At 27.9% G+C, this 83498-nt stretch carries 69 protein-coding genes, 1 tRNA gene and 1 other annotated feature; of the genes, 15 read left to right on the top strand and 55 right to left on the bottom strand.

The features are described from left to right. On the bottom strand, positions 1 to 272 hold a 272-nt coding region (locus KGF39_RS02455; RefSeq protein WP_227821056.1), incomplete at its 3' end, for a MerR family DNA-binding transcriptional regulator. Between the two features lie 450 nt (positions 273 to 722). Then, positions 723 to 1208 carry a cell wall-binding repeat-containing protein gene (locus tag KGF39_RS02460; RefSeq protein ID WP_308463828.1) on the bottom strand — a complete coding sequence of 162 codons (486 nt, stop codon included), beginning with the start codon at positions 1206 to 1208 and terminating at the stop codon, positions 723 to 725. A 357-nt stretch (positions 1209 to 1565) separates the two neighbouring features. Here KGF39_RS02460 and rpsT point away from each other — a divergent pair, with 357 nt between their 5' ends. Further along, positions 1566 to 1832, top strand: coding sequence for a 30S ribosomal protein S20 (gene rpsT, locus KGF39_RS02465; protein WP_021385419.1), 267 nt, complete (start codon positions 1566 to 1568; stop codon positions 1830 to 1832). 189 nt (positions 1833 to 2021) lie between these two features. On the opposite strand, the gene holA is transcribed toward rpsT, so the two are convergent. The 4 genes from holA to KGF39_RS02485 all read right to left on the bottom strand — a co-directional run bounded on the left by holA (position 2022) and on the right by KGF39_RS02485 (position 6533). After that, the gene (gene holA / locus KGF39_RS02470) at positions 2022 to 3065 is read right to left on the bottom strand and encodes a DNA polymerase III subunit delta (protein WP_227821057.1); all 1044 of its coding nucleotides are present in this window, start codon (positions 3063 to 3065) and stop codon (positions 2022 to 2024) included. Further along, positions 3019 to 4314: a ComEC/Rec2 family competence protein gene (locus KGF39_RS02475; protein WP_308463827.1), complete on the bottom strand. Its 1296-nt coding sequence runs from the start codon at positions 4312 to 4314 to the stop codon at positions 3019 to 3021. The genes holA and KGF39_RS02475 overlap by 47 nt, the downstream gene beginning before the upstream one ends. A 120-nt stretch (positions 4315 to 4434) precedes the next feature. After that, on the bottom strand, positions 4435 to 5619 hold the full coding sequence (gene eis, locus KGF39_RS02480) for a GNAT family N-acetyltransferase (protein WP_227821059.1): 1185 nt from the start codon (positions 5617 to 5619) through the stop codon (positions 4435 to 4437). A gap of 8 nt (positions 5620 to 5627) precedes the next feature. Continuing rightward, positions 5628 to 6533 (bottom strand): phosphatidylglycerol lysyltransferase domain-containing protein, encoded by a 906-nt coding sequence (locus KGF39_RS02485; protein WP_227821060.1) that lies wholly within the window; start codon positions 6531 to 6533, stop codon positions 5628 to 5630. Positions 6534 to 6719: 186 nt separating this feature from the next. Here KGF39_RS02485 and KGF39_RS02490 point away from each other — a divergent pair, with 186 nt between their 5' ends. After that, entirely contained in the window at positions 6720 to 7556 is an 837-nt protein-coding gene (locus tag KGF39_RS02490; protein ID WP_227821061.1) for a ComEC/Rec2 family competence protein, read from the top strand. A gap of 126 nt (positions 7557 to 7682) precedes the next feature. On the opposite strand, the gene KGF39_RS02495 is transcribed toward KGF39_RS02490, so the two are convergent. The 5 genes from KGF39_RS02495 to KGF39_RS02515 form a co-directional block, all read right to left on the bottom strand. Continuing rightward, complete coding sequence (locus tag KGF39_RS02495; RefSeq protein ID WP_227821062.1) at positions 7683 to 8390, bottom strand: tRNA threonylcarbamoyladenosine dehydratase; 708 nt, start codon at positions 8388 to 8390, stop codon at positions 7683 to 7685. Positions 8391 to 8540: 150 nt separating this feature from the next. After that, positions 8541 to 8637 (bottom strand) — tRNA-Sec (locus KGF39_RS02500). 244 nt (positions 8638 to 8881) lie between these two features. Then, a complete protein-coding gene (locus KGF39_RS02505) occupies positions 8882 to 9721 on the bottom strand; it encodes a 3D domain-containing protein (RefSeq protein WP_227821063.1) in 840 nt (279 codons plus the stop codon). A 248-nt stretch (positions 9722 to 9969) separates the two neighbouring features. Continuing rightward, positions 9970 to 10644 (bottom strand): uracil-DNA glycosylase, encoded by a 675-nt coding sequence (locus tag KGF39_RS02510; protein WP_227821064.1) that lies wholly within the window; start codon positions 10642 to 10644, stop codon positions 9970 to 9972. A gap of 36 nt (positions 10645 to 10680) precedes the next feature. After that, on the bottom strand, positions 10681 to 11052 hold the full coding sequence (locus KGF39_RS02515) for a NusG domain II-containing protein (protein WP_054274484.1): 372 nt from the start codon (positions 11050 to 11052) through the stop codon (positions 10681 to 10683). Positions 11053 to 11118: 66 nt separating this feature from the next. Between KGF39_RS02515 and KGF39_RS02520 the strand changes: the two genes are divergently transcribed. Then, the gene (locus KGF39_RS02520) at positions 11119 to 12174 is read left to right on the top strand and encodes an FAD:protein FMN transferase (RefSeq protein ID WP_227821065.1); all 1056 of its coding nucleotides are present in this window, start codon (positions 11119 to 11121) and stop codon (positions 12172 to 12174) included. Positions 12175 to 12366: 192 nt separating this feature from the next. Here KGF39_RS02520 and KGF39_RS02525 read toward each other — a convergent pair whose 3' ends face one another. From KGF39_RS02525 to KGF39_RS02555, 7 genes are all read right to left on the bottom strand, one after another. Beyond that, the gene (locus KGF39_RS02525) at positions 12367 to 13545 is read right to left on the bottom strand and encodes a PatB family C-S lyase (protein ID WP_227821066.1); all 1179 of its coding nucleotides are present in this window, start codon (positions 13543 to 13545) and stop codon (positions 12367 to 12369) included. 53 nt (positions 13546 to 13598) lie between these two features. Beyond that, positions 13599 to 14663: an aminopeptidase P family protein gene (locus KGF39_RS02530; protein WP_227821067.1), complete on the bottom strand. Its 1065-nt coding sequence runs from the start codon at positions 14661 to 14663 to the stop codon at positions 13599 to 13601. A 98-nt stretch (positions 14664 to 14761) separates the two neighbouring features. Then, positions 14762 to 16024, bottom strand: a complete 1263-nt coding sequence (locus KGF39_RS02535) for a PTS fructose transporter subunit IIC (protein WP_227821068.1) — start codon at positions 16022 to 16024, stop codon at positions 14762 to 14764. A gap of 24 nt (positions 16025 to 16048) precedes the next feature. Next, entirely contained in the window at positions 16049 to 16366 is a 318-nt protein-coding gene (locus KGF39_RS02540) for a PTS fructose transporter subunit IIB (protein WP_003416512.1), read from the bottom strand. 57 nt (positions 16367 to 16423) lie between these two features. Continuing rightward, positions 16424 to 16879: a PTS sugar transporter subunit IIA gene (locus KGF39_RS02545; RefSeq protein WP_227821069.1), complete on the bottom strand. Its 456-nt coding sequence runs from the start codon at positions 16877 to 16879 to the stop codon at positions 16424 to 16426. Between the two features lie 14 nt (positions 16880 to 16893). Beyond that, positions 16894 to 18783, bottom strand: coding sequence for a BglG family transcription antiterminator (locus KGF39_RS02550; RefSeq protein ID WP_227821070.1), 1890 nt, complete (start codon positions 18781 to 18783; stop codon positions 16894 to 16896). Positions 18784 to 18870: 87 nt separating this feature from the next. Further along, positions 18871 to 20232: a Sapep family Mn(2+)-dependent dipeptidase gene (locus KGF39_RS02555; RefSeq protein ID WP_227821071.1), complete on the bottom strand. Its 1362-nt coding sequence runs from the start codon at positions 20230 to 20232 to the stop codon at positions 18871 to 18873. A 172-nt stretch (positions 20233 to 20404) separates the two neighbouring features. Here KGF39_RS02555 and manA point away from each other — a divergent pair, with 172 nt between their 5' ends. After that, the gene (manA, locus tag KGF39_RS02560) at positions 20405 to 21349 is read left to right on the top strand and encodes a mannose-6-phosphate isomerase, class I (RefSeq protein WP_227821072.1); all 945 of its coding nucleotides are present in this window, start codon (positions 20405 to 20407) and stop codon (positions 21347 to 21349) included. A gap of 111 nt (positions 21350 to 21460) precedes the next feature. Here manA and KGF39_RS02565 read toward each other — a convergent pair whose 3' ends face one another. The 5 genes from KGF39_RS02565 to KGF39_RS02585 all read right to left on the bottom strand — a co-directional run bounded on the left by KGF39_RS02565 (position 21461) and on the right by KGF39_RS02585 (position 29561). Next, the gene (locus tag KGF39_RS02565) at positions 21461 to 24199 is read right to left on the bottom strand and encodes an ATP-binding protein (protein ID WP_227821073.1); all 2739 of its coding nucleotides are present in this window, start codon (positions 24197 to 24199) and stop codon (positions 21461 to 21463) included. 104 nt (positions 24200 to 24303) lie between these two features. Continuing rightward, a complete protein-coding gene (gene selB, locus KGF39_RS02570) occupies positions 24304 to 26187 on the bottom strand; it encodes a selenocysteine-specific translation elongation factor (RefSeq protein WP_227821074.1) in 1884 nt (627 codons plus the stop codon). Positions 26188 to 26303: 116 nt separating this feature from the next. Further along, complete coding sequence (gene selA, locus KGF39_RS02575; RefSeq protein WP_227821111.1) at positions 26304 to 27683, bottom strand: L-seryl-tRNA(Sec) selenium transferase; 1380 nt, start codon at positions 27681 to 27683, stop codon at positions 26304 to 26306. A 50-nt stretch (positions 27684 to 27733) separates the two neighbouring features. Next, complete coding sequence (selD, locus tag KGF39_RS02580) at positions 27734 to 28780, bottom strand: selenide, water dikinase SelD (protein WP_079740124.1); 1047 nt, start codon at positions 28778 to 28780, stop codon at positions 27734 to 27736. 91 nt (positions 28781 to 28871) lie between these two features. Next, entirely contained in the window at positions 28872 to 29561 is a 690-nt protein-coding gene (locus KGF39_RS02585; protein ID WP_227821075.1) for a helix-hairpin-helix domain-containing protein, read from the bottom strand. A 79-nt stretch (positions 29562 to 29640) separates the two neighbouring features. On the opposite strand from KGF39_RS02585, the gene KGF39_RS02590 reads away from it, so the two are divergent. Continuing rightward, a complete protein-coding gene (locus tag KGF39_RS02590; RefSeq protein WP_227821076.1) occupies positions 29641 to 30930 on the top strand; it encodes a D-alanyl-D-alanine carboxypeptidase family protein in 1290 nt (429 codons plus the stop codon). A gap of 113 nt (positions 30931 to 31043) precedes the next feature. Here the strand turns inward: KGF39_RS02590 and KGF39_RS02595 are convergent, their stop codons facing one another. The 3 genes from KGF39_RS02595 to KGF39_RS02605 form a co-directional block, all read right to left on the bottom strand. Beyond that, positions 31044 to 31382 carry a DUF2325 domain-containing protein gene (locus tag KGF39_RS02595; RefSeq protein WP_009890712.1) on the bottom strand — a complete coding sequence of 113 codons (339 nt, stop codon included), beginning with the start codon at positions 31380 to 31382 and terminating at the stop codon, positions 31044 to 31046. 255 nt (positions 31383 to 31637) lie between these two features. After that, positions 31638 to 32954, bottom strand: coding sequence for an argininosuccinate lyase (gene argH / locus KGF39_RS02600; RefSeq protein ID WP_227821077.1), 1317 nt, complete (start codon positions 32952 to 32954; stop codon positions 31638 to 31640). A gap of 86 nt (positions 32955 to 33040) precedes the next feature. Then, positions 33041 to 33252, bottom strand: a binding site (T-box leader). Between the two features lie 76 nt (positions 33253 to 33328). Then, positions 33329 to 34150, bottom strand: coding sequence for a Cof-type HAD-IIB family hydrolase (locus KGF39_RS02605; RefSeq protein WP_227821078.1), 822 nt, complete (start codon positions 34148 to 34150; stop codon positions 33329 to 33331). Between the two features lie 360 nt (positions 34151 to 34510). On the opposite strand from KGF39_RS02605, the gene KGF39_RS02610 reads away from it, so the two are divergent. Next, positions 34511 to 35614 carry a pyridoxal phosphate-dependent aminotransferase gene (locus tag KGF39_RS02610; protein WP_227821079.1) on the top strand — a complete coding sequence of 368 codons (1104 nt, stop codon included), beginning with the start codon at positions 34511 to 34513 and terminating at the stop codon, positions 35612 to 35614. A gap of 57 nt (positions 35615 to 35671) precedes the next feature. Here KGF39_RS02610 and KGF39_RS02615 read toward each other — a convergent pair whose 3' ends face one another. Both KGF39_RS02615 and KGF39_RS02620 read right to left on the bottom strand, forming a co-directional pair. Beyond that, the gene (locus KGF39_RS02615) at positions 35672 to 38311 is read right to left on the bottom strand and encodes a cation-translocating P-type ATPase (RefSeq protein WP_227821080.1); all 2640 of its coding nucleotides are present in this window, start codon (positions 38309 to 38311) and stop codon (positions 35672 to 35674) included. Positions 38312 to 38635: 324 nt separating this feature from the next. Continuing rightward, positions 38636 to 39283 carry a M15 family metallopeptidase gene (locus tag KGF39_RS02620; protein ID WP_227821081.1) on the bottom strand — a complete coding sequence of 216 codons (648 nt, stop codon included), beginning with the start codon at positions 39281 to 39283 and terminating at the stop codon, positions 38636 to 38638. Between the two features lie 277 nt (positions 39284 to 39560). Between KGF39_RS02620 and KGF39_RS02625 the strand changes: the two genes are divergently transcribed. The 3 genes from KGF39_RS02625 to KGF39_RS02635 all read left to right on the top strand — a co-directional run bounded on the left by KGF39_RS02625 (position 39561) and on the right by KGF39_RS02635 (position 41832). Then, on the top strand, positions 39561 to 39773 hold the full coding sequence (locus KGF39_RS02625; protein WP_227821082.1) for a TetR/AcrR family transcriptional regulator: 213 nt from the start codon (positions 39561 to 39563) through the stop codon (positions 39771 to 39773). A gap of 139 nt (positions 39774 to 39912) precedes the next feature. Continuing rightward, positions 39913 to 40428: a hypothetical protein gene (locus KGF39_RS02630; protein WP_227821083.1), complete on the top strand. Its 516-nt coding sequence runs from the start codon at positions 39913 to 39915 to the stop codon at positions 40426 to 40428. 3 nt (positions 40429 to 40431) lie between these two features. Further along, positions 40432 to 41832 (top strand): MDR family MFS transporter, encoded by a 1401-nt coding sequence (locus tag KGF39_RS02635; RefSeq protein ID WP_227821084.1) that lies wholly within the window; start codon positions 40432 to 40434, stop codon positions 41830 to 41832. Between the two features lie 122 nt (positions 41833 to 41954). On the opposite strand, the gene KGF39_RS02640 is transcribed toward KGF39_RS02635, so the two are convergent. The 8 genes from KGF39_RS02640 to ilvA form a co-directional block, all read right to left on the bottom strand. Then, positions 41955 to 42674, bottom strand: coding sequence for a transglutaminase-like domain-containing protein (locus KGF39_RS02640; RefSeq protein ID WP_227821085.1), 720 nt, complete (start codon positions 42672 to 42674; stop codon positions 41955 to 41957). A gap of 46 nt (positions 42675 to 42720) precedes the next feature. Next, positions 42721 to 43434 carry a helix-turn-helix transcriptional regulator gene (locus tag KGF39_RS02645; RefSeq protein WP_227821086.1) on the bottom strand — a complete coding sequence of 238 codons (714 nt, stop codon included), beginning with the start codon at positions 43432 to 43434 and terminating at the stop codon, positions 42721 to 42723. A 175-nt stretch (positions 43435 to 43609) separates the two neighbouring features. Beyond that, positions 43610 to 44962, bottom strand: a complete 1353-nt coding sequence (locus KGF39_RS02650) for a 6-phospho-alpha-glucosidase (RefSeq protein ID WP_227821087.1) — start codon at positions 44960 to 44962, stop codon at positions 43610 to 43612. 46 nt (positions 44963 to 45008) lie between these two features. Further along, positions 45009 to 46559 (bottom strand): PTS transporter subunit EIIC, encoded by a 1551-nt coding sequence (locus KGF39_RS02655; protein WP_227821088.1) that lies wholly within the window; start codon positions 46557 to 46559, stop codon positions 45009 to 45011. A 53-nt stretch (positions 46560 to 46612) separates the two neighbouring features. Then, positions 46613 to 47428, bottom strand: coding sequence for a PRD domain-containing protein (locus KGF39_RS02660; protein ID WP_227821089.1), 816 nt, complete (start codon positions 47426 to 47428; stop codon positions 46613 to 46615). Positions 47429 to 47448: 20 nt separating this feature from the next. Further along, positions 47449 to 47931 (bottom strand): PTS glucose transporter subunit IIA, encoded by a 483-nt coding sequence (locus tag KGF39_RS02665; RefSeq protein WP_227821090.1) that lies wholly within the window; start codon positions 47929 to 47931, stop codon positions 47449 to 47451. 287 nt (positions 47932 to 48218) lie between these two features. Further along, on the bottom strand, positions 48219 to 48599 hold the full coding sequence (locus KGF39_RS02670) for a RidA family protein (RefSeq protein ID WP_003416451.1): 381 nt from the start codon (positions 48597 to 48599) through the stop codon (positions 48219 to 48221). A 94-nt stretch (positions 48600 to 48693) separates the two neighbouring features. Then, a complete protein-coding gene (gene ilvA, locus KGF39_RS02675; protein WP_227821091.1) occupies positions 48694 to 49911 on the bottom strand; it encodes a threonine ammonia-lyase in 1218 nt (405 codons plus the stop codon). Positions 49912 to 50569: 658 nt separating this feature from the next. Between ilvA and aspD the strand changes: the two genes are divergently transcribed. After that, positions 50570 to 52198, top strand: coding sequence for an aspartate 4-decarboxylase (gene aspD / locus KGF39_RS02680; RefSeq protein WP_054274513.1), 1629 nt, complete (start codon positions 50570 to 50572; stop codon positions 52196 to 52198). A 120-nt stretch (positions 52199 to 52318) separates the two neighbouring features. Continuing rightward, on the top strand, positions 52319 to 53314 hold the full coding sequence (locus KGF39_RS02685; protein WP_003431031.1) for an asparaginase: 996 nt from the start codon (positions 52319 to 52321) through the stop codon (positions 53312 to 53314). Between the two features lie 182 nt (positions 53315 to 53496). Here KGF39_RS02685 and leuS read toward each other — a convergent pair whose 3' ends face one another. The 4 genes from leuS to nadD all read right to left on the bottom strand — a co-directional run bounded on the left by leuS (position 53497) and on the right by nadD (position 57998). Further along, complete coding sequence (leuS, locus tag KGF39_RS02690) at positions 53497 to 55917, bottom strand: leucine--tRNA ligase (RefSeq protein ID WP_227821092.1); 2421 nt, start codon at positions 55915 to 55917, stop codon at positions 53497 to 53499. A 351-nt stretch (positions 55918 to 56268) separates the two neighbouring features. Further along, entirely contained in the window at positions 56269 to 56619 is a 351-nt protein-coding gene (gene rsfS, locus KGF39_RS02695; protein WP_003416416.1) for a ribosome silencing factor, read from the bottom strand. A 116-nt stretch (positions 56620 to 56735) separates the two neighbouring features. Beyond that, the gene (gene yqeK / locus KGF39_RS02700; protein ID WP_054274516.1) at positions 56736 to 57308 is read right to left on the bottom strand and encodes a bis(5'-nucleosyl)-tetraphosphatase (symmetrical) YqeK; all 573 of its coding nucleotides are present in this window, start codon (positions 57306 to 57308) and stop codon (positions 56736 to 56738) included. Next, complete coding sequence (gene nadD / locus KGF39_RS02705) at positions 57309 to 57998, bottom strand: nicotinate-nucleotide adenylyltransferase (RefSeq protein ID WP_227821093.1); 690 nt, start codon at positions 57996 to 57998, stop codon at positions 57309 to 57311. It lies immediately after the preceding gene. Between the two features lie 275 nt (positions 57999 to 58273). Here nadD and recX point away from each other — a divergent pair, with 275 nt between their 5' ends. Beyond that, positions 58274 to 58912 carry a recombination regulator RecX gene (gene recX / locus KGF39_RS02710; RefSeq protein WP_054274517.1) on the top strand — a complete coding sequence of 213 codons (639 nt, stop codon included), beginning with the start codon at positions 58274 to 58276 and terminating at the stop codon, positions 58910 to 58912. A gap of 151 nt (positions 58913 to 59063) precedes the next feature. Continuing rightward, the gene (locus KGF39_RS02715) at positions 59064 to 61067 is read left to right on the top strand and encodes an alpha-amylase family glycosyl hydrolase (RefSeq protein ID WP_227821094.1); all 2004 of its coding nucleotides are present in this window, start codon (positions 59064 to 59066) and stop codon (positions 61065 to 61067) included. Positions 61068 to 61432: 365 nt separating this feature from the next. On the opposite strand, the gene KGF39_RS02720 is transcribed toward KGF39_RS02715, so the two are convergent. The 9 genes from KGF39_RS02720 to KGF39_RS02760 all read right to left on the bottom strand — a co-directional run bounded on the left by KGF39_RS02720 (position 61433) and on the right by KGF39_RS02760 (position 71811). Further along, positions 61433 to 61957 carry an ECF transporter S component gene (locus KGF39_RS02720; protein ID WP_009903232.1) on the bottom strand — a complete coding sequence of 175 codons (525 nt, stop codon included), beginning with the start codon at positions 61955 to 61957 and terminating at the stop codon, positions 61433 to 61435. Between the two features lie 18 nt (positions 61958 to 61975). Then, positions 61976 to 63118 carry a pyridoxal-phosphate-dependent aminotransferase family protein gene (locus KGF39_RS02725; RefSeq protein WP_227821095.1) on the bottom strand — a complete coding sequence of 381 codons (1143 nt, stop codon included), beginning with the start codon at positions 63116 to 63118 and terminating at the stop codon, positions 61976 to 61978. Between the two features lie 265 nt (positions 63119 to 63383). Continuing rightward, the gene (locus KGF39_RS02730) at positions 63384 to 65315 is read right to left on the bottom strand and encodes an FtsX-like permease family protein (RefSeq protein WP_227821096.1); all 1932 of its coding nucleotides are present in this window, start codon (positions 65313 to 65315) and stop codon (positions 63384 to 63386) included. After that, positions 65284 to 65772 (bottom strand): hypothetical protein, encoded by a 489-nt coding sequence (locus tag KGF39_RS02735; RefSeq protein WP_227821097.1) that lies wholly within the window; start codon positions 65770 to 65772, stop codon positions 65284 to 65286. The genes KGF39_RS02730 and KGF39_RS02735 overlap by 32 nt, the downstream gene beginning before the upstream one ends. Continuing rightward, a complete protein-coding gene (locus KGF39_RS02740) occupies positions 65765 to 66448 on the bottom strand; it encodes an ABC transporter ATP-binding protein (protein ID WP_227821098.1) in 684 nt (227 codons plus the stop codon). The genes KGF39_RS02735 and KGF39_RS02740 overlap by 8 nt, the downstream gene beginning before the upstream one ends. A gap of 116 nt (positions 66449 to 66564) precedes the next feature. After that, positions 66565 to 67875 carry a sensor histidine kinase gene (locus KGF39_RS02745; RefSeq protein WP_227821099.1) on the bottom strand — a complete coding sequence of 437 codons (1311 nt, stop codon included), beginning with the start codon at positions 67873 to 67875 and terminating at the stop codon, positions 66565 to 66567. Further along, positions 67869 to 68576, bottom strand: a complete 708-nt coding sequence (locus KGF39_RS02750) for a response regulator transcription factor (RefSeq protein ID WP_227821100.1) — start codon at positions 68574 to 68576, stop codon at positions 67869 to 67871. The genes KGF39_RS02745 and KGF39_RS02750 overlap by 7 nt, the downstream gene beginning before the upstream one ends. 295 nt (positions 68577 to 68871) lie before the next feature. Further along, positions 68872 to 70716, bottom strand: coding sequence for a 5'-nucleotidase C-terminal domain-containing protein (locus KGF39_RS02755; protein WP_227821101.1), 1845 nt, complete (start codon positions 70714 to 70716; stop codon positions 68872 to 68874). Positions 70717 to 70926: 210 nt separating this feature from the next. Continuing rightward, on the bottom strand, positions 70927 to 71811 hold the full coding sequence (locus KGF39_RS02760; protein ID WP_227821102.1) for a DUF4846 domain-containing protein: 885 nt from the start codon (positions 71809 to 71811) through the stop codon (positions 70927 to 70929). Positions 71812 to 72018: 207 nt separating this feature from the next. Between KGF39_RS02760 and KGF39_RS02765 the strand changes: the two genes are divergently transcribed. Continuing rightward, positions 72019 to 72936, top strand: a complete 918-nt coding sequence (locus tag KGF39_RS02765) for a ribonuclease Z (protein ID WP_227821103.1) — start codon at positions 72019 to 72021, stop codon at positions 72934 to 72936. Positions 72937 to 73067: 131 nt separating this feature from the next. On the opposite strand, the gene KGF39_RS02770 is transcribed toward KGF39_RS02765, so the two are convergent. Then, on the bottom strand, positions 73068 to 74402 hold the full coding sequence (locus tag KGF39_RS02770) for a CoA-disulfide reductase (protein ID WP_227821104.1): 1335 nt from the start codon (positions 74400 to 74402) through the stop codon (positions 73068 to 73070). 339 nt (positions 74403 to 74741) lie between these two features. Here KGF39_RS02770 and KGF39_RS02775 point away from each other — a divergent pair, with 339 nt between their 5' ends. Continuing rightward, complete coding sequence (locus KGF39_RS02775; protein ID WP_227821105.1) at positions 74742 to 76130, top strand: cation:dicarboxylate symporter family transporter; 1389 nt, start codon at positions 74742 to 74744, stop codon at positions 76128 to 76130. A gap of 80 nt (positions 76131 to 76210) precedes the next feature. Here KGF39_RS02775 and KGF39_RS02780 read toward each other — a convergent pair whose 3' ends face one another. Genes KGF39_RS02780 through KGF39_RS02800 form a run of 5 tightly spaced genes read right to left on the bottom strand, consistent with a single transcriptional unit; the run spans position 76211 to position 83249 of the window. Beyond that, the gene (locus KGF39_RS02780) at positions 76211 to 77419 is read right to left on the bottom strand and encodes an alginate O-acetyltransferase AlgX-related protein (RefSeq protein WP_107595446.1); all 1209 of its coding nucleotides are present in this window, start codon (positions 77417 to 77419) and stop codon (positions 76211 to 76213) included. 15 nt (positions 77420 to 77434) lie between these two features. Further along, the gene (locus tag KGF39_RS02785) at positions 77435 to 78853 is read right to left on the bottom strand and encodes an MBOAT family O-acyltransferase (RefSeq protein WP_227821106.1); all 1419 of its coding nucleotides are present in this window, start codon (positions 78851 to 78853) and stop codon (positions 77435 to 77437) included. 17 nt (positions 78854 to 78870) lie between these two features. Further along, positions 78871 to 79947 (bottom strand): hypothetical protein, encoded by a 1077-nt coding sequence (locus KGF39_RS02790; protein ID WP_227821107.1) that lies wholly within the window; start codon positions 79945 to 79947, stop codon positions 78871 to 78873. Positions 79948 to 79957: 10 nt separating this feature from the next. Continuing rightward, on the bottom strand, positions 79958 to 82264 hold the full coding sequence (locus KGF39_RS02795; RefSeq protein ID WP_227821108.1) for a glycosyltransferase: 2307 nt from the start codon (positions 82262 to 82264) through the stop codon (positions 79958 to 79960). Between the two features lie 10 nt (positions 82265 to 82274). Further along, the gene (locus KGF39_RS02800) at positions 82275 to 83249 is read right to left on the bottom strand and encodes a glycoside hydrolase family 5 protein (RefSeq protein ID WP_227821109.1); all 975 of its coding nucleotides are present in this window, start codon (positions 83247 to 83249) and stop codon (positions 82275 to 82277) included. Positions 83250 to 83498: the final 249 nt, after the last annotated feature.

The following is an 83498-nucleotide window of genomic DNA, read 5'->3' on the forward strand; positions in this document are numbered from 1 at the left end:
GCATTTGCATATTGTCTAAGAAACTCCACTTGATTTTTCAAATCATCTTTTTGATTAGAAGTTGAAACTCTTGTATAAATAACATTTTTTCTATTTACTTGTTCTTTATGTATTCCTTTATATTCTAAATATTGTTCATAAGTGTAATATCTTCTATCTGTTGGAGTTCTAAAAGCCTTTAATTTCCCTTCAACATCCCAACGTTGCAGAGTTCTGACTGAAATATTAATTAACTCTGCAAACTCTTTTGGTTTATAGTTATTGTTTTTCATATAATCACCTCTTGACTATAATTTACTATAAACAACTATATTTATCTATGTTTTTATTAATTAAAAACAACCTCCTTTTATAAAAATAAGATGCATGTTATTTTGTTTTATCATTATTAACTATAGGCGGAGAAGATATAATTGAAAGTTTTCTAAGTTTTAGATTTAATTTATGCTTTTGTTCTATATATGGCTTCAATAAGTCAGCTATACTTTTAAGAAGACTTTCTTATTTATTATCGCTCATATACAGAAATTCTTAAGTAAAAAGCACACTATCTTTTTTATAGTCTTGGTATTTCCCGCATCAATCCTACATGAAATACTGTAGAAAGTATAACAAATGTTTCTCCTTCCATAGATGCTGTATATTCCTTAATGCATAAACTATTTCAATTGTACCACACACACGATTTTCTTTGAATACTTCAATCATATTGTTCCAAAATTTTAACATGGTGATAAACTGTTGCACGAGGCTTCACCTTTAAACCCATTTGTTACCAGTACATTACCTGAGGTACCTTTTAATTCTAAAATCTTGTCACTTACCTTATAATTTCTACTAAGTCTATCTTTTCCTTCAATTCTTTCAACGTCAATATTTTTTCCCTTTAATAAATTCTCTACTTTTCTTCCTATAGAATTATTTCCTCCTATTATGTATACTTTTTTAACATTATTAAGTCTTTTTAATGTTAAATCTGGTATCTCATCTTTCTTAGTCAATAATATTGGCGCGTTTTCAACTCCAGCCAATCCACTTGCTGATAATCTATCTGCTAAACTATTATCCACATTGATAAGGATGACTTTAGTATAATTCTGTTTATCTGCAATAATGGCTGAAGTTTCATACTTATCTTTACCATTTGTATTATCAATCGAACTAAGTGCATTTGATACTATTGGAAAAATTATCTTAATTGAGCATATAAATTTATATTTTTATAAATTTTTTATTAAATTTACAAAAATGAGTAATTTCTTGCATTATCTTATAATTATTGGAAATACTATCAAAATGTATGTAAATAGTTTGTATTATCTCAAAATATTTGTTACAAAAATGAAATATTAATTTATATATATTAAAATATTTAAAACACAAAATATACCAACCTAAAAACAAGATATTGCAAATTATTTATACACAATCTATAGTCTAAAAAATCAAAATAAAAAACATTATTAAAATATATAAATAATAATCCTTGATTTTTAGATTTATTTCTGTTAAAATCTAATATGTTGACGATGAATATGATAAAAAAATACAGGGAGGTGAACACGGTGGCAAATATAAAATCAGCTAAGAAAAGAATAGGTGTTATCGAAAAGAAAACTGCTTTAAATAGAGTTAGAAAATCTCAAATAAAAACTGCAATAAGAAGATTCGAAGATGCTGTTGCAGCTGGAAACAGAGAGGATGCTGTTGCTAAGTTCCAATACGCTCAAAAAAGAATATACCAAGTAGCTTCTAAAGGAACTATACATAAGAATGCTGCAGCTAGAAAAGTAGCTAAATTAGCTCAAAAATTAAACGGTATGAACGCTTAATTACCAGTTTATATTTCTTATATATAATAACCCCTATGTAGGGGTTTTTTATTTTGTAAATTTATACAATAAAAAATAAATAGTTAGACATATTATAGTTAATTGTACATCCTTAGTCTTAATTTAGCGTACTTCTACTCTGAGCTATAACATATCTTGCTATTTATTTTTTATTAATCTATAGATTTTTTATATTGCTTCTCTTTTACAGTATCTACTAACCAACATTTCAACAGCTAAAGTATCTCTTATAAGACCTGTCTTTATTTTATAATCACTTTCTAATATATAATTTAATATTTCCACAATTATATCATCAGAAAAATTTTTAGTTTGCTTTAATGCTTTTCCTACAACAAATTGATGCATTTTTAATTTATCAGCTATGAGTTTTGTTGAATATCCATCAAGTTGTAACTGTCTTACTTGCATAATTATTTTAAATTGTCTTGCTATCATAGAAAATATACCTAAAACAGACTCTCCTTCTTGTATCATATCGTTTAGTATTTTCATTGCATTGGAAGCATTTTGTTCTCCAATATAATCAATTAATTTAAATATATCATTCTCAACTTTTTTTTGAGATAATTTATCAATTACGTCATTAGTCACATTATTTCCTTTACCAACAAATGAACTTATTTTATTTATTTCATTTTCTAAATCAGATAAAGTCTTTTCACTACTCTTATCTCTATATCCTTCTTGTTCAATAAAATACATTATTTGAGAATTCTCTATTATGACTTCATTTAAAGCAAAAGATTTTTTTATCCACTTAAATAAATCCATATCAGAAAGCTTGTCACAATCAAAAACAATTCCATTATTACCTATTTTCTTAACTAGAGATTTTCTTTTGTCAATATCTCCATATACAACAAAAACTATAGTGGTAGTGTCTGGAGTGTTGTCTAAATGTTCAATTAAGTATTTCTCATCACTATCTGTAAAATTCTTTTTCTTCCCTTTTAATAGTTCAAAATCTTTTATTATTACTATTTTCCTATCATCCATAAATGGAAGTGTTTCTATAGAGCTTATAAGCTGATTTAAGACTATTTCCTTTCCATCTATTATATCTAAATTAAAATCAAGCATTCCCTCGTTTAGACTACCTTTAAATGCTTTTATTGCATTCTCGATTAGATAATACTCTCTTCCATAAAAAAGATACATTTTTTCAAAATTTTTCTCTTTTACATTCCTTATAATATCCTTGTAATTCATTCTCTTGCTCCTTTATCTCTTTTCCTTCTATGTAAAATATGTAAAAAAACACTCCTATGTAATAAATAACAACAATATAAAATTTAGGGTTTTCTATATTAATGTATGCAAAACTTAAATTGCTGAGTTTTTCTAGTAAAAAAAATATGCTTTCTATCAGTGTACTATTAAAAAAGGATATAATTTTAGCTATTATTACACTTACTTTGAATACTATTAAACTTGCGATACTAAGATACATTATTACTCCTACAAATGGTACTATAATTAAATTTCCTATAACTGAAAGCAGTGGTATGCCTTTAAATGTATAGTATATTATAGGCAAAGTTAATATATTTGAAGATATTGTCAATGATACCATACTTAATTTTATAATACTATTTATTTTATTGTAGAATATTAATATAGAAAGTGTCGCTAAAAAAGATAATTGAAAACTTACATTATATATAACATAGGGGTTATTCATAATTAAAACTATCCCTATTAGAGACAATGCTGATATTCCATCCTTTTTTCTATCAATAAATATTGATAAATAGAAAACCATAACAAATGCTATAGACCTAATTATGGATGGAGATGCACCTACCATTATACAATATAAAGTTATAAAAATCGACAATATTAATAATTTATACAATTTATTTATACCTCTTAATAGAAAAGATATAATTACGCATAGTATACCTGTATGAAGACCCGATATAGATATTACATGACTAGTTCCTGTTCTAGTGAATATTTCTTTTTGCTCATCAGTCAAATTTTCAACCTCAGCTAATAATATAGAATTTATAAAATCTGAGTTTTTCTTATATAAATATCTGTAAGTCTTACTAACATAAAATTTTATTTTACCCACTAAGGAATATATTTTATTTTTTCCAATAACTTTATAGTTATTTATGTATATTATACCTTTATATCCAGTACTTTTTACATACCTTCCATAATCAAAGTTATCATACTTCATTTTATCTAAACTTTTAAATTTGCCCGTAATACTGACTTCTTGACCGGTTTTCATATTTTTATTTCTTGTATAATCATTTATTAGAAAAACGCCTACTTTATATTGATTGTATTTTTTCTTTTTAATTTGCCCTTTAACAACTCCCTGTATAATTATTATCTTATCATTAAGCTCTTCATCGTTTTTTACGTTATTCGTAATGATAAATGATGTAACTATCACAAATGTTAATATAATTAATAAAGGTCTTCTTATTTGAATTATAATCACTCCTACATAAAAACATATTATTTAGATTATTTTCAAATAGTAGATTTTTAAACAAGATAAATTATTATATAAACAAAATAATACGTCAAAAGATTATAAAAAACTTTTGACGTATTCTACTTATATATATTCATTTATATAGTTATTTTTTTTAGAGAAAATACAATTAAGTACTTCTATTGTTTCTTCTGAAACACCTTTTATATCATTTAAGAAAAGAGCTTCTTTTACATCTATATATGAAAATGCTAACTGTGTTAAGGTATTTATATCTAATTTAATATCAAAACCTTCTTGAATCTTTTCTGTGCCTTTTTCATCTAATCTCTCTACAGATACATTTCTATTATGTATAGAAATTTTAAATAGCCCATTATTTTCATCTATAAACTTGTCTTCTATTAATAAATTAACTGAGCTATTAATATCCTTATCAATATCCATATCTTCAATAAATTTCTTTACATTTATAACTCTTCCCATCATAAAAGGTTTTATTTTTATCTCACTATCCTTAGGGTTGTCTAATATGAATCTCATCTTATCTATTACAGGAGTAGATATATTAGCTATCTTACATTGAGTATTGTGATTATATATAAATCTAAGCATTGATTTAAGAGCATCTATATTTTTATAAAATAACTCTCTAACAAACATTTTGTCTCCCTGAAGAAAATAAACTATATATCCATCCTTTTCATTTCCTTCATGAATGTATAAAAGTCCATCTTCACTTTGAATCTCTTTAAATAAGTTTTCATAATAATGTTCATCTTTTAACACATTACCATTAACCTCATTTAAAAAAGCTCTATCTATTTGTATCAACTCATCTATTTGTGATAAATCAGACTTTATCATTTTTCCACTTGATTTAAAATTTTTTAAGTCATCTGTGTTAATAGTATATTCAATCTGGTCATAACAATGCTCATATCCAAATCTTCTATAAAGTCTATAGTCAATTGGCATCAATATAGAAACTAATTGCCCTCTTTTATACAATTCATTTAAAGTAAATTTAATAACTTTACTCATATATCCGGTTCCTCTTCCTTCTGGAAGTGTAGAAACCCCTACTACATACGATGTATTGTATACCTTGTTATTTAGTAGTAACTTATACTGATTTAGCTGAAGAGAGGAAATAATTTTTCCTTCATCTAAAGCTACTACAGTATTTTCAGATTTATATTTATCACTAAAATAGTACTTCATGAAACTTTCACTGTCGTTAAAACAATAACTCCAAATTTCTTTTATACTTTCTATTTCTTCTTCTTTAGCATATCTAATCTCCATATAGTCTACTAAGCCTCCCTAACACTGTACTTTTCAACAAATCTGCAAGGATGATAAGAAAGTTTAGCCTTTCTTAAACCTTCAATACCTAAGTCTTCTTCTCTGTTCACAAACTCAACATCCTTAAATTCACTTACCAAAAATTGTTGGTTTATAAATGGATACAGACCTCTTATATCAGGATTAGCTTTTTCTATATGAATCAATGCCATATTTGGATTTAAAAGTTCTCCTATACTAAAAGCTTCTAATTTTCCATCCACATAAACACCAAAAACTTTTACCTTATCTTTTAGTATGTCATAATGGTTAAATATTTTTTTGATACCTATTAATTCATCATCCATACTTTCATCAAATTCATCATTTTCTTCTTTATTGCTTTCCCATTCTTTCATTAATACCAAACATTCATCGAAGTTTTCTTTATCTAATAACTTGGCTTCATATCTACCTGCATACTCTTTTAAGAAATAATTTATATGGTTTCTCTTCTTTTGATTCTTCTTACCAGCTAGAGTTCTTAAACTTTCTGCATCATAAATATAGTCAAATAAATCTCTTTCTTCTATATACTCAAATCTATCTGGATATTTTTCTTTTAAAAACTCTACTACTTCAGTAGTAATACCTCTTAGGTATATTTTTTTGTTATTTCTAGAAAAATATTCAAGTACAAAATCTACAACTTCTGGAAGTTTGTCTTTTTTAGCAAGTGGTAATATTGAGAAACTATCTCCTTCATATTCCCCAACTAAAACAGCAAAATCTTCACCTATATAATATCCTGTCTTATAAACATGTTGCCACATATATAAAGTACTAAAACAGTACTCACAAGCTTCATAATCTACTAAATCAAAATATGGGTCTAGCTCCTTTTTTGAATTTAGTTCAATATATTTAAAAAACATAAAATCCTCCTACCTTTTTATTGCTTAATTTTTAAAAATTTTATTTTGTATCTATAAAAACTCCAATTTTGTTATGGTATTAATTTCATTTATATTGTCTAAAATATAAAATATAATAAGTTATATATATCTTATATTACCCATCATAAATTTATATAAACATGTAATGAATGGAGTGATTTTTTATTGAGAAATAAAATTTTTTTATCAATACTTATTATAATATCACTTTTAAGCGGCTGTGACAAAAAATCTCTACTATCTATACATATGATTGATGTTGGACAAGGTGATAGTATTTTAGTTCAAACACCTACAAATAAGAATATATTAATTGATGGAGGTGATGAAGATAGTGAAAACATAATTACTAGTTATCTTAAACAAAAAAGAATAAAAACTATTGATACTATAATAGCTACACATCCAGATTCAGACCATATAGGAAGTCTTGATAATGTTGTAAAAAAATTTAAGGTAAACTCTATGTATATGCCTGAACAATCAACAGATAGTGAAGCTTATCAAAATCTAATAAATTCTTGTACTGATAAAAACTTATCTATTCAGTATCTCTACAAAGGTGATGTTTTAAATATTGATAACAATATAAATATATATGTATTAAGCCCTTCACATATACAAGAAGAATCTAATTTAAATTCAATAGTTTTCAAATTAACTTTTAATAATAACTCTTTTTTATTTATGGGCGATGCTGAAGAACCAAATGAAAAAGAAATTTTACATTCCTTTGAATTAAACAATATTAATTTTATAAAAATAGGTCATCATGGAAGTAATTCATCGTCTTCTTTAGAATTTATAAAAAAAATTAGTCCAGATATAGCTACAATATCATGTGGATATAAAAATCAATATGGTCATCCACACAGAGAAGTTATTAATACTCTAAAACAAAACCATGTATCAATTTATAGAACAGACAGAATAGGAGATATTGTTTTTTATAGTGATGGAGAAATTATATTTACAAAACATAAATATGAGATAGATACATAATATAAAAAACAAAACTATAACTACATAAAATAATTAGGCTAAAAGTATGAATATAAAATTATTTTATATTAATGCCTCTAGCCTTCAAGTTGGTATATAAAATTTATAAATTAAAATATTTAAAACTTATTGTCCTAATAGTTCATTAACTATTACAGATGCGATTACTAGCCCTCCTACAGAGGGAACAAATGATACACTACCCGGTGTTACTTTTCTACCATTCATTACTTTCTTTTTAAGTTCTATTGGCTGTTCAGTCGAATATACTACTTTTAATTTTTTGATGCCTCTATCTCTAAGTTCTTTCCTCATAACTTTAGCTAAAGGACAAGTGCTTGTTTTGTGTATATCCGTAACAACTATTTTAGTTGGGTCTAACTTATTTCCCATACCCATAGAACTTATTACTTTTAATCCTTTTTTTTCACAAGTTTCAATTAGATGTATTTTAGAACTTACCATATCTATTGCATCCACAACATAATCATATCTTTCAGTCAGTATTTCATCACTAGTATCTTTATTATAAAGACTTCTTATTTTTTTTATATTGATATTAGGATTTATATCTAATATTCTTTCTTCCATAACGTCAACTTTATACCTTCCTACAGTTGAATGTAGGGCTGGTATTTGTCTATTTATATTGGTTATATCTACATCATCAAAATCTACAATAGTAATATTACCCACTCCAGCTCTTACTAAAGCTTCAACAGTAAAACTGCCAACTCCTCCAACTCCAAATACTATTACATTTGAATTATTAAGTTTTTCTATCCCATCATCTCCAGCTAGAAAACTAGTTCTCGTTGTAAAATTATTTTCCATCTTTCCACACTCCTAGACTTTTATCTAAATATATAATAGTATTAGAAAATTCACAATATATAATACAAAATATTATATATTATTAAAAATAAATTATCTTAAAATAAATTTAAAAAGGTATCTTTTAATTAAAAGATACCTTTTACATACTGGCGGGAATGCGTGGGAATCGAACCCACCTAAGAGGCTCTTAACCCCTCATACTAGTTTTGAAGACTAGAGGGCACACCGGCACCCATCCACTCCCATAATGAAAGCCTTCTCAACGAAATCTATAATATCATATATTTTGACTCTTTGCAACAATTTTTATAGATTTATCTGATAGAAAACTATAATTTAAATAGTTTTTATCTATACATAGTTAAAATTTACATGTTTTATTATATATCTAAAATAAAAAACTGGAAATTATATTTTAAGAATCTATAAAGAGTTTCTTCTCTATACTAATTAAAATATAATTTCCAGTGTAAATATAAATTATTTAACTATTTTAATATACGTATATCTATAGTTTTTCTACCCCAGTTATAAACTGTTTTTGAATCATTCATATAGATATCAATTTTATTTCCTTTTATTGCTCCACCACAGTCTTCTGCAGTAAATACCATATCAAATTGAGGTATATAAACTTTAGTTCCATATGGTATAACCTTAGGGTCTACAGCTATTGTTCCCCATTTAGGTTTTGTTCCTGTTGCAGTTATACTATGACCAGTATATGCAGTTGCTACTACTCTCATATTTTTACCATTATTACTACTACTGCTACTAGATGATGAAGAAGCCATTCTTCTTGAGTTTTCTCCCCTTGATGAAGCGACTTGCATTTCCACCTTAGTTCCTTTGCTTACAACCTTATTTACTGGCTCAGCTTTAACAACTTTTTTCACAAATTCCTTTTCTACTTTCTTTCCATTGTGATAAGTTTCTTTATATATTAATTCACTTTTACCAGACTTTCCTTCTTCTTTAACTTTAGAATCTCCCTTTAATAAAGAATTGTCTTCAACTACTGTAACTTCAAATGGAATGTCTTTAGTTTCTACAACTGTTTTTTCCTTTACATCAATTACTTCTATTTTATCCCCATTAGATAACTTTGAATTCTCATCTAAAGTAACTATATCATTTGCATCATAGCTGATGTTTTGAGATTCTAAAAGATCTCCTACATTAGAACTGAATGTTGATATAGTTCTTTCTTCCCCCTTTACTACTAGTGTTACTTGTTTATTAAGTGCAGAGTATCCTGATAATATTCCAACTGATAAAACAACCGCCATTGCCGAGACTTTAACATTACTCAATTTTTTTAAATTCATATAAAATTTCCTCCCTCAGATTTTTTACACTATATATTTTGCTTCATAAAATTCTGCTTTGTAAGTTTCTTTTTTTATTTGTGTTTTTTGTGTAACTAAATTGTAACTATTTTTTCAAGAGTTGTCAACTTGACAAAAAAATAGAAATATGCTTGTATAGTATTTTCAACTATTCAAACATATTTCTATTAGTTACAACAATGTCATTGTTTATTGTTGTTTTGTTATTATTTTGTTACCTTTTATTTTTATATATTTTCTATTTGCCAATTGATAGGTTCTTTTCCTAGCTTTTCCAAAATTTCATTTATCTTAGAGAAGTGTTTACATCCAAAAAAGCCTTTACTTGCTGACAAGGGGCTTGGATGAGGCGCTTCCAAAATATAATGCTTACTTGTATCAATCAACTCTACTTTTTTACGTGCATTACTTCCCCATAATACAAAAATAACTGGGTCTTCACGTTTACTTAAAATAGATATTACTCTATCAGTGAAAATTTCCCAACCTTTATTCTTATGAGAATTAGCTTCATGTGCTCTAACAGTAAGAGCAGTATTTAAAAGTAACACTCCTTGGTCTGCCCAAGGCATCAAATATCCATTATTAGGTATAAAACACCCTAAATCATCTTTTAATTCTTTATACATATTCAATAGAGATGGTGGAATTTTCACTTGTGGTTGAACTGAAAAAGCTAAACCATGAGCTTGATTATCTCCATGATATGGGTCTTGTCCTAATATTAAAACTTTTGTATCTTTATATGAAGTGTGTTTTAAAGCTTCATATATATTGTGCATATTTGGAAAGATTTGTCGTGTTTTATATTCTTCTATAAGAAATTTTCTTAAATTTAAGTAGTAATCTTTTTCAAATTCTTCTTTCAATAATTCATCCCAATCATTTCCCAAATTAACCATAATTATCACCAATTCCTTTCAATTATTTTTATTATTTTATTTAGAAATTATATCTTCTTGATTATCATTCTTTTCATTTGTATTTATTTTTATGCTCACTCTATTAGGTATACAAACTATACTTTGACTTGGCTTATTTATAAAGCCAGTATGTACGCAAACCTTATCAGGACATGAAGCATCTACTATCTCAACCCCTCTATCATGAATCTTGACTATGTTATACCCCCCTCTATTCTCTATTTTAAATTCTTCTTTGGCATTTATTGAAACAGTTTTATACAATTTATTATCTACATAAATCTCAATATTTCCAGCATTTTTAGAATTTATAACATTTATTATCCCATAACATGCTGTAATAATAACCAAAACGCCCAAAATAAGAAGAATGTCTTTTTTCTTCATTTTTTGTCCTCCTATGAAATTATGTTATAATAAAATAATAACACAATTTCATAGGAGGAATATACCATGAATAAGAAAAAAATCACATTTATTTTTGTGATATTGATTTTAGCATTAATTTTATTTTCATTTTTTAGGAGTTCAAGCCAGAATACTAAATATAGTAAAACTAGCTACTACCTTGGTACAGTAAATGAAGTCACTGTATTTAATGTAAAAGAATCCAAAAGTGATAAAATCTTAAATGAATGTGATTCAATTTTAAGATATATCGACAACAAAATGAGCACTCATATACCAGGAAGCGATGTTTCTAAGATAAATGATAATGCTGGTAAGAATTTTATCAGAGTTTCTGATGATACATTCTTCGTTGTAAAAGAAGCCATACAATATTCCAAATTATCAAGTGGATATTTTGACATAACAATTGGTCCATTATCAAATTTATGGGCAATTGGAACAGATAAAGCTAAAGTGCCAAGTGATTCTGAGATACAAAAACTTCTGCCTCTTATTGATTATAAGAACATTGTATTAGATGAAAAAAATAAATCTATAAAATTAACCAAAGAAAATATGAAAATTGATTTAGGAGCAATAGCTAAAGGATACGCTGCTGATAAAATTGTATCCTATTTAAAATCAGAGGACGTAAAAAAAGGTTTAGTAAGCTTAGGAGGAAATATATTTACTTTAGAAGATGGTAAAAATGATAAACCCTTTAAAATAGGTATTCAAGACCCAACTAGTAAAAATGGTGAGTCTATAGGAAACATAGAAACTACAAATAAATCTGTTGTTACCTCTGGAATTTATGAAAGATTTATTGAAAAAAACGGAAAAACATATCATCATATGCTAAATCCATTTACAGGGTATCCTTTTGAAAACAACCTAAGTAGTGTTACAATAATCTCTGATAAATCTATTCATTGTGATGCTTTATCCACTTCTACATTTGGGCTTGGACTTGAGAAAGGTATGGATTTAATTAATAGCATTGATAATGTAGGTGCTATATTTATAACTAAGGATAAAAAAGTATACTTAACTAAGGGTATAAAAGATAATTTTAAACTTACAGATAAAGCTTTTTCTATTGAAAAATTAAATAAATGATGAGTTTAAATAATAACTATATCTATTATACATACAAAATACATAAGAATTTAAATAGTTATCACATAACTAATTCAAATTTAAGTTTTATATAAAATATGGTATATACTAAGTAATCTAAGACAAATTGTACTTATGTATATACCATATTAATAGTTTAAATTTATATAAAACACTAATTCAACCAAATTTTTATAAAGACTTTAAAAATAAATCCATTCTATTTAGAGCTTCAATTACATTTTCTTTTTGAGTTCCTAAATTTATTCTAACATAGTTTTCACCATCTTGTACAAAATGGCTTCCATCTTCTAATAATACTCCTGTATCGATAGCCAACTTATCTGTAAATTCACTTGCACTTATACCTAATCCACTTATATCCATCCAAGCTAAATAAGATGATTCCATCTTCATCAATTTTATCTTACTATATTTATTTACCCAAGCTTCTAAAAGTTCATAATTTGATTTTATATATTCATTTACACCACTTAACCATTCGTGACACTCATTATAGGCAGTTATCAATCCTAATATTCCAAATACATTTGGAGAAGTTATAGAATTTTGCTTTAGTTTATCTCTAAATCTATCTCTTATATTCTTATTTATGACTATTGAGTAAGAAGTCTTTAATCCTCCAAGATTAAATCCTTTGTTTGGTGATGTCAATAGAATAACATTTTCTAAAAGCTCTTTTTCAATCTTAAGTATTGAATTAAATTCACCATAGTGAATATGCTCTGCATGTACTTCATCTGCAACCAAAATAACATTATTTTCTTTACATATAGTTGCTACTCTTGTCATTTCTTCAATTGTCCATATTCTTCCAGATGGATTATGTGGTGTACAAAACATCATTAATTTAGGTTTATTTTCCTTAATTTGGGCTTCTAATTTATCAAAATTTATATAATATCTATCATTTACAACATCTAATGTGTTACAAACTACATTTACACCCTGTTTTTTTGCTGATGATTCAAAAGGGTCATAAACTGGTGTATTTAATATTATACTATCACCTTTTTTACAAAAAGCTTGCACTACATAATGAAGTGTCGATACAGTTCCATAAGTTAATGTAATCCATTCTCTTTTTACATTTACCTCATGCATATTTTTTTGCCATCCAATAACTGAATCATAAAATTCATCGTAACAGTATGTATATCCAAATACCCCTCTTTTTACAGCCTCAATAAATTTATCTTCTATTTCTGTTGGTATTTTGAAATCCATATCAGCAATCCACATTGGTACAAAATCTTCTTTAATATCTCCAAACTTATCTCTTATGATATTTAAATCCCATTTTCTACACTTTTCACTTATTCTATCTGGTCTATCATCAAAATTATACATTTAAATTTACCTCTTCTTTTCTTATTGTTATAAAATATTTATCTAATTTATTTTTAGCTTACAACTATTAAATCCTTAGTAGATGTAGTCAACCTCACACATCCACCTTGTGTTATAAGTACATCATCTTCTATTCTTACGCCTCCTAGAGTTGGAACATATATACCTGGCTCTATAGTTACAATCATTCCTTCTTTTAATACTTCATTTGATTCAGGAGCTAATGCAGGATATTCGTGAACCATAATTCCTACACCATGACCTAGATTATGACCAAAATTATCAGCATATCCATATAAGCTAATTATATTTCTTGCAACTTTATCTATTTCACCAGTAGTCATTCCTGGTTTTAAAACCTTTATACACTCTTCATTTGCTTCTCTTACTATATTATATATTTCTTCTAACTCTTTATTTATAGTCCCCATACAAATGGTTCTAGTAATATCTGAACAATAATTATTGTACTTAGCACCAAAATCAAAAGTAACAAAATCTCCATACTCTATAATTTTTTCACTTGCTTTTCCATGAGGTAATGCTCCTCTAAGTCCAGACGCAACTATTGTATCAAAAGATTCTTTTTGACCACCTAACTCTTTTATAACCCTAACAATTTCATTTTCAACTTGCTTTTCAGTCATACCAACTTTTATAAAATCAATTATATGATAAAATGTAGCATCGACTATTTCACAAGCTTTTTTTATATATTTTATTTCATCTTCATTTTTTGATTCCCTTAATGTAGATAAATCAACTGATTTTAAGGTTGCACTTAACTTATTACTCATACTTCTATATGAATCAAAAGATACTTCATTTCCTTCAAATCCAATTTTGTTTATATTCTGCTCTCTACAAATATCATTAATTATATCGAAATGAGTTCTAGTTTTGTCCATTAATACTACATTAAACAAGCTCGATTTTCTTTTAACTTCTTCAAAATATCTAAAATCTACTATTATATATTGTGCTTCTTTCGTTATAAAAACATAACCTGAAGAACTAAATAGATTTCCAACATAAAACTTATTTGTAGTACTATTGATAAGAAATCCATCTATATCATATTCTCTAAGATACGCTCTTACTTTTTCTATCTTCTCCATATCTTATCTCCACCGCCTTTAATTAATCATATAGGTAAGGCTGGTAATATTAAACCATATTACCAGCCAAGGTTATTTATAGATAGTAAAATTAAATACTAGTCGATATAATCTACAACAAGTTTACCATCTTTTATTAATTTATTTCTGTAGAATATATTTCCTACTGCTATGAATATAGCACCAACTGCTATACCTATTACATATCCAAATAAGTTATCTACTAGAGGCCATGCCCATACAGCTGACTCTGGGAACCATTGAATTGCTCCTAGAATTATACCTGTAATAGCTCCTATTACACTTCCTACTATGTTTAAAGGTATAACAAAACCTGGTCTTTCAAGTGCAAATGGTATTGCTCCTTCAGATATGCCCATAAATGATAAGAATATAGAAGTTTTTCCTGCTTGATAGAATTGTCTATCATATACTCTTCTTCCTACTAATCTTTTATCTAATAATGTTGTTAATCCTAATCCAATTGGAGGAACAACTATAGCTATTGTTCTTGCTGTTATTGGCAGTACATTTTCTGTAGTTAAACCAAGTGCAACGAATCCTGCTGCTTTGTTTATTGGTCCTCCTAAGTCAAATGCTGTAGCTGCTGCTAAAGCTGTTGCATATACATATTCTCCAGCTGCTCCTGCTGCTGTTAAGAAGTTTTTCATACTTTCATTAATTAATCCACCAAATGGAGTTATTATAAATATCATCAATACCATACAAGTTAATGATGCTATTAATGGTATTAAAAATGTTGTTTTAAAAGCTAACCAGTTGTGAGAAACTCTTATAGATTTGTTTAACCATTTTACAAAATATCCTATTATGAATGCTATTAATATTGCACCTAAAAATCCTGATGCAACTGGAACAACTTCAGTCCATTGTCCATCTACAAATTGTGGTACACCTACAGGTTTGTTAGCTATATATCCACCTATAAAACCTGCAATTAAAGCTGTTTTTCCTCCTATAGAGTTTGCACAAAATGCTGCAAATAGTGGTATTGCAAAGCCAAATAAAGTAAATCCGAAATTTGACATTAATTGTGCCATATTTAAAAGACTAAGTTTGAATCCTGTAAATTCTCCTGAATTCATAGCATCAACTATACCCACAGATGGGTCAAGTCCTAATATAGCATATGGTATTAATTGAGATAAAGCCCCTATAAGTCCACCCATTACTAAAACTGGTATCATATATGATATACCTGTCATTATATGCTTACTTATTTCCTTCCATTTTCCATTTCCCTTTGATTGAGTTGGATTAGATGGAGTAGATTTTCCTACATTATTTCCTCCTGTTGTAGAAGCACCTGAACTGTTTATAACTTTTTTCTTAATTGCCATTCTATTTCCTCCACAATAAATTTATTATATTCCTAAATCTTCTTCTATTTCTTTTATAACACCCTCTGCATTTTTTATAGCTTCTTGTAATTCAACTTCATAAACTTCACAACCATCAAATCTTTCCATACCTTCTGGTGTTATTGCTACTGCATGTATTATCATAGTTGCTCCTAATATATCATCTCTTGTTAACTCATTTTGAACACCATCTGCACCTTGAGTTTCAACTTTTGCTTCATAACCTAATGCCTTTGCTGCTTGCTCTATTGCTTCTGCTGCCATGAAAGTGTGAGCTAGTCCCATTGGACAAGCACATAATGCTACTAATTTTTTATTCATTTTAAATTCCTCCTATTTTTTATTAATTATTTGTTTTATCTTAACCTTAGTGTTTAATTATAAACCTAAAGCTTCATTTATTAAGTTAGATATTTCTTCAGTATCATTACTCTTTAAAAGAGAATCTTTAAAATCTTTATTTATTAATTTTCTTGAAAGAGATGACAATAATTTAAGGTGAATATTTTCTTTACTTTTTCCTGGCATAAGTAAGCTTATTGCCAATTTAACATTGTCTTCACCTTCATTCCAAACAACATCCTCATTAAACTTCAACACTACTACTGCTGGATTTTCAATTGCATCGTTTTTAGTATGAGGTATTGCTATAGATTCACCTAAATTTGTAGTAAATTGTTCTTCTCTAGCCATTAAACCTTCATATACCAGATTTTCATCTTCTGTTAAGTTTAATTCTTTAGCTTTTTTTGCTATAAATTTTAAAACATCAACCTTTGATTTAGCATCAACGTTTAAAAACACATATTCTTTGTTAAATATGTTTGTTCCCATTATTAACTTCCTCCTTAATTACCTATCAGTGCCATTAATTTATTAAAGTCACATATTTTAATAATTCCTCTTACTCCACCTTCATCTTTTATAAAATTATAAAGGTATTTAAATATCGAGAAATTATGCTTTTCTTTAGTATTAAAAAATACCATAAATACTAGCTGAACTTCTTGTTTATCCCAAATTATTGGATTTTCAAGTATTCCAACTCCTATTATAGATTTTTTGTCTCCCTTCACTATTGTGTGAGGTATTGCTACTAGATTTCCTATTTCAGTTGATGAAATATTTTCTCTATCTATTATGCTTCTTATAGAACTTTCTTCTATAAAGTTTCTTTCTTTTAGTTTATTTGAAAGTGAAAGTATAACCTCTTCTTTAGTACTAGCCTTTATACTGAAAAAAGCTTTCTCATCAAACATATTACTTATTATCTTTCTTCTTTCTTCCTTTTCATAAAAGGCTTTGTTTACGTTTTCAATTAAGCTATCATCAAATATATTTTCTATATATAGCACAGGTTTTTTATATCCTTTTAATTCAACCGTAGATACTATCAAATCAACATCTTGACTTATAGCCATATCAAGATATCTAACTGGATAAACACCTACAACGCTTAAATCACTTATATTCTGCTTTAACTTTTCAGAAATAAGTTGTCCTGTTCCTATACCATAATGACAAACTATACAAATCTTCTTACTAGTATTTTTTTTCATTCTTTCATTTGAAGCAGCAAAGTGAATAGCTATATATCCAAGTTCATCTTCATCAAGTTTTAAATTAAACTCAGTTTCTAGTTTATTTGATAAAAACACAGCTAGATTAAAAGCTATAGGAAACTTCTCTTTTATCTGATGGAGTAGAGGATTATTTGATTTTATATTAGCTTTAGCTCTATTTAAAAATCTCTTTATATGGTCAGATACTGATATCATAAACTCTTCATCCTTTGTGTAATCACTACCTGAAATAAGTAATATATCTTGAAGTGCACTACTTATAACATTACTTATTCGCTCCTCTAGTTCACTTGTGTTTTGTCTCCCTTGTGTGTCTTTATATGCTATTACACCAGAGTAATTTGAAATATAAATTACCTCATCTTCAATAAGTTTAAATCCAATCTTATCAGATATCTCTTTCATTAAAGTTTCTATAAAGTAGTAATTATGAAATCTATAATTTGTATCCATCAAGTTTATATTATTACTATGACCTCTCTTACTCCTAAACACAGAAACAATTATCTTTGAAAGCAAAAGATTAAAATCTTTATCTGAAATTATTGTATCTTTTTCTCTTAAATGTCTTTCTAAAATGCTTTCTATACAGTGTATATCGTTTTCACTGATGTCATCTAGAAACACCTTTACTTTACTTTTTTCATCTAATTTTATTGCATAGTCAGTAATTAATTGTCTTATATTAATTTCTTCACCATGTATATAGCTTCCATAGTAAGGTTTAGATTTTATAACTAAGTCATACTTTTCAAGTTTTCTTTTAAGCTTACTAGACAATTTGTTTATAGCGGCTATACTTAGATTTAATTCTTCTGCCATTGCTTCTATACTCATATAATTTTTGTTAATAAGCATACATATTATATTTGACAATCTTGATTCTTCAGAATCATCTAAAAAACCATCAATATATTTATTCGCTTCTTTAACAGCTCTTGCTATATTACTTTTAGAGCCGCTTAGCTTATATCCTATACCTCTAGAAGAAGCTATTACCAAATCATACTTACTTAAAATACTATTTAAGTCTGCTATATATCTTTTAATAGTTTTAGTAGACACATCCAATTTAATAGCTAGTTCGTTTGATGTCATATATCCGTCTTTATTGCTTAAACTTTTTACTATTACTGCATGTTTCTTAGTTATCATTGTATCACCTTCTCTTTGATTTCAATTATATATCAAGTAAAATTTTAATTGTATATATAATATGTCTATATAAGGGACATTTTGTATTTATATTTTGTTACACAATGTAATTATTGCCTCTGCATATATGGATATTGCAGTTATAAATCTGTCTAAGCTAGCAAATTCATTTGCACTATGGACATTTCCAAAACTACCATCAGGAAATTCACAACCAAATATTACTGAATTATACATTTCAGAAGCATAACTTCCTGCACTAGTTACTCTAACATTGTTTTTTAAATCTCCAGAATACTTTACATATATATCATGCAAACTTCTTACAAGTTTTGTGTTTTTATCTATATAATTTGCTTGCTTTAAATTTTCCCCAATAACCTTGAATTTATTAATGTTATTTTTATTCATATACAAATTAAATTTTTTTATTATAGTTTCAATTGTTAATACTTCAGGATATCTAACACTTAAAACAACTTCTAACTTTCCATCTATTATATTTATTATTGTTGGAACCATTGATAAAATCCCACATTTTCCTTCAATATTTAAATCAAATAATTTTCCATCTATATTATCTTGATTTATTAACTTATACAAGTCTTTTGCCCAATCTTCATCAATATTTTCTGCTAAAAGTTTAATTGTACCTAATACAGGATTGATTGACTTTTCAGGTTTAGATGAATGCCCACCTTTTCCATGTATAACATAATCTCCTTTATCATAACTTATTGACATATTATTAAAATCACAATATATATTATCCTTACCCAATTTTTTTATATTTTTTATATACACTTTATCTGGTATTGTATTAAATTCTATTCCACCACTTATATATAAAGATTTATTGTCTATATCTGAAATTAATTTTATTACTGCTCCACCTTTTTCCCCATTTAGTACAGGAAATTTAGCATCTGGAGTAAATCCATATACACCATATGGTTCTTTACTATAATAGTGTTTTATACACTTAAATCCACTTTCTTCATTTCCTCCTGCTATTAATCTAACCTTTCTTTTTAAATCAATATTTAAATTTTTTATCATTTTTAACGCTAAAAAATTCACTATCATAGGTCCTTTGTTGTCAGATACTCCCCTAGCAACTAATTTATCACCTATAATATTTAGTTTAAATGGCTCGCTATCCCATCCTTCACCTGGATTTACAACATCACAATGCCCAAATATATCTACATACTCTTTACCATCTCCATATTCAATTTGAATAGCATAATTATCTATATTTTTTACTTTAAAATTGTTTTTTCTACCTAGATTTTCAAACCAATTTAATGCATCATATACCCCTTTTCCAAAAGGCATGTCTTTAGATACTGTTTTTTTATCATAAAATGAAGGTATACTTACCCATTCTTCCAACAGCTTTAAAAATTCTTTTTTGTATTTTTTGCCTTCTTCTTTAAATAATTCCATAATTATCACTCCAATTTAGAACTTTATATTATATATCATAGTTTATCTTATTTGATAACTCCTTATACTTTATGTCATTTCAAGGGACAAAACTTTTTTACTATTGATTTTATAATCTATTTATATATAATTATTTGTAGGATAAATTTAATATCATAGGAGGAACAGAATTATGGAACCATTATTTTTAAAACCTATTTTTATGGATAGAATATGGGGTGGTACTGCACTTAAAGATAAATTTAATTATGAAATAGATTCACCAACAACTGGTGAGTGTTGGGCGATAAGTTCTCATAAAAATGGAGATTGCTTAATAGAAAATGGAGAATATAAAGGTAAAAAGCTATCTGAATTGTGGAATAAAAATAGAGAATTATTTGGAAATACACCTGGTGATAAATTTCCTTTGCTTACAAAAATATTAGATGCAAATGATAATCTATCAGTTCAAGTTCATCCAAATGATGAATATGCTAAGAAAAATGAAAATGGAGAGTTGGGCAAAACAGAGTGTTGGTATGTAATAGATTGTTCTGATGATGCAGAAATTATAATAGGTCATAATGCAAAATCTCATAAAGAATTTGTAGATATGATAAATAATAATGAATGGGACAAACTACTTAGAAAAATTAATATAAAAAAGGGAGACTTTTTCTATGTTCCAAGTGGAACTATACATGCTATATGTAAAGGAACATTAATTTTAGAAACTCAGCAAAATTCAGATACTACTTATAGAGTTTATGATTATGATAGAACTGACAATTCAGGTAATAAACGTGAACTTCATGTTCAAAAATCCATAGATGTTACTAATGTTCCTCATACAAATTTTGATACTGATTATAAAATTGTATCAACATCAGACTTTAAATGTACAACATTTGTATCAAATGAATTTTTCAGTGTTTACAAATTAGATGTTTTTGGAAAATGTAGTTTTACACACAATACACCTTTTTCTTTATACAGTGTATTGGATGGCAATGGAAAATTAATACACAATTCTGTGAAATATGATTTAAAAAAGGGAATGCACTTCATATTACCAAGTGAATTTGGAGATTTTAGCTTTGAAGGTAATTTGGAAATTATATGCTCTCATATATAAAATCTAACTAAAAATAGGCCATCATAATGACTTACTTTATGATGACCTATTTTTATAAAATACCTACTTAAACATATAGTATTTTGATTTCATCTTTGTTTATAAAAATCTCTAATAATATATATCAGAAAATTCTATTTTTATTTTTTCTTGAATGTTATATATTCTCTTATCTTCTGTGTAATGTTCACTATTAAAACTCTTCATTGGAAGTGAAATTATGAATTCTGTACCTTTATTCACTTCACTTATTACTTCTATATCTCCACCATGAAGACTTACTAGATTCTTGACTATAGCAAGACCTATTCCACTTCCTTCAGTATTTCTAGATAAAGTCTTATCAACTTGTGAAAATTCTTCAAAAATCAATTCTAATTTATCTTGAGGTATTCCAACTCCAGTATCTTTTACACTTATAATTACTTTATCTATTTTATAATGAATATTTACACATATCCAGCCTCCATTATCAGTAAACTTAACACAGTTTGACAATAGATTCAACATAATCCTCTCAATTTCAACCTTATCGATATAAACATTAATTTCTTCAAGTTCTGTATCAAATAGAATTTTTATATCTTTTCTACTTGCATACTCTTCTATATTCATAAATAAATCTTCTATTACAGATACAATATTGTATTTTGCAAGTTTTAGTGTATAGAAACCAGAATCCATCTTGGTTAAATCTATGATATTATTTATTAATCTTTGAAGCCTGTAAGAGCTTTGTCTAACTAAATCCACATGAGATTTAATATTATTATTGTAGTCTTTTATCTTTTCAGTTCTATAGAAAGAATCTACTAGTTGATTTGAACTTGATATAACATTTAGTGGAGTTTTTAACTCGTGAGACATATTTGCAAAAAACTCAGTTTTGATTTTATCTGTTTTAAATCTTTCAAGCAGTTCTTTTTCTGCTTGTTCAGAATATTTTTTATGTGCTAAATCTTTTATAATAAGCATTATATATCTAGTATTATATATAGCAAAAGGTAATGCACTTAATTCTACTTCTACTATATTATCATAACTATTTATCAACTCATACTCTAGTAAAAGTATGCTTCTATTTTCGTTTAGAACTTTAGCCATATTATCAGTAAATTTCATTTTTTCTTCAGTATTTGCATTCATTAGTAGCCTAATATTAGAGTCTTTTATATCATCTATATTTGTAAAAGCTAGCATATCTAAAAACGACTTATTTGCATAGTTTATACTTAAGTCTTCTTTCAATAAACATATGCCATCAGGTAATATGTCTATAAATCTTGAATAAGATGATTGACTCTCTTCAAGTTTTATTTGAGATATTTTTCGAGAAGTTGTATCACGTATCACAATAATAGTTTTATCAGTCCCACCATTAGTATACTGAGAAAAACTCATCTCTACGTACTTTACTTCACCATCTATTACATATCTTTTTTCTATACTTTCTTCACTTTTACATACTGATGAAAAATCAATACTTTCTAATTTATTTTTAAAAATTTCTCTACATGCATTATTAACATATATTTTGTTACTACCTTCAAGCACTACTATGCCATCTCCAACACTTTCTAAAAAATCTCTGCTTCTCTTATTTGCTTCAATAAGTTTACGTTCGTATTCCTTTTTCTTAGTCTTATCTTCTAGTACACATAATACTCCTTCTATTTGTGAAGCAATAATTAAAGGAGCAAGTATAGCTTGATAAACTTTATTATCGCTTGTATTAATGAGTTTTTCTACATTATTTTCATGTACAAATACATAATGAATACTTTCTATTAAATCATTGAAGTTTTTTATTTTATCAGTCAGTTTATCTTGTTCTTTATAATCTCCAAAAATATTTCTAAAACTCTTGTTTGCATATGTAATTTCTCCATCTTTACTAAATACAACTATACTATTTACTGCTACATCTAATGTAGATTGTAGTCGAGATTCTCTTTTTATAAGTATTTCCTTAAGTTCCTCTATCTTTTCTGTTTCATATATTAATTTTTTGTTCTTTTCTTTCAAACTTTCCGTTTTTATTGTTAATTCTTCATTTATATCATGTAATTCTAGTGCTGTTTTCTTAATATTCTCAGATACTATGTAATTATATAAATAATATATGGCTACATTTATTATTATCTGTGATAAGATTCCCTCTACATGCCTATCATCAATAACCATATGTAATAGATTTGGAATCCTTGATAAGATTATTATTATTATTATTCTATTAAAAAGCTTTTTTTCATTATATTCCCATTTACCTTCATTCGCACTTGAGTTTAATTCAACTGCACTTACAATAAAAATAATTATCATAAATACAGACGTTATAATTCCTAAAGAATATTGTGATGTATCATTTAATAGATAGTTACAAATCCCAGATATTATGAATAAAGATATTATTGTTAAGGTAACAGTTGTTATAAATAAAATTACACTTGAATGAATTTGTTTATTATCTTTAACAAATTTAAAACTTAAGTATACACCTAGCATAGGAAATAAATCTGTTATTGATGATATTGTGATATTAATATCTATTATAGACCGAGTTCTAATTCCCAAGGAATTAAATAAATATATACACTCCAATGCTCCAGTAGCTGTAAAAATTAATCCTAAAAATGTAGAAAATGAATCTACTTTAAATTTTGTAGTATTAAATATAACTATTCCTGTAGCTATTAAGAATACCGCATATATAGCATGTAATAAAGTTTCATATTTATCTTTATCTTTTATAATAAATAATAAAAGTACTGAGCCCATTATTATAAATAAAAGGCTCATGTCTTCTCTTTCTTTTATATCTGGTTTTACAGCAGGCATTATATTTTTCAATACTTTACACTTCCTCTTAATTAATATTTTATACTAATTAATTATACGATACTCGACATTATAATTCCTTCTTTATGCCTCAAAGCAAAAACAGACATTTTCTGCTAAAACAAAATTCTTTTATTTTCTACTCTCTTAGTTATTTTGTTTCTATCGAAGTTTTCCAATATAATCATGCAATTTTTTCTACTAGAATCAATCAAATCTCTGTATTCTCCTAGTGTTATTTCTTTATTTTCTTTTATATAATTTATCAAAGTATTCTTTGCATCTTCATAAATACCTTTGTCCATTATATACAAATCATCTAATTTCTCTACTTTATTACCTATCATTGACTCCAATACTTCAGCATAGTTATGATTTCCTTCAGAAACTTCATCTATTGTCAGTATAGAAGAAACTCCACATGATTTTAATCTTTTTTCTATTTTTTTTGCTATTTCTTTTTGTTTCTCATTTAAAATAACCTCAAAATCAAATAGAGATACTATATTATTTTCTATTTTTATGACATTTTCTGTAGATAATTTTTCTAATAAAATATCCATCTCTCTAGTCTTGAAATTACTTTCTATCTTAGACCTTACTTCTTCTTTTAACATCCCTTTTCTAAGTCTATACTTTTTATGATACTCACCTAAAAGATTTATTGTGTTTTCTTTTAATTTATTATATTGATTTATATGAATATACATATTTCCTATAATAAATACTTTATTTTCTGATATAAGTGTCTCAAGTGATTTTTTTACATGTTCTTCATGAGCACCACTATAACTCATTATTTCTTTTATATTTGGATAATTTTTTAGATTCCTTTTTAAGTACTCTTCTATGATATCTTTAAGTTCACCTTTTTCTTTTATTTTTAATACTTCTATAACTTTTTCGTCAAATCTTTTATGTTTTTTAGGAGATGGGTCAATTATTACACCTCCTCCTATAGTTTCCATTGGAGAATAGCGTCTAACTACAAATGTATCGCCTTTCTTAGATACTATGCTTTCTTCAAGTCTTAACTGAACATAACCACTTTCTCCATTTTCAATTAATTCTTTATCTAGTGGGACTGCTCTACAAAGTATCTCTCTAGTTCCATGATACAATCTTAATCTATCCCAATGTTTTAATCCTTTATCTAAATGATTTACTAATGATAATTTTACATCCAACATCATTGATTCCTCTAGTGAGTTTGGTGCAGCTAAAACATCGCCTCTTTTTATATCATCTACTTTTATATTTGATATATTGATTGCTGTTCTTTGTCCTGCATAAGCTGTATTTTTATTTTCTCCATGAACTTGTATACTTCTTATTTTTGTTTTTAGTACTTGTGGATATATAACCAAATCATCTTCTATACTTATCTTTCCTTCTATTAAAGTACCTGTTATTACTGTACCAAACCCTTTTATTGAAAATACTCTATCTATATTAAGTCTAGCTGGAGAATTTTCATTTTTATCTTCTATATCATCACTCATTTTATCTATTTTTTCAATAAGAGTGTCTATACCTTTTTTAGATATAGAATCAACTTCAATTATTTCCGCGTTTTCAAGAAAAGTTCCTTTTATTTTTTCACAAATATCTTCTTTTACCAACTCTCTAAATTCATCATCTACAGTATCAGACTTAGTTAGAACCACTATTCCATTTTTGATATTTAAAAAGCTTAAAATATCTAAATGCTCAACTGTCTGTGGCATAACTCCTTCGTCTGCGGCTACAACAAGTAAAACTATATCAAGCCCTGATGCTCCAGCTAGCATGTTTTTTATAAACTTTTCGTGTCCTGGTACATCTACAATTCCAGCTCTTCTATTGTTTGGTAAATCAAAATAAGTAAATCCTAAGTTTATTGAAATACCTCTCTTTTTTTCTTCATCTAATGTATCAGTTTCTCTTCCCGTTAATGCTTTTATAAGAGTAGTTTTCCCGTGGTCAATATGACCTGCTGTTCCAATTACTACATTTTTCATTTTTTGCCCCCTCTGAACCTCCCATGACTAAAGTCACAAGTATGCGTAACTATTTTTTAATCAAAACTTCAATACTTATACTTCTAAATTTAATACTATTATTAATTCAAATTTATTTAATTAAATGCGTTTCTCAATTCTTCAACTATTACATCAAATTCATCATCAAATATAGTTCTTACATCTAGTACATATTTATTATCATATACCCTAGCTATTATATGTGCTTCACTAAGTCTTAGTTTCTTTTCTAAAGATGAAACATTCATATGTTCAGGAGTTATTGATATTACTTTTGTGCTTATCGTTTCAAGAGGCATAGAACCTCCTCCTACTTGAGAAAATCCATCTTCTATATTTATGTTGGCATTTAAATTTAAAGCAGTTATTTTTTCAAATAGTTTATTTGCTTTTACTTCTAATTCTTCAATTTTATATGTCAACATTTTTAAGGTAGGTATATTTTCTATAGCCTTTGTCTCATCCAAATACATTCTAAGTGTCGCTTCAAGAGCACATATTGTAAGTTTATCAACTCTAAGAGCCCTAGTAAGTTGATTTTTCTTCATTTTTTCTATATACTCTTTCTTTCCAACTATAATTCCAGCTTGCGGACCTCCAAGCATCTTATCTCCACTAAAAGTTACTACATCTGCACCTTGTCGTACTGAATCTAATACAGTTGGTTCATAAGATAATCCATATTTTGATAAATCTATAAATACCCCACTTCCTAAGTCTTCTATTACAGGTAATTTATATTTTTTACCTAAATTGACTAGTTCTTCTATAGAAACATTTTCTGTGAATCCCATAATTCTATAGTTACTTGTATGAACTTTCATCAATACATTTGTATCCTCTGTAATTGCATCTTTGTAATCTTTTAAATGAGTTTTATTAGTTGAGCCAACTTCAACAAGCTCTGCACCACTAAGAGCCATTATACTTGGAATTCTAAATGAACCACCTACTTCAACTAATTCTCCACGAGATACAATCGCTTCTCCTCCTTTAGCCATTGTACTCAGTACAAGAAGCACTGCTGCAGCATTATTATTTACAACTAGTACATCTTCCGCACCAGTAAGTCTTTTTATTGTACTAGTTAAATGAGAATATCTTGAACCTCTTTCTCCATTATCTAAATCATATTCTAAGTTTGAATACCTTGAAGCAGCACACCATAATTCATCTTTTATATCTTTACTAAGTAAAGACCTGCCTAAATTTGTATGAATAACTGTACCAGTTGCATTTATAACTTTTTTTAAGGATAATGAGTAATTCAACTTAACTCTATCTATCGCAGATTCTATTATTTCATCAAACTCTATTGTTACAGAATTTGATACATCTTCTTTTAATCTTAATATAAATTGTCTTTTAAAATCTATTACTTCTCTCACAGATTCTAGGACTAAACTTCTAGGATATTCCTCTATTATTTCTACAATTCTATTATCACTTAATACTTCATCAACTGAAGGCAACATTGCAAACAATTCTCTTTTGCTCAAAACAATCACTCTTTCTCTATAATATTTTATAAAACTGTAATATATTTTTCCCCTTTTTCAACTACAGAACCTATAATTTTAGCTTCTATTGCTCCATTTAACTTCATATCTCTTACAAGTGCATCTGCAAGTTCTTCTTTTACTGAAATTAATAACCCTCCTGAGGTTTGTGGGTCGTATAAAATATCTTGAACTGCAACTTCTACATCTCCTACAACTTCTACATCTTTAGATACATAATGCATATTTTTATACATACCAGCAGGTATAATTCCCATTTGTGCCATTTCTATTGCACCTTCAATAATTGGTACATGATTTGATTCAATTTCAATACTAACTTCAGAAGCTTTAGCCATTTCTAAAGTATGTCCAAGTAAACCAAAACCAGTTATATCTGTAACTGAATTTACATCAAACTTATCAAAGCTCATTGCTGCATATTTATTTAAATGTATCATTATTTCTATTACTTTATCTGCTATATGTTGTTCTACCATACCTTCTTTCATGGCAGTATTTAATACACCCACTCCAATTGGTTTTGTTATAATTAACTTATCCCCAGGCTTTGCAGTAGCATTTGACAAAACTTTATTTGGGTTTACAATTCCCGAAACTGAAAGACCATATTTAGGTTCTTTATCATCTACAGTATGCCCTCCAACTAAAAGTGCTCCACTTTCTTTTACTTTATCAAATCCACCTTTTAATATTTCTGCAAGCACATCCATATCATGACATGATGGAAAACAAACAATATTCATCGCCACCAAAGGTTTGCCTCCCATAGCATACACATCTGATAGTGAATTTGAAGCAGCAATTTGCCCAAATACATATGGGTCATCTACCATTGGTGTAAAGAAATCTAGTGTTTGAATAAGTGCCATATCATCATTTAATTTATAAACTGCAGCATCATCTGCTGTATCTAATCCCACTAATAGGTTTTCTATATTATCATTTTTAGGTAATTGAGATAAAACTGACGCCAGAACCTCTGGCCCTATTTTAGCAGCTCAACCACCTGCTGTTGTCATCTCTGTAAGTTTTTTTTGTTCTTTTTTCATAAAAGTGCCTCCTTTACTAAATTTCCACAGATACACACATATACATACATATTTATAATACCATATCTATAAGTAAGTTTTGTATTATATTTTAGTCCACACAAATTAAATCTTTTATATTTTCATATTTTTTATCTCCAATACCATTTACATTTTTTATATCTTCAATTGAATTAAATTGTCCATTTTCTTCTCTGTGTTGTAAAATTTTATTGGCTGTAGCTTCTCCAACTCCAGGTAGAGAATCCAACTCTTCTATTGTTGCTATATTTATATTTACTTTTGATTCATTAGATCTATTTTTAGACTCACTTTTTGGCTCGTTTTTTAGATTTGGATTATTGGAACTATCATTGCTTGTCACAGATATTGTTTCACCTATTTTAGGTATTATGTAGTGTTGTTCGTCTTCTAACCTTACTGATAAATTAACTCCATTTAAATCGGCTTCTTTTGTTGTTCCTCCCAGTAATTCTACAGCATCATAAAGCCTCTTATCTGACTCTATAGTTACAATCCCTGGTCTATTTACTGCTCCACTTATGTATATAGTTATTTTTTTGTTTTGAAAATTTTTATCTGTATCTTTAACTACTTTATTGTGACCATTATCTTCATTTTTAATTTCTTTTTCTATAGCATGTGTTTTTTCATTAGATGAATTATTTTTACTTACAACATAAATATCATCTTTAAAAATGTTTGATTTGTAAACGATTATTGATGATATTATTAAAAGAAAGAAAACAAAAAACGAAATTAATTTTACCTTTTTTTTCATATATTAATCACTCCTTTCTTTTAATTATTGACAAATATATGCTATACTAAAAGATGAATTTAAAATTTGGAGGCTCACAATGAAAAGAAATTTATCACTTTTATTAATCTGTTTATTGATATTCACTTCATTTTTAGGAAGCTCTAATATCTCTTTTGCAGATGATGAACCAGCTATAGTTGCCAAACATGCAGTTTTAATGGACTATGAAACTGGAAAAATACTATACAATAAAGATGGAGATTCTAAGCTTTATCCAGCTTCAACAACTAAATTATGGACAGCCTGTCTAGTTCTAAAGGAGGTTAAAGATTTAAATCAAGTAATAGAGATTAAAAATTTACCTCAAATAGATGGTTCTAGTATGTATCTAAAAGAAGGAGAATCTTTTACTGTAAAACAATTACTAAATGCTCTTTTAGTTCATTCTGCTAATGATGCAGCTTTTGTATTAGCTAGATATGTTGGTGGTGGAGATGTGCAAAAATTTGTTGACCTTATGAACTCTGAGGCAAAGAAAATTGGAGCTAATAATACTCATTTTAATAATCCTCATGGATTGCCAGACCCAGACCATTACACAACAGCTCATGATATGGCGCTTATGGCTAGAGAAGCTATGAATAATGATATTTTTAGACAAATTGTAAAAACTAAGTCACTTAAATTTGAAGCTACAAAAGCATACCCTTATGAGAGATACTTTGTAAATACTAATAAATTTTTAACATCACATGATAAGATTACATATAAAGGTCAACCTATAGACATAAAATATGATATAGTTGATGGTATAAAAACTGGATATACTGATGATGCTGGTAAATGTCTTTTATCTAGCGCTGTAAAAGATGGAAGAAGAGTTATCTCTGCTGTATTCAATTCAACTAATGCTGATTTATATTTAGACTCACGTATCTTGATTGATTATGGATTTGATAACTTTAAGTGTGCTACTATTGTTGATAAAGAAAAATATGCTGATACTAAAAAAGTATTATTTACAAAACAGCATGAATTGATTTATGAACCAAAAAATAGTTACAAGATATTCTTGGGAAAAAATGAATCTCAAGGCAACTATAATATTAAAACAGAACTAAATAAAATTGATTTACCTATAAAAAAAGGTACTAAGGTTGGTACCTTAAATGTATATAATAATGATAAACTAGAAAATAGTATAGACCTTGTTGCAAAAAATAATCTTGATAGCAGTCTTCCATTTTTGACTGGAAATAATACTTTGATGACTTTTGTTAAGATTATTGTAGGTATTTTAGTACTTTTAGTTTTATTTATAATAGCTTTAAATATAAAGAAGAAAAAAAGAAAAAAAGCTAGAGGTAAAAGAAATATGAAAAAGTAGAAATTATAGTAAAAAATTTATAATATACCTCTTCTTATAAAATTAGGCACTGATATAGTAATTATAACTACTATCTCAGTGCCTTTAATTTTGTGTTTATGTATTTTTTATACTTATATATTTTTTTGTTTTTGTTTATCCTTAAGCTTACATTTTGAACAGTTTCCTAGACATTCATCGACCATATCTAGACATTCATTAAATGCTACCTTACTGCTATTTTTATGTCTTACGATTAATATATCTTGTTTTTTAGCTTGAGACTCAACCGTTCTAGACATCTTATGTGAAACAGTTGATGTAAGTATAACAACTGCATCCGGTCTTCCTATAGAATTATTTAATTTAGATGACATAGTAGTATATACCTTTGTCTTATAACCCTTTTTCTTGGCCATAACCATATAATCCTTTTCCATTCTTTCATGACCACCAATCACTAATAAGTTCATTAGATTTCCTCCCGCTTTATTTGATATTGATTTTCATTATTATTTATATTATATATAATAATATTTAGAAATAACTTTGTCAATACTTATTGACATTAATTATCATTTTAATAACAATTTTTTTATTTATATTTATTCTAAATATTACCCTCTTTAAATTTTTTAATTTTTACACATCGTAAAATCTCTATATAATAAAAAGCTGTAAGTTTGAATGTTATCATTCAAATTTACAGCTTTTAGAAATCCAATATATTATTTTAAATTCTTTTTTATCCCCTTATTTAATATACTCTCATAGTCGATAAAATCATAAATATCTTCCTTAAAGGCATCTGAAAACTTATGTAATTCTTCTAATGTTAAATCTTCTATCGCTTTTTTATTATCTTCACAATATATAACGATACTTCCCACTATACCATGTGCATCTCTAAAAGCAACATTATTTTTAACTAAATAATCAGCAACTTCTGTAGCATTTAAAAAGCCATTTTTCACTACTTGTTTCATTTTGTCCTCATTTACCTTTAATGTAGCTATCATTCTATCCATTATTTGTATACACATTTCAAGAGTATGTACACTATCAAAGAAACCTTCTTTATCTTCCTGCATGTCCTTATTATATGCTAATGGTATTCCTTTCATTACTGTAAAAAGACCAAATAAGTTTCCATATACTCTGCCAGTCTTACCTCTTATAAGTTCTGCACCATCAGGATTTTTTTTCTGAGGCATTATACTGCTTCCAGTAGTGTATAAGTCATCTATCTCAACAAATCCAAATTCTTGAGAACTCCAAAGTATCAACTCTTCACTTAGTCTACTTAAGTGCATCATTATAATTGAAAAATCACTCATTAACTCTAATAAATAATCTCTATCACTTACTCCATCCATAAAATTATCTACTACTTTTTTAAATCCTAATTGTTCACAAGTTATATTTCTATCTATATCATGTGTAGTTCCTGCCAAAGCTCCACAACCTAAAGGTGATTCGTCTAATATCTCTATAGCATTTTTTATTCTTTTCTCATCTCTATCAAACATACTATAATATGCCATTAAGTGATGCTTAAATGTCACTACTTGTGCTCTTTGAAGATGAGTATAACCTGGCATCATCACAGGATTTTTATCAGCAACATCTTTTATAGTAGATTTAAATTCAGATATTAAATCAACCAAATTATTTGCTTTTTCTTTAGCATACAATCTCATATCAACTGCAACTTGGTCATTTCTACTACGTGCTGTATGAAGCTTCTTGCCAACATCTCCAATTCTTTGAATTAAATTTATCTCAGTAAAACTATGTATATCTTCATACTCTCCATCTAATGCTAACTTTCCATTTTCTACATCTTTAAGTATCCCTTTTAATCCTTCTGTTATAGACTTTCCTTCTTCTTCTGTTAAAAGTCCACATTTTACTTGCATATGGACATGTGCTATACTTCCTTCAATATCTTTTTTGTACAGCACACAATCATATCCAAAAGATTTATTAAACTCTTCCATAAGTTTATTTTCCGCTTTTCTAAAGCGTCCGCCCCATAATTTCATAACTTTCACCTCATATTTTAATTTTTTGTATTTTAATTATAATTCTTATAGCTTAACGAAACTAAAAAATCTCTTGGTCAAAAAGACCAAGAGACGAAATATTCCGTGTTACCACTCTAGTTGGTAAACAATGTTTACCCACTCTATTCTCTTAAGGCGAGATTACCTACTACCATACTAAATTTCAAGTAGTATTCTCCAAAGTTCTTTTCAATATAAAGTGTTATCATTAGGCTCACACCATCCCCCAATTCGCTGAGATTTTCTTTATATCTACTCTCTTTTTCACTGAATCTAAATTTTTATGTTTTATCTATTTGTATTATAATTACTATCTATAAAATAGTCAACCTATTTTCCTATTATATACCGTTTTAAGAACTAAGTGATTCTTTTAACTCTAGGAATTTATAAATTGCCTTTGCAACTCCACTGTCTTGATTTGTATCTGTAACATAATCAGCTTCTTGTTTAATCAATTCTTCTGCATTTCCCATAGCCACTCCAAGACCAGCAAACTTTATCATTTCTATGTCATTATAATTATCCCCAAATGCAATTATATCTTCTCTATCTATATTCATTTTTTCAGCTAAAATTTTAACTGCATTACCTTTATCAACACCCTCATTCATGACTTCAATATTGTTTGGCCATGAGGAAGTTATCTTTATGCCTTGAACTTTTCTCAATTCTTTTCTTATTTCATCCAAAATAGATGGATTCTTTTCTTCTATGATTACAAATTTTAGTATATCTTTTTTAAAGATTTCTTCTCTCAAATCATCTCTTATAATTACTTCTGTCTCAGAACCTAAAAATACACTTAATCTATCTTCACGTCCTTCTATTTTTTTTGAAAGCATAGAATCTATACTATTACATTGATAGTAAATATCGTATTTATCTAATACATCTAAGATATTTAAACATGTTGCTGTATCAATCTTATTTGAATATATTATGTTTCCATTTTGCTCTCTTATTAATGAACCATTACAAGCTATTATTGGCATGTCTTCTTTAAGAAAATCTACATTGCATTTAGCTGAATCGAAGGCTCTTCCTGTTGCTAAAGTTACATTAATACCGCTTTTTATAACTTTTTGTAGTGCAGTTTTATTTTCATCTGTAACTTTATGATTATTTCCTAATAAAGTTCCATCCATATCTGTTACAATTAATTTATATCCCATAATCCAACTCCATAACTTTTTATTGTATACCTATATTTCCTTAATATAATCTAAAGAATTACCCTTATTAGATTATATCATAACTTTGTACTTAAACTATTTCAATTTACAAAATTCATAACATTCATTTAGATTATTTTAAGAGCAAAATAAATCGTTTCTTGTAGTATTTTTCTGAATATTTTCAATTTATAGTCTTATAATGCTAGAAATTTTACAATATATGATATATAATCATATTAAATAAAGTGAGCTATTATAATATTTATATCTATTTTTTACTATTATATATTTTCATAATATTTTAAATCTAGCAACTTTTATAACATTTATTATTGACTAAATAAGGAGTGATAAACTATGAAATTAAAAATTAACAAAGCTATTGAAATGCAGTTGAAAAAAAGTTATGCAATAGAATCTGGACATTCAGAAGATGTATTTGAGATAGACTGTGGTGAAGGTATAAATACAGTATCTTATTCAAACAAAGCTGTAGAAGCTTTTAATGCTTTAGAATTTGATATGATAAGAGGATATCCTCATTCAATTGCTTTAAAAGACAATATAGTAGATTATTGGAAAGACTTTATAAAATTAGACACTGATAGAATTTGTTTGGCAGATGGTTCTATACATGTTATTTACCTTTTAAATAGACTATTTATTGAAAAAGGAGATAAAGTTTTAGGATATTCACCTCAATTCTCAGAATATGAAACAGATATAAAAATGCATGGTGCTATTTATGATTATGTTCTTTTAAAGAAAGAAGATAATTTTAAATTTAATGAAAGGGAATTTATTGAAAAAATAAATTCAGAATACAAAGTAATCTATATAGATAATCCAAACAATCCTACAGGACAAATTATACCTTTATCATCAATTGAAAATATAGTAAAAGAAGCTGCAAAATATAATATAGCAGTTATGGTAGATGAAGCTTATGGTGAGTACATGCCAAAAGAAAATTCAGCTGTCAAACTTCTAAATAATTATGATAATGTAATCGTTTTAAAAACATTTTCAAAAGGTTTTGGTTTAGCAGGACTAAGAGCAGGATATGCAGTTCTTCCAGAACAACTTGTTAGCCCTATTAAAAAGATTTCTACTCCTTACGAAGTATCTGAAATATCTCGTAGTATTGCAGCCAATTTATTAGATGATGTTCAATTTATAGAAGAACTAAAGGAAAAAACAAAATATATAAAAAATCAATTATTAGTTCCATGGAAAAACCTTAATATAGCTGAAACTAGTGATACTGTATCAATTATGACAGTTGAACATAATAACAAAGACATAGATTTACAACAAGAATTTGCAAAATTAAAAATAAGAGTTATATCAGGCAGTGATTTCACTGGACTTGATAAGAATTTCATAAGATTTAGAATGCCTGAAGAAAAAGAACTACCTGAAGTTATAAAAGCATTCCAAATAATTGATAATATAGAGTAAATTATATTATTTATAAGGGACATATTTTAAAGCTAATATGTCCCTTTAATTTTTTAATTATTTTACTGTACTTCTATTCATTAATTTGTTAAGTTCCATTAATATTGATGAAATTAATGCTAGACCTAAACAAATTCCCAACTGATATAGTCCAAATGTTGTTGGTATAGAGAATATTCCTCTTAACACTGGTATTAGTGTTAAAGAGTAAAGTCCAAAGCAAACTACAACTGCTCCTATAACATATTTATTACTGAAAAAACCTAATTTTATTAATGTTTGATTATTAGAACGTGCAGGTAATGTTTGCATTATTCTAGATAATATCAATGTTGAAAATGCCATAGCCACTCCAAGTTCTGGAGATACCTGTAATCCTATATATTGTGCAACTATTGTAACTACACCTATTATACAGCCTCTTATAGCAACTGCTTTCAATGTTCCTCCTGCTAGTATACTTTCATCTGGATGTCTAGGAGGCTTATTCATTATATTTTTTTCTGACTTTTCAAAACCTAATGCAATTGCTGGTAAAGAGTCATTTACTAAATTTATAAATAAAAGTTGTAAAGCTGTAAATGGATTTGACCAACCTGCAAATACTGCAAATAGTATAGCCACTATAGCTCCTAAGTTTCCTGCAAATAAATAAGTAATTGATTTGATTATATTACTGTATACGGTTCTACCAACTTCAACAGCGTTTACTATACTTGCAAAGTTATCGTCAACTAATACCATAGCAGATGCATCTTTTGCTACATCAGTACCACTTCCCATACCAATTCCTATATCTGCTTGTTTCAAAGCAGGTGCATCATTCACTCCATCACCAGTCATTGCAGTTATATTATTTTTATGTTGCCATGCCTTTACTATACGAATTTTATTTTCTGGTGAGACTCTAGCGTATACACTTATATTTTCTAATTTTTCATATAGTTCCTCTTCGCTTAACATATCAAGCTCTTTTCCAGTAAGAGCTAAGTCTCCATCTTCCATTATGCCAATATCTTTTGCAATTGCTGCTGCTGTTGTTTTATGGTCACCAGTTATCATAACAGTTTTTATTCCTGCACTCTTTGCCTCTTTTACAGCATCCATTACTTCTTCTCTTGGTGGGTCTATCATTGCCATTATTCCAACCAATGTCATATCATGCTCATCATCAATTGAAGGTGTAAAATCGTCTTCTGGAACATCTTTTATTGCAAAAGCCAATACTCTAAGTGCTCTATTTGAAAATTCTTCATTTTTATGTTTATATTCTTCTATTATCTCATCTGTTATATCTACTTTTGAACCATTCTTCAAAGCATATTTACATCTGCTAAACACAATATCTGGGGCACCTTTTGTAAACATTATATAATCTCCATATATACTATTTACAGTAGACATAAGCTTTCTATCTGAGTCAAAGGGTACTTCATTTATTCTGATATACTTACTTCTTAATTTATCATAATCCAAATCATTTTTACTTGAATAATTTATTAAAGCTACTTCTGTTGGGTCTCCAACTTCTTTACCATCACTTGTTATATGAGAGTCATTACATAATGTAGAAACCATAGTCAATAATTTAGCATGATAAGAATAATTTACTTTTTCTTTACCTAACTCATCATTATTAGTTCCATACATATAATAATCAACAACTGTCATTTTATTTTGTGTAAGAGTACCTGTTTTATCAGTACATATAACACTTGTTGAACCTAAAGTTTCTACTGCTGGTAATTTTCTTATTATGACTTGTTTTTTTGCCATACTATTTGTTCCAACAGCCAATACTATAGTGACTATTGATGATAAAGCTTCTGGTATAGCTGCCACTGCTACTGCTACAGAGAACATGAATGAATCTAGAATAATTTGTGTCATTTCTCCATTTCCAGCTATAAAATAATTTCTTGCTACTTGAATTATAAATATTAAAATAGCAAGTACTACAATACCTACACCAAGCTTTTTACTAAAATCCTCTATTTTTTGTTGTAATGGTGTAAGTTTATTTTCAGCACTTTCTAAAAGCCCAGCTATTTTACCCATTTCAGTATCCATACCTGTTCCAGTTACTACAAAAGAACCTCTACCATAAACAACTACAGCGCCACTAAATACCATATTTTTCTGGTCACCTAAACTTACATCTTCACTTATTTTTTCTGTATGTTTTAAGACTGGTTCTGATTCTCCAGTTAACATACCTTCTACAACCTTTAGAGATTGTGCTTCTATAAGTCTTCCATCTGCTGGTATGTAATCGCCAGCTTCTAAGAATACAATATCTCCAACCACTAAATTTTTTGCTGGAATTGTCATTTTTTTATTGTCTCTTATTACTTTTGCGTTTGGTGCAGATAAATTTTTCAAACTTTCTAATGAACTCTCTGCTTTTTTTGTTTGTACAACACCTAGAACAGAGTTTATGATAATAACTGCAAAAATTATTATAGACTCCACGGTTTCACCTAAAAATATTTGTACTAAAGCAGCTATCAATAGAATTATTACTAATGGGTCTTTAAAACTCTCTAAGAAAAGCTTATAAGTAGGAACTTTATCTGCTTCTTTTAATTCATTAGCTCCATTTTTTTCTAATAGCTCTTCTGCTCTTTCTTTGCTCAAACCAGATAAGCTTGAGTCTAAATTCTTAATTACTTCTTGATAAGTACTTTTGTAAGACATTTGTTGCCCTCCTCTTTAATAAATTTATTTTATGTTTGGGGACCCTTATGTATACTTGAAATTTAAATTTTTTTAAATAAAAATTCCTTGAATAAAAAAAGACCCCAAAACAAACATACCTAATGCTTATTTTGAAGGTCTTGCTATCAAGGAATTCCTTGCTAATTAACCGAGTATTTCTACTGTCTTGACGATTAATTACCACTTTCGTGTAAGCTACTCCCCTTCGAGTAGTTATCTTAAATTGTATTTACATTATATCACTTTACACAATTAATAGTCCAGCTTATTTTTTATTTTAACCTAATTTTAACAAACTATATCTTAATTTATATGTAAATATTCTTCTAAAGTCAAGTCATTCATTGCAAAGTTTTTACTATGTTCAGTTCCAACATATCTATAATGCCAAGATTCATACATATATCCTGTTATATTCTCTTTACCTTCTGGATATCTAAGTATGAAACCATATTTATATGCATTTTCATACAACCACTTAGCTTCTTCTGTATTATTGAACTTTTCATTTGCCCAACAAGATTGGTCATCTCCTCCAATATCAAAAGCAAGTCCAGTTTGATGCTCACTTTCTCCAGGTTTAGCTGAAAATCTATTTGCTTCTTCCTCCCCATGTTCTTTTATATATGATTTAAATAATCTATCTTGATATTCATAACTTCTATATGTACTAAAAGCTTTTAAATTTAAGCCTGATTTTTGAGCATCTTCATTCATTTTATAAAAAGCATCTCTCGCTTCACTATTTTCCTGTGGAGAATAGTCTTTAGGCAAGCTATACTTTTTATTTGCTATTATAATATTATTTATTGATAACACATTTACCCCTCTCCTGTATTTACTTAATTCATCTTTCATAATTGTATGCCCTTCACTAGAACTATCGATAAACATTTCCACAAAAACTATCAATATAGCAAAAATTATGGCTACACAAATTTTCTTTTTCATATACTACACCTCCATAATTGAAATTTAATACAGAAAAATTTCAAGACAATTTTTCTTATATTGTAATCATACCACTAATTTATTGCAACTTATTTAAGCAATTCTTAAGAAATTCTTATATTTTTTCTTTATACGACTAAAAATAACAAAAACTTTTTCAAAAATTTCATATTATAGTGCATATATTGATTTTTTTCCAAATGATGTATAATATATTTATAGAAACTTATAGGTACTATATAGTACTTAATGTTTTTACATGAAAGGAGACAATAAAGTGACAGACAAACAAAGACTTATTATAACTATTGCACAAAGAATTTTTGACCAAAAAGGTTTTCAAAATACTTCAATACTGGATATTGTAAAAGAGTGTAAAATGTCTAAAGCTACTTTTTATAAGCACTTTGAAACTAAGGAAAGTTTTATCTGCGAAATAATCAATTATTATGATGAAAAGTTCTTAGAAATTATACATTCCATCATCTGAGAAATTAAACAGAAAGATAATTGCCGTATGGGAAAATATTTTTTCTAGAACTACTATAAATACCTATATAAGAGAAAACTTTTCTGAAGTGCAGCGTAAGGCTACAAGTAAACTGCAAAAAAAATCCCGAGCTAATTTATTGAATGAATACAAGCTCAGCTTATTTGATAAATATGGGGATAAAATAGAAAGCATCATATTTGACTTAGTTTTCTTATTGGATGCTCTAGTTCATCAGTTTATATACATTATTCATATACAAAAAAGAGAAATAAATGTATATTTTATTGCTAAATTTACTATACAAATTCTAGATTTAGTTGTAGAAAATATGGATAATCTAAATCCTTTAATTGAAAAATCAATGTTTTTATATGAACAAGAAGATGAAGCTTACTTTTCCATTCATAATAAATCACTATTTTTTAAAACGATACAAAATATAGAAGAACTAATCAAAACGGATACTTCTCTCCTTGAAAACCCTAAGTTACTACAAGCAACAAAAAAATTATATATCGAGGGCAAAAATCAACAATATGATTCTTTAATTATGGATGCAATGATTACATATTTAGAAAAAGAAGACACTTTGAGACCAAAAGTACTTTTATTGAATAGTATTAAAAATCAATTAAAAAAGGAGACGTTATAAATCATGGAAACCCAAAGTAATAATAAAAAAGGAAATTTAATAATAGCAATTGTAATGACTGGCGCTTTTATAAGTTCTCTTAGTCAAACATTACTATCAACAGCATTACCTAATATAATGTCAGATTTTAAAATTACTGCTGATGTTGGTCAGTGGTTAACGACAATTTATCTACTTATTGCAGGTATTATTGTACCCACAACAGCTTATTTGATAAACAGGTTTAGTACTAGAAAATTATTTATTACATCAATGACTATCTTTTCTATAGGATGCGTTATTGCATTTTTTTCTAATAGTTTTTCAACTATGTTGATTGCTCGTGTCTTACAGGCAATAGGTTCTGGCTCTTTAATGCCACTATTACAAGTTATTATACTCTATTTATGCCCTGTGGAAAAACGTGGTGCAGCTATGAGTTTGGTTGGTATTACAGTAGGATTTGCTCCAGCAATAGGACCAACTTTGTCTGGCTGGTTGGTAGATTCATTTGGTTGGCACAGTTTATTTTTGCTTCTTTCTCCTATAGCTATATTAGATGTTATACTTTCGTTTATTCTATTAAAAAATGTTGGGGAAACTCAAAAACTAAAATTAGATATACCTTCAATAATACTGTCTTCTCTAGGTTTTGGTGGTTTGTTGATTGGATTTACTAATCAAGGTAATTATGGATGGACTAATATTGCCACATATTTACCAATATTTATAGGAATTATATCATTAATTTTATTTACATTACGTCAATTAAAATCTAAAGAACCGTTTTTAGAATTGAGGGTTTTTAAAAATAAACCATTTCTTATTTCTACAATATTAATTATGATTGTATATGCTTCAATGATGTCTGCTACATTAATGATTCCTCTATATATCCAATCTGTAAGGGGATTTTCTGCATTGTCTTCAGGTTCATTAATGTTACCTGGTGCTATATTGATGGTTATACTAAATCCAGTTGCAGGACGTCATTTAGATAAATATAGACCTCATGCTCTATCAATATTAGGAACTGGATGTTTATTTTTAGGGACTCTATCTTTTGCTTTTTTAGGCAGGGATACATCTTTAATTCATGTATCATTAATGTATTGTATTCGTATGATTGGTATCTCAATGGTTTTAATGCCATTAACTACATGGGAGATTAAAACATTAGATAGAGAACTCATATCTCATGCCACAGCAATTAATAGTACACTTCGTCAGATATCTGGAGCTATAGGTTCTGCTATACTTATTACTATAATGACAAGTGCTACTAAAAAAGCTCACATGAGTTCTGCTATACTGTCTAATATTCATGGAATAGATGTTGCATTTTCAATAGCAGCTACTCTTGCATTTATTGGTTTAATTGTATCTATATGTTTTATAAAAGGACATCAAATTATTAGAAGTTAATATAAAAAAGGAGTTGTACATGAACAATTTAAGTTTGTTCTGTGATAACTCCTTTTTACTTATTTTAACCAGTGCAATTTTAATTATTCTATATTTTCCCTATATAGTCACCTACCAAACACTCATTTGTTTTTACCAAAATAATTGTTTCTAACCTTACATACATTCTTTGTCATTATTTTTCTGATAAGATGTACATATATGAAGTTTTTTAACTTTGATAGATATTGTGAATGAGTAGAGAAAAATTCATCTGGTGAGGAAAAAACACCATAATCATGTACGATAGCTTCTTTTTGAATAAAAGTATCTTTACCATTCCAATCAATAGATGTGTTCTTTAAATCATTTGTAGCTATTGCATACTTTTTGAATGTTCCACTCTGATTAAAAAATTTTTTCTGAATTGCTTCTAAGTATTTTTTATCAGTTATGACTCCCTCTAAAGCAATCCACTTATCTTGATAAAATACCTCTACCCAAGTATGGAGAATATATTTTGGAGCTAATAGTGAAATCACTTTGGATGTAGCACCTCGTTGAAAATCTTTTGTCACATCAAAAGCATGAAGCCGACAAGGGATATTAACTGCACGTAATAATGCCATTAAAAGAGTAGCTTTTGTATTGCATTGTCCCATACCATCATTTAATACCTGTACTGCGCTTAACATATCAGAAGCATTATATCCAAATAAAATATCATTCTGGACAAACTCATAAATAGCTTTTATTTTATGAAAATCATCTAATTCCAACCACTTATTTGATGATACAAAAAACTTAAGTTGTGGTTCATTATAGTTTAGCATTTTTGTTTCTTCTAAATATTCTTTATTCATAACAAAGCCCCTTTCTTAGTACAACTTTATTATATAACGAGAATATTTAATATACTTTCAAAAACTCGCTATCTTTCAAAGATAAAGAAACGGGCATTCCCATCATTCGCTTAACTGTACCTGCAAAGTGTGACGGAGTATCGAATCCAGCAATCATAGAAGCTTCTGTAACATTTTTTCCAGAAAGTAATTCTCTGAAAGCACACTCCATTTGATGAAATAAAATATAGCTTTTTAAAGGTATTCCAATTTGCTCTTTAAACAGATGTGATAATCTACTTGCTGATAGTGACACTTTATCTGCAAAACTTGAAATAGTATGATTATCACAATTACAAGTACGTAATAAATGAAGTAACTCAGTAATTCTGTCATCATAGTGTTTGGGAGTTGCAGGTATATTCAAATGTTTATTAAGCATTTCCATAAATCTTAAATATTGTTCTTTATTGGATTGATATATCAAAGAAGTTCCTTGTTTACGTAATTCCTCTAATCCATCGTTGTCACATATCCAATAACCAAAATCATTCATTTTTGAGGTAAGCTGTTCTGCGTATATAGATGTAGGTTCAATAATAGCAGAATAATAAACTTTTTTTCTTGCTGAAAATGAGTGAGAGATATTTTTATCTACTACGATACAATTACATTTAACTAATTTTTCATTAACTGTTATTTTAATGCTGTCTTCTATTCCTATGAACAGTTGTAGCATACAATGGCTATGTGTATCTGCTTCTAAATTGTTTGTAATCATACCAATCCTATCCTCTTGCCAGAAAATTTTATTTATAATGTTCATTGTATCACTCCATTCTTCTAAAAATATCACTCTTTATTTTAATATATTGTAATATGTTTGTGAATATATTTTGATAAAAGGCTCTGAAAGCATACCTAAATATTAAGTAGAAACCTTTTCTTCTACCCTTCTATCTTAGTTCTGGCCAATATTCTTTATTAACTTCTATCATTTCATCCAAAATTTCTTTAGCGACATTCATACTTGGAACAGTTTTATTTAATGTAAATGCTTGTAAAGCTTTTTCATAACTATTTTCAATATAAGCTTCTACTATCAATTTTTCGCTGTTAAGCTGTTGCATCATTAATCCTTGTTGGAATATAGGTATTGGACCTCGAGCAATAACTTCTGGACCATCTTTACCAATATATGCTGGAATTTCTACCATTGCGTCATATGGCATGTTTGGAATAGCTCCACGATTTTCAGTTATAACTAAAAAACGATTATGTGTATCATTTTTGATTGCAACTGCTAAATCACTAATCCAATCCCCATGTGAGCCTGCATAAAATGCTTTTTCAGAAATTTCTCCAGTTTCTAAGTAATTTTTTACACCTTCAAATAAATCTTTTTCACGGCTCTCCATAACTTCATTTGCACGAGTACGATTTATATTTGAATGTTCCACTGTTTCTTTACTCAAAAGATAGTATGTTAAATAAGTGTTTGGTAAATATTTAGGGAAGCTTTCTAACATTGTATGAACTGATTCCCAAACATGTATCCAACTACTTACAGCATGACGATTTCCTGTAACACGACTTTTTTTTAAGTTTTCAATATAAGATTTTGGTAGTAATATTTTATTTTCTTTTATGTATTCTTTAATTTCTGCCATTAAATCTCTACGTTTATAATCTATTGAAGTAAACCACCCAAAATGATTTAGACCAAAATAATCATAGTGTATATTATGGACATCCTTAATGTCTAATGAACCAGCTATCATATCTATAATAGCTATTGGCATATCGCAGATATTTATAATTCTTGCGTTTGGTCTTAACTTACGACAAGCTTCAGAAACAATTGCAGCAGGATTAGAGTAATTTAATATCCAATAATCTTTTTTAGCATACTTTTCCACATCATCAATAACTTTTATCATTGGTTGTATTGTACGTAATCCATATGCCATACCTCCACAACCACAAGTTTCTTGACCTACACAACCATATTTCAATGGAATTTTTTCATCTTGCTCACGCATTTCATATTTACCAACACGCATTTGTGCAAATATAAATGTAGCATCTGTATAAGCTTCTTTTTCACAATTAGTTACAGTTAGCTTAATATCTGTTTTAATATCTTCTTTTAATATCCAGTCGACAACTACAGCTACTTTATCTTGACGTTCTTTATCAACATCAAATAAACGAATTTCATCAAGCTCTAACTCTTTTTCTCTTAATGCAATTGACTTAACAATACCTGGAGTAAATGTACTTCCTCCACCAACAATAGTAATAATCATAATAGTTATTCCTCCTCTATAAACTCTATATAAATCATATGTATCTTTAATAAGCTTCTAAAAAATCTTCTACTGCACGTCTTACCTCATGCACATGAAGTCCAAAAATTATTTGTATATCTTTTCCTTTCCTTACAATTCCACTATTTGGGGTTAGGTTAATTATGTCTTCATTAATCTTACTTTCATCTTTTACATTAACACGTAATCTAGTGATGCAATTTTCTACTGTATTAATATTCTCTTTTCCACCTAGTCCATCAATTATATTTTCTATACCTATATCTAAATTAAGTTGTTTTGATTGTTCTTTGCATGTAGCTGTACTCTCATCTTCACGACCTGGAGTTTTATAATTAAATTTCTTAATTAAAAAACTAAATACTACAAAGTATACAATAATTTGTGCAAATCCTAATATCATCATTACTGGCCAGTGTGTTTTTTCTATACCTACTGTGGTATTCATTATAATTGATACTAATAAGTTACCTCCACATAATGCAGTAACATCAAATATTTTTAATAAAGCTATAAAAAGACCAGCTATAACTGCATGTACAAAGAATAAAAGTGGTGCACAGAATACAAACATAAAGTCTAATGGTTCTGTTACAGAGGCTAATACTGCCGTAATTATTAGTGGAATAATTGTTGCCTTAACCTTCTTTTTATTTTGCTTATATGCAGTATAAATAAAGGCAGCTCCTATACCTATATAGCCAAACATCTTTGTAAATCCAGTTGCCATATAGTATATACTATCTGAGAAACGCTCAACTGGTAAATTCATTTCTGTCATAACTATAGCATAGGCTCCTGAAACTGTATCTGCACCAACTTTAAGTACTCCTCCTAAATCAGAGAATTGAAATGGTGTATAGATTAAATGGTGAAGTCCAGTTGGTACTAATATTCTCTCTAAAAAGCCGTATAAGAATAAACCAAATGTACCTGTATCTTTTATGACATTTGCAAGAGAAGCTATTCCTTGTTGGGCTAATGGCCATATAAAGTTACTTACAACACCAATTAAAATAGATACAAAGAACATACATATAAAACTAAAGTTTGCTCCAGAGTATATCTGCAAAGCTCCTTTGAATATTTTGTTGCTTGTACGATTAAATACATATCCAACGATACATCCTAAAATAATTCCACCAAATACACTTGTGTCCACAACTTGAATACCTAAAATAGTAGCTTGTCCAGTCCCTATCAATCCAAGCATTTTACTTTCTTTTGCTAGTTTTCCTAGTGAGGTTAGCATAGTATTAGAAGCTGTGAGGTATATTATATAACTCATAAACCCAATCAATGCTGCTTTGTGTTTCTCTTTTTTTGCTAGTGCAGCAGGAATACCTATAGCAAATATAACAGCAAGATTATTAATAATAGCCATTATACAGTTATAAATTAAGCTTCCAAATATTTGTATTGGCTCCCATTTGAAAAATGGAAATACTCCTAATAACATATCGTTTGTAAGTAACACACCTACAACCATTAATATGCCTGCACTTGATAAGTACATTAATGGTTGAACCATTGCTTTTGCAAATGTTTCTAATCCCCCAAGTAGTTTCTCTTTCAATCTTAATACCCCCTCTTAAAATTATATATTTCTATTATTAATTCATTTCATTCTTATAAGATTTTTGTTAGGTGCAGTAGTAGATAAATTTTTTCAGGTTTATCTAATTTATATCTAAATTCTTTTTCAATATATCCATTTAACTTTTCTAAATATTCTTTATTTTTAGGATGATTGTTAATTAAATAATCGTACATTTCAAGCATTTTATCATCCTGACAAATTTCATTCTTAAAAATTCTTTGGGCAAGAAATTTAAGATGAGTTCTAAAACGTAATGTACTTAAACTCGATTCATCTAATTCTAATCCATAACATTCTTTAATCAAATTAACACTACCTTTTACAAATTTTAAAGTATCATATGCCAAATTATCATTTGATTGTAAATTGACAAAATGTAAAGCTATATAGCCTGCTTCATCTTCAGGCAAATGGATGTGACATACTTTGTATATAATGTCTAAAGCTTTTACTCCTAATTCAAATTCTTTTGAATACATCATCTTTATATCCAAAAGCATTAAATTAGGTAAAAAAACATTATTTTTCATCCTATCTATTGCAAAACTAATATGTTCTACTAGAGATAATATTCCTTTATTATTAAACTTTCCCTCATTTCCTGGTATAAGGCTTATAATTTGTTGTGAAGCATCCATCACTTCTGGACTTACATTTTTTAACAATTCTAAGAATTTTGTTTGCATATGGTCTTGAACATAATAAATCTTTTCTATTTTATCTTCATTAACTTTATCTCCTGGACGTTTATTAAAACCTATGCCAAGACCTAGTAAAATAGCATCTTTTCCGTCATTAGTTACTGTAGATAATGCATTATTATTAAAGATTTTTACTACTCTCATATTGAATTAATCCTTTCCTATTATTTCATAATTTCAATAACAGTATCTTGCCCTGCAACAACCTCATTCTCTACTATGCAATTTATTTTCGGGAATTCGCTATGATTTAGGACAATCATTATTGTTGTACAATCAATTCCCTGAGAAGTTATTTTTTCTCTTTCAAAACTTATTATTGGATTACCTTTTTTAACAACATCTCCTTGAGACACTTCACTTTTAAACCCTTCACCTTGTAAATTAACAGTATCAATTCCTATATGAACTAATATTTCAACTCCATCATCTGAAACCATACCAAATGCGTGCTTTGATTCAGTAAGCACAGTTATTTTACCATCACAAGGAGCTACAACAACATTACTATTAGGAATAATTGCAATTCCATCTCCCATTAACTTTTTTGAAAATACAGAATCGTTTACTTTCTCAATCTTAATACTGTTACCACTCACTGCTGCATGTATCTTATAGCTTTTATTCTTCTTGAAAAAACTTAACACAGAAATTCCCCCTCATTAAATATACTTTTTACTTTTCAATACAAAAAAGGCATAAATCCTCAGGATAAAAATATCCAAGAACTCATGCCTAATTTAATAGTTACACGTTTCAAATTATATACTCATTATAAAACCTTCTCAAAAATATTGCAATATTTATTTTAATTTTATTTTTTAATTCGACAATATTTATTATGCTATTTAAGCTTGTGATTTATTTTTTTATGAAAAGGCTGAATCACTAGAATATAGTTCTTCAGCCTTTCCAAATTAAAAATATTGTATTCTTATAATACAGCTATTACTTCTATTTCAACTTTAACGTCTTTTGGTAATCTAGCAACTTCTACACAAGCTCTTGCTGGTTTATTTTCTCCAAAATATTCAGCATAAACTTCGTTTATAGCTCCAAATTCATTCATATCTTTTATAAATACTGTAGTTTTAACTACATTTGAAAAATCAGCTCCACTTTCAGCTAATATAGCTTTAAGATTTTTTAAAGATTGAGCAGTTTGAGCTTGTACATCTCCTTCAACTACTTCCATAGTTTCTGGTACAAGAGGAACTTGTCCAGATACAAATAATAAGTTTCCAGCTTTTATAGCTTGAGAATATGGTCCTAAAGCTGCTGGTGCATCATTAGTATGTATTACTTCATGTTTCATTTTAAAATCCTCCTAATTTGTTAATCTAATACACATAAAATGTATCTTCATACACTATTATACTATTTTTATTATATATTATATACACTTTTTATTATAATTCTATAATTTTAAAACCTTTTTCTTCTATAGCTTTCTTTATTTTAGCTATATGGTCATAATCTATTGTCTCTAATATAAATTCCGCACTTTGTTTTCCTAGAGCTTCCCCTGCTGATAATTTACCTTGATTAGCACTTAAAATATTTCCACCATTCTCGCTTATTATTCTAGTTAGTTCAGCAAAGTTTCCTGGCTTATCTTCCATAATTGTACTAAATGAATATCTTCTTCCTTCTTTAGCTAAAGCAACACCTATTATTCTATATAATGAATTTATGTCTATATTACCACCAGATATTATACAAACTACATTTTCATCTTTTGCTGGTACATACTTACCACTTAATATAGCAGCTGTACATACAGCACCAGCACCTTCTGAAACTATTTTTTGACTTTCCATCATAAATAATATTGATTCTGCAATTTCTGTTTCTTCAACCACTACTATTTCATCAACTAATTCATTTATTATTTCAAAAGTTAAATCTCCTGGAGTTTTAACAGCTATACCATCAGCTATTGTAGTATCATTAAATGCTGTTGTTACTTTTCCATTTTTTATTGACTCTTTCATTGAAGGTATATTTGCAGTTTGAACACCAACTATTTTTACATTAGGATTTAATGCTTTTGCTGCAACAGCAACACCAGAGATGATTCCTCCACCACCAACTGGGCATAGTATAGTATCAACTTTATTGTCTAGTTGTTCGAAAATCTCAAGAGATATAGTTCCTTGTCCTGCTATAACATATTTATCATTGAATGGATGTAAGAAAGTTGCTCCTGTTTCTTTTTGTATTTCAACAGCTTTTGCATATGCATCATCATAAACCGCACCATTTAAAACTACTTCTGCTCCATAACCTTTAGTTGCACTAACTTTTGCTAAAGGTGCAGTTGCTGGCATTACTATTGTAGATTTTATACCAGTCATTTTTGCTCCTAATGCAACACCTTGAGCATGATTTCCTGCACTTGAAGCTATAACTCCATTTGCCTTTTCTTCATCTGTTAAACTTGCTATTTTGTTACAAGCTCCTCTTAATTTAAAAGAACCTGTTTTTTGAAGATTCTCACATTTGTAAAACACATTTGCTCCTGTCTTTTCACTAAGTTTAACGCTTTCAAGTAAGTCAGTTCTTTTTACTATGTTCTTGATGGTCTCTCTAGCTTCTTTCACATCTGTTAAGGTAACATTTATCATTTTATTCCACTCCCGTAAATCCAATTTTTGTTTATTACTTTCTATATAATTCTATATCTTTTTTTTTTAAAAATCAACATGTAAACGATTTTTATAATTTTTTAATTAATCACAAAAAAACTAAAAATACAACAATTGAATACAATAAACATACGTCTTCAATTCATTTAAATTACATTAAATGATAATTTAAAAATATTTTTTACATTTTTATCAAAATAACAATATATCCTTTACTATTTTTATTAAAATTTGTATTTTATATTATTTTATTCACTTAAAAACTGTTTTTTTAACTTTATTTAATATTATTAAAGTTAACAAAGTAGTATAAAATATGTCTTATTAAACAACTTCAATATAAAAGAAAGTTTTACTTTATTTTTATTCAAAGTTAGAAAACTATACATTTGTAATAAAATATAATAAAAAAACCAAAGTATTAATTAAATCAAAGATTTATTTTGTATAACAATCATTTTTTATTAAAAGGTATTTTTTATTTTAACGTATAATTAATAAGGTTAAATAGCATTATTATTTTAATTTTATACTTTACTTTTTCTATAAACCTACTATAATTAAAGTATAATCATTTTGCTAACTTGTTTATTTTGTTATAAAAATGTGAAACTTATTACATAAGGAGGAATTTAACATGAAAAATCATACTTATAAAGAAATCAAAAACATATATGGAAAAATAAGCCCTTTTGAATTTAAGGACAAATTAATAGATATTGCAAAATACACTGCAAAAGAAAATAATAGGGAATTACTTGATGCAGGTCGCGGAAATCCAAACTGGACTTGTTCAACTGCTAGGGAAGCCTTTTTTACTTTTGGTCATTTTGCCATTACTGAAACTCGTTCTAATTGGGATTTAGGTCACTTAGCTGGAATGCCTCAAAAAAAAGGTATTAAAGAAAGATTTTTTAAATTTATAAATGAAAATATAGATATGCCTGGAGCATACTTAGCTAGAGATATTATAAACTTTGGTATAAATGAACTTGGATTTGATGGAGATGAGTTTGTTCATGAACTAGCTGATGGAATTATTGGTGATAATTATCCACTTCCAGATAGAATGTTACCTCATATGGAAAAAATAGTACACGATTACCTAGTTCAAGAAATGAAATACGATATATCAGGTAAATATGGTGATGTAGAGATTTTTGCTGTTGAAGGTGCTACAGCTGCTATGTGTTATATATTTGATTCATTGATGGCAAATGAACTTCTAAAAAAAGGAGATACTATAGCCTTGATGACTCCTATATTTACACCTTATCTTGAAATACCTAATCTTCCTCGTTATGACTTTAAAGTTGTAAATATAAATGCTAATGAAGTTGATGAAAAAGGTGCTCACACATGGCAGTATACAAAAAAAGAATTAGAGAAACTTCGTGACAAGTCCATTAAAGCTTTATTCGTTGTTAATCCTAATAATCCTGCTTCTATAGCTATGGATGAGACATCTTGTAATAATCTAATAGATGTAATTGAAAATTATAATAAAGATTTAATGATAATATCAGATGATGTCTATGGAACTTTTGTAGAAGACTTTTCATCATTGATGTCAAAATTACCTTACAATACTGTCGGAGTTTATTCTTATTCAAAATATTTTGGAGTTACAGGATGGAGACTTGGCACATTTGCACTTCATAAGAAGAATGTTTTTGATAAAAAAATAAATGATTTAACAGGAGAGCTAAAAAAATCAGTTGATAAGCGCTACAGTGATATGAGTCTTAATCCTTCTAGTCTTTCATTTATGGAAAGAGTTGTTGCTGATAGTAGACTTGTTGCTCTTAACCATACTGCTGGTCTTTCTACTCCACAGCAAGTACAAATGGCGTTTTTCTCTGCCTTTGCATTGATTGACAAAGTTGACGCTTATAAAAAACTTAATATGAGTATCTGTCACAGACGTCAAAAACTATTGTTTGAAGCTTTAGAGCTTCCAATTAACGAAAATAAAAACAATGCTGCATATTATACTCAGTTTGATATTGAAGAATGGGCTAAATTAAACTATGGAGAAGATTTATTTAAATTTATAAGTAAGAATGCCTCTCCAGTAGATGTCCTTTATAAATTAGCTAATGACTATTCAGTAGTATTACTTAGTGGAAATGGATTTTATGGCCCTGAATGGTCAATTAGGATATCTCTAGCAAATCTATATGATGAAGCTTACACTAAGATAGGAAAAGCTATAAGGGAAATACTAAATGGTTATATTGCTGAATGGCAAAAAATAAAAAAATAATTATATTACACTGAAATATCTAAATTATATGAATAAAAGAATTTATGTAGACCTTAACTACTTTTTTTGATATAATCCTATCGGAATTATAAATTTTATTTATGAAAGGCAGAGAATAGTATGAGTATTAAGAAAAAAGTTGCCATAGTTTTTACTGGTGGAACTATATCTATGACAGTAGATGATAAGGTAGGAGCTGCTATACCAACTTTATCAGGTGAACAAATATTATCAATGGTTACCAATATTGATAAAGTTGCAGACGTTGAAGTTTTTAACTTTGATGAAATTCCAGGACCTCATATAACACCTTATAGAATGATGGAATTGAAAAATTATGTAAATGATTTATTAGCAAGAAAAGATATTACAGGAGTTGTAATAACACATGGTACAGATAGTTTAGAGGAAACAGCTTATTTTCTAGACCTTACAATTGACAACATAAAACCGGTAATAGTCACAGGTGCTATGAGAAGTAGCTCTGAACTTGGATATGATGGTTCAAGTAATTTATCTGCATCAGTTTGTACTGCTGTATCCAAAGATGCTATGGGAAAAGGAGTCCTTGTAGTTTTAAATAATGAAGTATTATTAGCTTCTGAAGCCACTAAAACAAATACTCTTTCTTTAAATACATTTAAATCTTTAACTAGTGGACCATTAGGGATAATTGACTGCAATGAACTTGTCCTTACAAGAGATATTGTAAATAGAACAATTATAGACACGGATAAAGTAGAATCTAAAGTTGCTTTATTTAAGGCATATGTAGGAGAAAATGCTGACTTTATAAGATTTGCTGTTGATAGTGGCTATAAAGGTATAGTTATTGAAGCAATGGGTAGAGGTAATATTCCTCCACAAATGCTTTCTGGAGTTGAATATGCTAGAGAAAAAGGACTTCCTGTTGTTATAGTTTCTAGATGTCATTCAGGTAGAGTGTTTGATAGTTATGGTTACTTTGGTTCTGGTAGAGACTTAAAAAATCTTGGATGTATATTTGGTGGAGACCTTCCAGGTCAAAAAGCTAGAATAAAACTTATATTAGCACTTGGAAAAACTGATAATCTTGATGAAATCAAAGATTTCTTTGAAAAAGGAATCTATTGTTAATTATAATAATGTTTAAAACAACAATGAGAGTGTCTAAGAATGAACTTTTTAGTTCATGAGGCACTCTTTTTTGTATGAAATCAAATCTATTTTCATAATTTCAACAATGAAAAAAGGCTTATCTCTATTTTGAGACAGCCTTATTTATTTTATAGCTTTATATTTTTATTCATATTTTTTAGCTATTTAACAACTACATTGACTAATTTTTTAGGTACAGCTACAACTTTAACTATAGTTTTACCTTCAACTAATCCTTTTATTTTTTCATCTTCTAAAGCTACCTTTTCCATCTCTTCTTTAGATATATTTGAGTTAACAGTTAATTTTCCTCTAACTTTTCCATTAACTTGTACAACAACTTCTATTTCATCTTTTACTAAGGCTTTTTCGTCGTATTTAGGCCAATCTATATCAAATACACTTCCTTCTTTACCTATCATAGTCCATAATTCTTCACCTAAATGAGGTGCAAATGGTGCAATTATAGTTACTATAGTTTGTACACCCTCTTTTATAACTGCTTCGTTTATATTATCTAACTCTTTATATTTATACATATCATTTATTAATTCCATAAGAGCTGATATCGCAGTATTAAATCCGAATTTTTCACTTAAATCAGCAGTAACTTTTTTAAGTGTAGAATGTATGGTATATCTCATATCTTTATCTTGAGAATTTAATTCTCCAAACTCTACATCCTTTTTAACCACATCTGCTAACTCGTCAACCAATCTATAAACCCTATTTAAGAATCTAAAGCATCCATCAACACCTTGCTCTGACCAGTCTAAATCTCTTTCTGGTGGTGCTGCAAATAATACGAAAAGTCTTGCAGTATCTGCTCCATACTCATCTATTATATCCATAGGAGATACTGTATTCCCTTTAGACTTACTCATTTTAGAACCATCCATAAGTACCATTCCTTGAGTAAGTAAGTTTTTAAATGGCTCATTGAAGTCTACCATTCCCATACTCTTAAATGCTTTTACAAACCATCTTGCATAAAGTAAATGCATTATAGCATGTTCTACTCCACCTATATATTGGTCTACTGGATGCCATCTATTAACTAGTACCTTACTAAATGGTTCATTTTCATTATTGCTATCTACATATCTTAAGAAATACCAAGAAGAATCAACGAATGTATCCATAGTATCAACTTCCCTTCTAGCTGGCTTTCCACAGTGAGGACAAGTTGTTGACATAAATTGCTTTGAAGTAGTAAGTGGAGATTCCCCTTTTCCAGTAAATTCAACATCTGTTGGTAAAAGAACTGGTAAATCTTCTTTCTTAACTGGAACTATTCCACATTCATCACAATAAACTACAGGTATAGGACAACCCCAATATCTTTGTCTTGAAACTAACCAGTCTCTTAATCTATAATTAATAGTTCTCTTTCCTCTACCTTCTTTTTCTAACTTATCTATTATTCCTTCAAATCCTTCTGAAGCATCTAATCCATTAAACTCTTCTGAATTTATCATTTTGTTATCTTCTGTTATTACATCTATTATTTCTAAATTGTATTTTTCAGCAAAATCTCTATCTCTTTCATCATGTGCAGGAACTGCCATTATAGCACCTGTTCCATACTCAACTAATACATAGTTAGCTATCCATAGAGGAACTTTCTTACCATTTAAAGGATTTATAACATATCTACCTATAAACATTCCTTCCTTTTCTACATCAGCTGCTGTTCTTTCTATTTCTGTCATAGTGTGCATTTTTTGAACAAAAGCTTCGACATCTGCTTCATATTCAGTACCAGCAACCAACTCTTTAACTAACTCATGCTCTGGAGCAAGTACCATATAAGTAACTCCATAAGTTGTATCTGGTCTAGTTGTAAATACTGTCATAGATTTATCAGTTCCATCTATATCAAAAACTAAATCTGCTCCTGTACTTTTACCTATCCAGTTTTTTTGCATTATTTTAACCTTTTCTGGCCATCCATCTAATGTATCTAAATCATTAAGTAATTCTTCTGCAAATTCAGTAGTCTTAAAATACCATTGCTCTAAGTCTTTCTTTAATACTGTTGCTTTACATCTTTCACATGCTCCTTGAACAACTTGCTCATTTGCAAGAACAGTTTCACAAGAAGGACACCAATTAACATAAGATTTCTTTTTATATGCAAGTCCATGCTCTAAAAACTTCAAAAATATTTCTTGAGTGAATCTATAGTATTCTGGAGTTGAAGTCGCTACTTCTTTATCCCAATCATAACTAAGACCTAATAAATTTAATTGCTCTTTCATTTCTTCTATATTTTCCATTGTCCATTTGTGTGGATGTATTCCATGTTTTATAGCTGCATTTTCAGCTGGCAAACCAAAAGAATCCCATCCCATTGGATGAAGTACATTATATCCTTCCATCTTTTTGAATCTTGCGACAACATCACCTATAGAATAGTTTCTAACATGTCCCATGTGTATCTTTCCAGATGGATAAGGGAACATTTCTAATGTATAATAATTAGGTTTTTCAGTTTGTGCAGTATCCATTTTATATTGGTTATTGTCTTTCCAAATTTTTTGCCATTTCGATTCTACTTCTTTAAAATTATATACGCTCATATTTTACCTCCTATTTTTAGTTGTGTACAACTACCTTATTTAGTATTATTTACTTATAATTTCCAAATAATTCTTTGAAAATAAAAAATCCTCGTCACTAAACTTGCGTTTAGGGACGAGGATAAATCTTCGCGGTACCACCCTAATTAGCCTACTTTATATAGACTCTCTTAGATAGCTTTTAATCCAGCTATGGAGAATAGATTTCAATCTAGTAAGTTCAAAGTTATATAATATTAGTTCTCACCTTCCACTAACTCTCTGAAAAAATATAATCTTTTACTGCTCTAGTCTATTCAATTTAATATAATTTTTTAAATTTTCTAATTATAATAACATATATTATCATGTTTATGCTAATGTGTCAATATCTATATAAGGTGCATCTTTCCATAATTTTTCTAAATTATAAAATCCTCTATTTTCCTCATTAAATACATGAACCATTATGTCTCCATAATCAAGAAGTACCCAAGTTTGAGTTCCTTGTCCTTCTTTACCTCTTGGCTCTAATCCTAGTTTTGCTAATTCATCTTCCACATTATCAGCAATAGCTTTTACCTGTCTCTGAGAAGATGCTGTAGTAATAATAAAATAATCACACAAACTAGAAACTTTTCCTATATTTATTATAACTGTATCTTGACCAAGTTTATCTTCTATGGCATCATATGCTATTTTTGTCATTTGTTCCACTGTCATATAAAAATTCCTCACTTTCCTAATTAAAATACACCTAGTTATTGTAACATATTAATACAATTTTGTAACATAGTTAACTTTAAATTTATTAATATGTTTGCCTTTATGTAGTTTTTTTATAATAACTTTTCTTTAATTAGATAGTTTCTTGCCATAACTGTTCTTGGATGTATCTCTTCTTTTTTATTGATGACAAATATTAAAGTATTATTAAAAGAAGTTAAAAGTGCTTCATCAAGCTTACCTCCATAAGCTAATTCTCTTAATGTATCTACAACTGGAAATTTTCTTCCTTCTTCAATTAAGTCAGCTATGTAAATTATTTTTTCTAAAAGAGACATATCCTCTCTTCCTGTTGTATGGTATTTAATTGCATTTATAATATCTTCATCTTCTACTTCAAACTCATACTCACATATGTATGCCCCAATTACACTATGAGATAAGGAGCGATTTCCATCCTCTATTGGGTCTAAATATATTTCATACTTATTGACATAATCCTCTATTTCCTTGTCACTTAAATACTTTGCACAATCATGAATCATTCCTGCTAAATACGCTTTTTCCTTGTCACATCCATAAATCTCACATAATTTTTCAGCGCATTTTGCAACATTTTTTGAATGGCTAAGCCTCCCCACTGGTAGCATTTGATTTAATCTCTGGTTAATATTTTCTAAGTTCATTTAATCATCTCCATATTGATATAGTTTATTTTCATATAAATAATTCTCTACATTTTCGGGTACTAAGTAACGTATTGACTTGCCTTCATTTAGCTGTTCCCTTATATATGTGGACGATATATCCAGTGATGGAACATAAACTGTTATAATGTCAGCATTATACTTCTTAGTTAGTTTTTCTATAGTCTCTTGTGACCTTAACAAGCTAATTCCTGGTCTAGTAGCAGCTATAAAAGTAGCTAACTCAAAGTTTTTCTTTACATCTTTCCACTCTTCAACACTACAAATAGCATCTGCACCTGTTATAAAATAAATGTCTGCATTTTTGTATTTCTTCTTTAAGTATTTTAATGTATCTATTGTATAAGTCCTTTTTTTTCTTTCGATTTCTACTTTTGAAACTAAAAAATCTTCGTTGCTTTCAGTTGCTAGAAGTGTCATATTATATCTATCATACTTGTCTGTAGTGATACATAATTTATGTGGTGGATTTCCTGATGGTATAAAGATAATTTTGTCAATGTCATACTTGTCTCTAATAAATTCTGCTGTTGCTAAATGAGCATAGTGTATAGGGTCAAAAGTACCTCCCAATATACCTATTTTGATTTTGCCTTTATGGCGATTAAATTTCTCTAGTTTTTCAGTATTTTTCAACTCTGCCTTCTTAACTAGATTTTCACTTCTCATATTTTGTCTCCTTTTAATGTTATAATACTATTGTACCATTATTTTTTATTTCTTAAAGCTTATAATTTGTTTTTTTGGGTATATAATTATATTTATACGCTAAAAAATGCTTTAAAAAATAATTATTTAACATGGTTTCACTTTACTTTTTAATAAAAATAACTTTTTACTATTTTGTCTTAATTTTGATAAAATATAACATATAAATATAAGTTTTTTATTAAATTTTATTAGTTGTTTTTGTTAATATAATTACATACAAAAAGGGAGGATTTATGGGCATAATTACGAAAATAGAACAACAAAAAAGAAATGATGATAGAGTTAATATTTATGTAGACGATAAATTTTTTATTGCTATATTTAAAGAACTTGTTTATACATTTAATCTAAAAAAAGGGAATGAAATAAATGAAGAGGAATTAAAACCCATTTTAGATGATGAAATGTATATAAAAGCTAAAAATAAGGCACTAAATATTTTATCTCATGCTGACCAGTCTGAAAAAAAAATAAAAGAAAAGTTAGCATCAGAATTTGATGAGAACATAATTGAGAGGGTTATAGATTTTCTTAAAAATTATAATCTAGTAAATGATAGTGTACTAGCCCAAAAAATAGTTAACACAAATGTTAACTTAAATAAATGTGGCAAAAACAGAATTAAGCAAAATCTATACAATAAAGGTATCAATAGAAGTACAATTGATGAAGCAGTATCTGAATTAGATAAGGATACTGAATTTGAAAATGCTATGTATCTAGCAAAAAAAAGGTATGAAAGAGTAAAGAATGAAGATAAAAAGAAAATATATCAAAAAATTTCTCAACATCTTTCCTATAAAGGCTTTGATTATGATATTATTAAAAGAGTTTTAAATAAACTTTTAAATTTTGATGAATACGATATATAAGTATAGATACCAAGGAGGTAAATTATGAAATTAATTATCGGTGGTTTAAGCTTTTTATTAGGATTATATAATATATATCAATTATATAGAGAAGATAGTATGAGATAAATATTATTTTTAGATATAATATTTATTATGGAGGAGAAATAAAATGAAAAGTCAAAGAAGATTTAAAATTTTAGATATTGATGTATACCTACAACCATTTGAATCTGATATAAAAAATCGAATGAAGCATTATGAAGATATGAAAGCAAAAATATTAACCAACTATAAAGATTTTAGTTCTTTTGCAAATGCCCATCTTTACTATGGCTTTCATCAAACAAATGATGGATGGTTTTATAGAGAATGGGCTCCAAATGCAGACAGCTTATCATTAATTGGAGACTTTAATAATTGGAACAGAAAATCTCATCTTCTAAAAAAAGTGAGTTCTGACAATTGGGAAATATTTATTCCTGGTAAAGATAGCTTACCTCACAAATCAGAGGTAAAGGTACAAGTCACTGCAAACGGAAAAACATTTGACCGCATACCACTATATATAAAAAGAGTAATTCAAAAAGATTTTTGTGGATTTAATGGACAAATATGGCAACCAAATACTTCATTTATCTGGACTGACAGTGAATTTGACTTAAAAAACATAACTTCTCCACTAATCTATGAATGTCATATAGGTATGTCTACTGAAAGCGAATCTATTGGAACTTATAATGAATTTACTGAAAATATACTTCCTAAGATAAAAAAAGCTGGCTACAATACTATTCAGCTTATGGCTATTATGGAGCATCCATATTATGCATCTTTTGGATACCAAGTTTCAAATTTTTATGCAATCTCCTCTAGGTTTGGTACTCCTGAAGACTTAAAAAATCTCATAAATACTGCTCATTCAATGGGGATTGCTGTTTTATTAGATTTAGTTCACTCTCATGCTGTAAAGAATACTTTAGAGGGAATAAATGAGTTTGATGGAAGTGAACATCAGTTTTTCCACTCAGGTTCAAAGGGAAATCATCCTGCTTGGGGTACAAAACTCTTTAACTATGGTAAACCAGAGGTAATACATTTTTTACTTTCAAATATAAAATTTTGGTTAGATGAGTACCATTTTGATGGCTTTAGGTTTGATGGTGTAACTTCAATGTTATATCATAACCATGGTCTTGGAGTTTCATTTGATAGTTATGAAAAATATTTTAGTATGAATACAAATATTGAAGCCATAACATATCTTCAATTTGCAAATGAATTAATAAAAGAAATTAAACCTAATTCAATAAGTATTGCAGAAGATATGAGTGGAATGCCTGGTATGTGTATCCCTATAAAAGACGGCGGAATTGGATTTGACTATAGACTTTCAATGGGAGTACCTGATTTTTGGATAAAAACTATTTCTAACTTATCTGATGAAAACTGGGATTTAGGTAAAATGTGGTATGAGCTTACTACTAGACGTCCTAGTGAAAAAAATATAGGCTACTGTGAATCTCATGACCAAGCATTAGTTGGCGATAAAACAATTATTTTTTGGTTAGCTGACAAAGAAATGTACTGGAATATGGAAATAAACTCAAATAACCATGTTATCAATAGAGCAATGTCTCTGATTAAACTAATTAAGTTAATAACTTTTTCTCTAGCTGGTGAAGGGTATCTAAATTTTATGGGAAATGAATTTGGGCATCCTGAATGGATTGATTTTCCACGAGAAGGCAATAATTGGAGCTATAAGTATGCCAGAAGACAATGGAGTCTTTCAGAGGATAACAATTTAAAATATAAACAATTATTAAATTTTGATAAAGCCATGCTTGAACTTACAAAATACAGTGATATTTTTATCCAAAATAGCCATGAACTTATACATATGGATAATGATAAAAAGATTTTGGTGTACAGTAAGGGCAAATATTTATTTATATTTAATTTCCACCCTAATCTAATGCAATCAGTTGATATTTCAAAGTTTCAAAATACAAACTACAAAATGATATTAAATACTGATATGGTAGAATTTGGAGGAAACACAAAAAAAGAAAACTTAATAGATTATGATGTATACTTTAGCTCAACTCCACCTTCTTCTAAAATACCTATTGCCTCTCGTACAGCAATAGTGCTTTTAGATAGTAGTATTTAAAGTTGGTTTTCCCAATATAATAACACTCATATTAAAATAAACACTAAAAGCCAAATAACAATTTAAATACAAAATGTTATTTGGCTAATTTAGTTTATTACTATTTAACTATCTTTTACATTCAGTGCTATAATTTCCAACTTTTAATTTGTGGTATTATATTCATCTTAACAGTTTGAGTCTTTAAAGCTTTTCTAAATTTCTCAGCTAAAGAATTCTTTAAACATTTTGCTAGAAGCACTCTTTAAGTCTTCTATAGACTCCCAATGTTGTATCATAATCCACTTTTGAGACTTTTCATCATATAAAAGCTCCGTATCAATAAAACCAGATTGAATAGAATGAAATTTTAGTTCACTTTATATTTATTTTATACATTTTTTCAATACCTTAGAAATAGGAAGCGCTATTATAAGACCTATCAATACTTGCATTAAATTACCTGGTATTGAAGTAAGAGGTACTATAAAATTACCATAAAGTATAACTTCTGTTACATAATATCCAAATAGCATCCAAATTGATGAGACACATATTCCTATTACATTGATTAAAAAATTATTCCCATTATTACCATTTGCCCATGCAATCTTTCCAAGTAAATAACCCATAACTCCTCTAACTATAAAGGTAAACGGTGCCCATAAAGTCCACCCAGATATCAAATCAAAAAGTGACATACCAATAGCCCCTGATAAAGCACCTTTTTTACCTCCAAATACTATTGCTGATATGAACAACATTGCAGTTCCTAAATGCACAAGCCCACCATTTATAGATATTGGTAATCTTATATTTATAAATTTAGTTGCAATAAATACTAATGCTATTAATAGTGAGGTTTCCACCATGTCTTTCGTTGTAAATTTTTGCTTAGCTGTAACTTCCATACTATATCCCCCTATCTATTAAAAATAATACTTATTAAATAAATTTAACAAATTTCCATTTCCTTTGAATCCTAATGCACTTAAACTTTTATCCAAAACATTTAGTACATGTTCTATTTTATTTAGATTTGCATTCTCTCCCATATGACCTATTCTTAAAATAGTATCCATATATTGATTTAATGATGTTGCAACAAGTGTATTATAATTTTTAAACATGTAATCAGTAAGCTTTAAAGCTCCTATACTTTCAGGAATTTTTATAGCTGTAACTGTGTTAGAATACCCTTCTTCTAAAAATAATTCTAGACCATATTCCTCAATAGCTTTTCTAACACTATAAGCTATTTTTTCATGTCTATTTAATACGTTTTCTATTCCCTCTTCTAATATATTATCAAAAGCTTTATCAAGCCCCATTATGTCACTTATTGGCATTGTGTAAGGGAAGTATTTTTTTTCATAATAGCCTTCCCATATATTTAAATTACAATAAAAACCTATTACATCAGTTTTTCTATTTTTTATACAATTTTTTGCATCCTGACTTATCCCAACTATAGTAAGTCCTGCTGGTGCAGAAATAGCTTTTTGTGAACCACCTAATATTATGTCTATTTTAGATTCATCTACACTTAATCTTTCTCCTACCATACCTGCTACAGAATCAACTACAGTTAATATGCCATGTTCCTTAAGTAATGGGCATATTTTACTTACATCATTTAGTACACCAGTTGGAGTATCACAATGCACCACTGTTGCATACTTAAAATTACTATCCTTATCTAAAAATGCTTTTAATTCATCAATATCTATACTTTTTGTATATTTACTTGAAAAAAGCACATATTCTCCACCATACATTGTTACAAAATCTTTAAAGCCCTCTCCATATATACCATTATCAATTACAAGCACTCTGTCTCCCTTTTCTGTAAGTGATGCACAAGCTGCTTCAAGTCCTAATATGCCTTCACCACTCAATATGTAAACATCATTTTTTGTACCAACTATATTACTAAACTTTTCACATGTCTTTTTATAAAACTCAACAAAATCAACATCTATATCTGGATTTGTTGTCTTTTCTGCTCTTGCTAACCTTACATTTTCCCTAGTTTCTGTTGGCCCTGGTGCATAATTAATCTTATTGTTCATATATATCAGCTCCTCTTTATTTTCTATACAATTATTATACAAAATTTTCATTTTATATGGTACAATTTTATATTTTTCTAGAATTGTACCAATACATTTTCTAATATGAATAATATCAGCCATTAGACATATTCTTGATTACACAATAAAATACAGAGCAAACATCATTTTAAATTGTTTGCTCTGTAACTATACTTCAATCTATTTAATTATCTTTATTATATCCTTTTTTATTACCTAAAAACCAACCATAAATATTTATATTTTATTCACTATATCTTACTCTATCAATAAGAGATTCTTTATTAAAACTTCGTCCTATCAAATAAGTTGTTATAAATTGAGCTATAAAAATACATATAACCATCAGTAGGATTGGTACTATTGGCAAAGAATACGTTGCATAAGATAATCCAGTCTTTTTTAGAACCATAACGGCAATATATCCCAATATCCCCCCAAATAAAATACTTCCTATCATCATTCCAGAAGTATAAGATATCGCCTCTGAATTAAGCATTTTTACCAATTGTTTATTAGTAAGACCAATCGCTTGAAGCATGCCAAGTTCTTTCTTTCTAGTAACTATGCTAGTTATCATTGTATTTACAAGATTCATAAATCCAATCACACCTATTATACCTGTTAGTGTGTATCCCATTATTTTTATAAATGAAATAGTAGCCTTATTTGATTCAATTCTACTATCTATAAAATCTGTTTCTAAAAATCCATTAGATTTAGCAATTTTCTTTATACTATCTTTTACTTCTTGATACTGCCCTTCTTCAGTATATATTCCCAAACTACTTGTTGAATCGTATTTCAAAGTTCTATCTATAAAATCTTTTCCTATACCAAAACTTGGAACTCCCATAGCTATTGCTTGAACCTTAAATTCTTTTTTTATCTCTTTATCTCCATCATATAGAGTTAATTTTATTTTATCTCCTGCCTTTACTCCCATTTCTTTTGCTGTATCAATATGAGTAATTACTATTTCATCCCCAGTTTGAAGTCTTTCAAGATTTATTTTTCCATCTACTAAATTCTTGTTTAATGATTTTACATCATTTTCGTTTATACTTTGCAAAAGGTCATGTTTAAATTCAACATCATAACCTTCCATACCAATCTTTACACTTCTTGCAGACTCTATTTTTTTAATTCCTTCTATTCCCTTTATTTGATTTAAAAAATCTTTACCTAAAGGATTATTCATTTGTAAAATATTCAAATTATTTTTAGGATTTTTATCACTATCCATTTCATAACCAGAAAGTCTAACTTCTATATCATAAGGAAAATGTTCTCTTGCCATCTTCTCAGCATCAAAACTTTCTAAGGAAGTCGATACAGTTATAAATATAGTTCCACTAAGTATAAGTGATGCCAATGTCATGTAAGTACGCTTTTTATTTCTTTCTAAATTAGCATGTGATAATCTCTTTAAATTTATATTTTTATAACCTTTTCTCTTATTTTTGCTACTTATTTTATTTCCAGTATATCTTACTGCATCAACAATAGATACTTTTGATGCCACTTTCATTGGTTTTAAAAGTGATAAAACAACAGATATAAAACTTATTACTGCAACCAATAATATAACTGGTAATTGTGATGATTTTACATCTATATTCATAAATGATTTTATTATAATGTTTGCAAGCACATAACCTAAAATTATTCCTATTGGTATTGATATTCCTGCTAATATAAATCCTTCTTTAAATACTATATTTTTTATTTGTTTTTTAGTTGCACCAATTGCTCTAAGTTTCCCAAATTCTTGAACTTTTGTAACTATTGAAATATAGAATATATTGTATATTACTAAAATACTAGATAATACAATTACTAATCCTACAAAAAATCCACCCATAATTGTTTCCATATCTGGTTTTAAAGCATTTATATAATTTTCATTGACAACTACATTAACAGTATCCAATCCTATATCATTAGCAATCTTATTTAATTTTTCTTTTGCTTGTTCTATTGACAAGTCACTTTTATCTTTTAATTTAACATATATATTAAAATCTTCTTGTGACATATCTCTAGTGTTTTTCATATATTTTTCTGATATAAGAGCATTATAATATTTACCCGCTTCAGATATTTCGCTAGTTTTTAAAATTCCAGTTATAATAAACTCTTTTTCAATTCTTTTTATCGCTTTTATAGTCACCATAAGATATCTTTATTTTTTCACCTAGCTTCTTATTATTATAACCCAATGCCTTTAAAGCTCCACTATCCAATACAATTTCATTCTCTTTTATTGGCAATTTCCCTTTAATAAATTCGAAATTGTTTAGTTTTAAAGCATCTTCATTCATATATGCTAGAGAGATATTTGAATCATCTTCTAATTTTTCAACACCTACTCCATTCATTTCACCAGACAATTCAATGTCTGCATGATTTCTCAATATATTAACTTGCTTTTCGCCTACATTAGCCAACACACCATGATAATTTCCTGAATACTTTATAGTATTTTCTTTTTGATATGCACCTGCATCAACAATATAAATCCCAATAGATGAAAGCATTAAAGTTGAAAGTATTATAGTGATTATTATTAGAATACTTTTTGATTTATTTTGCTTTAAATTACTTTTTGCTATTTTAGTAGTATTAATCATTTTTATCACCAACCTTTGATACCCTACCATCCTCTATAAATACAACTCTATCAGCCATTTGAGCTATGCTGCCATCATGAGTTATCATAACTAAAGTTTGACTGTATTTCTTAGACATAGACTTCAGTATACTCATAACCTCATCAGATGTTTTAGAGTCTAGGTTTCCAGTTGGTTCATCAGCAAGTATTATAGCTGGTCTTGTAGCCAATGCTCTTGCTATTGCTACCCTTTGTTGTTGACCACCTGATAATGTATTTGGTAAAACGTCGTGTTTATTTTCAAGTCCCAATGATTTTAAAAGTTCTTTTATAAAATTTTCATCTACTTCTCTACCATCTAGACCGATTGGTAACACTACATTTTCCCATACATTAAGAGATGGAATTAAATTATAGCTTTGAAATATAAACCCTATTTTTCTTCTTCTAAATACAGCAAGTTCTTCTTCTTTTAATGTAAATATGTTTTTATTATCTATGTACACCTTTCCAGATGTAGATATATCAAGACCTCCTATCATATGTAAAAGTGTACTTTTTCCAGAACCTGATTTTCCTATTATTGCAACAAATTCACCTTCATTTATTTCTAGGTTAACATTATCCAAAGCTCTTACTAAGCTTTCTCCTTTTCCATAATGTTTTGATAAATTTTCAGTATATAATATTTTCATAAAATTATCCTCTCATTCTAAGTTATTATTACCCCATATTTTATTACTTTTTATTTCTGGAGTTGTTTATACTTATATAATAAATGTAGAGGCTTACATTTTCCTTTCATTTAATATTACATAGTTGTAAGAAACAAAGAAAACTTACTTCCTCTCCCTACTTTTGAAGAAACTATAATATTTCCACCTTGTTCTTCTAAAATTTTTCTACTTAGATACAATCCTACTCCACTACCTTCTATAGATTCAATTTCCTCAGATACACCTCTATAAAAACGCTTAAATATATTATTAAATTCATTTTTTTCAATTCCTCTACCATTATCCTCTATTATAACTTTAAAGTAATTGGCAGTTTCTTTTACAGATATATTTATTTCTCCATTTATTTGTGTATATTTTACAGCATTATCTAGTACATTAAAAATACTCTCTTCAGTCCATTTTTTATCATGTGGTATAATCCTACTGTTAAGTTCATTTAAATTTAATGTTATGTTTTTATTCTTAGCTTTAGGAGTTACACTTTTTACGGCATTTAGAATAGTGTTTTTTATGTCATTATCTTCTTTTTTTATGTTTATCATGCTAATTTCTAGTCTTGATATGTTTACTAAAGAATTTATTAAATTTTCTAATTTATTTATAGAAGCTTTGTTGGTTAATAAAAACTCATTAGCTTCATCTTCTTCTAATTCCTCTTCTATAAGTAATGTATTGTATAATTTCAAGGATGCTAAAGGAGTTTTTAATTGATGGGAAATATCTGTTACCAATGATTTTACACTTTCTTTTTCTTTTTCTAATTTAATAAATTTTATCTTTAAACTTCTATTCAACTCATATAAACAGTTATTTATCTTACTAAATATGCCTTCTTTAAAATACTCATTGTATTCTACTAGATAACCAGATTCTTCTAACTCAGTACTTTCCTTCAAGTAATTTTCTTGCGACATCTTATCTACTATAAAATAAATTTTACTCAACCTTTTATTTATGCATCTTATAAAATAATATATTATACCTATAACAACTATAAACATCATAAAAAAAATAAAAATTGACTCTCTAAAAAAAGATTTTAAGTATAGAGCAAAATTTTTATCATTTGACATTTTATTTTCTAATCCATATCCAAATTGTTTAAGTGCCTTTTCTCCAATAGATGCCTTACTATAATCAGAATTATAAATAGACTTTACTATATCTACCTCATCATTTGGATATTTTTCAATCAATATTCCAGCAATATTCTGAGTATTTTTTATTTGATGTTCATACAGTTTATGTAATCTACCGTATTCAAAAAATATAAATACAAGGGCTACTATCAATACAGATAAAACAGAATATACAATAACCCTTCTCATTATATAATCATCTTTCACACTTAAGCCATCTTTGAGGCTCACATTTTTTAACATTTTTTTATACTCCTTTCCCCCCACATATATCCAACCCCTCTTACTGTTTTTATGTACTTAGGTTCAGATGGATTTTTTTCAACTTTTTGTCTAAGTCTTCTTATATTTACTGCAATCGTATTATCATCTACAAAATTGCCACTATTATCCCACAAAGATTCTAACAGTTGCTCTTTAGCCAATGTCTGCATAGAATTTTCCATCAAATATTTTAATAGTTTAGTCTCTGTTTTACTTAAAATTATCTCTTCTTCCTTATCATCAGTTTTTATAATCAATTTATTTTCTATATAGTGAAAAAATAAATCATCACAAACCAATAGAGTATAATTTTTTACTGTATTTACCCTTTTCATAAAGGCATTCACTTTTGATATTAATACCATCAAGCTAAATGGTTTTGTAATATAATCATCTGCACCTAAATCATACCCTGTGACAATATCCACTTCTTCATCAAGAGCTGTCAACATTATTATATAGACATCACTTTTCTTTCTAATCTCCTCGCAAAAATCAAAACCACTACCATCAGGTAGACCTATATCAGAAATAATTAAGCTTATCTCCTCTTTTGCAAAAATATTTTTTGCTTCTTCTATAATAAATGCATTAAAAACATTGTATCCTTCTTTTTTTAATTTAAAACTAATTCCTCTATTTAAAGATTTGTCATCTTCTAAAAGTAATATATTATTCATCCTTCTCCCCTCCATTATTATACATACTAGCTAAATTATATCATACTAGTAAAACCATTTTATTTATCAATTTGTAAATATATAAGAAGTTGTTTGCATGATTTTATTTACTTAAAAAACATACTCATAGTACAATTTAATATGATTATTTTTTATAAAATATAATTTTACTCAAAAATAATCATGCTTAAGTAAAAAAAACAAAGGAAATTAAGATTTATATAACTAATTTCCTTTGCTTTTTTATTATTGTCTTAGATTAAATTACTATCTACTAACTTTTGCTCATTAATTTTTATTTTGACTTTTTACTCTTTAAATCTTTTTGATTAAAATTTAATAAGTATATTAATGTACTTGAAACTATAAATATAGTCATACTATTTGAAAAACCTAAATCTCCTGTTTTAGGAGATTTTTCTTTAGTTTCCCTTTTGGACACTCCTATAGTAGAACTTTCTCTAGGATTTCTTTTATCAAATTTTTTATTTTTATCACTATCAGAATTTTCTATATCGTTATTAGGGATACTCCCTTCATCATCATTAATATTTACTTTATTTTCACTTAATACAAAATCATCCTTATGATTATTACTTATTAACCCATCTTTAGATTTAATACTAATTCTTCCATCTATACTTTTCGATATTTCTTTTTTGTACTCTATATATTTAATCACTATGCTCTCTAGACTTCCAAACTCCTTTAGTATTGGTTCTTTTGAAAAACAAGGAAACTCATCCCCACCTGATGCTATATAATCATTAGTTGCAACTACATATTTTTTATTCAAATCTAATGGCTCTCCATCTTTTAGAATATCTGTTATTTTTTCTCCTTCTTTTTGTTTTGGGTCAAAGTGATATGAAATTCCTCCTACTTGTAAAAAGGCGGAATTTTTCTCTGGATAAAGCTTTACTCCATGCTCCAATACATCTTTAATTTGTGTTCCTGTAAGCTCTTTAGTAACTATTGTATTGCTAAAAGGGAATACGTCTACAATATCTCTTCTTGTTATATTCCCTTTCTCTATCGTATACCTAATATTTCCTCCATTAAATAAAGAAATATCAGCCTTAGTTTTATCCAGTAAAATATCACCTATTAAATTACCTAAATTAGTTTCTTTTGTCCTTACATTTTCATACGAACCATCTAAAGTATTTTTAGTTACACCTATAACTTTATCTAATATTTCTTCTTGTTGTTTTTTTATTTCATCAACCTTTTTACTTATATTAGAATCAAGCTTATACCTTAATGCTTCTTCTTTTCCGATTAATCTAGCTGATTTATTTTCTATTTTTATATTTTCTATATCATTAGTATCCAAGGTTAATTTTACCTCACCAATATTCTCTAAATATTGTCCAGTACTTACAATCAATGTATCACCCACCTGTTTGCCATTTTCAAACTTAGTATGACTGTGTCCATCAATAATTAAATCAATTCCTTGGATCTCATTTGCTATATCTATACTATTTGGCTTACTTAAACTATTCGTACCAATATGACATATTGCAACTATTACATCTGCACCTTTTCTTTTTAATTCACTTACTTGCTCTGTTGCACTTTCTATAGGATTTCTAAACTCCAACCCTTCTACATTTTTAAATCCAGTTTTGCTCTTTGTTTCTTGAGTTGAAAGTCCAAAAAATCCTATTTTTATCCCATCTATTTCTTTTATATCATTACTATCAAAAACTTTTTTACCATTTTCAAAAATATTTGCTGATAAGAATTTTAAAGTATTTTCTCCTGAATTAGCACTTTTGGATAACTCAAATAATCGGTCTTTTCCATAATTAAAGTCATGATTTCCAGGAGCAATATAGTCATATCCAGCACATTTAATCAATTCCATTGCATCTTTCCCTTTATCCATATTTACTAGTGGAAGTCCATGCAAACAGTCTCCTGCATCTACTAAAATTGAGTTTGGAGTTTCTTTTTTCAATGTAGCTAGATTACCTATTTGTATATGTTCATTGCCTTCAGCATATCTTCCATGTATGTCATTAGTGTGAAAAATAGTTATTTCTTCAAATCTCTCTAGCCCATAAGAAATAAAACTCTGACTTGTTGTAATTAGAATTATAATTACCAAAATTAAATACCTTCTAATTTTCAATATAAATTAGCCTCCTCAAATTAGTTTTGGCTTTAGTATAAAACTTATATTTTACATAAAGCTTTTTAGATTAATATTAAAATATATAAGACTAATTACTATGATTTTTAATATTTATCTATCAATTTAATTTTGTCCATATCCAATTAGTTTTAATCTAATTACATTTTTTCACATCTATATTTTTCTTTTATTTTATATAAAATTATTTTAGAACCTTTTTAATTGTTCTCTTTTAAAAGTCCATTGAGGTATTGTCAAATCTCCTTCAAAATCTAAACTATACCAAGGACTTAAGTTTGTATTTTTACGATTAATAAGAAGTTGAGTTTGTTGTGCAGGCATATAGCTTTGAGCTATCATAAATACCTTTTCTCCAGTCTTTTCATTTTCTGCCATATCCATGATTATACTTGCATGCCCTGGACTTCCACCAACTATAAACACATCTCCTATTTTCATATCTTCAACTTTTACAGGTTTCAATTCTTTTTCAAGAGATAAAGTTCCTGAATAAGCAAACACTATATCCATAAACTTTCTAAAGCTCTCATATGATGTTGAATATTCAGCTGCTTTATACCAACTTGAACCACTATCTTTTACTGAAATTCTATACCCTTGCGCCCATTTTGAATACTTAGCCTTAAAACCATCAACAAAATCAAAACTTATTTCATCATATCTCTTATTCTGATACAAGTATTCTGCTCTCATAAGCATAATTGCATCTGCACATTGATGCAAATCTCTATTACCAATATCAACATCAAATACACTATCATAGATGCCTTTTGATTCCTTAGTTCTACCATCATAATACTTGACTTTCTCACCATAATTTTTCAACTTAGTACTCCTAAGAAATGATTCAAAACTTCCTTTTTCTACGTCAACTCTTTTAAATCCTTTTGGTGGCTCATACCTATCTTTCAATATATTTGCATCTTTATGTACTATTATAGGCTGTTCATCTTTTTTAGAATTTTGAATTTTGTTAGACTCTTCAGCTACTTTTTTACTTTCTCCATTACTACAACCAACTAAAGTTAATGTAATCAATGACAAAACAGTAATTTTCTTTAATACTTTCATTAAATTTTCCTCCTTTAAATGCTCCTAAAGATAATTTTCACTTTTTGCTCCCAAAATTTTTATACATTGTTATATAAAAACTCTATTTGACAATATTTCTTGACTCAAATACACATTTATTGTTATATTTAATGTTAAAATAATTATAATAGGATATCATAATAAAAACAAACAACAGATTTGTGTTAATTTTAGAAAGGGGAAAAAATGATAGATTTAACTTTACTTGGATGTGGTGGAAATGTACCTATGCCAAACAGATTTCTATCCTCCGTATTTATAAACTATAAAGGTAGAAAAATACTAATTGATTGCGGCGAAGGTACTCAGGTATCTATGAAGCTAAAAAAATGTGGCTTTAAAGATATAGACTTGATTTGTATAACCCATTTACACGGTGACCATATATTTGGACTTTTAGGACTTTTATCAACAATTGGAAATAGCGGTCGTACAAGTGATTTAACTATAATTGGCCCAGTTGGAATAGTCGATTGTATTCGTTCTATGAGAAATTTAGTAGAATATGTACCATATACTTTAAAAATTATAGAAAATCCTCAAGGTAATTTTTCTTTAGATAATGAATTTTTAAAAAATCTAGAAATCTCAACAATCAATTTAGAACACTCCATAGAGTGCTTGGGATATAGTTTTAATTTTAGAAGAAATCCCAAATTTGATATAGATAAGGCAACTAAAAATGAAGTTCCTAAAATATTATGGAAGAAGCTCCAAGAAGGTCAAAGTATAGTTTTAGATTCCAAAACATACACTCCAGATATGGCCTTAGGAAAATCAAGAAAAGGAGTTAAGATAAGTCTTACAACCGATACAAGACCTATAGAATCAATACCAGACTTCATAAAAAATAGTGATTTATTTATATGTGAAGCCATGTATGGTGATGACTTAGATATATCAAAAGCTGTTAAAAACAAACATATGACTTTTAGAGAAGCTGCGAATCTTGCAAAACTAGGAAATGTTAAACAACTTTTACTAACACATTTTAGCCCTTCTCTAGATATACCTAATATGTATTTAGAAAATGCTACTAATGTTTTTGAAAATACCATTCTTGGAGAAGATAGATTAAGTTTACATTTAAATTTTGATGAATAATTTAATGTAATCCTTATTTCTAAGAATTTAGAATAAAAATTTAGGAATGAATTTTACCTTGATAAAAATATTTTTGGTAAATTCATTCCTTTAATCACCTGTCAACTATATTAACTATAATCTAGATACTATTATTTAGATACATTTCCAGCTACATTTAAAACATCCCATGTTCTTGCAAATGGTGGAGCATAACACAAGTCTAACATTCCAAGTTGATTTGTAGTCATTTTTCCAAAGATAGCAGCTGCCAATACATTTGCTCTTTGGACAGCATCCTTAAACCCTACCACTTGTCCACCTAAAATAACTTTTGTATCTGCATCATAAACAAGCTTTACATATATTTTATTTCTACCTGGATAATAGTGAGTTTGATTATAGTCAGAAATAAATTTAGATTTAACATTTATACCTAAATCTTTAGCTTGTCTTTCTGTAATTCCAGTTGATGCTGCTTCCATATCCATAATCTTTATACAACTTGAAGATAATGAACCTTGATAAGAAACTTCTTTTCCTGCTAGGTTCTCTCCTACTATCCTACCCAATTTATTAGCTCCAGTAGCTAAAGGAACATATACATTTTCATTACTTACTATGTTCTTTATAGTTGCACAATCTCCAGCAGAGTATATATCTTCTACAGAAGTTCTTCCATACTCATCAACTACTATAGCTCCATTTTTTAGCATTTTTATATTAGTATTTGACAAAAACTCTGTATTAGGTCTCACACCAGTAGCAATTATTACTACATCTGTATCTATTTCCCCTTTGTTTGTTATAACTTTTTCTACTTTATCTTCTCCATACAGTTCTACAACCATTTCATCCAAGTGCAAATTGACATTATGTCTATTTATTTCTTCTTCTAATACATCTGTAATTTCCTTGTCAAATACTTGTGGTAATATTCTATCTTCCAATTGAATTACATCTACATCTTTGCCTAATTTCTTACATGCCTCAACTGCTTCTAATCCTATAAAACCAGCTCCTATTATTGTCACTTTTTTATTTTCTTTATTACTTAAAAGTTTTTTTAGATATTCTCCATCATATAAACTTTTTAATGTAGAAACATTCTTCAATTTTATGTTTTTTATAGGAGGTATAATACTTCTTGCTCCAGTGGCTATCATCAATTTATCATAGTAATCTTCATATATTTCATCTGTTTTTACGTTTTTTACTTTTATTTTCTTAGATTCACTGTCAACTTCAACGACTTCTCTAAATATATTTAAATCAATCCCAGCTTCTCTAAGTTTTTCAGGTGTTCTTGCTAATAGGTCATCAGCATCATCAAAAAATCCACCAACAAAGTATGGCAATCCACAAGCACCAAAAGATACTATCTCTGTTTTTTCATAAACAACAACTTCATACTCAGGTTTTATTCTTTTTAATTTTGCTGCAGCACTCATACCAGCTGCAACACCACCGATTATTACTACTCTCATTTTATCTCTCCTTCGATGTCTAATTAATTTCTTTACTTATTTTAAGCTTTTCATTTGATATATATTCTATGTAAACATTTTTTATAATAATTTTACGTTATTTATTTAACATTTTTTATTTGAAATCAAATCTTATAAAAGCCATTTTATCCTTTCTTACCCTAGTTCAAATTCTTTAAATATATATTATACCCTATTTCTACGTATTTAATCACATTTTTAAAATTTAAATCTTCTTACTCTATTTAAGTAAATTGTGATATAATATTGACATTTTTTTAATATATTGATATCATTTAAACTTAGAAAAATTTATTTTTAAATAAAGGAGAAAAAATATTGGAAAGTTCATTTTTATCACAATTTCTTATGATTACAGATTTTAAAACGATTTTCTTCATAGCCTTACTTCTAAGTACATTTTTTATTGTTAGACAATTTGAAAAGAAAAAAATCAAATTTTCATTGAGAACAATATATGCTACAATACTAGGACTCCTATTGGGAATTATAATCCAAGCTTCTGCTGGTTTTCCTAATGATACCACTCAAGTCACTTGGCTACAAGAAGTAAGTAAATGGTATAGCCTATTTGGTTCTGGATTTATGGACTTATTAAAAATGTTAGTAGTACCTTTAGTTTTCTTATCCATTATAAAAGTAATTATAAATATGAAAGATAACAATCTTGGAACTCTGACTTTTAAGTCTTTAGGGATGCTTCTTGCTACTACTGCTATAGCTGCAATTGTTGGAATTGTCGTTGCAAATATAATGAAGTTAGGTGTAGGAGTTAATCTACCTGCTTTAGGTGGAAATCAGGAACTTAAAGAAATAAATTCTCTTATAGATACTTTAAGAGGATTACTGCCATCTAATCCTGTAATGGCTATGGCAAATGGAAATATTGTGGCTACAATAATATTTGCTACATTTATAGCTACCTCAATAAAAAGACTAAGTAAAAAACATTTTGACACAATAAAGCCATTTATAGATTTTATAGAAGCATCTTACAAGATAATTGTAAGTGTATCTATGACTGTTATCAAATTTATGCCTTATGCTGTAGTTGCTCTGCTTGCAAATACAATAACTTCCCAAGGTATTAGCTCAATAGTCTCTGTTTTATATTTTATGTTAGCTCTTTATATATCAGTTGCAATATTATTTATTATACATTTAATTTTTATAACTTTAAATGGTCTAAATCCCATTACTTATATAAAAAATTCAACTGAAGCTTTACTTTTGGCATTTACTTCACGTTCTAGTTTAGGAACATTACCTGTAACGATAGAAAGCCTAGTACAAAATCATGGAGTTGATGAGGGTGTATCAAGCTTTACAGCAAGTTTGGGTGCAAATATGGGTATGAATGGTTGTGCAGGTATATATCCTGCTTTAATGGCTGTAACTCTTGCTAATATGGCTGGAGTAAACATGGATATGAGTTTTTATGTTATGTTGTTAATTGTTATAACAATTAGTTCATTTGGAATAGCAGGACTTCCAGGAACTGCTACAATGGCCGTTTCCGTTGTTATCTCTGGAGTTGGTCTTGGTTCTTATTTTCCATTAGTTGGTGGTATACTTGCAATAGACCCTATACTAGATATGGGACGCACAATGATAAATGTTAATGGTGCTATGGTATCATCAATTACTGTAGGAAAATCACTTGGAAAAGTAGATAAAGAAGTATTTAGTAAGAAAAATATTTCTTAAAATAATTATCAAAATAAATGGCTAACTTTTAAACAGTTAGCCATTTATTTTTTATTTTATCAGAAAATTGCTTTATAAATTTACTCACAAAACGGGAAAAATTCTTTTGTAAGATTTTGAGGATAGACAGATATAAAAACAAAGTCATAATCCTGAGACTTTGCATATTCTAGTATGTCTCCGTCATAATATCTAGGGTCTATCATATCTATAGTTGAACAAACAGAGGAAAAGAATGCTGCTGTTGGTACAATTAAAGAGTCTTTAACAAATAGAACTTTTAATCCTTCTGGATTTTCTATATTTTTTATTTTAACTAATGGTCTATTCCCCAATAAGTATGTAAAATACTTATCCGATTGTCCATCCATTAAATTAAGGTCTGCATTAAAAGGATATGATAATATCAAGCTCTCTTCAAATCTTCCTTTTAACTCAAATTTTTGAGATTTAGAATCTGTATAATAAGTATAATTAGTCTTAAACTTAGGATAAATTAATGTAAAGTCATCTATACCACCATATAAAATACCAGTCTTTCTTCCCATAGAACCAAGAAATGACTTAGGATATACAATTGAATTATAATTTTTCTTATCTCTATAGTAGTAATTCTCATCTAAATTTATACTGTATTTCTTATTAAGTTGCTCAACTAGTTCTCCAAATGCCCAAAAAGAAGTTTCTACTCTCCAGTGATGGTCTGTTTTAAAAAACAAATCATCTTTTGGAATACCACTTTTTAAAATATTTTCCCTAAAATCAATATAGTCAACATTGTACTTTTTTAGTTGATTTAGAAAATTATCTGCTGTCTCATTACTATAAGAATAAGGTATCCCTTTTGGAAATTTTGTCACTCCTTTTATATACTTATCTGGAGTCATTAAGTAAACCAATTTAGTATTTTGTTTTTCCATTTCCTTAGAAAATTTTCTTACCCTATCTGCTATCACACCAACTGGATTTGGAGCTTTGGCAAAATACGTATAATGCATCTTTCCAGAAGTATCTTTTACAACACTAAATTTTGAAAACTCATTTTTGCCCATCAACTTTTGTAAATATCCATAAGTTTCAATAAATGTATTTTTATATATTACTTTATCATTTACTGTATTATCAATAGATGATATTGTATCTTTTAAACTACTTTTTTCAGCAACTGAATTTTTTATTTCCTGCATCATATCTTTTCCAGAATAACAAATATTAAAGATAGAGAAAGTGAATAAAACAATTAAGAACATAATTGCAGTTATTAATCTTACTTTAAAAAATCTATTCATACTTTTCCTCCCCAACTAAAAATTAAAATAAATAAATGGATTATAGCTTCCAGTTACTAAATATGTCACAGAAATAAAGAACAATAAAATAGCTGAGATTGGATAAAATACATTAAATATCATACTACATTTAGCTTGTTCAACTACAAACTTATTGATTTTCTTCGCAATAGGTACACTAAAAATAAACGCAAATATAAAGAAAATCCAGTATTCTTTTAAAAACATATATGTATAATCACTCCATATAACTCCATTGCCTCCAAACATAGCTTTGAAATAATTATATGCTTCTTTTAAATTAGGTGACCTAAACAATACCCACCCAAAATTAACTACTAATAAAGTATAAATATGTTTTATAAAATTGTGATTTTCAATCTTTTCAAACATTATAAATCGCTCTATAATCAAGAAAACAAAGTTTAAAATTCCCCAAATTACAAATGTCCACTCTGCTCCATGCCATATTCCAGTAAATAACCACACTATAAACATATTTCTAATCATAATATCTTTATTTGCTACTCTAGAACCTCCAAGTGGAAAGTATATATAACTCTTAAACCACATTCCCAAAGAAATATGCCATCTTCTCCAAAATTCAGTAATTGACTTTGATATATATGGATAATTAAAGTTCTCTTCAAATTTAAAACCAAACATAAGACCTAAGCCTATAGCCATATCTGAATAAGCAGAAAAATCAAAGAATATTTGCAGTGTATAAGCTATCGAACCAAGCCATGCAAGTGATGCAGCTATTTCTCCTTGACTATTCATAGTGTAAATGTAGTCTGCTACTATAGCCATATTATTTGAAATTAATACTTTTTTGCCTAGACCTGTTATAAACCTGCAAGTCCCAATGGAAAATTTACTCCAAGTTTCTTTTCTATTGAGAATTTGTTCTGCCACACTTTCATATCTAACTATAGGACCTGCTATTAATTGTGGGAAAAATGCTATATATAGTCCCACATAAAAAGGATTTTTTTGAACTTCTCCGTGTCTACGATATACATCTATAACGTAAGACATTCCTTGAAATGTAAAAAATGAAATTCCTATAGGTAAAACAATACTAGGTATAGTCAATTCAGTGCTAATAAGTTCGCTAATATTTCTTAGTGCAAAAGCTAGATATTTAAATATAAATAAAATGCCTATATTATATGCACACATCAAAACTAAAAAAATTTTTACTTTTATTTTACTTTCCCTATATCTATCTACTAGTAAACCAAATATATAGTTCATTATTATGGAAGCTATCATAATAACAACAAATTTTGGTTCTCCCCAAGCATAAAAAAATAAGCTAACAGCTAGCAATATCATATTCTGTATCGTTCGATTAAACCTAAATACATAATACAATACCAAAGTTATTGGTAAAAAATAAAATAAAAAAATTAAGCTTGAAAATAACACAATCTAACCTCCTCTCTTTACTTAGTTTTTGAGTATTTTTTCCAATACAAATATATTCCAAAGCATATTATTACTAGAGATATAAATAAAATTCGAATAAATGTTATGATATTATTCATAAAATTTATTTTTTTCATATCTTGTACTGTTGGTGATTGCTCAGGAGATACTAATGTATATGGAACACCATCCTTATCTTTTTTATTAATACTCCAAGATTCAGTCAATGTTATTTTCTTTCCAATTTTGAACTTATCATCAACATTAACTTGTAGAATGATTTGCCCAGGTTTGGCTTTATTACTTAATGTTAATTTACCTTTTTGAGATATACTTACATTATCTTGTTTTCCCATAAGAGAATACTTAATTTTGGAATTACTTTCAAGACCTAATACATCATATTGACTTATACTTTGACCCAATACTGGTATTTGTACTTCTTCATCGCCAGTTATTTTAATATTATGCAAAGATTCTAATTTATCCCCAGCCAATAAAGACATCTTTTTTATAGTAACAACATTATGTTCTTCATCAGACGGAATAAACGTAATTCCCCAACTAACAATATTTGAAAGCATATTCGAGTCCAGCACCACATTACTTTTCTCATTTATAAGATTATTAAAATTCACATAAATTTTGCCCTCAAATTTACCTGGTACTTCTATACATCCATCTTTTATTTTATCTGAATATATTATATTTTTATCTTCAAAAAATATTTCACTGCCTTCTTTTAACCTAAATTCAAGCATATTCTTACTTTGTATACTTAAATTTACTCTCTGAGAGCTTTTATTTTTATTTTGAATCTCAATATAAAAATTATGGTACATACTCCAATTTTCTTTCACATTTTGGTAAATATATAAGTAACGTTCCTTATCACTTTTAGAACTATCTGTTTCTATTTTTATACTTGTATCTTCGTGTGCAATTTTAGAACTTAGGTTATTCTCTATCTTTTTAAAAGATAAATCTAAGGTTTTGTCACTTGTTGCTGAACTTATAAAAGTAGCATTTATTAAAAAAATAAACACAAAAATAAGATATTTTACAGAACAAAAAAACACTTGTAAAGTCTTCATTTCATCTCTCCTAAATATATTCCATTGGCTCAAACTCATCTGTACTTTTTTCTTTCTTTTCACTAGGTTTTGAAACAATAATTGTCTTATTCTGTAATATCCAATACATCATTTCATCTCTTAAAAAGAAATTTTGCATTATGCCATTAATATTATTCACTTTATATAAAATACCTCTTTCATCAATTTTCCCCTCACATAAATCACATTCTAACACAATATTTTCATTAATTTCCAACTCAATTTCCTTAGGATGAATATTTTTATTCTCAAAATTTAATAGTACATATCGATAATTAAAATTTACTATTCTTAATTTACCTATATTTTTTATATCCATATGAAAATTCATATTGATTCTTGGACTTCTTCGCGATAATGTTCTAGTTTTTTCAATACGTTTTTTCACATTAATTTGTAAATCATCAAAAAAACCTAGTTGATTAGATATTGTCATTGGTAAAGTAGGTATTCTATCATGAACAATACACATCCAGCTATCTATTTCACTATCTTCAATATGTGTAATATAAGCTGCATACTTCCATTTTGAATTCACTTCCACAACATTAACAATCTTTGCCTTCATACTAGCTATATACATTTCATTTCCCGATTTTTCTCTAAACTCTACCTCAAACTCTTCTTCTGGAAAAATATATTCTGGATTTTCTAACAAAAACGCAAATCCATTTTCTGATATGTCAATTGTTTTTGAAGAAATAACATAAGAGTTTTGTTTTAGCTTAAAATCAATTTCAGCAATATAACGCTCAGACTTTCTTAATTGTTGTCTTCCTGATATAAATAATGTAGCCATAACAAGATTAAAAAGGTTTCCAATTAACCAAAATAACACAACTGAATATGTCATTGAACTCATTTTAAATATTGCTATAAACATTTTTAAAATTCCTATTATAGATAAGACTATATAAATAAAATAAGGTATTCCCTGTAAAAATTTATACACTTTATTTTCTTCTAATTTATTCTTATTTGTTACTGAAAATTTATTTTTAGATATTGCAAATGTTTCAAGTATTACTGCTGGCATCAAAGACTGAAACATTATAGTTTCATATATATTGGTCCATCTAGTATTTCTTATATTTTGAGAAAATATTTTAAGAGATAAGCTACTTAAAATATACATTGGTAGCCAAAATATCAATACTTGAAGCAATGTACATTTTACTACAATTACATTAAACACAGAAAATAAAATAGGTGCCATTATATATACAAAGCGTTTTATACTTGCATACCAATAAGTAATTGAAGAAATATAACTTATTTTCTGCCAAAATCCTAAACCTCTCCTAAACAAAATATTTAGACGTCTACCAGTTTGTATACATCCACGGGCCCATCTTTCACGTTGCTTAATAAGACTTTTTAAATCAGTAGGAGATAAACCTGATGCATGTACTTCTGGAATGGCATAGCATCTATATCCTTTACTTTGAATTAAGATACCTGTTGCAAAATCTTCTGTAATAGAATAAGTATAAAATCCATCAACTTCTTTTAGAGCTTCTCTTGAAATAACTGTATTACTACCACCATAAATTACAGAATTCGTCCTGTTTCTAGCCAATTGAATATCTCTATAAAAATAATCCTGCTCGTTTGGAATTCTTCCTTCAGAGTGCAAATTAAATTGGAATAAATCTGGATTATAAAAACTTTGGGGAGTTTGCACAAAACCAACCTTTTCATACTCCTCTTTTTCCCCATCTTTTTTAGCTTGCTCATTTTTCAAAAAGTATGGTACTGTGGCAATCAAGAAATCATGCATTGGTATCATATCTGCATCAAATGTAGCAATCAAAGGAGAGTTTGTATGTTGCATTGCATTATTTAAATTACCAGCTTTAGCTCCTTCTCTTTCTGTTCTAGTTATATAATTTACACCCATTTTTTCTGCTAGAATACGCATTTCTTCACGATTTCCATCATCACATACGTATATATGTACCTTTTTCTTATCTGGATATTGCATATGAATACATCCATTTATGGTTTTTCTTACCAAATCAACAGATTCATTATATGTTGCAATGAATACATCTACATGTGGATAAAGTTCTTCACTTATAATTGGTTTTTCAGGATATTCAATATTTGACATACCATAATAATGTACAAACATTTCCATCATTCCTATTATCTCTACAAAAAGCAGTATTACAGCGCATACTAAGGCAAATATACCTTCTTCTTTAGGTACTGTATAAAAGATTCTCCATAATATATATATGATATTAGTAATAATAGTTAAAATTATAAGTATCTTTTTTGAATTTTTCTTCATAAAATCACCTCTATTCTATTAATGCATTTAATATATCCTTATCCCAAGTCCCTTCAATCTGATTGTATATTCCAAATCCAGAAGCAAGTTCCCAATAAGCCCATGAAAAGTTTCGTTTTTCAGCTTCTTCTCTTACAGCTTTTATCCAAGCTTTTCTTGAAGCTCCTGGCGCCTCTTTTGTTATTCCAAATTCACCTAAGAATACTTTCACTTTATTTTTATTTGCCCAATTTTCCACAGTATCAAACCTTTTTTTTAGATACTCCATTTGTTCATTTGTTCCTTCCCAAGTAATATTACTCAAATGCTCAAATCCCTTATGATAGACATTCCCTTGAAACGCAAAATCATTTGGTTCATAATAGTGAAAAGAAATTACTATATTAGAATCTTTAGGAATATTTAATTCATTTAAATAATCGATTTGATAGAAATTGTATGGTCCTACTATAAGTGTTCTTTTAGGGTTAGTTTTTCTAATTATGTTTATTGCTTCTTCAATGTATTCATTTAATAACTGTGAAGATAAATTTTCTTTAGGTTCATTTAACAGCTCAAATACCAATTTTTTATCATATTTTTGGTACCTGTTAGCTATTTGCTGCCATATTTTTAAAAACTTCTCTTTATGAACTCCTGGTTCTTTCATAATTTCTTCAAAATGATGTAAGTCTAAGATAACTATTAAGTCTTTCTCCAATGCATAATTTGTGTATCCATCAATTTTTTTAAAAAATTCTTCATCTATTTTAAAATCATTGGAATCTGATGTATAGTCAGAAAACCTTACTGGTATACGTACTGTGTCAAAGCCTGCATCTTTTATGTCATCAAAAAACTTATTTGACATTTTTACATCCCAAGGAAAATCTTTAGGTGATTCTAGTGCATTACCTATGTTTATCCCTCGTTGCATCGTAACTGTATCACTGTTTCCCCTTATTACAAAATAAAATCCAATAAAAGCTATGCTTAAAAAAAACATTATAATAACACCTATTCTTTTTATATTACTCTCCTCCCAACAATGTTATCTTCCATATAATATTATTCAATCCCTATTATAACAAATTAAATTATATCATGTTATATATAATTATTGTCATTTACAAACTTTATCGTGATTATAGTTTTATAAATATTGAATACAACTAAAAAATAAAATAACTTTCTCAAAATAGAGATAAGCCTTTTTTCAGTATTGAAATGATGAAAATATATTTGATTTCATACA

This window comes from Clostridioides sp. ZZV14-6345 (genome assembly GCF_020657775.1).
Classification (GTDB): Bacteria; Bacillota; Clostridia; order Peptostreptococcales; family Peptostreptococcaceae; genus Clostridioides; species Clostridioides difficile_D.

Excerpts from the sequence above, each read along its gene's own strand:
- KGF39_RS02645 (WP_227821086.1), bottom strand. The coding sequence starts at position 43,434 with ATGATTACAAACAATTTAGAAGCAGATACACATAGCCATTGTATGCTA.
- KGF39_RS02780 (WP_107595446.1), bottom strand. The coding sequence starts at position 77,419 with ATGAATAGATTTTTTAAAGTAAGATTAATAACTGCAATTATGTTCTTA.
- KGF39_RS02760 (WP_227821102.1), bottom strand. The coding sequence starts at position 71,811 with ATGAAAGTATTAAAGAAAATTACTGTTTTGTCATTGATTACATTAACT.
- KGF39_RS02550 (WP_227821070.1), bottom strand. The coding sequence starts at position 18,783 with ATGATAACTAAGAAACATGCAGTAATAGTAAAAAGTTTAAGCAATAAA.
- holA (WP_227821057.1), bottom strand. The coding sequence starts at position 3,065 with ATGAATTACAAGGATATTATAAGGAATGTAAAAGAGAAAAATTTTGAA.
- KGF39_RS02495 (WP_227821062.1), bottom strand. The coding sequence starts at position 8,390 with ATGGAAAATAATTTTACAACGAGAACTAGTTTTCTAGCTGGAGATGAT.
- eis (WP_227821059.1), bottom strand. The coding sequence starts at position 5,619 with ATGGAGATTAGATATGCTAAAGAAGAAGAAATAGAAAGTATAAAAGAA.
- KGF39_RS02545 (WP_227821069.1), bottom strand. The coding sequence starts at position 16,879 with ATGGGAACAAACATATTTAACAAAGAATATGTGTTTTTAAACGTTGAT.
- aspD (WP_054274513.1), top strand. The coding sequence starts at position 50,570 with ATGAAAAATCATACTTATAAAGAAATCAAAAACATATATGGAAAAATA.
- KGF39_RS02720 (WP_009903232.1), bottom strand. The coding sequence starts at position 61,957 with ATGGAAGTTACAGCTAAGCAAAAATTTACAACGAAAGACATGGTGGAA.
- KGF39_RS02660 (WP_227821089.1), bottom strand. The coding sequence starts at position 47,428 with ATGAGAGTAGTAAAAATCTTTAATAATAATGCATTATCTACAGTAACT.
- KGF39_RS02555 (WP_227821071.1), bottom strand. The coding sequence starts at position 20,232 with ATGGAATTATTTAAAGAAGAAGGCAAAAAATACAAAAAAGAATTTTTA.
- leuS (WP_227821092.1), bottom strand. The coding sequence starts at position 55,917 with ATGAGCGTATATAATTTTAAAGAAGTAGAATCGAAATGGCAAAAAATT.
- manA (WP_227821072.1), top strand. The coding sequence starts at position 20,405 with ATGGAACCATTATTTTTAAAACCTATTTTTATGGATAGAATATGGGGT.
- KGF39_RS02765 (WP_227821103.1), top strand. The coding sequence starts at position 72,019 with ATGATAGATTTAACTTTACTTGGATGTGGTGGAAATGTACCTATGCCA.
- KGF39_RS02650 (WP_227821087.1), bottom strand. The coding sequence starts at position 44,962 with ATGATTATTACTATTGTTGGTGGAGGAAGTACATTTACTCCAGGTATT.
- KGF39_RS02750 (WP_227821100.1), bottom strand. The coding sequence starts at position 68,576 with ATGAATAATATATTACTTTTAGAAGATGACAAATCTTTAAATAGAGGA.
- rsfS (WP_003416416.1), bottom strand. The coding sequence starts at position 56,619 with ATGACAGTGGAACAAATGACAAAAATAGCATATGATGCCATAGAAGAT.
- KGF39_RS02735 (WP_227821097.1), bottom strand. The coding sequence starts at position 65,772 with ATGATTAATACTACTAAAATAGCAAAAAGTAATTTAAAGCAAAATAAA.
- KGF39_RS02740 (WP_227821098.1), bottom strand. The coding sequence starts at position 66,448 with ATGAAAATATTATATACTGAAAATTTATCAAAACATTATGGAAAAGGA.
- KGF39_RS02790 (WP_227821107.1), bottom strand. The coding sequence starts at position 79,947 with ATGAAGACTTTACAAGTGTTTTTTTGTTCTGTAAAATATCTTATTTTT.
- KGF39_RS02540 (WP_003416512.1), bottom strand. The coding sequence starts at position 16,366 with ATGAATAAAAAATTAGTAGCATTATGTGCTTGTCCAATGGGACTAGCT.
- selB (WP_227821074.1), bottom strand. The coding sequence starts at position 26,187 with ATGAAAAATGTAGTAATTGGAACAGCAGGTCATATTGACCACGGGAAA.
- KGF39_RS02520 (WP_227821065.1), top strand. The coding sequence starts at position 11,119 with ATGAATAAGAAAAAAATCACATTTATTTTTGTGATATTGATTTTAGCA.
- KGF39_RS02505 (WP_227821063.1), bottom strand. The coding sequence starts at position 9,721 with ATGAATTTAAAAAAATTGAGTAATGTTAAAGTCTCGGCAATGGCGGTT.
- KGF39_RS02530 (WP_227821067.1), bottom strand. The coding sequence starts at position 14,663 with ATGGAGAAGATAGAAAAAGTAAGAGCGTATCTTAGAGAATATGATATA.
- argH (WP_227821077.1), bottom strand. The coding sequence starts at position 32,954 with ATGAAATTATGGGGCGGACGCTTTAGAAAAGCGGAAAATAAACTTATG.
- nadD (WP_227821093.1), bottom strand. The coding sequence starts at position 57,998 with ATGAGAAGTGAAAATCTAGTTAAGAAGGCAGAGTTGAAAAATACTGAA.
- KGF39_RS02535 (WP_227821068.1), bottom strand. The coding sequence starts at position 16,024 with ATGGCAATTAAGAAAAAAGTTATAAACAGTTCAGGTGCTTCTACAACA.
- selA (WP_227821111.1), bottom strand. The coding sequence starts at position 27,683 with ATGTTGCCTTCAGTTGATGAAGTATTAAGTGATAATAGAATTGTAGAA.
- KGF39_RS02800 (WP_227821109.1), bottom strand. The coding sequence starts at position 83,249 with ATGTTTTTTTTAAGCATAGCTTTTATTGGATTTTATTTTGTAATAAGG.
- KGF39_RS02615 (WP_227821080.1), bottom strand. The coding sequence starts at position 38,311 with ATGTCTTACAAAAGTACTTATCAAGAAGTAATTAAGAATTTAGACTCA.
- ilvA (WP_227821091.1), bottom strand. The coding sequence starts at position 49,911 with ATGATAAATGTTACCTTAACAGATGTGAAAGAAGCTAGAGAGACCATC.
- KGF39_RS02685 (WP_003431031.1), top strand. The coding sequence starts at position 52,319 with ATGAGTATTAAGAAAAAAGTTGCCATAGTTTTTACTGGTGGAACTATA.
- KGF39_RS02485 (WP_227821060.1), bottom strand. The coding sequence starts at position 6,533 with ATGTTTTTTAAATATATTGAACTAAATTCAAAAAAGGAGCTAGACCCA.
- KGF39_RS02635 (WP_227821084.1), top strand. The coding sequence starts at position 40,432 with ATGGAAACCCAAAGTAATAATAAAAAAGGAAATTTAATAATAGCAATT.
- KGF39_RS02515 (WP_054274484.1), bottom strand. The coding sequence starts at position 11,052 with ATGAAGAAAAAAGACATTCTTCTTATTTTGGGCGTTTTGGTTATTATT.
- KGF39_RS02595 (WP_009890712.1), bottom strand. The coding sequence starts at position 31,382 with ATGAACTTATTAGTGATTGGTGGTCATGAAAGAATGGAAAAGGATTAT.
- KGF39_RS02795 (WP_227821108.1), bottom strand. The coding sequence starts at position 82,264 with ATGAAGAAAAATTCAAAAAAGATACTTATAATTTTAACTATTATTACT.
- KGF39_RS02640 (WP_227821085.1), bottom strand. The coding sequence starts at position 42,674 with ATGAATAAAGAATATTTAGAAGAAACAAAAATGCTAAACTATAATGAA.
- KGF39_RS02590 (WP_227821076.1), top strand. The coding sequence starts at position 29,641 with ATGAAAAGAAATTTATCACTTTTATTAATCTGTTTATTGATATTCACT.
- KGF39_RS02770 (WP_227821104.1), bottom strand. The coding sequence starts at position 74,402 with ATGAGAGTAGTAATAATCGGTGGTGTTGCAGCTGGTATGAGTGCTGCA.
- KGF39_RS02510 (WP_227821064.1), bottom strand. The coding sequence starts at position 10,644 with ATGGTTAATTTGGGAAATGATTGGGATGAATTATTGAAAGAAGAATTT.
- yqeK (WP_054274516.1), bottom strand. The coding sequence starts at position 57,308 with ATGAACTTAGAAAATATTAACCAGAGATTAAATCAAATGCTACCAGTG.
- KGF39_RS02730 (WP_227821096.1), bottom strand. The coding sequence starts at position 65,315 with ATGGTGACTATAAAAGCGATAAAAAGAATTGAAAAAGAGTTTATTATA.
- KGF39_RS02610 (WP_227821079.1), top strand. The coding sequence starts at position 34,511 with ATGAAATTAAAAATTAACAAAGCTATTGAAATGCAGTTGAAAAAAAGT.
- recX (WP_054274517.1), top strand. The coding sequence starts at position 58,274 with ATGGGCATAATTACGAAAATAGAACAACAAAAAAGAAATGATGATAGA.
- KGF39_RS02670 (WP_003416451.1), bottom strand. The coding sequence starts at position 48,599 with ATGAAACATGAAGTAATACATACTAATGATGCACCAGCAGCTTTAGGA.
- KGF39_RS02605 (WP_227821078.1), bottom strand. The coding sequence starts at position 34,150 with ATGGGATATAAATTAATTGTAACAGATATGGATGGAACTTTATTAGGA.
- KGF39_RS02620 (WP_227821081.1), bottom strand. The coding sequence starts at position 39,283 with ATGAAAAAGAAAATTTGTGTAGCCATAATTTTTGCTATATTGATAGTT.
- KGF39_RS02525 (WP_227821066.1), bottom strand. The coding sequence starts at position 13,545 with ATGTATAATTTTGATGATAGACCAGATAGAATAAGTGAAAAGTGTAGA.
- KGF39_RS02585 (WP_227821075.1), bottom strand. The coding sequence starts at position 29,561 with ATGAAAAAAAAGGTAAAATTAATTTCGTTTTTTGTTTTCTTTCTTTTA.
- KGF39_RS02725 (WP_227821095.1), bottom strand. The coding sequence starts at position 63,118 with ATGAACAATAAGATTAATTATGCACCAGGGCCAACAGAAACTAGGGAA.
- KGF39_RS02715 (WP_227821094.1), top strand. The coding sequence starts at position 59,064 with ATGAAAAGTCAAAGAAGATTTAAAATTTTAGATATTGATGTATACCTA.
- KGF39_RS02745 (WP_227821099.1), bottom strand. The coding sequence starts at position 67,875 with ATGTTAAAAAATGTGAGCCTCAAAGATGGCTTAAGTGTGAAAGATGAT.